Here is a 113,561-nt window from a genome sequence, read left to right as displayed (position 1 = left end):
TCTCGTCGGCCAGGCCGGCTATTTTCACGAAGGCCACCGCGCGGTGGACGACTGCCACGCGCTGCTGGAGATCCTCGATCGACAGCAAGTTGACGGTGGAAGCCCCTTCGCCGAGCTTTACCGCGCCAGCCAGCGCTGCCGCGTCCGCATCTTTGCCGAACATAGCCCATTCGAGATGAAGGATCATCTGAAGGCGAGGGGCTACCGCTGGTCGGACGGAAGTGATGGCCGTTTGAAATCCTGGTGGATCGAAGTCGGCGAAGACGATCTCGCGGACGAGCTTTTCTATCTGCGCTCGGAAATTTACCGGTGGCCCGAGGCGGATCCGCCGATCGTGCGGCTGACGGCCTTCGATCGCTTCAAATCCTGAAAAACCACACTCCTTATGGCGACCCATGCAAGAGCCGCATAGGTGCAGTGATGCATTGGCGCTGCAACAATCGAGGGTCTCATATTATATACAGCTCAACGAAGCGAACGAAGCGCCACGGACTGGCAGCTAGGCTTCGAAAGCCCACGGAAAGGGGATCATCATGAACGTAGCACGCTCTTTCAACAATTGGCGCAAGTACCGTCAGACGGTCGCTGAACTGGGCCGTATGTCCACGCGCGAACTGGACGACCTCGGCATCAGCCGCGGCGAAATCCGCAACGTCGCCCGCGCGGCCATCGCCCGCTAACGGCCTGATAAACTACCGCCTTCGACACTTGCCCAGCGCCTGCTTATACCGAGCGGGCGCTTTGCTTTTGTTGCCCCGCCAGTTATGAGCCCTTCGCATAACGCATAGCTGCCCTGCAAAGAAATGCCTATCATCTGAGCAGCAAATAAGTATGATTATATTCATCGAAGCGATGCACCTCCTCCCGCATCCCTTCGATATGCAGACGGCCCATCCTCCTCCCAGGGACGTCTGCGGGAACGACGGCACTCCTCCTCCCAGCTGTCGTTCGGTTTTTTTCGGAAAGCCTGCCGCACCTCCTCCCGCGGCAGGCTTTTTCGTTTTCGCGCATCGGAGCCGCACCCGCGGGACGGCCACCTGCGCCACGACCTCGTCACGATCCTGGACAATTTTCTCCCGCTTATTCTTCAAACTTGCTTTTATTCTCTTGCGGCCTCAGCTCCCTCATGCAGGCACGGACAAAGCGGTTGACACCGAACTTGTCGTACAACTATGTAACCAGACGGATACGACCGCAGCGGACGATGCCGGTCATGACCAGCTTTCCGCAAATAGCCATAACGCCTGACGACAATGAAGCTGAAGGAAAATTGACATGCAGATCGACGTGAGGCACGCCTCCCATCCCGAGGCCGTACGCGGATACGACACCGAAACGCTGCGGCGTCACTTTCTGGTGGAGACGGTTTTTGCAGGCGGTGAGATCAGGCTGACATATTCCCATTACGACCGGATGGTCATCGGCGGCGCCACGCCCCTTGCCGACGCGCTGACCCTGACGGCGCCGACGGCGATCGGCCAGGAAACCTTTCTCGCCGAGCGTGAACTCGGGGCCCTGAACATCGGCGGCGCCGGCCGCATCATCGTCGACGGCACGAGCTACGACCTTGCCAAGTATGATTGCCTCTACGCCGGCAAGGGCGTCAAGGATATCCGCTTCGAGAGCGCAGATGCTGCCAATCCGGCGAAGTTCTATCTGGTCTCGACGCCGGCGCACCAAGCGCAGCCGACCGTGCTGCTCACCCGCGAAAAGGCGCGTCACCTGACGCCGGGCGAAGCCGCCACGGCAAACAAGCGGTCGATCTACCAGTTCATTCACCCGGAGGTCTGCCAGTCCTGTCAGCTCACCCTGGGCTTCACCATGATCGAGCCGGGCAGCGTCTGGAACACAATGCCGGCCCATACGCATGACCGGCGCATGGAAGCCTATCTTTATTTCGATCTCGAAGCCGACCAGCGGGTCTTCCATTTCATGGGCGAGCCGCAACAGACCCGGCATATGCTCGTCGCCAATGAACAGGCGGTCATCTCGCCGCCCTGGTCGATCCATTCGGGCGCCGGCACCAAGAATTACAGTTTCATCTGGGCGATGGCCGGCGACAACAAGAGCTTCACCGATATGGATCATATCGCCATTGCGGATCTGAGGTGAGCATCGTGGCAAATCCCTTCGATCTCTCCGGCAGGACTGCCGTCATCACCGGTGCCAATACCGGGATCGGCCAGGCCATCGCGGCAGCCTTGGCCGAGGCCGGCGCCTCGATCGTCGCGGTCGGGCGCTCCACGATGGATGAAACCGAGGCGCTGGTGCAGCAGGCGGGAAGTCGCTTCCATGTCATCAAGGCCGATCTCGGCACCATCGAGCCGGTCAAGCGGATCGTCGCCGAGACCATCCAGACCTTCGGGGGCCTCGATATTCTCGTCAATAATGCCGGCATTATTCGCCGTGCCGATGCGCTCGACTTCACCGAGGAAGACTGGGACGCCGTTATCGACGTCAACCTCAAGACGGCCTTCTTCCTGTCGCAGGCGGCCGGCCGCCACATGGTCGAGCAGGGCAGGGGCAAGATCATCAACATTGCCTCGCTTCTCTCCTTCCAGGGCGGCATCCGCATTCCGTCCTATACCGCCTCGAAAAGCGGCCTTGCCGGACTGACAAAGCTGCTCGCCTGCGAATGGGCCGGCAAGGGTGTCAACGTCAACGCCATCGCGCCGGGCTATTTCGTTACCAACAACACGACGGCGCTGCGTGAGGATCCCGATCGCAATGCAGCCATCCTGGCCCGCATTCCGGCCGGGCGCTGGGGAACGCCGTCCGAACTTGGAGGTGCTGCGGTGTTCCTGGCATCGCCTGCATCCGATTATGTGCATGGAACGGTGCTGCCCGTCGACGGCGGCTGGCTGGCGCGGTGATCGCCTCGCCAGCGTTCGCCGCTGTCGTGACCGAGGTCATTTTGCCTTTCCAGCCGGCATGCGCTAGCAAAGGGTCGTGGCCGGCCCAGCCGCACCGACAGGCGGGATTTGACAAGGAATGACGGACAAGGACGACGCGCTCTTCACCACCGTTCGCCAGCCGGCGAACCTGCGCAGCGGCCTTGCCGATACGCTGATGGCGCAGATCGAGTCCGGTGACCTCAAGCCAGGCCAGCGCCTGCCAACCGAACAGGCGATCATGGCAGCGACAGGCGTCAGCCGCACGATCGTGCGCGAAGCGCTCGCCACGCTGCGCGCCAAAGGGCTGATCACCACGCACCAGGGTCTCGGGGCTTTCGTCACGGACGATCCGACACCGAGATCCTTCTCCATTATTCCGAATGACCTGAAGTCGATCGACGAGGTCCTTCGGGTGCTGGAACTGCGCATGGGGGTCGAATATGAGGCGGCCGGACTTGCCGCAATGCGGCGCACCCAGGAAGATATCGACCGCATGCAGGATCGGCTCGACGCTCTCGATAGGGCACTCGAAAAGGGCGGATACGGTGCACAGGAGGATTACGCCTTCCACCGGTCGATCCTGGTCGCGACGCAGAATTCTTACTACGGCCGCCTCTTCGATACGTTCGGCAACATCATGGTACCGCGGCAATGGGCGCGCCTGGACAAGATGACGGCTGCGGAGCGCAAGCGCCATGCCGCGCGTATGCGCAGGGAACACCACGCCATTTTCACAGCGATCCGCGACGGCAATGAACCCGCCGCGCGGCGCGCAATTCGAACTCACCTCTTAAAGAGCGCTGCACGCTTCGAAGAGCTGCGTGGCTCCAGCCTGTCCTGAATGTTCACATCTTCGGTTTCGGCTTCCTCAGCCGCCGCCAGGCGCTGTGATCCGTCTGCAGAGCGACGGCGGCGTGCGCCGCTGGCAGAAGCGGCTTGCGGCTGCGCCGGCCGAAGCGTCGTTTGAAGCCGAGGATATTTTCGACGAAACTCCTCGTGTAGAGGCCAGGTCCGCTCGAATAGATGCGCCATCCGCAGTCGACGGCGATCTTTCCGGTCTTGGCGCGCGCCCAATGCTCTGCCGCCTGATAACGGTCGTGAAAAGCCGCGTCGCTGCTGCTGAAATAGGTATTGCGCTGGCGCAGTGAAGCATGCGGCAAGGCCGTCGTGACGGCGATCGGATTCACGACGGCGATCGCCTTCCACAGCTCCTCCGCCGAAGCGTCGAGCGCGAGCGTCTCGCAATAGCGAAGATGCGCATGCACATACATCAACCCGATCTCGCGGCCGAAGAAGGACGAGGATTCGGCCCGGCGAAACAGCGTTTCTAGCCCGCCGGAGTAAGTCGCCGGCTTTTCCATCAGCCGCACGCCGTCGGGGAAGAGCAGATGCTCTTCGATCAGCCGCATATGATCCCGCCTCTGCGCCGGTGTGAACAGCTTGCCGAGCATGGCCTGCGTCATCGAGATCAGCGAGAAGGAAAGCCCGGTGCGTGTGTCGCTCGGATGCAGCAGCAATTCGACGCCGTCATGGGCGGGATCAAAGATGCCATAGCCGGCGACGACGCCGTCACGCATGAGATGACGGTTGAAATCCCGGCGCATCGCAGTTGCAATCTTCCTCAGCGCCTTAGCCCGGTCGTCGTGGCCAATGCGGCGCAGGATCGCGGAATAACGGACGATCTGCTCATAGAGCAGGGCAACGGTCCAGCTGCTGACCATCCAGTCGCGCAGATGCGGATCGGCCGGCTGCAGCGAATCGTTCCAGTCTCCCTCGCCATAGCGGATCAGATGCGTTCCCGGAATGAACTGTTCGCCGACGGTATCGAGCAATTTCTCGACATGGATCGCGATGCTGTCGCTATGGGGCGTCTTGTGCATGGTCTTTTCGTCGCGCCAGGAGACCTCCTCGTCGAGAATGGCGAGATCGCCAGTCGCTTCGATATAGTCGCAGAGCGCTTTCAACGGCCAGACGATGACGTCGCCGTGACTGTCGCCCGCCCGGATGTTGGCATAGGGCTCCAGCATGAACCATTGCGGCCAGTCGCCTCGTTCCAGATATTGTTCGCTGAAGACGGTCTTCACCACCTCCCTGGCTTCGCGGTCGTGCTCGTAGGCAAGCAGGAATTCAATCGGCCCCTGGCAGGCGTCGCGCGTACCCCAGGCCGCGCCGGTATATTGCTCCAGGCCGTGCGGCACGCTCAGATGCACGATGGCGTCATGTGCAAGCCAGGGCAGGAGGGTCGCCTGGGCAGCGAGATCGGCCGAAGGGCTGTCGATCCTCATGCCACGCACGGTGTTGCGCCAGAATGCCGATGCAGGGGCAAGCATGGCCTCATCGCTGACGCCGCCCTCGTAACGGCGCGCCAGCCGTTCGGCTTCTTCGGCATCCGTCATCGAACCGACGACGGCAAAGCGCAGGCCTTGCGTCGGTCGAGACCTCAGCGCGACGAAGGCGCCGTTGCGCGCAACGCCATCGGCATAAAGCAGCTCATCGCCGCCGATCTCCTCGATGGCGTCAGGCGTCGAACTCACCAGCCAGTAAACGGCACCGGGGTAACGCTCGCCCCAGAGCCAGGCCGGGTCCGGCCGGAAAGAGATGCGTTTGCGGCCGGGATCGAAATCGATCTGCCCGCCGGCGTCATATTCGCGCTCTCCGAGCACGACATGACCAAACACCAGGAAGCGGCACGGCTTGCCCTCTACGGACACACTCCATTGCATCGCCGCATCCTCGCCGGAAGCGACTGCCGTGACGATGATCCTGCGCTCCGGGCACTCATATATCCAGCGGCAGTCGCTCAGTCCCATCTCGAAAGCCGACGGCACCGCCAGAAGCTGCCAGCCCGCGCCCAGATCGGCCAGAATGCGCAGCCCGCTGGCACGCGTCAGATTGTAGGGATCGCGGGACACGGAAAAGAGCTTGTGGAAGGACGTATTGCCAATCGTCAGCTGCGCGGCGAAAATCCCTTGCATCCAGCAGGTGGCGGCAAGGGTGGTATCGTCGAGCAGCATGTTTTGACCGCTTCTGACGATAGCGCCATGACGCCGCGCGACGACGAGCTCCTTGTCGCGCAGGACGACGTGGCGGTTGAGAACGCCGTCCGGCACGAAAAACGAAAGAAGCTTTCGGTGCGCGCGCTCTTCCAGGCTCCGCTCCGGATAGAGCTGGCCGATCGCCTTCTTGTCCAGCGCCTGGGCCTCCAGCAGGGGGGCACCCTGGAGCAGGCTTCGAACTGGTGCCAGGGCCTCTGTATCGGCCGCCGTATTGCCGGACGGCTCAATGCCGTCGAGCCGCGAAAGGTCAGCATCGCCTGACGCCTCGGCATGGTCGGCTGCGAAAAGGGCAAAGAAACCCGCCGTCGCGCCACTTGCCGGCACGGAGAAGGTTTTCGACTGAATGGCGGGACAGGCCATCTCCTGCTGGCGCCGTTCGCTCGGCAGGCTAGTGCCGAAGGGGCCGACCAGAAGCTCGCCCTGGCGGTGCTTCGCCTGCACCAGCTGGATCGCATCCGTGGCATAGGCGACCGCGCCATTGAGGCAGCCCTGGACGAGCCAAGGATTGCGGGCGCCGGGCTGCTTGAGATTTTGCCGGTTCATCAGGACAGGACCGTATGCCTTATGGTCGGCGATGTGATGATCGATATATTGCGAAGCATAGGCTTCGCTGTTCATCAGGAACCCGCGATCGCCGAGACCGACGTCCTGGACGAGCACCAGATCCACCGGCAGCGTTCCCCGCTTCAGGTGCCGGAACGAGCCACGCCAGAACCATGCCGTTTCGGAGGGATGAAGCTCGAGACGAACGTCATAAGCGATATCGCCTGTCTTGCCGCTCCAGGAGAAGCTGGTCGCATTCCACCCGAAGCTGCCGTCGGCATGAGGTCCGACGATCTCGACGACACCGGGGTTTGAGCCTCCAATACGCAGATAAAGGCGGCCGATGCCGCCGATGAGCGGCGAACCCTGGGTCTGGTTGATCTGCACCGATCCCTTGTCGTCGACATATTCAATGGCAAACAGCGTACCGTTTGGCAGGGCCGATATGGACAGGCCGGAACCGTTGCTGATCGTGAAGAGGTCCAGCTCTTCGCGTCGGGGCACCTGCAAACTGCGCGTGAAGTCCGGGGACATCGGGATCTCATCGATTGGGAGCGAATCGGAGGATGACGCAAAAAGATTGAGAGAAATCTTACCGGCGATCGGAAGACAGACAACCCGCCACGAACGGCTAGGACGGCATTGTCGACACCGTTCTCAGTCGCTGCGACGACCTTGAGTTTGAATTCGTTGAGGACGTCGATTGCACTGTCCGCCGTGTAGGCAAGTATTGACGTCCGCGGGGGAGGCCAAGGGCGTCGGACTCGGCGGAATCCGCCTTGTGGCCTAACCTCAGCATGGTCGCGATCAACCACAGGCGGCATTTTCGAACGCCGCCGGCGCCAGTCAATCAGAAGGCGCTTGAGACTCTGGCAAAGCCGGAATCGGTGATTGACGACCCGGCGGGTAACTGGCTAACGATATTAAATCAATTTGATTGGGTCCTTCGACCCGAAGTTTTGCCGTTCCAGACCTGATCTGCAAAGGAAGCAGCGACCATGTCCACACCGCGATCGAAAGCCCTGCGTCTCGAGACGCTCTGGAACCCGCCTGCCGACGGCAAGGAGTTTTCCTATGTCCTGCGCCTCAAGAATCTCGGCGCAGAGCCGCTTTCGAATTTTTCTCTCTGCGTCAGCGGCCCCGGCCGCGTCGATCCCGCCGGGCGGGTCGAAGGCGCCACGGTTTCCCAACGACTTTCGAATTTCACGGAGTTCCAGCCGCCGGCCAATTTTGTGCTCGGCGCGGGCGAGACCTGGACCGTATCGGTCTATGCGCTGAGCTGGCCGTTCCGCCACTGGACGGACGGCGCAACGAGCGGTTATGTCGCGCTCGCCGATGGCAGCACGATCGTCCTCCCGATTGAGCCGACACGGTCCTCCGTCAGCAACGCGCCGCTGAAGCGCGGTGCCGAGATCTATCCCGTTCCCGCAAATGCGCCGGTTCAGGTGTCGATCATTCCCTGGCCGAACCGCGTCGCGGTCGCCTCGCGCCGTCCGCTGCCGGCGGGTTTTGCCCCGCAGGCGCAGAGCCCCGAAGGGGAGGCGGCTGCGAAAAGCTTCGCGGCGCTGGTGGACCATCTCTTCGCGGTCGAAGGCATCGTGCGAACCGAGGCCGAGGGCGCGGTTCGTGTGGGGCTGAAGGACGCCGCCGCCTTCGGGGCGGAGGCCTATCGGCTGAGCTTCGAGGACGAGGCGATCACGATCGAGGCAAGCAGCCGGACCGGCTTCCTCTACGGCCTTGTCACGCTCGGCCAGATCTGGCGCGGCGCCAGGCTGCATCCCGGTGTCTTCCAATTTCCCGCATCCGGCGAGATCGTCGACGAACCGTCGATGGGCTGGCGCGGCCTGCATCTCGATGTCGCACGCCAGTTCTACGGCGCCGCCGAAGTCAAGAAGCTGTTGGCGGTGCTTGCCTGGAACAAGCTCAACCGCTTCCACTGGCACCTTTCCGACGACGAGGCCTGGCGGGTGGAGATCGATGCCTACCCAGCCTTGACCGAGATCGGCGCCTGGCGGGGTCACGGTCTTGCCGTGCCGCCGCTTCTGGGCTCAAGCCCGGCTCGAACGGGCGGCTATTATACCAAATCCGTCATCCGCGAGATCGTCGCCCTCGCAAAGAGCTTCGGCATCGAGATCGTGCCGGAGATCGATATGCCCGGACATTGTTATGCCATGCAGCAGGCCATACCGGAGTTGCGCGATCCCGCTGAGAAAGGCAGCTATTACTCGGTTCAGGGTTTTCCCGACAACTGCATTAATCCGGCGCGCGAGCAGACCTATCACATCGTCGAGACCATTCTTTCCGAACTCATCGAACTCTTTCCGTTCAAGACGATCCACCTCGGCGCCGACGAAGTTCCCCTCGGTGCGTGGTCCGGCTCTCCGGAAGCGCTGGCGCGCCTGCGAGCCGTCGCCGGTGACGAGGTTGCCGATGCGCATGCCAAGCGGCTGAACGTCGTCACCAATACGCATGGCGCCGATGACATTCACGGCTCGGGCGCCGCTATCCTGCAGGCGGAATTCCTGGAGCGCGTCCAGCGCTTCCTGGCGAGCAAGGGCTGCGTCACTGGCGGCTGGGAGGAAGCGGCCCACGGCGACGTCATCGACAAGTCGAAAAGCTATCTCTGCAGCTGGCGCAATGTCGAAGTTTCGGCTGAGCTCGCCGGACGCGGCTACCAAATGGTCGTCTGCCCCGGCCAGGTCTACTATCTCGACATGGCGCTCCGGCCGGACTGGGATGAGCCCGGCGCCAGCTGGGCAGGAAACTCAACCGCGGAAAAGCTCTACAATTTCGATCCGGTCGGCGGCTGGACAGCGAGCCAGAAACAGCAGCTTCTCGGCATCCAGGCCTGCATCTGGTCCGAACCGATGACGGACCGCGCCGTCTTCGACCGTCTCGTCTTCCCACGCCTTTCCGCACTCGCCGAAACCGGCTGGACGAACCCCTCGTCCAAGTCCTGGGAACGTTTCAAGGCGCTCGCGGGGTTGATGCCGCTGCTCTACGGACTGCAGGAGTCGTAGCGCCCGGATTGGGCAACGCAGCGATCCAAAATAGGACGGGTTCCGACAGGAGGCCGCGCATCACTGTCGCTGCCGGTAGGCAGAGGGTGTGACGCCTGTGCCCGACTTGAAAGCCCGTGTCATGTGGCTCTGGCTGCTGAAGCCGCAGGCTGACGCGATCTGTGCGATTGGATCCCTGCCGCGCAACATCGATTTGGCGCGCTCGACACGCCGGTGCGCCACCCATCCATGCGGGGACACACCATAGCTTACCCGGAACATCCGCTGAAAATGAAAGGCGCTGAGCTGCCCGATTGCCGCCAGATCCTGCAAGCGGATCGTCTCATCGAGATGGGCCTCGATATATTCCAGGATCCGGCGCCGCACGTGAGGAGCAAGCCCGCCGCTGATCGCACAGGGGCGCATCCCTCCGTAACGTGAATCAACGAAGAAATTGTTGATCGTCTGCGTCATCGCTTCTTCAGCCAGCAGATGATCACCCGCCAACATCGCTTCGGTCAGCTGCCGAAGCGTATGCGCCAAAACGGGTGCATCGGCGAAGGTCGCTTCGGCAAGAGCCATAAGCCGGGCATCGCGGTCGAACGTCTCAGCAAACATCCGGCGCATCTGATCGTCGGAAATGTAGAGATGGACGAAGTCGAAGGGATCGGTGATTTCCCATTCGGACGAGTGCCCCTGTGGCATGACGCACAAGGCCCCAGGCCGGCCTCGCGCGGCGGGGCTGCCATCCAGACGGCGTGTTCCGGCGCCACCGTTGAGATAAAGGCTGAACGTATGTCCGTCCGGCCGCTCATAGCTCATCCTGTCGCTGCCATTGCTCCAGAGGGCCGCAGATCGCCCGAACCCCAAATCGATGGACTGCGACACGCGCGCAGAGGGAGATGCTGACAAAAACCCGAAAACCGAGAGACGGCTATCTTTCACCAATTCTTCTTCCCCACATGTGTGAAGCCTTGCGAACAATACCGGTGGACGACCCACGTGGCGAGTGGGAACTCCGGGCGGATCCATTTCATAGCAAGAATCTGCAAGAGACCGGCTTACCGTTGGCCTATCGCTCGAGAAAACGAGGATCACTCCATGGCCAATGCCGCTCTCTTCATCTCGACCGTGCTCATATGGGGCACGACCTGGATTGCCATCGCCATGCAGGTCGGTCCCGTGCCGGTGCTGGTCTCGGTCTTTTACAGATTTGCGGTCGCAGCAGTGATCCTCGTCGCCATCCTGGCTTTCATGCGGCGGCTCAATGTCCCTGCCTTGCGGGACCAGCCCTTTATCCTAGCGCAAGCGCTCTGCCTGTTCAGCCTCAATTTCATCTGTTTCTACAATGCAGCTGGCTTCATTCCCTCCGGGCTGATCTCCGTCATCTTTTCGCTGGCAACGATCTACAATGCCGTCAATGCGCGACTTTTCTTCGGCGACCGCATTACAGGCCGAACGCTCCTGGCTGCGACGCTCGGAGCAACAGGCCTCCTCCTACTTTTCGGAGAGGAGGTTGTCGTCGATTTCAATATGGGCACGTTGAAAGGGATAGGGCTCGCGGCGCTTGGCACGCTGTTCTTCTCGCTCGGCAACATGGCATCGCGTCGAAACAGCGCTGCCGGGATCTCACCGCTTACCGCCAATGGCTGGGGCATGACCTATGGCGCGATCGTCCTCCTCTTGCTGATCGCCGTGACCCAAACGCCGATCGTGGCCCCGCCTGACATCACCTATCTTGCCGCTCTCCTCTATCTCGCGGCCATCGGATCGGTGATCGGCTTCACCACCTACCTCATGCTGGTGTCGCGCATCGGCTCCTCACGCGCTGCCTATGCCACCGTCCTGTTCCCGATCGTCGCCCTGTCATTGTCGACAGTCTTCGAGGGCTACCACTGGAGTGGTCTCGGCCTGATCGGCCTGGCGCTGACGCTTCTCGGCAACGTGGTCATCTTTGCGCGACCTTTAGCCCGCCGCCCAATTCAATCGACTGCGCGGCTGCCGGCAAGCGGGTGACAGTGTCAGCCGACCGGCTTTTGCAGGACGTCGAAGCGCGGATTGGTTTCGGAAAAGATCGGCAGGGCGGCAGCGCCAAGGATCGCCGTATCCTTGCCGGTCATGCCGATCATAACGCGGGGTATCGTCCGCTTTCGGTCGGGATCGATCGGCACGTGCAGCGGCTCGAGCCGCTCGGCAAGGCGGCGCATCAGCGATGTCGATACGCTGCCGCCGAGTACGATGGTCTGCGGATCGAAGGCAAGCTCCAGAAAATCGAGGGTCTGCCGCAACGGCTCGACGGCCTGATCCAGCCAGGCATCGAGGCCTTCGCTGCCTTCGGCGATCAGCGGATCGAGATCGTCGGGCGAAAGCTCCCGCGCATTCGCAATGCCCATGCATTCGTAAGCTACGCTTGGCGAGAGATAACGATCCAGGCAGCCGCGCTTGCCGCAGCTGCAGAGCCTGCCATGCGGCTCGACGATTATATGCCCGATCTCGCCTGCATTGTTGCGGCTGCCCTTGTAGAGATGGCCGTCGAGAAACATTCCGGCGCCGATGCCGCCGGCGCCCGCCAGGAACAGATAGACGAAGCTGCCGAGGCCGCGGGCGACGCCGTGAAGACGCTCGCCGATCGCGGCCGCCGTCGCATCGTTCTCGACCAGGACCGGCACTCCAACCCGTTGTTCCAGTGCATGCGCGACCGGAAAATCCTGCCAACCCGGCAGGCTCTGCGGACTGAGGGACGTGGTGCCGCCATCGGCGTAGCGGCCGGGCAGGGCGATGCCGACACCGAGCAGCCTATCTCGGTCGAATGCGAAGGCCTGCTGAAGCTCCTCGACGATTGCCTGGAGAGCAGACATGGCCCTTTGCGGATCGGGGTGTTCGACCTGGTGCTCGATGCGCGCGCAGACGGCGCCCGAGAGATCCGTCAGCACGCCGCTTGCGCGGCGGCGGCCAAGTTCCAGGCCAATTGAATAGGCACCGTGCGGATTGATGCTGTAGGGAATGATCGGCTGGCCTCGCGCCAGCTTCTGCGCCTCGGCCGCAACGAGAAGATGCGATCGCTCCAGCTCCTCGACGATGTTCGAGACGGTCTGGGCCGTCAGCGCCGTCATCCGGGCGATCGCGGCCCGTGACAGCGGACCGTGGATGCGGACAGCCTCGATCACCACGCGCCGGTTGTGAGACTTGGCCTGCTCGAGATTCGTGCCGGAAATCGCCTTCATGTCACCTTCGAAGGAAATGAAGCATCACCCTTGTCACAAGACGGAGACTGATGAAAGACACATTCCTCGCTGCTCTTATTTGCCGATGGCGCCAGCTCGATGAACGCTGCGCCTCCGCAAGAAGCCAAGCATCGTTATCCCCGATAGGCCGGTGACGGCACTGAGGACGGCGGTGCCGGAATAGCTCGCCACCGCCGTGCCGGCAGCAAAGACCAATGCGCCGATCCCGGCACTGGCAAATATATTGACGGAGATCAGCGCGCTGCCGAGCCCCGGTCGATCCGCGATCAGATCCTGTAGATAGGTGATCGGAATGCTGATGATCGCCGCCGCGCCGATGCCGGCAAGCAAGGTGAGAGCGTAGAGGTGCCATGGTTCAGAGGCAAAGCCGAGAAGGCCGAGGAACACGGCATAGACGATGGTGCCGGCGGCAAGCGCCGCCATCTGCCCGGTCTTGCGGGCAATGCGCGACCAGACGATGATGAAGACGACCTCCAACAATGCGACGATGCCGACGAGAATGCCGACATCGCTGAGCGCGCCATGCGCCGCGCCGGTGGCGATCAGCGGCAGAAGGGCGTCGTTGAGATGCAGCGTGCTGGTGATGAGCGCCACCCCACAGACATGCGCGGAAATCCGCGGCGAAACCACCTGGCGAAGCGCGCCGAGATAGGTGAGATGGTGGGTTGCGGCCAACTCCGTTCCCGCCCGTTTCGGCAGGGCGAAGAGGATGATGCCCTGGCAGAACAGACATGAGATGGCGGCAAAGAGATAGGCCGGCAGCATGCTCGACGCACCCGAGAGAACAAGGCCGGTAACGCCTGGGATCAGCACCCAGGAAAGCGAGATCATCGCCCGCACGCCTGAATTGGCCGTCACCATCTCGCTCCGGGTCATGCCCTGCATCGCCGCACGCGCATTGGCGAACAGCAGCGAATTCAACGCGCCGTAAATCGGCAGCGGCAGCAACCCGCTGATGATGAAGATCGCCGCCGTGGGAAAGGCGTAGACCATGCCGTAACCGACGATGCCGAACACGCAGGCGCCGATCATCGCCGAACGATACTCGCCCAGCCGATCGGCGAGATTGCCGAGCAGGACGCTGACGACGACATTCACCGCCGCCGATGCAAAGGTGAGGGTGGAGTAGAGACCATCGCTCAGCCCCAGTTCGCGAATGCCGACGACCGAACGATAGGGCGCGGTCATTGCTCCCGCCATGCCGAAGGTGAAAATGGCGATCATGCTGGCGCGGATCGCCGGATTGCGGAAGACGTCGGGAAAAAGGCGGCTCATGCGGTCGATCAATCGTCAGGGAAATCGGCAGGCGCGGCCGCGTCGGGCAGTCCCGGAGGTCATCTCATGCTATCGTTTCGGCTCGGAACTCGGAGCCCTGAATGTCAATAATGCTCCGATTGCGAGAAGGTCCGGGCCAGTTCGGCTTGGCCGGCCGTCAGGCCACAATCGACGGGCAGGCAAACGCCTGAGATGGCTGCTGCCAGAGGGCCGGCAAGGAAGGCCACGGCATAGGCGACATCCAGGGGATCGACGACGCGCTGCAGCGGATACCAGCGGCGCGCTTCCTCGAACACATTGGGGTTGGCCGCGGCGCGCGCCTCCCAGGCCTGCGTCTTCACCGTGCCGGGCGCAACCGCATTGGAGCGGATGCCGAACTTGCCGTATTCCACGGCGACCAATCGGGTGAAATGCAAGAGACCGGCCTTGGCGGCGCTATAGGCGGGATGTCCAAAGACATTCATGCCGTTGACCGAGGCGATGTTGACGACGGAACCCTTGGACGTCTTCAGCATCGGTTCGAAGGCGCGAAAACATAAGAATGCCGCCTCGAGATTGAGCGCATTGTCGGCCCGCCAGATCTCGGGCGTCGTATCGTGCAGGCTGGTGGCGCGAGCGGCGCCGGCATTGTTGACGAGGGTTCGAACGAGGCCGCTGCCGGCAGCGCGTTCTGCCAGTTCGGCAATGCTCATCTCACTGGTCACGTCGCATCCGAAGGCCACGAAACGGTCCGCCGGGCCGAGCTTCGAAGCCACGGCGGCTGCGGCAGCCGCGTCGATGTCGGCAAGCAGAACGACATCATGATCATCGGCGAGCCGCGCGGCAATCGCCGCGCCGATGTCGCCTGCAGCGCCCGTCACGATGGCGATCGATTGGGTCATTTATTGTCGCTCCTGTTCATATGCTTCAGTCTCCAAGCAACTGCCGGTCATCGCCGTCGCGGTGAAGGACAAGCTGCTGCTTGATGCGCCGCAGCGTCACCGTCGCCTTCGGCTGAACGGCGTAGGCCACCAGGCTCGACAGGATGTCGACCATCGCGATGTAGGCGATGCGCGTCGAGGTCGGACGGTAGATATTGTTGCCTTCGGGAAGATCGATCGCCACGACGATCTCGGCTGCCTTGGCGACGGGGCTGTCCGTCTGCGTCAAAGCGATCGTCTTCACCCTGGTGTCGCGGGCAAGCTCGAAGGCCCGCACCAGCTCCATATTACGCCCGGAGAAGGACGAACCGATCAGCACGTCGCCCGGTTTGGCGGCGGCTGCCATCATCAGCTGCATGCTGTGGTCTGAACTCGCCGTGATACGAAGTCCGAGACGGAAGAGGCGATTCTGCAGCTCGTCGGCGATCATCGACGAATTGCCGCCCGAGCCGAAGGCGTAGATCATGTCGGCCTTGGCGATATGGGAAACGGCAGCTTCGATCGCGGCAAGATCGAGGGATCGATGCAGGAGGAAGAGCGCGTTCTGCGCCTTGGTGATGATATCCTGGGCGACATCGGCCGGATCGGTACTCTTCGATTCCGGCTTCAGATAGCGAACGCCGATATGGGCGGTGCGGGCGAGCTGGACCTTGAAGTCGGAAAAGCTTTCGCAACCCAGCCGGCGGCAAAAGCGAGTGACGGTCGGCGGCGAGACCTCGGCCCGTTCCGCGAGTTCGATGATCGAGGCGTTGACGGCGAATTCGAAGTCGTTGACGATGATCTCCGCGATGCGGCTTTCGGAGGGGGAGAGCCGGCCTTTGTCTTCCTGCAATGTCGAAAAAATATCCAAACCCGTCCCCCCGATGGCGCCATCAATCCTTCTTCTTATAGGCCACGCAGTCGATCTCAACCTTGCAATCGACCATCATCGACGATTGCACACAGGCGCGCGCCGGCGGATGCTCGCCGAAATACTCCTGATAGATCTTGTTGAAGGTCCAGAAGTCGCGCGGGTCGTCGAGCCAGACGCCGACGCGCACGACGTCCTCGACGCCGTATCCGGCCTCTTCGAGGATCGCCAGAACATTGGCGATCGTCTTGTGGGTCTGGGCGATGATGTTGCCGTCGATGATCTCGCCATCTTCCATCGCCACCTGCCCGGAAACATAGAGCCATCCGTCAGCTTCGACAGCGCGCGCGAAAGGCAGCGCCTTGCCGCCGGCGCCGGTTTGCACAGTGCCATAGCGCTTGATAGGCATTCCCAAATCCTTGCAAATTATTTTCTTGATAAGTTGACAAATGACCATAGAAAGCAGAATTTGACCAGTGAAAAACGCCGATTATGAAAAGAATTTCAATCCGGGGCTGATATGCGCGATCCTTTCGAGAGTCCTTTCCCTTCCGACAGCGCCCGGCACGCGATCTGGGAAATGCTCGTTCCGCGCGATATCGATGCCTTTCTGACCGCCGACTGGTCGATGGTGGAAAATGACTTCGTGGAAGAAGGCTTCATCGGTATCGACGGCCGCAAGGAGACCAACCCCGACAAATGGCGGCTCGCTTTCCCGACGCTCAAAGCCTACCGCGACGAGTGGCTGAGGCAGGCGCAGGATTTCGCCGGACAAAGTTTCGCCGAAGATCCGCGCACGGCGATCTTCACCACGACGACGCTCGAAGATATCGAGATCGAAGGCGACATGGCGCTGGTGCGCAAGAAATTCGACGGCGGCATCACCAAGTCCGACGGCACCCGCGACATCCTGCAATGGCAGACGCTTTATTATTGCCGGCTTCACGAAGGACGCTGGAAGATCTCAGGTTTCACCGGCTACCTGCCGAACCCGATGGGGTAAAGCGGGGCCGACAACACGAAGGCCACTTTCTTGCGCATATTCACGGCAGCACTGGCGACCGAGACCAACTCCTTCTCCCCGATCTGCGTGGATCGTCGCGCATTCGAAGCCTCGCTCTATGCCCCGCCCGGCCAGCATCCCGAAACGCCGACGCTCTGCACCGCGCCGATCACCGTCGGAAGGCGCGTCGCCAAGGAAAAGGGCTGGGAACTGATCGAGGGGACCGCCACCTGGGCCGACCCCGCCGGCCTCGTCAACCGGACGACCTACGAAGGACTGCGTGACGAAATCCTCGGCCAGCTCCACGCGGCATTGCCGGTCGATGCGGTCGTCATGGGCCTGCACGGCGCCATGGTGGCGGCCGGATATGAGGATACGGAAGGCGATCTTCTCCAGCGCATGCGCGAGATCGTCGGACCTGACGTGCTCATCTCAGCCGAACTCGATCCGCATAGCCATTTGACCGCGAAGCGCGTCGAAGCACTCGATTTCGCCATCTATTTCAAGGAGTTTCCGCACACCGACTTCGTCGATCGCGCGGAGGACCTCTGGAGCATCGCTGTAGAAACGCTGGAAGGCCGGGTCAAGCCAGTCATGTCGGTGTTCGACTGCCGCATGATCGATGTCTTCCCGACATCGCGCGAACCCATGCGCTCCTTCGTCGACAAGATCATGCAGATCGAGAAGGATGACCCAGAGATCCTGTCGATCTCAGTGATCCACGGTTTCATGGTCGGCGACGTTCCCGAAATGGGAACGAAGCTGCTTGTCGTCACCGACAACAGGCCGGAAAAAGGCGCGGCGCTGGCGCGGGAACTCGGCCTTGAACTGTTTTCCAAGCGCGGCACCTTCATGATCCCGCAGATCGACGAGAAGGAAGCCGTCGCCCGCGCAATGGCCGCGACCGCCTGGCCCGTCGTCATCGCCGACGTCTGGGACAATCCGGGTGGCGGCACGGCAGGAGATGCGACTGTTATTCTCGCAGAGCTCATGGCCCGCGGCGTCACCAGCGCCGCCATCGGCACCATCTGGGATCCGATGGCCGTGCAGATCTGTTTTGCGGCGGGCGAGGGCGCGGAGATTCCCCTGCGCTTCGGCGCCAAATCAGCCCCCGGCACCGGCAATCCCATCGACGGCACTGTCAAGGTCGTGAAGCTGGTTAGGAATGCCGAGATGCAGTTCGGCGAGAGCCTGGCGCCCTTCGGCGATGCCGCCCATATCGTGCTCGACGACCTCGACATCATCCTCAATTCCACGCGCGCCCAGAGCTTCGATCCCAGCCTGTTTTCGGTGATGGGCATCGATCCCACGAAGCAGAAGATCCTGGTGATCAAATCCACCAACCACTTCTTCGCGTCGTTCTCTCGGATTGCGGCGGAAATCCTTTACTGCTCCGCCGGAACGCCTTATCCCAATAATCCAGCGACGACGCCGTACCGGCGGGCGCCGAAAACCATCTGGCCGATCGTGGCCGATCCACATGGGACAGAACGCGGAGCCGCCTAAATGCATGATGCCAGCTTCGCCGTCGTCGCCAAGGCAGGCGACAGGATCACCGATCTCTCGACGCCGCGCCCTGTCATCGACGAGGACCGGCTGGCTGCGAACATCCACCGCGTTCAATCCTATATGGATCAGCACGGTTTGAACTTCCGACCGCATATCAAGACGCACAAGATTCCGGCACTCGCCGTCGCCCAGGTCGCGGCCGGCGCCAAGGGCATCAATTGCCAGAAGGTCACCGAAGCTGAGGTCTTTGCCGAAGCAGGTTTCGGCGACATCCTGATTACCTTCAATATCCTCGGACAGCAGAAGCTCGAGCGCCTGGCGAGATTGAACGAGAAAATACCGGCCCTCAAAGTCGTCGCCGATAGCGAAGTGACGGTCGACGGGCTCGCCGCACATTTTTCCGGCCATAAGCCGCTGACCGTGCTTGTGGAATGCGACACCGGCGCCGGCCGCTGCGGTGTGCAGACGCCGGAAGAGGCGGCCTCACTCGCCAAGCGCATCGCCGCAGCCGACGGCCTCACCTTCGGCGGCATCGTCAACTACCCGAAGCCGCAATCGGCCGCCGCCGTCGAAGCCTTCATCGCCGAGACGGTGAGCCGCCTGCAATCGGAAGGCATAAGCTGTCCGATCGTCAGCAATGGCGGAACGCCGAGCCTGTTCGAGGCGCATCTCGTCAGGTCAGCCACCGAACACCGTGCCGGCACCTACATCTACAACGACCGGCAGATGGTGCGCATGGGCCATTGCACCGAGGACGATTGCGCCATGCATGTGCTGGCGACCGTGGTGTCACGGCCAACCGCCGACCGCGCCGTCATCGATGCCGGCTCGAAGGCGCTGACCTCGGATCTCCAGGGCTTCAGCGACTACGGCCTGATCGTCGGTTATCCCCAGGCCTGCATCACCAGCCTGTCGGAAGAACACGGCGTGATCGATCTGTCGAACTGCACCGGCCCCCGGCCGCAGATCGGCGAAAAGCTCTTCATCATCCCGAACCACACCTGCGTGGTGTCCAACCTGTTCGATACGATGGTTTTCCATCGGGGTGGGATCGTGACGCGCGTTGAGAAGGTCGCGGCCCGCGGCCTCGTCTGGTAGGGGTTCCGGTTAAGGGTGAACAGCCTCGGTCACTGAAGGCCTCGGAGTCACCAGAGTTCAGTCGCTGGAATCGCAAGACCTGTGCGCGGTATGTCGCGCCAACGGGGACTTGGACTGTACAGGCGAGTGTCCGCTTTGGGCCGTTGGCGAGCGGACCGTTTTCGGGAAGCAGGCGCTGACAGCTTACATTCATTCATCAGCGGCTCGAAGGTCCGCTTTTTAAGTCGCAGCAGACAATTTTTGCTGCCGCCGCCGCGGTGCAATAAGCTCGAATGACCTGCCTGCAGCAGGGAAAGTTCGGGACGCTTGCGCTTCCTGCGCGAGCAGATTACACTGAACTACATGGTTCAGTATTCCAACCCTCCCCTCGATCTCTCGTTCGCGGCACTGTCCGATGCGACCCGCCGCGGGATCATTGATCAGCTCGGGCGAGGAGACGCGTCGATCACCAGTCTCGCCGATAAGTTCCAGATGACGCTGACCGGCATGAAGAAGCACGTCCAGGTTCTCGAGCGGGCGGGGCTCGTCGTTACGCAGAAGGTCGGACGCGTGAGAACGTGCAAGCTGGGAGAACGCGGGCTCAAGGCGGAGGCCGAGTGGATCGAGGCGCATCGCAAGCTCTTCGAGGTCCGCTTCGAAGCATTGGATGAGATCATCAGCGAAATGAAACAGGAGGGAAGAGATGAATCAGCAAGTTAACAGTGGAGGTGGGGCGCAGACCTCAACGTCAGTCGAGCGCAAAGGAGATCGCGAACTCATCGTGACGCGGACAGTCGATGCGCCGCCGAGCACGGTTTACAGGGCGTGGAGCCAGCCCGAGCTGTTCCGGCGCTGGTGGGTGCCAAAATCAGCACCCGGCATTTCGCTCGTATCGTGCGAAATGGACGTCCGTACCGGCGGCAAATATCGGCTTGAATTCGGCGCCGGCGGTTCAGACACGATGGCCTTTTACGGCAGGTATCTCGAGGTGGTGCCGAACGAGCGCATCGTCTGGACCAACGACGAGGGCGAAGAGGGAGCGATCACGACTGTGACCTTCGAAGATCAAGGCGGGAGGACACTTGTGGTTTTCCACGAAGTCTATCCGTCCAAGGAGGCGCTTGAGGAAGCATTGCAGGGCTCGGCGGCCGCATTGGCGGAGCAGCTGGAACAACTCGACGAATTGATTTCCAGCATGGGCGAGTAGCGTGGGTCGGGAAACTCGCCTCGGGCATGCGTCTGTTCTTCGGAAGTGGCCCGACCGGCCTTTCCGGCCGGCGCGGGGCGCACCCGGGCGATGTTAGTCGTGAGCGCCGGTCTTCCATAGATGCATTGAGGATTGTTGTCGTCGTGGTCATCGCCGATCGGACGGTGCTTCCTCGCCGGAATGAGAAAGCACCGTTGCGTCTCGGAATTAGCCTCACCCGGCACTCCGGGCACTTTGGACATCGCCTCTTCTGCTCATTGTGGCGGAGCTCGAAGAGTCAGTTGCGGGGCTGCAGCAATGCCAGAACGATGGTCGATAAAGCCAACACGGCCGTAAGTGTCAATGGCGCTGACGCACCGTAGTGATCGACCACGTAGCCGCCGAAAAGCGCGCCGATGCTGATGGCTACCTGGAAGGAAACGACCATCAGGCTGCCAGCAGCCTCCAAGGCATCCGCTGCGCCGCGAGACAAGTTGGTAGGCAGTACCACCGGAGCCATCCCAAAAGCGAAGCCCCAAACTGTAACCAGGGCAAACGCAATGCCGCTATATGCACCCCAGAGTACGAGAGCAAGCGCCGCAAACGCCATCAATGCGCCGGTTACAGCGAGTGCCGAGCGGATATTGGCGTCCGCCAGTCGGCCTCCGGCGACATTGCCAATCACAGCGGCGATGCCAAACCCGAGAAGCGCCAAGGCAATCGGCCCTGTGCCAAGGAGGGTTACTTGTTCGAGGAAGGGTCGCACGTAGACTGAGCCGGCAAAATGCCCCGTCATCAGCAAGAGGATGGCGAGCATTCCAAGTTGAACGGTGCGCCGTTTGGTCAGCCGGAAGACGTCAGAAAGACTGTTGCTTGCGTTTGCGGGTAGCGTCGGCAAGCTGAGAATCTGCAGCAGCATCGCAATCACTGCGAGACCTGCGGTCATGGCCGTGGCGGCACGCCAGCCAAGCCAATCGCTAATCAAAGCACCCATGGATGGTGCAGCTATTGTGGCAAGAGAGACGCCCAGAGTGACGATAGCCATGCCCCGGCCTGTCGCATTGGCGCCGACCAATCTCGCCACCACGGCAACTGAAAGTGCCCAGAAGCCACTTAGCGCGATGCCCAGTCCGGCTCGGCCCAATAACAATAGCCAAAAATCCGTCGCGAGGGCGGCCACGAGATTGGAGCCGATAGCCAAGGCACTTAGGCCAACAAGGACAGTCTTCCGGTTCAGTTTGCCGATGAGGACATTGCTCAATAAGGCCGTGACCGCGCCAACAGACGCGGTTGCAGTGACAACCTGACCAGCGGTTCCCTCGCTGATGCCAAGGTCACGCGCCATCGGCGTCAACAGGCCCGCCGGCAGGAATTCAGCTGACACAAGCGCAAAACTTGTAGCTGCCATTGAAATAACGGCAAACCAGGTGGTGGGGCTCCATGAACTCGGAACGGTAGACTCGAGGTCAATCGCGGTGCCGTCTAGCTGTGATGTTGTGTCCGTCATTGAAATACCTCCAAGGTTGGAAGTCTTCATAGCGGAGTCTTTCAGGATGATATGTACCCTACAGTCCGAATTCTATGTCCGTTCGTCCGGGAATGGTGCGGCGCACAACGCCAGGTGAAACGCTGGTGATGCGTTTAAAGGCGCGAGCGAACGAGGCTTCAGATTCATAGCCCAACTGAGAAGCGACCTTCGCAACGGACATGTTTTGACCGAGCAACTCTCGTGCAAGCTGCATACGCAGACGGGCTAGATACCGTGCCGCGCCTTCCCCTAGGATGGCACTGAAGCGTTCCGCGAAGATCGAGCGCGATTGACCTGCCACGCCGGCAAGGGTCTCCAGCGTCCAGTCGCGGCCGGGATCTCGGTGCATTGCTGCCAGCGCTCGACCGATATGGGGATCACGGATCGCAGCGAGCCAGCCGCTGGTCGAGGCTCCGCTGCAATTGACCCAGCAGCGAATAAGCCGCGCGACGAGTACGTCGGCCATGCGTGACAAAACCGTGGCGCTGCCGATCTGGGGCTGCGACGCCTCTGCCGTCATGGCGGCGAGGAGGGGGCCGACGACCGGATCATTGCCAGCAACATCACAACCCTTGATAATCGGTGGCATCAGAGCGATCAACGGGTTGAGGGCGTTCGCACCCAAAGCCATGGAACCGCAGAACAGGGTGCTCGTCGTTCCTGTTCCTTCTTGCACCACTTCGCAGACATTGCCTCCCAACTTGGTAACCTGGCAGCTCTTAAGCGAGTCCCCGATAACATCAGGCTTGCTGGCCAACCGGTGTTCGACACCCTGTGGCAACAACACCAGATCGCCGTCTTGCAACTCCTGCCATCCCTGGGCTTCAGTATGGATCCAGCATGGTCCTTCACTGACAAAATGAAAGCGAAGCAGTTGTTGCTGCGGAAAGGCGATGCTCCATGGATCGCGTAGCTCACAACGGCCGTAGTTGACACCGCTCAGGCGAAAGTCCTGTAGAACTTCGCTTAGTGCGTCCGTGGGAATTGGCGTCGAAGATTGGGATGAACGATCAACCATTGTGCGATTTTATATGCCAGGCGTCCGGCATGCAAGCATGGCATCTGTGTCGTGGCCGGCTCTGAAGTCATCCGGCGGATGCAGCTCTGCGGCGGCTGTCAATTCACTTCCGAACGGACTTATTGTAGGATGACCGCCCACACGGAGCCAGTCGATTCAAGCCGCCGTCGGGTTGATCACGTTCATATCGATTTCGGTCAGCTCCACCCGCCGCTCGAAGGCAATGCCCGCCTCATCGAAGAGATGGCAATCGGCGGCATTGATGCCAGTCGAAACAGGCGCATCCGCACGGATGCCGACGCTGCCGGGCAGCATGGCGCAGAAATTCTCGGCCTCCCCGTTGAGCGAGGCGTAAGCGACCGTATTGGCACCGAGGCGCTCGATGACCGTTGGCGTCACGCTAAAGACGATATCGCCGCCGTTCAGCTGAATATGCTCCGGCCGGATGCCGAGCGTCAGGGTCTTGCCGGCCATGCCCTCGCGCGGCCTCACCGGCAGAACGGCGGTCTGGCCTTGATACTCCACTTCGACGCCGTTGGCGCTGACGCCTTTGCAGGTTACCGGCAGGAAATTCATCTTCGGATTGCCGATGAAGCCGGCGACGAATTGGTTTGCCGGTTTGTGATAGAGCTCCAGCGGCGCGCCCGTCTGGGAGATGTTGCCGGCGTCGAGCACGACGATGCGGTCGGCCATCGTCATGGCTTCGACCTGGTCGTGCGTCACATAGATCATCGTCGCCTTCAAGGCCCTGTGCAGCTTGGCAAGTTCGATGCGCATGTCGGCACGCAGCGCCGCGTCGAGGTTAGAAAGCGGCTCGTCGAACAGGAATATCTTCGGTTCGCGCACGATGGCGCGGCCGATCGCAACGCGCTGGCGCTGGCCGCCCGAAAGCATGCCGGGTTTCTGCTGCAGCCGCTGGTCGAGATGCAGGATGCGGGCGGCGTTTTCGACCTTTGCCTTGAGCTTTGACTCTTCCATCTTCTCGACGCGAAGCGGGAAGGCGATGTTCTCGAAAACCGTCATATGCGGGTAGAGCGCGTAGGACTGGAACACCATGGCGATGCCGCGCTTGACCGGCGGCAGGTCGTTGACCCTGACGCCGTCGATGACGATATCGCCCGCGGTCGTCGCGTCGAGACCGGCGATCATGCGCAGGAGCGTGGACTTGCCGCAGCCCGACGGGCCGACGAAAACGACAAACTCGCCATTGCCTACCTCGAGCTGCACGCCCTTGAGAACTTCGTAGTCGCCATAGAACTTCTGGACTTTGTTGAGAAGAAGCTGTCCCAAAAATCTGTCTCCGCGGCGGCCTTCGTCGCACGTTTATCGTCAGGGGAGGGATCGCGGATTGTCGCTCCGCGATCCCACGGCGTTTGAGGCTAGCTTACTTGAAGGCCTCGATTTCGCCCGCAGCCTTCTTCAGCGCGGCTTCCGGTTCGGCCTTGCCGGTTACGACGGACTGGATCATCTCGATCATCGAGTTCTGGAAGCCCTTATAGTCGGTGAAGAGCGGTTCCGGGCCGCCGTAGCTGATGCCTTCGATCAAAGGCTTCCAGTGGGGATCCTTGGCGACGAATTCGTCGACCTTTGCAGAGGGACGCAGCGGCGTGAGGCCGGCGCCGCCCTGCAGTTCGTATTCCGACTGAACCTCCGGCGAGGTGATGAACTTGGCGAACTCAGTCGCCTTGTCCTCGACCCCCGACCCCTTGAAGATCGCGAGGCTGTCGGTGATCAGCAGCGTGCCGGGGCCCTTGGCGTCGGGACCGAGCGGCAGCGTCGTGATGCCCCAGCTGATCTTCGTAGCCTTCAGACGGTCGGCCGCACCCGAGCCGGCCTGAATCATCGCGACCTTGCCGTCGAGGAAGATGGCGCGGACTTCGTTCTGTTCATAGGCCGTCGGGCCTTCCTCGGAGTAAGGGACGATATCCTTGTAGGCCTTCAGCGCGGCGAGAATCTGCGGGCTGTCGAGCGTGACGTTGCCTTCGGCATCGATCACCTTGCCGTTGTTGGTGTAAACCCAATGCATGAACTGGTGCATCGTGTTGTCGAAGGTCTTGGCGACGAGACCGAAGCCGGGAATCCCGGTCTTTTCCTTGATCGTCTTCGCCATCTCGATCTCTTCGGCCCAGGTCTTCGGCGGCTTCTCGGGATCGAGGCCGGCCTGCTTGAAGAGGTCCTTGTTCCAGTAGAGCGCCTTGGTCGAGAAGGCGATCGGCACGCCCCACTGGTTACCTTCGAAGGTCACCGTGTCGACGATGTTCGGATAGTAGCTCTTCTTTTCATCCTCCGTCATCGGTACCGGAACGATGAGGTCGTTCTGCGCGAATTCTTTCAGCGTTCGCGAGCCGACATAGGCCATGGCAACAGGCGTGCCGGCGGCGGCGAGCGTCGTTGCCTTGTCCTGGCACTGCGCCCAGCCGACGACTTCGGGCGTGATCTTCCAGCCCGCGTTCTTTTCTTCCCACTGCTTGATGTATTTGGTGTGGATCGGGTCGATCGTGTCGCCGCAATAGATCCAGCTGATTTCCTTGTCGGCCGCATGGGCAGTGACCGCGGTCAGTGCCGTCGAACCGAGCAGGGCGAGCGCCATAAGGCCTGTCTTGATTGTTATGCTCACGTCGTGACTCCCATTGTGGTTGTTAGCTGTTCACTCGTTTTTGCTCTTATTGTTTCACCGCACCGGCGGTCAGACCGCCGACGAGATAACGCTGAAGGAAAAAGATGACGACCATGGCCGGAGCGATGCCGACGAAGGAGGCCGCCATCAGTTCGTTCCAGATGACCTCCTGCTTGCCGAAGTAAGCAAAGAGCCCCACCGGCAGGGGCATGTATTCGGTCTTCGAGTTGAAGGTCAGCGCGAAGATGAATTGCTGGGCGTAGGCGCCGATGAAGGTGGTGATGGCGACGACGATAATTCCCGGCATCGCGATGGGCAGGATGACGCGGCGAAGCGTGTAGAAATGGCTCGCGCCATCCATATAAGCTGCTTCGTTGAGCTCCTGGGGAATGCGGATCATATAGGTGCGCAGCAGCCAGATCGCCGACGGGATCAGGAAGGCGACGCCGGGCACGATCATGGCGAGATAGGTGTTGAGTACGCCCATGCTGCGCATCAAGCGGAAGAGCGGAATCAAGAGCACGGCGCCGGAAAACATGTTCACCGTCAGGAAGGCGCCGAGCAGAATGCCCATGCCCCTGAATTCGAACTTCGCGAAAGCATAGGCCGCGGGAATGACGAGGCAGAGCACGATCAGCGTGACGACGGTCGAGATGAAGAAGGAATTGAAGATATAGCGGGCAAAACCTGGCACGCTGATCCACATTGTCCGGTAGGCTTCGAACGAGCCGTTCTCCGGCCAGAAGCGGTAGGGCGAGGAGAAGAGCTGGCTGAGCGGCTTCAGCGATACCAGGAAACCTTCTAAGAAGGGCGCCAGCACGAAGAAGAGAAAAACGGCGATGCCGCAATAGATCAGGATGATTTCCCACCAGCGGTAACGGTCGATCATGGCGGGGCTGCTCATGCGCGCTTCTCCGGGTTGAGGCGGCGGGTGACGCGGAAATAGGCGAAGCAGAAGAGCGACAGGAAGATGCAGATCAGCACGGCGCGCGCAGCACCTTCCCCATATTTCTTCGAACCGATCGCCGTCTGATAGGTGTCGATGATCATCGTCGTCGTCTCGCCGCTCGGCCCGCCCTGCGTCAGTATCCAGATGATGTCGAAGGAATTGAAGGTGGCGATCAGCGATAGCATCGACATGGTGATGATGGCGGGCACCATCAGCGGCAGGGTTATGCGGCGGAAGCGGTACCAGCGGCCGGCGCCGTCGGTCCAGGCGGCTTCGTAGAGATCCTTCGGAATGGACTGGATCGCCGCCAGGAAATAGATCGTCACCAGCGGCACGCCGATCCACACGTCGGTGACGATCGTCGCCCAGAAGGCCGTACTTCCATAGGCGAGGAAGGCGACCGGGCCGTCGACGAGGCCGAAGCGCTGCAAAAGGCCCGATATCATCCCGAACTGGCCGTTATACATCCAGCCCCACATGAAGATGCCGATCGCCATCGGCACGATCCATGGCGGCATGGTCAACAGCCGGAACAGGGAGCGGCCAGGAACGGCGGCATTCAGCATGCATGCGCCGAACGTGCCGATCACCATTTTCAGGGCGACGGAGAAGAAGGTCCAGACGAAGGTCCGAATGATGACCTCGGCAAAGCGTTCATTGAAGATCTTGTCGTAATTGACCCAGCCGACCCAATTGGTGGTCTTCCTCAGCGACGCATCGGTGAAGGAGAGTATGAACGTATCGACCAGCGGATAGGCGACGATTGCGAGAACATAGAGAACGGCCGGAAGGAGAAGGATCCAGGCGAAGATGACCGTGCTTCTCTGAACACCCATCCTGCCGCCCTCCTCAAGCTGCCTTAGCGTGAAGGGCCTCGTCGAAGCGATCCCAGACGGGACGCAGGTCGACGACAGTCTTCTTCATCCTCGCTTCGTCCATCGCCAGCGCCAGAATGCCGGCTTCGAGCGCATTCAGGGTGGAAACGGGAAGCTCGAGCCCGGTGCGGACGCTTTCGAGCAGATCGCTCGCCATCTGTTCGTCGGCGCCGTAATGCTGGGAGAGTTCGGTGGCGGCATATGTGTTCTCGACCACTTTTTGGCCGGTCAGCTGTTCGTGGACGTTGAGATAGCCGCGAACGAAATCGCCTTCGGCCATGCCGCGTGAACCCATGATGGCGAAGCGGCGGAACTGGTCGGGCACGTTCAAATTGGTGTGGAAGTTCATGCCGACGCCATTGGCATATTCGACGATCGCCACCTGATAGTCGATAATGTCGGCATCGCTGTCGAAGACCTTGTCCGATCCCATCCAGCCGCTCGGCTTGCGATGGAACAGCTCGAGATCGTTGATGCCTTCACGCGCCGGGTCGTTGGCGGGAGTAAAGCTCTTGCGTCCGCCGAAACTGGCGACGCGCTCGGGCCGCGCTCCGACGACGCCATTATAAAGGTCGAGATCGTGGCAGCATTTCTCCAGCATGAAGCTGCCGGAATAGCGCTCGTAGCGGCGCCAGTCGCGCATGAAAAAGGCGCCGTGGTAGGGCTCGATATGTTCGGAAGCCTCGATCGACACGATCTGCCCGAGTTTGCCCTCGGCCTGGATGGCGCGCAAATCCTTGTAAAGAGGAGAATAACGCAGCACGAGACCGACCATCAGCCGCTGATGGCCGAATTTCGCCATCAGATGGGCAAGCTCGATACTTTCCGCGATTGTCGTGACGATCGGCTTTTCGCAGAAAACCTTGAGACCGGCTTGCAGCCCGAGCCGGATATGATCGAGATGCAGGTGATTGGGGGAGCCGATCATCAGCAGATCGAGCTTTTCCGAGGCGAGAAGCTCTTCCGGCGAAGCGTAGGCCTTGCCGACCGAAATTCCCTTTTCCGTCAATCCGGGGAGCCCGGCAGGTTCCGGATCCACATAGCCCACAATGTCAAAACTGCTGTCGATCGCCTTGAAGACATAGCCGAGATAACCCAGCCGGAATCCTAGCCCGATGATTCCTACTTTCATGCCGATCATGTTCCCAGTTAAGTAATTTATTTTCTTTAAGTTGGGACAAAAATCCGGAGGCGTCAATAGAAAACGGGCATCGAAGCACGCGCATGAAATTGATTTTCATATATCGGTAGGCGGCTGTCGATTTTGTGCAGAGAGAGGCCGAATGCTGCGGCAAATGGAACACGGCGCACCTTCAGGCAAAGGACGGCGGATGGACGCGCCCTGCGCCGCTGATCACGCAAGGGCTCGCGAAAGGTTGAAAGGACTCGCTATTCCTCGTGTGTAGGATGCCGTGAGAAGCCGAGGCAAGGAGGAGCAATTATGACCCGTATGACAGCCAAGGATTTCCCGCAGGAACTTCTCGAACTTTACGATTATTATGCGCATGGGAAAATCACCAAGCGCGAGTTTCTCGACCGCGCCGCCAAATTTGCGGTCGGTGGCATCACGGCAGCCGCCATTCTTGCGTCGCTCAGCCCCGATTATGCGCTGGCCACCCAGGTCGAGTCCACCGATCCCAATATATCAGCCGAATACATTACCTATCCCTCTCCCAACGGAAACGGAGATGTCCGCGGCTATCTCGTGCGCCCCGCAAAGGCCGCCGGCAAGGTCGCAGGCGTGGTCGTCGTTCACGAGAATAGAGGCCTCAATCCCTATATCGAGGATGTGGCGCGGCGTGTAGCGAAGGCGGGCTTCATCGCACTGGCGCCGGATGGCCTGACGTCGGTCGGCGGTTACCCCGGCAATGACGAAAAGGGGCGGGAGCTCCAGCAGAAGGTCGATCCGGAAAAGCTGATGAACGACTTCTTCGCGGCGGTCGAGTTCCTGATGAGGAGTGATCTCACCACCGGCAAGGTCGGCATCACAGGCTTCTGCTACGGCGGCGGCGTCGCCAACGCTGCGGCGGTCGCTTATCCCGAACTGGCCGCAGCGGTGCCCTTCTACGGCCGGCATCCGCGCGCCGAAGACGTGCCGAAGATCAAGGCGCCATTGCTTCTTCACTATGCCGGGCTGGACAAGGGCGTCAACGAAGGCTGGCCAGCCTATGAAGCCGCGCTGAAATCGGCAGGAAAAACCTACGAGGCCTATATCTACCCCGACGTTAATCACGGCTTTCACAATGACACCACGCCACGCTACGACGAGGCGGCAGCCAAGCTCGCCTGGCAGCGAACGGTCGACTGGTTCAGCAAATATCTCGCTTGAGAATACATCGGCTTGAAGCGGCGGGGGACATCACCGCCGACTGGCAAATGTCGCGCCCGGCTATTGCGAACGGTCGACCTTGCGCCGTCCTCGACTGACCATCATTCCGCCGACGATGAGAACAATTCCGCTGGCGTTCGCCCAGAACGACGCCGGAACGGCTCTGATGTAAGCAAACGCCACCCCCGTTACCATCTGCCCGCCGTTGATCAGTAGAGCCGAGTTGACCGCACCGATCCGCGCGATTGCCCAACTGCCGACGGCCACGAAGATCACGCCGATGGGACCGCCTAGATAGGCATACCAGGGCGCCTCGGCGGCGCGCTGGGGAAACAGGCCCCCGATGAAGAGGCCGAGGCAGGTGAGTACGGCGAACCCTACGGCGTGATTCCAGAAGGATGCGATCAGCGGCGTCGTGGAGATGCTCAGACGCCCATTGAGCTGGCGGCTGAGGCCGACAAGCACGCCGCCCAGGCTCGCGAGGAAAACGAAGACCGTCACGCCGCACCTCGCCCGAACAGGATAATCAGGGCCGCACCCGTCACGACCAAGCCGAGCGCCGCGACGTCCCGTGTATCGAGACGTCGCTTTGGCAGCCCGAACAGTCCCCAACTATCGGCGGCGGCGCTGAAGACAACCTGACCGGCCAGGCCCAGAGCCAGGGTGCCGGAGAGCCCGAGCGGTGAATTGACCGCAGTGGAGGTTAGAATGACCGTTGCCGCACCGGATATTCCGCCGAAATAGGCCCATAAGGGCGCCTTGGGGGTGTTGCCCCGCGTTGGCGTGTCTCGCCGGTGGATCAGCAGGAGAAGAATGACGGCGGCAATGATGCCGGTACCGTGAGCGGTCCAAGAGGAGAACAGCGGATTGCCATAACGTGCCAGCTCGCCATTCAGGTGCACCATGAACGTCAGGAGCCCACCCGTAGCAAAAGCGCCGGCAAAATAGATCGGATGCGGATTTCGTGCGGCGTCGATAGTCATTGGAGATCCCGTCAGCGAATCGATTGCGGCGGATGTTTTCAAATTGCCACTAAGGCCATTCATCGGCATCTTCAGGAAGACGTGGTGTCGTCATAGCCTGGCAGGCATGGAGGACGCGATGCTGCTCAAAGGCGAACGAACATTCGTGGTGCGGGATGCTGGAGGTTTCGTCGCGCACATCAATATGCCCGGGTGGCTGAAGCCCAGGCCGGTTGACCACGGCCATGGCCCTCTCGCAATGGTCGTCGAATCCATTCTCGATCCTGGCCGGCTGATCGCGATGCATGAGCACAGAAACGACGAGATCGTTTCCTGGGTGCCCGAAGGCGTGATGCGTCACGACGACAAGGCCACCGGCCGCCTGGTCATCGACCGCGACCATCTGATGGTGATGAATGCCGGAACAGGCTTCTGGCACTCCGAAGAAACGCTCGCCTCCGATCCGCCGCTGCGCATGCTGCAGATCCTTGTTCGCCCGCGCGCCATCGGTCTGGAGCCGAAAATCCAATACGGCTCAATCCCTGCGGCCACGGCGAATTTCTGGCGGCATCTGGTCGGCCCGGAAGGGGAGGGCGCGCCGTATTATATCCGCAACGCCGTCGACATATTCGACATTCGGCTGGAGGCGGGCGCACGGACAGAATTCCCGCGGAAACAGGGCAGAGATCTCTACTTTTATGTCTTCAGTGGCTCAATCGTCGTTGATGGGCAGAGCTTTACCGAAGGCGAGCAGGGACTGCATCTGTCGGATGACAGGCTCGGCCTTGAGGCCAAGGATCCAGCCACGTTGATCGCGTTTCTCCTCGATGCAAACGCACCGGTCGCCAAGCAGGGGACCGTCGGCGACCACAGGAAGATACCGCCGGTCATCGTCATACGTGCCTTTCTGAAATGGAGGAAATTTCGCTGGATGTGGAGGCGTTCTTCATAGCGGCGGCACTCAATGATTACCGCAAGTCGCTTCCGCTTTCGGCAATTGTGCGGTAGCCTGTCCGTTCGTTCACATCCAGCGAAGATCTTCGCTGCAAGCCCCATAGATGCCGAGGACAGGCGAAGTTGCGATCGTCCAGAGCCTCGGAACAGTTTCCGTCAGCCGTGATACGGCCAAAAAATGTGTTGTGAACGGAACAAGCATGCCGGCAATTGGGTTTCGAACCTTAGTGTTTAAAAGGAGGAGCATTATGCCTACGGTTGCTGCGACGCCCATCACTCCGCCCGATCAGCACGTTGTCACCGCGCGCGAGGCCATCGAGCCGCTTTATGAGAAGCTCGAACTTCAAACGGAATCGCTGGTTCTTTCTGCAGCGCTTGAAGCAGGATGGTCTCCGGACGAGGCAACGGAAGCGCTGGCGGCGCTCAGACTGCAGGACGCGCTGTCCATCCTCGACGAACGATCTGGCCAATAGTTCGAGAAGGTGATCACTACTGCCATGGCGGCAGATCTGCTTGTCTCTTTCCTCTGAGGTCTCACAATATCCGGCGGGATCGAAGAGTCTTTTGAGGCTCAGCGTGCCGCCGGATTTTGAGCGATCCTTCAGTAAATCAACATTATGGTACGCAAGTCTTATCGCGGCTCGTGTTCCTATCCCTCAAGAGCGACCATCCGTCCCTGTCGCATAGACGGATCCAGCTGATTATTGCATACTCAGCGCCGCAATTCGGGACGGGAAACCGCTTCTCACCTTGCCAGGAACGGCTCTAATGCGGCCGAAGTTCTTTGGTCGCGATCAGCATGACGAGATCTTCCGAGGCGTCTGCGAGTGTCAATGCCAATTCCGCGGCCGACCATCCACGTTTCTGCAAACTGACGAGCATTTCCACCATTGCGACTTCGACTTCTCGTCTGCAGCTCGAAATCGGCTTCAATTGGATAACGTTCTCATCACATACGGTAGTCATCTTAGCCTCCGTTCTGCCATTGAAAGGGCAGCGTAAAGAAATTCGACGATAAGTGGATATTGTAGGGTTGCGTACAGACCTCGAGCCATTACGCATAGACATGTATGGCCTCGGCTGCGCGCAACCCCTCGCGCGCCATTATTTGCCGATGTCGGCCTCAGGAGCGTCTCGCATCAGTCTGCACGACGGACCGTAGGATTTTACTGGCGCACCCTCGGAATGATTCCTGTTGCAATCCAACGCTTGCGCAAGGCGCGCACGATTTACTTCTCCGATAGTTCACGACCTATCCTCCCATGTTTGCATCTTTTGTTTTGAACAAGTGTCGTTTTGTGTTCTCGGCGCTTCGACACTACATTGCACCGGCAGTTAAGTATTTGGAACTCCCGAACTTTCTGTCGGAATGAACCATTGCTTATTTAGATATATGAACGGAACGCACTTGTCGTTATCGCAGCATCCAGAAAATTATCGGTCCGTCCATTTCTGCTCGCAGAGGAATATGATAAGTAGCTTATGCACGTAAAGCTTTAGCCAATTCCGCTGGCGGATGGCTGCGCGGTTCAGCCCGCGAAAACATTGTTTGCTTCAGTCTCAACAGCCCGGATGGCTTATGCGCTGGAGGAATTGGATGGTTACAGAATCTGGAGATGACCCCCCTGCGGGACAGGAATGGCCGGCCCACTTGGAGCGGCGGCGCTGGCCGCGCGAACCGCCCCCCCAGAAAGAACATCGGGTGGACATTCCACCGGCGCTGGTGCCCGTGCGATTTTCGACGCACGACCTGCCACCCAAAGAACAGTTCCAGGCTTGGCGATCACATGTGGCGCCGCTTGTGGATGTTCATCTGCCGGACGGCAAATCAGAGGGAGACGGTTTCCTTGCGGAACAGACCGGCTGGCATCTCGGCGATATCCTCATCGTTCAGCAGCGCGCGCAGGCGTGCAGCTATATTCGCGACCAGGCCATGCTGCGATCGAGTCCTATCGATCACTGGAACGTCGGCGTACTGCGCAGCGGCCGGGCCTGGACCGAGGCTAATCGGCATGTAACGGAGACCGGGCCGGGTGAAATATTTTTCAGGTCTCTAGGTTTTCCGTACCGCGGGCGGATGACCGATTCAGCCGCTGTGCTGGTCTTCCTGCCCTATGAACTGTTGACTCGTGATGCGAGTCTTCTGCAGAGCGCCAACAACATAGCCTTCTCCGGCAGCCTGGCTGAATTGCTCGTCAGCTATATCAACGGGCTGGAGGCGAACCTGAGCAATTTGACAGTGGAAGAGGTGCCGCGGATCATACGGACGATTGGCGATATGGTCGTTGCGTGCGCTGCATCATCCACCAGTTTGGATCGCGGTCAGGAACAGACCAATATGGGGCTGATGGAGCGGGCGCATCGCTATATTCACCTCAATCTACATTCGGATAGCTTAACGCCAGAGGTCATGTGCCGTGCGCTGGGCATCTCGCGGACGCGGCTCTACCAATTGTTCGAAACGAGCGGGGGCGTCTTCAACTACATTCGCAAGCGCCGATTGCTGCAGGCCTATGCGGATATTACTAACCCGACCGACAACAGGTCGATCTCAGAGATTGCCGAGGCCGCCGGCTTCGATGTTGCAGCCAATTTCACGCGTGCGTTCAGCCATGAATTCGGGCTCAGCCCGCGGGAGGTTCGAAAGACCATAGCAACCGAGCGCCCGGCCATCTCAGCAACACGTTCCATGCGACGTGTCGGGACAACGATCGGTGATTGGCTAACGCTCGCACGTTGATGTGGAAGGCACCCAAACGGTATATCTCAAGGAATTATCCAGCAGCTTTGCCTTGCGCCATCAAGTTCCATAAGACAGATTACGCCGCTTTTTACATGTAGCCGCAAAGTTAAAGTGTCCTGTTTCTGCAAAGTAAGAATGTCACTCTCCCCGGGTTTTGATGACCTGGGAGATTGCGGATGGGACTGATAGCGATGAGCGAGCGTGATGTGCAGCGGATCGAGATTTTGTCGAAGGTGATTGCCGGCCGCATGACGCTGGTGTCGGCGGCACATGTGCTTGATCTGAGCACACGTCAGGTGCGTCGTCTGCTGGAGCGGATCAAGACTGACGGCGCAGCGTCGATCCGGCACAAGGCGATCGGCCGGCCGTCGAACAACCGGATCAGTGATGGTGTGCGCGATTACGCGGTGACGCTGGTTCGCGAAGGCTATGCAGACTTCGGCCCGACGCTGGCGGCCGAGAAGCTTGCCGAGCGAGATGGATTGCGTGTGTCGCGCGAGACGTTGCGCAGCTGGATGGTTGATGCCGGGCTGTGGCTGTCGCGCAAGCAGCGCCGAACGTTTCATCAGCCGCGGTTGCGGCGCGAAGCCTGTGGCGAGCTGGTGCAGATCGACGGCTCCGAGCACCGCTGGTTTGAGGGCCGCGGTGATCCGTGTTCGCTGCTGGTGTTCGTCGACGATGCGACCGGCAGATTGATGCAGTTGCGCTTTGTCCGCTCGGAAAGCGCCTTCAGCTATTTCGAGGCATTGGCGCTCTATCTGAAGGCGCATGGTGCTCCGGTTGCCTTCTATTCCGACAAGCATTCGGTGTTCCGGGTGGCGAAGAAGGACGCCAGAGGCGGCCAGGGCATGACCCAGTTCGGGCGTGCACTCTCGGAACTAAATATCGAGATTCTTTGCGCAAATTCGAGTCAGGCCAAAGGCCGTGTCGAGCGGATGAACCGGACGCTGCAGGATCGGTTGGTCAAGGAACTGCGACTGGCCGGTATCGACACCATGGAGGCGGGCAACGCGTTTCTGCCTGGCTTCATGGCGGATTACAATGCGCGGTTTGCGATTGCCCCTGCCCGGTGCGATGACCTGCATCGGCCAATGAATCTGGCGCCGGATCGATTGCAAGAGATCCTGTGCAAGCGCGAGCAGCGCTATGTGGGATCGCAGCTGACGTTTTCGTTTGAACGCAAGCGGATCATGCTGGAGGAGACTGAGGTGACGCGCGGTCTGGCCGGTCGCTATGTTGAGACCTACGCCTATGCCGATGGCCGCCTGGATGTGCGCTGGAAGGGGCACTCCCTGCCCTACAAGACCTTCGACAAGGACCAGCGGGTGACGCATGCGGCGATTATCGAGAACAAGCGATTGGGGGATGTTCTGGCCTATATCAAGGAGCGCCAGGAGCAGCAGTCGAAGCCGGCTGTGAAGACCAACAGCGAGAAGAACGGCTATGTGCGACGTGCTCACGGACCGGGACGGCGGAAGGATTTCATGAACGATCCGGCGGTCCTTGCGCGGCGCCAGAAGGCACTGTCGCGGCTTGATGCTGCGGAGTGAATGGTCGATTGAAGAGACTCAAAGCTAAAGCCGAAGAGGTGTGCTTCACCCGCCCCCTCCTTCCCTTGCAACCCGGCCCAGCCGGTCCGGTCGGGGGCTTGCCTCAGTGCAAGTGGAGATGTCGAGTGTCGCATTTCTAAATGGCTGAAGACGCCCCAAAGTGACATTTCTACTTTGCGCAACAGCGGACATTTCAACCTAGCCGCCACATTTACATGTAAGCCGGGTGGGTTCAAGGATGAAGTTGAGTATCGCCAGATAATTTTGGACTTCGGTCACGCACTCTTGGACTGTGCACCCACAGTTTCGGATCTACGCACTCACCTGCCCGAATGCCTGACCTCTCCGCCTGTCAGCGATGCCGGAAACGAACCGGCAACGGATCGAACATCCGCTGCCGAAGATAATTCAACAAGTGGTCTGCTTATTTTGCCGGGGCTTTGTAGGCAGATGCGATTTTGCCCGCCTTTTCTTGGGCGGCCTTGAATTCGGCACCCGTGTACGCTCGCACGGTTTTGATATTCGATACTGCTCCCGATGCGCCGACGACAAGAAGCGCGGGGATCAGGTCAACACCGTCGGGGAATTCTGCGATTACCATCCAGTCGGTTTCGCCGGTCGTGACGTAGAAAGAATGCTGTTTCCCGCCTGCTGCTTCCATGATGGCACGGGCCGCCGCTTCCCGGTCCGATGGATCGGCGATCATTCCCTTCGCTGCCGCGGCTGAATAGCACCCTGTGATTATGAACAGTGGCATAGGACATCCTCCTCAACAATCGGGCAGATCGGCTGATCTGCCGCATATTCAGTATCTCACATCCAGGCGTTCACCGCGATTAGGTAAACCGGAGTAAACCCCGGCGTAGGGCGCCCTGTCGTGCAAGAAGCTCAATGCCGCCCTCTCCTCCGTCGCCGATGCCACTTCCCCGGCACCATTGACATCGTTCCTGGCCCGCTTTCTCATCGTGCTGAGCGCCGTGATGGCGACGATTCTACTCCTGAAGTTCAGTTGAATATTGTGGGTGAAGGCTGTCGCTCGATTCAGGATTATGCGTTTCAGCATCCAAAATCGGCCTTCGACGGTCTCTGATTTTCATAGGCAAAACAAGGTTATCTGGCGGAGCTCATTCAGCTGTGGCAACGCTCAAACCAGACGTGGTCATTCGAGGCAGGCAGTAGAGATTCTCGCGCCTAATGAGGGCTAAAGGTCGCAGAGCTACGTTCAACCAGCTTGCAAGAGACAACTCGACTGCCCGGATAAATCTTCTCGCCCGCTATCAAATCGTTCAGGCACTGCGCACCCTCTCGGCCGAGATCGTAGTATGGTAACGCCGCCGTGGTCAGCTCTGGCTTCAGCGCCATAGTGACTGTTCGAAAATCGTCAAAGCCGACGATGCTGACATCTTGTGGAATCCGCAATCCCAGTGCCATGGCAGCAATGTAGATCTGAATTGCCATTTCGTCGTTGCCGCTCATGATCGCAGTCGGACGGTCGTCTTGTTTGAGCATTTCGGTCGCTGCAGCAAAGACGTAGTTGTTTTCTGCCCCAACAGGCCCATCCATGCCCAGGCTGATAGAGAGGTCGTTCTCTGTGAGACCGAATTCGCTTGTCGTTCGGCGAAATGCATCCAAGCGCAGTTCGGCTCCCAATAGGATCGGATTGAGCCGGATGTAACCGATTCTGCGATGACGCCGTTCAAGGAGATACCGGGTAAGATCTCGCGCCCCCTGATAATCATCGGGCTCGATAGACGGCAGGAGCTCCCTTGTTTGCGGCCGACAATTTATCATCACGGTTGGAATGCTGACATCGCCGGTCTCCGGATCCACAATGCGGCGGTACATGGTTACATACAGGACTCCATCAATGCGATGGGACTGGAACATTTTCCAGATTTCCACCTCTCGCTCGGACGAACCACCGGTGTTGGCTATCAGGATGGTTTTCCCATTCGCATTGGCCCAATCCTGAATTCCGCGGACAATATCAACCGAATAAGGCGTCGTGGAAACATAATCGGTGATAATCCCAAAGGTGTTGGAGCGGCTGGATCGTATGAGGCGCGCCGCCATATTCGGGATATAGCCGAGGTCCCGAATAGCCTTTTCCACCCTCTCCCGGGTTTCCTCAGTCACGTAGGGCTCGCCATTGATGACGCGAGAGACTGTTTTATTCGAAACCCCTGCCGCTTTCGCGACGCTCACGATGCTTACCATTTCCGCCAATTCTCCTGATGCGGGTCTGTTGTAATCCACACAAATGACAACGTCGACATATTTTTCTGACAACGTCGACAATTGGAATTGACAACGTCGTCATAGCACGCCTATGGTCCTGACAATGGAGCAGCCTGAGGCAAGTGCTTCCGGCGGAACAAGGGAGGAACTCATGAAGAAACTGCTTGGCGCCAGCGCGCTCGCGCTCGTTTGCATTACGGCCTCCGCCAAGGCCGAGACCATCAATATCCTTGTGGAAGGCGGCGGCGAAATGCTGCAGAAGGCAGCCGCAGAGAAGTTCTCGGCCGAGACCGGTATCAAGGTGGACTTCACCGTCGTTCCCTATCAAGGCGTCTTCGACAAGTTTTCGGCCGAAATCGCCTCAGGTTCGTCGGCGTTCGATGTGGTAACGATCGACGTCGTGTGGAACGCGAAATTCGCAAGCCATGTCGAAGACCTTGCGCCGCTTTTCACCGATGCAGTTCGCAAGGACCTGCCGCCTGCCTTGCTTGCCGACGCGAAGATCGGTGACAAACTGATCGGCATGCCTGCTTGGGCCAATGCCGAAGTTGTTTTTTATCGCAAGGACCTCTTCGACAAGCCTGAGGAACAGAAAGCGTTCCAGGCAAAATATGGTTATCCCCTCGCGCCGCCGAAGACTTGGCAGCAATGGCGCGACATCGCAACATTCTTCACCCGAGACACAGATGGTGACGGCAAGACCGACTTTTGGGGCACCGACACGATCGGCAGCTTCTCCGAAGAATGGATGGCGCATGTGCTTCAGGCGGGCTCGCCAGGTGTAATCCTCGACAAGGATGGGAAGGTGATCATCGACAACGAAGCGCATAGGAAGGCGCTCGAATTCTACATCGCGCCGCACTGCATCGATCATTCCGTGCCCGAAAACGTGAACGAGATCGGCTGGGGCGAGGCTCAGAACCTGTTCTATCAAGGCAAGACAGCGATGATGAAATTCTGGGCGCACGCCTACAAGATGACGCCCACCGATTCCAAGGTCAGCGGAAAGGTCGGCGTCGCCCCAATGCTGGCCGGCGATGCAGGAGTCGGGGCAATTCCGGGTCCTTGGTACAATGTCGTTCCGTCGACGTCCCAGCACAAGGAAGCGGCCAAGAAGTTCATAGCTTTCGCGATCGCCAACAATGCCCTGGGTATCGAAGCGCCGCTTGGGTTGGCTGCGACGAACTCGGCCTATAACGGCTATGCCAGCAAGCCCGGTTATGAGCATTTCACGCCGCTGCTTGAGACGTTGAGTGCTCCTGCGACGCAAGGCCGTCCGCTTAACGAAAAATATCAGGAAATTGTCGACGAAGCGGTTCTTCCAGCTGTGCAACAGGCCCTGACGTGCAAAGCGGATGTCGGCAAGGTCCTGGCGGACGCCAAGGAAACGATCGAAGACATCCTCGAGTAATCCCTCGGCGGCGAGGAGGCCGGGGTGGTCCTCCTCGCATCATCAGCTTTCGGAGAGCGCCATGTCGGGTGAAGACCGATTCGTGCTGTGCATGCTTGCGCCGGCCCTCGCCATCCTTGGCTTGCTGGTCGCATACCCGGTAGGGCTTTTAGTGTTCGATTCCTTTTTTAAGGTCGATACCATTACTCCCCACATACGAGAGTGGATCGGGCTCAAGAACTATATCGATGCGCTCACCTCGAAACGCGTCGCGGAAAGCGCATTCAGAACAATTCAGTACTCGATCTTTGCGCTGTTCTTCGAATTTACCTTCGGTTTCTGCGCCGCTCTGCTGTTCACGGCGCTCCCAGGCCAGTCGCGCTGGCACCGCACGATCTTCACGCTGCCATTAATGGTGCCGCCCATTGTCGCCGGCCTATTGTGGCGCTTTCTCCTGGTCGGGAACATCGGCATCTTGAATTACGGGCTCGTCCATCTGGGCGTCATCAGCGACCCCGATGCGATTGCCTGGTTGTCCGATGAAGATATCGTCATCTATTCCGTTTCTTTCGCCGATATCTGGCTAACGACATCCTTTGTCGCCCTCGTCTCCTACGCCGGATTAACCAACATTCCCAAAGACCTGCTCGAGGCCGCGCGGATCGACGGCGCGAACGCGTTCAAACGCTTCTGGCATGTCACGCTGCCGCTGATGCGCCCGGTGATCGCCGTTGTCGTCATCGTGCGTGGGGTGGATGCGGCCAAGACTTTCGACCTCATCTGGATTCAGACGCAAGGTGGTCCCAACCACGCTTCTGAAGTGTTTTCGATGAACATCTATCAGCGCATGGTGCGCTTCGGCGATCTCGGCGAGGCGTCGGCCTCCGGCACGCTGTTTCTGATCGTCATGATGCTTCTGGCTGCCGCTGCCTATTGGAAGATATGGAGGCCGGTCCATGCTTAGTGCGCGCCGCCTGAATCTCAACGGCATCGTGATCAATTCCGCCGCGCTCGTCCTCGTCCTGTCCTATGCGCTGCCCTACGTTTATCTGCTCATGACGTCGATCAAGCCGGCAGCGGATGTCCAGCAGATCCCGCCGAGCTTCTTTCCCGTCGTGACCTCTTTCCAGAATTTTCGCGAAGTCCTGCAATCATCGACCCTGCCGCGGGCCTTCGCAAGCTCGCTGACGGTGGCGGTACTGACAACCATCCTTTCCCTCGCTGTGGCGGTTCCGGCCGCTTATGTCGCGACCCACTACCGGCGCCGGATCACCACCCTGTTCCTGCTTTTCGCGCTGGTCACGCGCATGGTGCCCTCGGTGTCGCTCGGCGTGCCGTTGTTCCAGCTTCTGAAGTCGCTCGGTCTGCTGGATACCGTTCCCGGTCTGGTGCTCGCCCACACATCAGCCGCGGTACCTCTTGCGCTTCTTCTCATGGCAGCCTTCTTTGAAGGCGTTCCGAAGGATCTGGAAGAGGCGGCGCGCATGGACGGCTGCACCCGTTTCCAGGCTTTTCTGAAGGTCATTCTTCCGATCATGACGGGCGGAATCGCCGTCACCGCGCTCTTTACCTTCATCACGAGTTGGAACGAGTTCCTCTACGCTCTGCTGCTGACGTCAGAGGCGACCAAAACGGCACCGATCGTCATTGCTGAATACAACTCAGTCTATGGCCTTGCCTGGGGAGCGATGACGGCGGCGGCCGTGCTCTATTCGCTGCCCGTCATCATCGTAACACTCGCACTTCAAAAGCAGATCGTCGGCGGCCTGACTTTCGGCGCTGTAAAAGGATGAGGGAGGCGGAGACATGGCCGGTATAGAACTACGCAACGTCAACAAGATCTACGGCAACAGCTTTCATGCGCTACACGACCTGAATTTCAACATCAGGGATGGTGAGTTCATGGTGTTTGTCGGTCCCTCGGGATGTGGGAAATCGACGGCGCTTCGGATGATCGCCGGCCTTGAGAGCGTTTCGAGCGGCGAACTCAGGATCGGGGACAGGGTCGTCAACGATGTCGATCCCAAGGATCGCGACATCGCCATGGTCTTTCAATCTTACGCGCTGTACCCGCACAAGACCGTGCGCGAAAACATCGCCTTTCCACTGCTAATGGCGGGGTTGCCAAAATCCGTCATCGCCAGGCGCGTGGATGAGGCCGCGCGCATCCTCGAACTGACGGCTCTGCTCGACCGCAAACCGGCGCTGCTCTCCGGCGGCCAGCGGCAGCGCGTCGCCATGGGTCGGGCGATCGTCCGCCAGCCGTCCGCCTTCCTGATGGATGAACCGCTGTCCAATCTCGATGCAAAACTGCGTGTGCAGATGCGCGCCGAGATTGCCAGCCTCCAGAGAAAACTAAACGTCACCACCATCTACGTCACTCACGATCAGGTCGAGGCAATGACGATGGGTGACCGTGTCGCTGTCATGAAGGGCGGTGTGCTGCAGCAAGTCGACACACCGCAAAACCTGTACAGCCGCCCTGACAACGTCTTTGTTGCGGCTTTTATCGGATCGCCCTCGATGAACTTGTACGAGGCCGTTCTGAATGGAAGGACGGTGACCCTGGGCAGCAACAGTTTCGAAATTCCTGACCGGGTTTTCGAATGCCGTCCCTCGCTGAACGGTGCGTCTAACCGTCAAATTCTCCTCGGTATCCGGCCCGAGCACATGAACGACGCTGCAATCCGGCCTTCTCCCGCCGAGATCTCGGCCCCGGTCACTCTTGTTGAGGCGCTAGGTTCTGAATCCATGGTGCATCTGAATATCGATGCACCTTGGGTCGATGCTGGCGACCCGGACGCCATCGCCGACATCGGCGACGAAAAAGCTGCTGTAGCCCGTTTTTCCCCAAAGAGCACGGTGCGAGCAGGTGACATCGCGCGCATAGCTGTCGATGCCGAAGAACTTCACTTCTTTGACCCGGACACCCGCACCAGCATCTGGTGATGGCATAGCCAAAACAAAACAAGATTACTCTCGCCGTCCGAGGAGGCATTACAATGCTTAGCGAAAATTGTTACGACGTCACGAAGTATCCAGCAGGCAATCCTCGTGAGGATATTGGCGCCGTCATCAATAACATCATTGCGGATATTAAAAACAGGCAAGCGGTTGTCGATGCAAATGACGGCGGAAAACCTGGATCAGTTATCTATATACCGCCAGGCGATTATCGTCTTGTCACTCAAGTCGTGATAGACGTGAGCTATCTGAAAATCGTTGGCTCTGGGCATGGTTTTACGTCGTCGAGCATCCGTTTCAACACACCCGCAAGCGAGCTAGCCCACTGGCACGAGGTGTGGCCGGGCGGAAGTCGTATACTTGTGGACATTTCTCCAGAGGCGGCAGACGGTGAGGCTGCTGGTGCCGCGTTTTATGTCAAGCGCGGCGGAAATCCTCGTATAAGCTCTGTGGAGTTTGCTGACTTTTGCATCGATGGCTTGCACTTCATCGATGATGGTTCGGGGCAAAACGACGCAGAAAACACATACAGGAATGGCAAAACGGGAATTTACGTCGGCAGCGCCAATGACTCATTCCGAATAACCGGGATGGGCCTTATCTACCTGGAGCATGGAGTTACTGTTCATGATGCGGATGCGCTCGCAATAGACAACAATTTCATCGCAGAGTGCGGCAACTGTATCGAACTGAAAGGCATGGGGCAGGCCTCAAGAATAGCAAATAATTTCGTCGGCGCCGGATATAGGGGACACTCAATTTACGCCGAGAATTACGCGGGCATTCTGGTATCCTCAAATAACGTATTTCCTCGAGGAGCGAGCAGTGTCCATTTCTCCGGCGTGGTGCGCTCCTCGGTCACAGGAAATAGGTTCCATTCCTTTTATCCAGGAATGTTGGTTTTTGCTGCTAACTGCTGCGAGAATTTGGTCTCCTCAAATCACTTTCTGCGAGATCGCGAGCCATGGGCGCCGATGCAGAAGTACGACAACGGCTTGGATGATCTATTTGGGCTTTTGCAGATTGACGGCAGCAACAATTCGCTGATCGCGAACCATATTTCGGAAACCATAGACGCTCAATATATCAGGCCTCCCGCAGCAAAACCCGTAATAATTAATGTAGTTTCCGGCAGTGGAAACTACATAGCCAACAATCACATTGTGGCCACCACCGAGATACCTCAAAATGACAGGACCGATGCGCCAAACAGCGCCTGTTTTTCAACACAAGTAACCGCATTGCTTTCAGTCGGGAATTCGACAGCGCTCGACGTAACGACAGTGCTGGTGCACAAGGACTCCGTACGGAATACAGTCCTAGACTCCGGAAATGTCGAACAAGTGGTGATGGACAGAACGGTAAATGCATTCAGGGGCAATCCGGTTCCTGGGCAATAGAACCCGCAGCCGCAAGGCCTCTTCCGCCGTCATGGGACCGAAAGTCCTCCCCTGCATAATTTGAGCCAGTCTTCGGACCGGCCGTACTTCACTTAGATTGCGTCTCCAAATGGCTAAAGCGATTGTCTCATTTGCTTCGGGCGAGCGTTTGGAATTCTGGGCAACCGGCCCTGGGGCCGTCACCATTTCACAATATGGTGAGACCCTCTGGCATGTGCCCGCTTTCGAAGCTCATCCATCATACTATTCCTATCACCACCGCGAGGCCGGCAGCGTTCTCGTTGAATGGGACCGGCCGGAAGCATTCCTTTGGGCCTACTCCTACGATCCGGCAACCGTTGCGGAGGCCGGCATAAAGCTATGGGAATTCAACACGGATGAAATTCTAATTCGCGCAAGAAGCGAAATTGGCACATGGCTGCGAAGCGATCCTCAGCGGCCTCGAATTCATTTTTCTCCTTGTCGCAACTGGATGAACGATCCCGTGGGTCTCTGCAGGATCGGCGACTGCTGGCACCTGTTTTATCAATTCCATCCATGCGGCGGCGACTGGGGGCCAATGCACTGGGGACATGCTACCAGCCCTGACCTGTTCACTTGGACACACATGCCGGTTTTCCTCCATCCGGAGCAGAACCTCTGGCGTCTCGGTGCAACCGGAGGCGCATTCTCCGGCAATGCATTTCAGGACAGGGATGGCAGCCTGATGTTCTTCTATACGGAACGCCTGCCCGCCTATGACCTTTTCAAAGGCTATCGAGAAATACAGAAGATCGCCCGGCCGGACCGGCGGATGATCAAGGCGGAAAGCATCTCGACCGTGCTCGAGCAACGACCCGAAGGAATTGAGCACGATTTCCGCGATCCAAAGGTGTGGTGGGATGAAGCCTCCGGCGCTTATCGCATGGTGCTCGGAGCTTCTATTCATGGCGACCCGGCAGTCTTGCTTTATGGTTCGGAGGATCTGCTTGAGTGGAAATACCTGGGACCGCTGTACCGTGCGCCGCCCTATTTCCGCGAGCAGGGCGCCAGGGCAGTTGAATGCCCTGACTTTTTTTCCATCGACGGCAAATGGGTGCTGATCATGGGACTTGTCGGACACTGTGATCCTGACAGCGGGCGACACAACCTGCTCTATGGGCTCGTCGGGAGTTTCGCCGATGACCGCTTCATTCCGGACTCCGATGCGCTGCAACTCCTCGATTTCGGCAGCGACTTTTATGCGATGCAGAGCTTCGCGGCGGGTGGCAGGCAGATCGCGTTTGCGTGGCTCTTCAATTGGGAGTTCCGCAAGCCTGCCGGATCGCCGTATTCCGGCGAGTTGTCGTTACCCCGCGAGCTATCGCTGGATGCGCGCAACAGGATATGTATGAGACCCGCCGACGAAGTGGAGGAGGCTCTCCCTCATGCGCCTCTGTCTTCCGCAGAGCCCGGCAGATATGTTCTGGAAGAAGCGTCCATCGACATCCGACTGAACGGGATGCTAGACGGTACAAGGATCACCGCGACCGAAGCCGGACGATTGTCATTTTCCATCCTGGTGGAAGATCAAAGTATCTCCGTGCATCTGCCACAAGACGACGGATCGATCCGTTATGCCGCGGCCATTGCCGATGCAACGGATTTGAGAGTCATCCACGACAAGGGCATCTTAGAGATTTTTGCTGACGGAGGAGCCGTCTGCGGCACGCGGCGCAACTATCTCAACGTCAGACCGGACAATCTTGTAATTCTATCGAAGGCACATGTGAGCGTTTTGAGAGAGTAATCGCATCGTGCTGAAGTCGCTCTAAGGGATAGTCGCAAAGCTAAGCTAAGTTGGAATGTGACACTCCCCGCATCTGATGATGCGGGAGATTGCGGACGGGACTGGTTGCATGTGCTTGATCCGAGACGTCGTTACCTATCGCACCTCGAATTCCGGATCTGTGGGAACCTGCATAGCGAGAGCGAGATAATTTGTCTGCGCGGCAAGCCCGATGATCGTTAGCAGTTCGCCATGCTGGGCATCGGTCATGCCGCGCGTGCGGGCGGCTGCGGTGTGGGATTGAATGCAGTACTGGCAGGCATTGGCCGTCGACACGGCGATGTAGATCATCTCCCGCGTCAACGGATCAATCGCGCCTTCGACCGTCATGACCGATTTGAGCGTCTCCCATACCCGCTTGAGATTTGCCGGATCGTTTGCAAGAGCACGCCAGAAATTGTTGATGAAATCGGTCTTGCGTGTCGCTCTGATGTCATCGAACACGGCTTGCACGGCTGGAATGGCTGCCGCCTCTTGGTCCGACAGAAGCTTGACTGTTGCCATCGAAAGTTCCTTTCCGAGCGCCGATCTACGGCCTCAAAGCATATTTTTCTCGGCGATCCCACTCTGCCGGGCGGTACATACGAAGAAATGACAATGGCCGCCAGCCTCCCTCCCGGCGAGGAAATCGAAGACAGCTGTTTCAGGAAAACAGGCAAAATTAGAAATTATTGTCTACAGATTTTATAGATTATACGGTTCCATAGCCCCGTCGACTTTCAGCGATGAGATTTCGAACGTCCGATGAACCTTTCTTCGGGCGCTGGCGACCTGCCGACTTCTTCCAATATCAACAGGAGATTTCCATGAGCAATCCGGTTCTCGTCAATCAGATCATTCCCGAATCCGATGTCGTTCCGCTGACCGGCCGTGTCGGAGCCGAAATCAGAGGTATCCGCCTTGGCGGAGATCTTTCGGATGCAACGGTGGCAGCCATCAACCAGCTTCTCCTGAAACACAAGGTCATCTTCTTCCGCGATCAGGGACATCTGGACGATTCCGAACAGGAAGCCTTCACGCGCCGGCTCGGCGATCTCGTGCCTCATCCGACCCAGGGACCGGTCGCCGGCACGGCTTCCATCCTCAACCTCGATTCCAGCCGCGGCGGCGGCCGGGCGGACCAGTGGCACACAGACGTCACATTCGTTGATGCCTATCCCAAATTCTCCGTCCTTCGCGGCGTCGTCATTCCGGCGGCCGGTGGTGACACGATCTGGTCCAATACCCATGCCGCATATGAAAGCCTGCCGGCGCCGCTCAAACTGCTGGCCGACAATTTGTGGGCCATTCATAGCAACGCCTATGACTATGCCGCCGTGCGCCCTCGCGCCACCGCCGAAGAGAAGAAGTTTTTCGAAGAGGTTTTCACCTCCACGATCTACGAGACCGAGCACCCGGTCGTGCGTGTTCATCCGGAGACCGGCGAAAGATCGCTGCTGCTCGGCAACTTCGTTCAGCGCCTTGTCGGACTGTCGAAGAGCGACTCCGCGAAACTGTACGAGGTGTTCCAGTCCTACGTCACCGCCCCGGAAAATACCGTGCGCTGGCGCTGGAGAGCCGGAGATGTCGCGATCTGGGACAACCGCGCAACCCAGCACTATGCCGTCAACGACTATGGCGACCAGCACCGCGTCGTGCGCCGTGCCACGGTTGACGGCGATGTTCCCTTCAGCATCGACGGTCGCCGCAGCATAACCCATGTCAAGGCCGCCAAGCCGCAAGCAAAGGCGGCGTGATCCCACATACATGAGTGTTGGCCGGCACATGAAGCGACCAGAGCTTCATCTGCCGGTCGACACCTTCCAGGACAGACGGCGGACGGCCGGAGACCCCTCGCAAAGAAGCCCCCGGACAAAATGAGCCGCATGCCTTACGAGAAAGAAAGCTTCTCGCTTGGCCGGGTCAGCGTTTCCGGGCGCAGCACCGCATCCAGATGCTCCTTCTGCATAAGGCCGCGTTCGAGAAGGATTTCATAGACCCCCCGTCCCGAATGATGCGCTTCCAGCGCAACCTCCGTAGCATTGCGATAACCGATATAGGGGTTCAGCGCCGTCACGATGCCGATCGACTGCTCGACCGTCTGTCGCAGCCGGTCACGGTTGGCGGTAATACCTTGAATGCAATTCGCCTCGAGCGTCAGGCAGGCATTGGTCAGGTGGCTGAGACTGCGGTAGAGGCTGTAGAAGATCACCGGCTCGAAGGCGTTCAGTTGAAGCTGGCCGGCTTCCGCGGCCATGGTGATCGTCACGTCGTTGCCGATCACTTCGAAAGCGACCTGGTTGACGACCTCAGGGATGACCGGGTTGACCTTGCCCGGCATGATCGAGGAGCCGGCCTGCCGCGCCGGCAAGTTGATCTCGTTCAGCCCGGCGCGCGGTCCCGAAGACAAAAGCCGCAGGTCGTTGCAGGTTTTGGACAGCTTGACCGCCACGCGTTTGAGGACGCCCGAAAGCTGCACGAAGGATCCGCAGTCCTGTGTCGCCTCCACCAGATCCGGTGAGGTCACCAGATCGACGCCGACGATAGCAGATAAGCGCTCGCGCACCAGCGCGGCATAGTGAGGATGGGCGGTGATGCCGGTGCCGATGGCCGTTGCCCCAAGATTGATCTCGCGGATCAGCGAGACGGCTTCGGCAAGGCGCGCCTCGTCCTCCGCGAGCATCAGCGCATAGGTTCCGAATTCCTGCCCCAGCGTCATCGGCACGGCGTCCTGCAGTTGGGTGCGGCCCATCTTGAGGACGTCGGCAAACTCGATCGCCTTGGCCTCGAACGACCGGCGCAAGACGGCCATGGCGTCGACGAGACGGTGAACGCCGATCCATGCGGCGAGCTTCAGCGCCGTCGGATAGACGTCGTTGGTGGATTGCGAGAGATTGACATGCTCGTTCGGATGCAGGTGCTGGTAATCGCCCCGCCCATATCCCATGATTTCGAGCGCCCGGTTCGCAATCACCTCGTTGGCGTTCATGTTGGTCGAGGTGCCGGCGCCGCCCTGAATGAGATCGACGACGAACTGGTCGTGCAGCGCACCGTCGCGGATCTCGATACAGGCCGCGATGATGGCGTCGGCGCGCGCCCGATCTAGAAGACCAAGGCTTGCATTGGCCTGAGCCGCCGCCTGCTTGATTGCGGCGAGCGACGCAATCAGATCCGCCGATTCACGCAGGGTCTGGCCGGTAATGGGAAAATTCTCGACCGCGCGTAACGTATGCACGCCGTAATAGGCCGAAGCCGGCACGTCGCGATCGCCGATCAGGTCATGTTCCACGCGGATTTTTGCAATATCGGAGATAGTCATGGCTGGACTTTCGAGAGAGGGCGCTGCGGAGCTGAAAGACGGCGGCAGGCCAAAGAGATGATGGGTTGAGACGCAGCAGAAATTGCCGCGTCCTGATTGTGTCATCGGGTTAAAGCCGCAGGACTGGAATTCTCTCCGTCCGGCGTGTATCCGCGTAGCTTGAAAGGAAAGGACACGCCGCCGGTCGTGACACCCATGGTGTTCACGCGCTTGGGATGATGAAACTCCGCAAGCTGCTTGCGGCGTTCCGGCGAGCCGATGCCAAGCTGTTCGAGGATTTCCGTGACGACGGCGTAGAGGATTTCGACGTTGCCATCCTCGATCTTGACCGAGATGCCGAGCGCCCCATCCGCTCCCAATCGCCTGGTATCATCCGAGGCGCGCACACCGATTGCATAGCTGGCATCGGCGCCGAGCTTGCCGATTATCGCACCGCCGAATGCGCCCATCAAAACCGTGCAGTAGCGCCCCTCGCCCGCGACCATGTCGGGGTGGCGCGTCATCGCCTGGAAAATGCGAGCCAGTGCCGGGCCTCGCCTCGACGACCCCTGGCGCCACTCGCCTCCATCTGCTGCCGAAGCAAGCTTGGCATAGAGGCGCGCCAGGCGATCCAACGGAAAGGCGGGGGTCGGCAAATTGCATCCGTCGATCCCCCATTCGACGTCCTGCGGGTCCAGATCGCACAGCTCGGCAACCGTTCGCTTCACGATCACCTGCATCGGATGATCCGGCAGGTGATAGTCCTCCGCCCCCGCTCCGATGGCGCGGGCGCCGGCAATCATTCCGACGTGCTTTCCCGAGCAGTTGTTGCAGACCGCCGTCGGCGTATAGTCCTGCTTGATCCAGGCGCGGTTCACCGTTTCGGACAGGGAAGAATGGCCGCCGCAGCGAAGATCGGCCTCCTCGGCCTTGATCTTCGACAGCATGGCTCGCGTCCGTGCGATATGCCGCTCTTCGCTGCTGTGGGAAGCGCACATTAGCGCGAGATCCGCATCATCGAAGCCGTATCGCTCGAACCCATTCGTCTCCAGGATGGCGAGCGCCTGGGCCGGCTTGGCGGCGGAGCGGGCAAGCGTCATGCGTGTCGGGTCCCCCAGCGTGTAAAGCAGCCTGCCCTTAGCATCGACGACAGCAACGTGGACGCGATGACGGTTCTCGACGATCCCGCCACGATCGGTGACGACGCAATCCTCACTCGGGGTCATTTTTCTCTCCATTGATGCGGTGCCCCGGCGGCGGCATGATGCGCCACCGGGACAGGTTCGATTATCCCTCAGGCCAGATCGAAGCCGCCGCGATCCTCGCCCTGTTCGGCGGCGAGCATGTGGATGCGCTCGCGCATCACGAGCCAGCCGACCACCAGCGCCGGAATGATCAGCAGCAGAGAAGCGACCGTGTAGGTTCCGACGGGATAATCGAGCGCCATCAGGCTCACGACGACCGCCAGGAAGCCCAGCGTCAGCAGGCCGGTATAGGGCGCGCCGAACATCCGGAATTCAGGCCGGGCAAGCTTGCCCTGACGCGACAGGTGCCACAGCTTGAGCTGGCACAGGACGATGACGCCCCATGCAGCGATGATGCCGAGTGCGGCGACGTTCAAGCCGATCTCGAAAGCTTCTGCCGGAACGACGGCGTTCAGCACGACGCCGAAGGCGGTCACGACAGCCGTCACCGCGATGCCGCCATAGGGCACGCCGGATCTGTTCATCTTCGCCAGCGCGGCCGGCGCCGAGCCCGAAATCGCCATGGAATGCAGGATGCGGCCGGTCGAATATAGGCCCGCATTGAGCGACGACAGGACCGCAGTCAGCACGACGAGGTTCATGACGACGTCGGCGCCCTGGACGCCGATCTTGCCGAAGAAGGTGACGAACGGGCTCTCGCCGCCCTTATAGGCGGTATAGGGCAGCAGCAGCGACAGCAGCAGAACCGAGCCGACATAAAAGACCACCAACCGCAGCACAACCGTTCGGATCGCGCGGGGCATGACCTTGCGCGCATTTTCGGTTTCGCCTGCGGCAGTGCCGATCAACTCGATCGAGGCATAGGCGAAGACGACGCCTTGTATCACGACCAGCGCCGGCAAGATCCCGCTCGGAAACATGCCGCCGAAGTCGGTGATTGTATTCAGCCCCGGAACATGGCCGTCGATCGGCGTGCCGGTGACGACGAAGTAGACCCCGACGATCAGGAAGACGACCAGAGCGAGAACCTTGACGAGGCTGAACCAGAATTCCAGTTCGCCGAAGACCTTTACCGACACAAGGTTCATGGCGAGAACGAGGACCAGCGCCGTCAGCGCAAATACCCACTGATCGATCATGGCGATCCATGGGACATATGCCTTGAAGAAATTCATGTAGAGAGCCACTGCGGTGACATCGGCGACGGCTGTCATCGCCCAGGTCAGCCAGTACAGCCAGCCGACCGCGAAGGCGAGCTTTTCGCCGTAGAATTCACGGGCATAGGAGACGAACGAACCCGAGGTCGGGCGATGCACGATCAGTTCGCCGAGCGCTCTCAGAACGAGGAATGCAAAAAAGCCGCATAGGGCATAGACGAGCACGAGCGCCGGACCGGCAGCGGCAAGCCGCCCGCCCGCACCCAGAAACAGGCCGGTGCCGATGGCGCCGCCGATGGCGATCATCTGGATCTGCCGCGGCTTCAGCGCCTTTTTGTAACCGAGGTCCTCCTCGGCGAAAACCTGGCCGTCGGCCTTCGTTCTGGTGGATTCCATGACTGTCATTTCTCCTCCCTATCTTGGGTTCGGCAGCCTCCCCGGCCGCCACACAAGGTGTCAATCTGCAATGCGGTCTGACAGGTTCGGGAATAACGGAGAAGCCGCGCCACGGTCAAGGGCCTTTCGTTCGATGGTGTGCATATATGGAAGCCGGTTCGGCCATCAGCAGCTGCCTATGCCCGCACGCAACGGTGTTGCGGGAATCGTTCGCAATTGCTTAACGCGGTGCGGCGCCGATGATGCGATTGACCGCCGCCTCGACCTTTTGGAGATGGACTTCCATCGCAGCCCGGGCCTCGATATCCGAGCCGGCGCGGATGGCTTCGACAATGGCGCGATGCTCTTCATTCGACTCCTGACGCCGCGGTCCCAACACCGTCAGCAGCCCGGATTGCTGCGCCATCGCCTCCCGAACCTCGTCGACGATATCGCGGAAGACGGCGTTCTTCGATACCGTTGCGATAAGCCCATGAAAATCCGAATCCAGCCGCACCCAGGCCTCGGTATTTTCCTCCTGCTCCATCTCGTCGCAAAGTCCGAACAACCGGGACAGCTCGTCATCGCTCCGACGCAGCGCCGCCCAGCCGGCGGCCGATACTTCGACGTGAGGCCGCGCCTCCATCAGATCACGCGCCGAATAATCGCCGTAACTGATATCTCCGTCGCCGGCAGCCGCAAGCACATATGTACCGCTGCCCGTTCTCGTCTCGGTCAGCCCCAAAATCTGCAGCGAACGCAGCGCTTCCCGCACGATTGGTCGGCTGACGCCGTATTTTGCCGCCAGCTTAGCTTCCGACGGCAGCTTCGAACCGGCAGCAAATCGGCCGGAAAGGATGAGGCTACGCAACTCCTCGAACACAAGTTCCGAGGCGCTTTTGCGACTGATGGTCGCGGGATTGGACAGCCAGTTTTCTAGATCGTTCATCGCTTGCATTCGATCGGCCGCGCGGGATATCCGGGCGCAAATTTGAAATCATGCCTTCTCGGCAGCTCGACTGTCATCGGCAATCCCGATAATGGACCGCTTGACCTCCAGTAGGTGCTCCGCCATGGCTGCGCGCGCATCCTGCTCGCTGCCCGCGGCAATTGCCTCCAGGATTCGACGATGCTCGGCGTTCGACGCTTTGCGCCGGCCGCGAACATGCTCGACCAGTTCCGATTGCGTCGAAAGCGCGCCGCGAACATCGGCGACGACTTTGCGGAAGATCGCATTGCCGGAAGCCTCCGCGATTTGTCCGTGAAAGGCGGCATCCATCCGCACCCATTCCCGGACACCCTCTTCCTCATCCATCCGCTCGCACAAGGATGTCAGGCGGCTCAGCTGCTCGTCCGAGCGCCGCAACGCCGCCCAACCGGCAGCCGGAATCTCGACGCAGGGTCGCGCCTCCATCAGATCGCGGGCGGAATAGGCGCCGCCGCCGAGTTGTCGCGCGGGGCTCTCCGAAACGACGAAGGTGCCCCGGCCAGTCAGGGTCTGGGTAAACCCCAGTGTCTGCAGCGAGCGGAGCGCTTCACGGATAATAGCCCGGCTGATGCCGTAACGTTCGGCGAGCTGCACCTCCGAGGGAAGACGGATCCCGAGCGCCAGTTTCCGATCGACAATGGCCGTGCGGATATCCTCGAAGACCGCTTCGGCAGCGTTTCTTCGGCCTATTTCTTTCTTCTCCGACAGCCATGAATCCATATCCCGCATCGAAGGACGATGCGGGCAATCCAGAGAGCTGTCAAGCAACCGAACAGGGGATCCGAAGCGTGCCGCGCGCGTGCCACGCGCGTCGCGAAAAGCGACTACCAGAGCTTCATGTGGCGGTTGACGTCCTTGTAGAGCAGGTACCGGAAGCGCCCGGGGCCGCCGGCGTAGCAGGCCTGCGGGCAGAAGGCGCGCAGCCACATGAAGTCGCCGGCCTCGACCTCGACCCAATCCTGGTTCAGGCGATAGACCGCCTTGCCCTCCAGCACATAGAGGCCGTGCTCCATGACATGCGTTTCCATGAAGGGGATCACCGCGCCCGGCTCCAGCGTCACGATATTGACATGCATGTCATAACGCACATCGGCCGGATCGATGAAGCGGGTGGTGCCCCAGCGGCCGTCGGTGTCTGGCATGGCGCGGATCGGATGGTTGTCCTCATGTGTGACGATCGCCGGCGGCAGCTCCAGTCCCTCGACTTCCTGGAATGCCTTCCGGACCCAATGGAAGATCGCTGCGGTCGAACCGTCGTTCTTCAGGCGCCAAGCCGAGCCGGCCGGAAGGTAGGCGAAGGAGCCGGCGCGCAGCCCGTGGCTGACGCCTTCGAGCTCGATCGTCATGCCGCCTTCGACGACGAACAGCACCGCTTCGGCCCGCTTGTCGGGCTCCGGCCGGTCGCTACCGCCGCCCGGCTGAACCTCCATCACATATTGTGAGAAGGTCTCGGAGAAGCCGGAAAGCGGGCGGGAGAGAACCCACGCGCGCGTGCCCGTCCAATGCGGAAGGAGGCTCGTGACAATATCGCTCATGACGCCGCGGGGGATGACCGCGTAAGCCGTGGTAAAAACGGCCCGGCCCGAAAGCAGCTGGCTCTGCGGCGGCAATCCGCCGAGCGTCGAAAAATAATCTGTCTTGTTCATAAGCGCGGCTTTCGAAGCATTTGTCTCTGCACCTGCTTTATGCGCCGCCGATCCGTTAGGCAACTCCCAAGCCGGACGAGCGATCGGCCATGACAAGATGGCCCGGCCCGACCTCGCGATAGGCGGCTATCGGAGGGGCATAGTCGATCGGGCGCATCGGGCTCTTGATCTCGTCGTTCGCCACCATGCGCTTTTCGTGGCGGCGGTCGGGATCGGGCACCGGCACGGCGGCGATGAGTTTCTTCGTATAGGGGTGCTGTGGATTTTCGAAGATGGCGGCCCGCGGGCCGATCTCGACGATCTCGCCGAGATACATCACCGCCACGCGGTGGCTGACGCGCTCGACCACCGCCATATCATGCGAGATGAACAGGAAGGCGAGGTCGAGGCTCTGCTGCAAGTCGAGCATCAGGTTGATGACCTGCGCCTTGATTGACACGTCGAGCGCCGAAACGCTTTCGTCGGCAACGATGACCTTCGGCTGCAGGGCGAGCGCCCGGGCGATGCAGATGCGCTGGCGCTGGCCGCCGGAAAATTCATGCGGATAACGCACGGCCATGTCAGCGGAAAGGCCGACCTTGATCAGCAGATCGGCGACGACGTCCCTGGCCTGTTTTGAACTGCCCATCCTGTGCTCGAGATAGGGCTCGGCGATCGCAGCACCCACCGTCATGCGCGGGTTGAGGCTGGCGAAGGGATCCTGGAAGATCATCTGCACGGATTTGCGCATCTCGCGCAGCTCCTTCCTGTCGAGGCCCAGCACCTCCCTGCCTTCGACGAGCACCGAACCGGCCTGCGGCTCGATCAGGCGCATGATCGCCCGCCCTGTCGTCGATTTGCCGCAGCCGGATTCGCCGACGAGCGACAGCGTCTCGCCGGCATTGAGATCGAAAGAGACGTTTTCGACCGCGTGCACGCGGCTCGTCAGCCGCCCGAAGAGGCCGGAATGGATGTCGAAGCGCTTGGTGAGGTTTTTCACCTGCAGGACTGGCGTTGCCGCCACCGTATCGGCAGCCTCGGCGGGGACGTCCGATTCACCCGTCGCGGTGTTGACCACGGGAAAACGCAGCGGCCTCTGCCGGCCCTGCATCGAGCCGAGCACCGGCACGGCTGACAACAGCGCCCTTGTGTAGGGATGTCTGCCGCGGTGAAAGATATCGGAAGTGGCGCCGCTTTCCACCTGCTCGCCGCGATACATCACCACGGTCCTGTCGGCAATCTCGGCGACGACGCCCATATCGTGGGTGATGAAGAGAACGGAGGTTCCCTCCTCCTCCTGCAGCATCTTGATGAGATCGAGGATCTGGCCCTGGATCGTCACGTCGAGTGCGGTCGTCGGCTCGTCGGCGATCAGCAGTTTCGGCCGGCTGGCAAGCGCCATGGCGATCATCACCCGCTGGCGCATGCCGCCGGAAAAACGATGCGGATATTCGTCGAAGCGGGAGGCGGCCGAGGGGATGCGGACCTTCTCCAGCACCCTGATCGTTTCAGCCCTGGCGTCGGCCCGGCTCATATCGGAGTGGCAGAGCAGCGCTTCGGAGATCTGATCGCCGATGGTGAAGAGCGGATTGAGCGAGGTCATCGGCTCCTGGAAGATCATTGCCACCTCATTGCCGCGCACCTGCCGCATGGCATGTTCCGGCAGGGCCAGCAGATCGCGTCCGCCGAGCATGACGCGGCCTTCGATGCGGCTCGTCTCCGGCTGCAACAGCCGCATGATCGACAGCGACGTCACGCTCTTGCCCGAGCCGGATTCGCCGACGATCGCCACGGTCTCACCGGGCGCGACGGTGAAGGAAACGTCGAGCACGACCGGCTTCCAGGCGCCGTCGACCACGAAGGACGTGGTCAGCCGGTCGACGGAAAGAACGGGGCTCAATGTGTCGATCGGCTGGGCTTGGGCGTTGGCCATGTCGGCTCCTCTTGCGGCGGATGAGAACGGCGGATCAATCCGGCCAGCGCAGCAATCCGTCGAAGCGGTGCCTGCTGCGGTTTTCGATCGGAGTTGCAATGATCTCGTTGGAAGCGCGCGCCTTGTCGAGCTCCTCAGCAAGACGGTTTGCGACGATCACCTCCTGGCCCGGATGCAGGTTGCACGGGTCGAGATAGAAATAGCGATGCTCCACTTCGTGGTCGCGCACGATAATCGGCGGACTGCCCCTCGCCAGCGCATCGGCCAGATCCCAGGCGGTGATATGCGCCTCTTCCGGATCGACGATCAGGCGAAGACGGTCGAGGGGGTTGTTGGTCGGGTCGGGCTCGATCAGCGCGGTGACGCCGGGACGGCCGTCGAGCGTCTTCTTCCAGAGATTGAGATAGCTGGTCTCACGTTCGCGGATCCCGGCATGGTCGCGGCTTTCCCAGGCTTCCAGCGCCGCCATGACCCCGAAAATGCTCTCCTTGCCGACCTTCATGCCGCGGCCGATGCCCATATTCTGTAGGAAGGCATGGCGCACCAGCTCCTTGCTGCCGGCAACGATGCCCGAGGTCGGACCGCCGAGGAATTTGTGGCCGGAATAAAGGGCGATATCGGCCCCCTGCTCCAGGAAAATCCTGAGGTCGTATTCCGAGGCCGCATCGACGATGACGGGCACGCCCCTGGCATGGGCGATCTCGACAAATTCCTTGAGGTTCAGAAGACCATAATCGACGACATGATGGGAGATGACATAGACGGCAGCGGCGGTCTTGTCGGTGATCGCTCTTTCCATGTGGAAACGGTGTGTCGAGGTCGCCTGTCCCACAAGCACCACCTTCCCGCCGGCAAGCCGGATCGCCTGGTCGACCGGCGCACCGTAGCTCACCACATGGCCCATCTGCACCAGCACCTCGTTCTTCTCGGGCACGGCATCCGGCAGCCTCTCGATCGCCAGCAGATTGTCGCCGGTGATCGCGCCGGCGACGGCAAGCGAAATGCCGGCCGAGCAGGAGGCGGTGACGAAGCCGGCATCGCCGCCGGTCACCCGGGCGATGACGCTGCTTGCCTTGCGCTGCAGGTCGTTGATCTCGACGAAGTGCGGCAGGATCGCCGTCATCGCGGCGATCGCCTCCGGAACGACGATCGAGGCGCCGAGGCTGGTCATCGTGCCGGAGACATTGATGACGGGGCGAAGGCCGAGCGAAGGTCTGATATCATCGGGCATGAAGTTCTCCGGAAGTCTGGGGCGAAGGGCAGAACATGGCGCGGTCATCCGGTAGTGTCGAGACGCCGGGCGAAAGATGCGGATTGAAATAGAAAAAGCTCATCCGAAGACCACTCTAAACATGAAAACACCTCGTCAGCCATGCAAGGCGACGATGGCCTCGATCTCGACGGTGATGTTGCCGGGCAGCGAGCCGAAGCCGACCGCCGAGCGGGCATGTTCGCCGGCCGCTCCGAAGACGGCGATCAACAGATCCGAGCAGCCGTTGATGACGCTCGGATGGTCCTCGAACTCAGGCACGGCATTGACCATGCCGAGCAGCTTGACCACTCGTTTGACGCGGGAGAGATCGCCAAGCGCCTCATGCATGACGGCAAGCAGGTTGATGCCGGTCAGCCGCGCATGCCGGTAGGCCTCCTCGACACCGACTCCGCCGCCGACCTTGCCGGCATGCAGAAAGCCATCGGCCTCGCGCGGTCCCTGGCCTGAGAGATAGAGCATGTTGCCTTCCACCACATGCGTCACGAAATTGGCGATCGGCGGCGGCGGTGGCGGCAGCGCAATGCCGAGGGCGGCTAACCGATGATAAGGCGAGTTCTCGACCTTGCCGGCGGCAGTGGGAAACTGATTCACGCAAACTCCTGTCATGCGAATTTTCGATTTGGCGAATTCCGGATTAAGCCGACTGAGAGGTCGGCGGATTAAAGGTCCTTGCGAAGCCTTGGGTCGAGCATGTCCCTCAGGCCGTCGCCGACCATCTGCAGCGACAGCACCGAGAGGACTATGGCGACGCCGGGAAAAAGCGTCATCCAGTCGGCCTGGCCGATATATTGGCGACCGGCGGCGATCATCGTTCCCCAGGTCGGGATTTCTGGGCTGACTCCGAGGCCGAGGAAAGAGAGACCGGCTTCGGCCAGCATCGCGCTGGCAAAGAGGAAAGTAGCCTGCACCAGGATCGGCGACAGCAGATTGCGCAAGACGTGCCGCGTCATGATGTGGAAGGTTGAAATGCCGAGCGCCCTCGCCGCCTCGACATAGGGCAGCTCGCGAATAACAAGCGTCGATGCACGGACGACACGGGCAAGGCGCGGTGCATAGACGATCGACAGCGCGATGATGACGGTCGTCAAGGACGGGCCGAGGGCGGCGACGAGGGCAATCGCCAGCAGGATATCCGGAAACGCCATCATCGCGTCGATCAGCCGGGCGATCGGCGTATCGAGCTTCTGGAAAAATCCGGCGAGCAGGCCGAGGGTGACGCCGATGGCGGCCGACAAGGTCACGACGGCGGCCCCGACGAGCAGCGACAGCCGGCCGGCGAAAATCGTCCGCGAGAAGACGTCGCGGCCGAACTCGTCGGTGCCGAAGAAGAAGGTGCCGCTCGGCGGCTTCAGCCGGTTGACGATGGAAAGCTTGGAGGGCGAATAGGGCGCGACCACAGGCGCGAAGACCGCCAGTAGCACGAAGATCGCCAGGATCAGCAGGCCGAAGGCCACCGTCCTGCGCTTCATCAGGCGGCGGACGAACTTGCTGCCTTCGCTTTCGACGGGTTTGATTGCGATATCGGCCATCAGTAGCGCACCCTCGGATCGACCAGCAGGTAGAGCATGTCGATCGCAAAATTGATCAGCACATAGAGCGCGGCGATGACCAGCAGCGCGCCCTGGATGACGGGATAGTCGCGGCGCAAAACCGCCGAAACGACGAGATTGCCGACACCCGGCAGACCGAAGACAGTCTCGGTGACGACGGCGCCCGAGATCAGCACCGCTGCCGTCAGGCCGAGCACCGTCAGGATCGGGATCAGCGCGTTCTTCAGCGCGTGCTTGAGGATGACCTTGCGCTCGATCAGCCCCTTGGCGCGGGCCGTGCGGATATAATCGTCGCCGAGCACATCGAGCATAGAGGCGCGGGTGAAGCGCAGGATGAGCGCAGAAGAGACGATGCCAAGCGCAAAGGCCGGCAGCGTCAGGTGATACATCCGGTCGATGAAGGTCGAGCCCGGGCCGCCATAGCCGGAGACCGGGAAGAGATTGAGCCTGACGGCGAAGAACTGCATCAGGATGAGGCCGAGCCAGAAGCTCGGAATGCTGGCGGCGAACATGGCGAGCGTCGTTGCCGCCTGATCAATGAAGGAACCGCGCCGATAGGCGGCATAGATGCCGATCGGCAGGGCGATGATGCTGGCGATCGCAAGCGAAAACAGCGTCAGGAAGAAGGTCGGCTCGGCCCGGTCGATGAGCGCCGATGTGACCGGCATATTGAGGAAGATCGACTGGCCGAGATCGCCCCTCAGCAGCTGGCCGATATAATAGACATATTGCAGCCCGAGCGATTGATCGAGGCCGAGCCGGCTTCTCAGATCGGCAATATCCTGCGGCGTCGCATCCGGCCCGAGCATTACGGCGGCCGGATCTCCCGGCGTCACGCGCACGATGACGAAGACGATCGTGACGACCAGAAACATCACGACGACCATGCCGAACAGGCGCTGGAGGATGTAGCGTATCATGAATGCCGGCCTTCAAGCCCTTACAGATGCGGCAGAAAAGATGACCGGTACCGGTCGCGAAGGACCGGCACCGGCGGTGATGCTTACTTCTTGATCGAAGCGTTCCAGAAATACGGCCACGGAGCTGGATCGACCCCTTCGAGCTTAACCGACTTCGCCGAGACGGCGTTGAAATCGCCGATCTTCATGAAGGGCGCGTCTGTATAAACCGCGTTCTGGACATCGGCCCAGAGCGCCACGCGTTTCTTCGGATCGACCTCGGAGGTAAAGGCATCGACGGCCGCTTTGCGGGCCGGCGTATCCCACCAGCCGGGCGAGCTGGTCGAGAGCGAGCCGATGAGCGCCGGCTCCGGCAGGAAGGGGCTGTGGGTGATATAGATATCCCAGAGCTTCGGGTCGGTGCGGCGCTGCGTCAGCGTCGCCCAGTCCACCACCTGCATATCGACGGTGAAGCCGGCAAGCTTCAGATATTCGGCGGCGACCTGCGCCATCTTGTAGTGGAACTCGTATTGGCGGCTGGTCAGAATGCGGATCGGCTCGCCATTGTAGCCGGCCTTCTTGGCGGCCGCAGCCGCCCCTTCCGGATCAGAGACATTATAGGCGCCCTCGACGCCGGTATCCGTCGACCAGGCAAAGGTCTTGGGGTAGATGGCGCCGTCGAGCGCATAAAAATCCTTGCTGCCGAAAGCCGCCGCCAGCATGTCTTCCATGCTGAGCGCCTGGCGGATCGCCTTGCGGACCTCGACATTCCCGGCAACACCCTCCTTCGTGTTGAAGACGAAGACTGGATAACCGAAGGGCTTCAGCATGACCGGCTGCGAGGCGGTCGATGCCTTCAGCTTGTCGTAGGATTCGACCGGGATCGAGTCGACATAATCATACTGGCCGGAGATAGCGGCCTCGACGCGGGTGTTCGGGTCCGGCACCGGTACGAAGCGGATTTCATCGAGATATTGATGACGGGCGCCACCATAACCATCGCTCTCGCCGCTGCGCGGGACATACCCGTCGAAGCGGACGAGCTGAATATACTGATCTGCCTTGCGCTCTTTCAGCATATAGGGGCCAGTGCCGATGAATTCCTTCATCGGTTCGTCCTGCTTTTCCGACGGGATGATGATTGCCGCCGAATTGTTGAAGGCCAGCAGCGAGGTCAGCGGCGCATAGGGCTGCTTCAGCGTGATCGTCACGGTCGCCGGATCGGCGGCGGTGACCTTGTCGATGAAGCCGGCCACCTGCTTGCCGCGCGAGGCGATCTTCATCCAGCGGTTAAGGGAGGCGACGACATCCTCCGACGTCATGTCTGTATTGTCGTGGAACTTGATGCCGGTTCTGAGTTTGATCGTATAGGTTTTGCCGTCGGCGCTGATCTCAGGCAGGCTCTCGGCCAGCAGCGGCGTGACGTTCCAGCTCTTGTCGAAGGTATAGAGCGTTTCGAAAATATGCTGCGTGACGATGCCGACGAGATCGGCCGTCGACGACATCGGATCAAGCGTCGGCGGCTCGCCGATCGTCGCGACATTGATGACGCCGCCCTTTTCCTGGGCAGAGAGGGTCGAAGGCAGGGCGACGAGCGCGGTGCCGAGAAGGAATGCGACAAGCGTTTTCATGTAAGAGCTCCCGATTTAGTTCCACAATTATGTAATTCATCTTTTTGTAACAGAATAGAAGCTGGAACTATCGTGTCAAGCCGAAGCCGCGGATTATGTCTGCGGCGGAGGCTGAAATGCCTGAGAGAGCACAACATCGCCGGCCGAGACTGGCTGCCTGCGCGAAGGTCGCGCATGATACGAACATGGAGAATCGGCAGCGTCAGGACTTCAACAAAGGGAGGATCGAATGAGCATCGACTTCAACCAGGGACAATGGCTGAACGAACCGGCCAGCTGGCACGCCGACGAAACCGGCCTGACGATCACAACGGACGAAAAGACCGATTTCTGGCGCGAGACCTATTACGGCTTCACCCGCGACACCGGCCACTTCCTCGCCTTTCCCACCGGCGACAGCTTCACCGCACAGATCCGCGTCCAGGGCGAGTTCCGCACCCTCTACGACCAGGCCGGCCTGATGGTGCGCCTCGACGAGAGCCGCTGGTTGAAGACAGGCGTCGAATTCACCGACGGCGAAGCCTTCCTCAGCACCGTCGTTACCGACGGCAGATCCGACTGGTCGGTATCGCAGCCCTTCAAGGAACTGGAGGATTTCCACATCCGCGTCACCGTCGCAAACGGAGCGATGCGAATCCAGGCTTCACGCAATGGGCGCTTCTGGGCGTTGCTGCGGTTAGCGCCCTTCCCGGCTGCAGACCGTTACGAGGTGGGGCCGACAGCCTGCACGCCGGAGCGCAGGGGGCTGACGGTGCGGTTTTCGGAGTTTTCGATCGCGGCCGCGATCACGACGGGTCTTCATGATTTGAGTTAGGGGGATTTCGTCAGGATTGCGCTCCGAAGCACCGCAGTAACATCCACGCCCAAGGGTAGCCACTATACCCGAATTGTCATTTTCGGAGTGACAGCCGCGCCCTTCTCTGCGAAAAGAGCACGATTGAGAGACAGGGGCGTTCGTCGACAGACGGGCTGAGAAGAACCCTTCGAACCTGAACCGGATAATGCCGGCGGAGGGAGTCGCTCGGGAACCCGCCGTGAGAGGCGCGCCCCGCGCCCGCCCCCGCCTGAAAGGGGCGCCATGCAAAGAAAGTTCACGTCGGGAACCATGCTGAAGGCGATGCGCGAAAAGCCGCCGCTCGTCCAGTGCATCACCAATTATGTCGCCATGAACATCGCGGCCAATGTTCTGCTTGCGTCGGGTGCTTCGCCCGCCATGGTGCATGCCGCTGAAGAAGCCGGTGAATTCGCCGGTATCGCGAATGCATTGACCATCAACATCGGCACGCTGTCGACGCAATGGATCGACGGCATGCAGACGGCGGCGAAGGCCGCCAACGCAGCCGGCAAACCATGGGTGCTCGATCCAGTCGCGCATTACGCGACGGCCTTCCGCCGCGCAGCGGTCGCCGATCTCCTGGCGCTCAAGCCGACGATCATCCGCGGCAACGCGTCCGAGATCATCGCGCTTGCTGGCGGAGAGAGCCGCGGCCAGGGCGTCGACAGCCGCGACCCGGTCGAACAGGCGGAGGATTCGGCACGGCGGCTGGCGGAGCGGCAGCAAGCCGTCGTTGCCGTCACCGGTGCGGTCGATTTCGTCACCGATGGTGAAAGGGCCGTGCGCATTCAGGGTGGGTCGGCCCTGATGCCGCAGGTCACCGCGCTCGGTTGCTCGCTTACCTGCCTCGTCGGCGCCTTCGCCGCGACCGCGCCCGAGGATATCTTCGGCGCGACTGTCGCCGCGCTTGCGACCTTCGCCGTTGCCGGCGAAGATGCGGCGCTGGGTGCCGCCGGCCCGGGCTCCTTCTCCTGGCGCTTCCTCGATGCGCTGGCTGCGATCGACGCCGAAACGCTCGATGCCAGGGCAAGGGTATCGGTTGCATGAAGCGCTTCGACCTTTCGCTCTATCTCGTTCTCGATTCCGATCTCTGCGCCGCGATCGGCATGATCGAGACCGCGCGCCTTGCCGTTGCCGGCGGCGCGACGATGGTGCAGCTGCGCGACAAACATGCGGGCACGCCCAGAATGATCGAGACCGGCCGAGCCTTGAAACAAGCGCTTGCGGGAACCGGCGCGCTGCTTATCGTCAATGACGATGTCGAGGCAGCGGTCGCCATAGGTGCCGACGGCCTGCATATCGGCCAGGAGGACATGGATGCGCGCACGGCACGGACTATGATCGGTCCCGACATGATCCTCGGCCTCTCGGTCGAGACAGCGCCGCTTGCTAGCGCCGTCGATCCCGGTCTCGTTGATTATACCGGCGTCGGACCGGTCTTTGCGACCCCGACCAAGGCCGACCACAAACAGCCAATCGGCTTTGACGGTCTTGCAAGGCTGGTGAAGGCCTCGCCGGTGCCGTCGGTCGCCATCGGCGGCCTCAAGGCGAGCCACGTGGCCGAGGTATTTGCCGCCGGCGCCAGAGGACTTGCCGTCGTCTCCGCCATCGCGGGCACGCCAGACCCCGAGGCGGCCACGCGCCGCATCGCCGCAGAAATCCGAAAGGTCCGCCCATGATCCGCAACGTTCTCTCCATCGCCGGCTCCGATCCATCCGGCGGCGCCGGCATCCAGGCCGACCTCAAGGCCTTTTCCGCCCGCGGCGTCTACGGCATGGCTGTGCTGACCGCGCTGACGGCGCAGAACACGCAGGGTGTGACCGGCGTGCATCTGGTGCCGCCGCAATTCGTCGCCGACCAGATCGATGCCGTCTTTGCCGATGTGCGCGTCGACGCCGTCAAGATCGGCATGATCGCCAATGCCGCCATCGCCGAGGCCGTCGCCGCAGCCCTTGCTGACCGGCGCGGCATTCCCATCGTCCTCGACCCGGTGATGATCGCCAAGGGCGGTGCCACCCTGCTTGAGCCTGACGCGGTCGACGTGCTGACCCGGCGGCTGCTGCCGTTGGCCACGCTTCTCACCCCGAACCTACCTGAAGCCGCCGCCCTGCTGCACCAGCCGGTTGCGACCAATCGCGAGGAGATGGCCGCCCAGGCAGAGCGATTGCGCGCCCTCGGTCCGGCCGCCGTGCTGGTCAAGGGCGGACACCTCGACGGTGAGGAAAGCCCCGACGTGCTTTCAATTGCCGACGGCCTGCACTGGTTCGAGGCCCGACGTGTACCGACCAAGAATACCCACGGCACCGGCTGCACGCTCTCCAGCGCACTGGCCGCCGAACTCGCCAAAGGCGCCTCGGCGCCAGAGGCCGTTGCCATCGCGAAGGATTATCTCGCCGGCGCGGTCGCAGCCGCCGGAAAGCTCAGCGTGGGCTCCGGGCACGGTCCGGTCCAGCATTTCCACGCGCTTTGGAAAGAGGGCGAATAGGCGCTGGCGTCGGCGAACAGATCCAAATGCAAAACGGCCCGGCTCTCCCGGGCCGTTTTGCATTGGACCCATACCTCACGTCGAAGCCGCAACGAGAATCGCAGGCGCCGCCGCGCCGCATCCGAAAATCCCTGTTGACAAGCCCTCCGAGATGGCGAAGTCTATGACATTAAAAGGGGATATATTCCGCAATAACGGAACTCGGGAGGATAGACAGGTGCCAGACCTGCTTGTGAGCTTATATTCAAACAGGCTCGCGGAACTGAAAAAGCGGGCTGACGTCGTCGGCGCTTCCATCCGTCCGGCTCTTCCTCCGGAACTGCACCTCGTCGTCAACTGGGTTCGCGAACAATTCAGCGAGAATTGGGCGAGCGAGGTTTCCGTCGCTTTTTCCCGCCAGCCCGTCGCCTGTCTGATATCAGTCGAAGGTGGCAAGCTGCTCGGCTTTGCCTGCTATGACACGACGGCCCGCGGCTTCTTCGGCCCGACCGGCGTCGATCCGGAAGCACGCGGCAAAGGGATCGGCCTCGCGCTGTTTTCCGCGTGCCTCCAGACCATGAAGGCGCTCGGCCATGCCTATGCCTTCATCGGCGATGCCGGCCCCATCGATTTCTACGCGAGCACCGCAGGCGCGATCGCCATCCCTGCCCCCGATACGGGCATTTACGAAGGCATGCTGCGAAGCGCGCCGAAATGACCAGCTGATATTGGAGCACCAGAATTGTCCTCAACCCCGCTCGCCCTATTCGTCGGCCTCCCGAACCCTGCCATTTCGGATGACGAATTCGCGCTGTTTCGCGACACCAACCCGCTCGGCCTCTTCGTCGGGCGGCGCAATCAGCGCGAGCCGGAGCAGACGAAGCGGCTGGTCGACCGCTTCCGCGAAGCCGTCGGCCGCGACGATGCGCCCGTTTTCACCGACCAGGAAGGCGGCCGCGTCCAGCATCTCGATGCCGGTCCCTGGCCGCTCTTCCGCAGCTTCGGCCAATTCGCCGAGCTTGCCCGCCGCGATTTCGATCTCGGCAAAAAAGCACTGCGCCTTTCCTCCCAGGGCATGGGCGCGATGATGACGGAACTTGGCCTTTCCAGCGGTTGCTCGCCCGTTCTCGATCTCGTCTTCGAGACGACGAGCGCGGTCATCGGCGCCCGCTCCTTCGGCCCCGATCCGGACTTTATCGCCGCGCTCGGCCGGGAGGTGGTCGACGGCCTGCTCGAGACCGGCAACATGCCGGTCATGAAGCACATTCCCGGCCACGGCCGCGCGACGCTCGATTCCCACAAGGAGCGCCCGGTCGTCGATGCCAGCCGTGAGACCCTCATCGCCACCGATTTCAAACCATTCGTCGCGCTGAAGGATACGCCCTGGGCGATGGTCGCTCATGTCGTCTATTCGGCTTATGACGCGGAGCTGCCGGCGTCGATCTCGCCTGTTATGCACGACGTCATCCGCAAGGACATGGGTTACGAGGGCGTGCTGATCTCCGACTGCATCTTCATGGAGTCGCTTGCCGGCACGCTGCCGGAGCGGGTCGCCCAAGTGCTCGATGCCGGCTTCGACATCGCCCTCCACAGCCATGGTGACGTCAGGGAAAGCGAAGCCGCCGCCAAGGCGGCCCGCCCGCTGACGGATGCCGCCCTCAAGCGCATCGCCGCCGGCAAGGCCCGCCTCGGCGATCTCAAGATCGATTATCGCGCCGCCCACGCCGAAGTCGAAGACATGTTTGCAAGCGCGCTTATCTCCTGACCGGCGCGCCATCTCTCACTGTATAAAAGGGGAATAGAACATGAAAAAATATCTACTTGCAGCCGCAGCACTGACGCTGCTTCCGGGATCCGCCATGGCGCAGACGATCCTGACGGCGAATATCGAACCGGCGACGACCTGGGTTCGCAATTTCAACCCGTTCAACCAGACATCGTCGCGCCAGTCGACGCTCGACTTCATCTACGAGCCGCTTGTTATTTTCAACCGTTTCGACAGCAACAAGCCGGTCTATCGCCTGGCCGAAAGCTTCAAGCTCTCCGACGATCTGAAGAGCATCGAATTCAAGCTGCGCCCGAACCTGAAATGGTCGGATGGCAAGCCGTTGACCGCAGCCGACGTCAAGTTCACCTATGACTACCTGAAGAAATTCCCGGCGCTCGACTTCGTCAGCATCTGGACCTTCGTGACCGATGTGCAGGCGGTCGACGGCCAGACGGTTCGCTTCACGCTCGCCAATCCGAGCTCGCTTGCCGCCGAGCAGATCTCGCAGCTGCCGATCGTCCCCGAACATATCTGGAAGGATGTCGCCGATCCCGTCACTTTCGCCAACGAGACCCCGGTCGGCAGCGGCCCGCTGACGGAAGTGCCGCGTTTCACCGGCCAGACCTACGACCAGTGCCGCAACCCGAACTACTGGGACAACGCGCATCTGAAGGTCGACTGCATTCGTTTCCCGCAGCTTGCCGACAACAACCAGATCCTGACGGCAACGGCCGACGGTACGCTCGACTGGGGCGTCTCCTTCATTCCCGATATCGACAACGTCTATGTCTCGAAGGACCCGCAGCACTTCCACTACTGGTATTCGCCGAGCAGCATGGTCGCCTTCCTGTTCAACCTGGAAACAGCGAATGAGAACAACAAGAAGGCCTTCACCGACGTGAAGTTCCGCCGCGCAGTCGGCATGGCGCTCGACCGCAAGACGATGATCGACGTCGCCGGCTATGGCTACCCGACGCTGAATGAAGACCCCGGCCTTATGGGCGAGCTCTACAAGAGCTGGGCGGATCCGTCCGTCAAGGCCGACTTCGGCAAGTTCGCCACTTATGACGCCGACGCCGCCAAAGCCTTGCTCGACGAGGCTGGTTATAATGACAAGGACGGCGACGGCTTCCGCGACAATCCCGACGGCAGCAAGATCTCCTTCTCGATCATCGTCCCGAACTCCTGGACGGACTGGGTCGACACCGTAAACATTGCCGTCGAAGGTATGCAGGCGGTCGGCATCGACGCCAAGATCGAAACGCCTGAGGAAGCCGTCTGGACCGGCAACCTCATCAACGGAACCTTCGATGCGGCGATCAACAGCCTGCCCGCTTCGGCCTCGCCGTATTACCCCTACAAGCGCGCCTTCAGCGCCTCGGACAAGGGCAAGACCCGCTTCACAGCGCAGCGCTGGTTCAATCCCGATGTCGAGAAGCTCGTCACCGAGTTCACCCATACCGCCGACCTTGCCAAGCAGAAGGAAGCGATCAACAAGGCGCAGCGCATCGTCGCCGAAAACATGCCGATGATTCCGGTCTTCAACAATCCGAATTGGTATCAATACAACACCAGACGCTTCACCGGCTGGTCGACCAAGGAGAACCCCTTCGTCAACCCGTCGATCTCGCGCACCAATCCGGCGCGCCTCTTGAACCTGCTCGCTCTCGAGCCCGTCAAGTAAGCATCATGATCTCGGGAGTGGCGTCGAAGCATGATGCCGAAAAGTGTTAGCGGTTTTCGGAAGACATCATGCTCCTCCAGAAACGCCACTCCCGCCACGACGGAGTTCCCATGGCTTTTCTGCTTCGCCGCCTCGTCTTCTATATGGCAGCCTTCATCGCGGCAGCGACGATCAATTTCTTCCTGCCGCGGCTGATGCCGGGCGATCCGGTGCAGATCATGTTTTCGAGCGCCGGCGCCGAATTGCCGCCGGAAAGCCTGCAGGCGCTGAAGCTCACCTTCGGTTTCGTCGACGGCCCGCTCTGGCAGCAATATCTCACCTATCTCGGCAGTATCTTCACCGGCGATCTTGGCCGCTCGATCAAATATTTCCCGCTGCCGGTCACTTCGGTGCTCGGCCATGCTCTCGTCTGGACCGTCGGCCTGATGGGAACGGCAACGATCGTCAGCTTCGCGCTCGGCACCTTCCTCGGCATCGTCGCCGCCTGGCGGCGCGGCAGCAGGTTCGATGTCGTCGTCTCCGTCGGCGCGATCTTCGCGACCTCGGTACCAGCAGTGGTCACCTCGCTGATCGTGCTCTTCATCTTCGGCTTCACGCTTGGCTGGTTCCCGAATGGTTATGCCGCCGATCCATCGCTCGATCCGGCTCTCAGCCTGCAATATATCGGCAGCGTCGCCTATCACGGCATCCTGCCGATGGTGACGCTCTGCACCGTGCTGATCGGCGGCTTCACCGTCACCATGCGCAACAACATGATCAATCTGCTCGGCGAGGACTATATCGTGATGGCCCGCGCCAAGGGTCTGTCCGACCGGCATGTGATGCTCTGGTATGCGGCGCGCAATGCCCTGCTGCCGACCGTCTCCAGCCTTGCCATCGCCATCGGCACCATCCTCGGCGGCTCGCTGGTGACGGAGGTCGTCTACAACTATCCCGGCCTCGGCAACATTCTTTACCAGGCGATCCTCGCCCGCGATTACCCCGTCATCCAGGGCCAGCTCCTGATCATGACCGCGACCATGCTCATCGCCAATTTCATCGTCGACGTCAGTTATATCTTGCTCGACCCGCGGCTGAAGGGAGCATGATATGAAGGTCCTGTTTCGAAACCGCAAAGCGCTCACCGGCCTCGTCATCATCGCCGTCATCGTCGTCGTTGCGATCGCAGCGCCGCTGCTGACGCAATATGATCCCGCTGCCCGCACCGGCAGGCCGCATCAGCCGCCGTCGCTCGATCATCTGCTCGGCACGACCCGCATCGGCCAGGATGTCTTCGCCCGTCTGCTCTACGGCGCACGCACATCACTTGCCGTCGGCTTCGGCGCCGGCCTGCTGATCACCTTCGTCGGCACAGCGCTCGGCATCATCTCCGGTTATCGCGGCGGCAAGACGGATGAGATCATCAGCTTCTTCACCAACATGGTGCTCGTCGTTCCCAATCTGCCGCTGCTCTTGGTGCTCGCCGCCTTCATCGGCCAGGCAAGTCCGCTGGTCATCGCCCTCATCCTCGGCGCCACTTCCTGGGCCTGGGGCGCGCGCGTCACCCGCGCCGAGACGCTCTCCGTCAAGCAGAAGGATTTCGTCAAATCCGCCGAGATGATGGGCGAGCCGCAATGGCGCATCATGACATTCGAGATCTTCCCCAACGTGATCTCGATCGTCGGCATCAATTTCATCGGCAGCGTCATCTTCGCGATTATAACCGAGGCGACGCTGGAGTTTCTCGGCCTCGGCGATCCCAAAGCAATCTCCTGGGGCGCCATGCTCTACAATGCACAGAAGGCTTCGGCGCTTTCAGTCGGCGCCTGGTGGGATATTCTCACGCCCTGCTTCGCACTTGCCTTCCTCGGCATCGGCATGTCGCTGCTCAACTTCGCCGTCGACGAGATCGCGAATCCGAGGCTTCGCACCGGCAATCACCTGAAGCGCTGGTCCCTGCTCGTGCGTGCCGGGGAGGGTCGCCTGTGACGCAGCCGCTGCTCTCCGTGAGGAACCTTTCCATCGACTATATCGGCGAGGAGAAGGATTTTCGCGCCGTCGACGATGTCAGCTTCGATGTCGCCCCCGGCGAGGTCTTCGGTCTTGCCGGCGAATCCGGCTGCGGCAAGAGCACCATCGCATTCGCCATCAGCCGCCTGCACAGGCCGCCGGCACTGATCCGCAAGGAGAGCCGTATCCTGCTCGACGGCCGCGACGTGCTCGGCCTCGACCGGCAGGCGCTCGCCGCCTTCCGCTGGCGCGAGGTGGCGATGGTTTTCCAGAGCGCCATGAATTCGCTGAATCCGGTGCTGCGCATCGAGGCTCAGTTTTACGATGTGCTGCGTACCCATAAGAACATGAGCCGCGCGCAAGCCCGCGAGCGCACCGCCGAGATGCTGAAACTGGTCGACATCGCGCCGGACCGCATGCGCGACTATCCGCACCAGTTTTCCGGCGGGATGCGCCAGCGCATCGTCATCGCCATCTGCATGGCGCTCGATCCGAAACTCGTCGTCATGGACGAGCCGACGACAGCGCTCGACGTTGTTGTCCAGCGCGAGATCCTCCAGCGCATCAACGAACTTCGTCGCAGATTCGGCTTCTCCGTGCTGTTTATCACCCATGATCTCGGGCTCATGGTGCAGTTCTGCGACCGCATCGGCATCATGCTTGCCGGCAAGCTCGTTGAGCAGAACGGCGCCGAGGCGATCTACAAGACGCCGAAGCACGCCTATACGAAGAAGCTCTGGGCCTCCTTCCCCTCGCTTCATGGAGGCGTGCTGCTGTGAGCAATGCCATCCTCGCTCTAGACCAGGTAACGAAGACCTTCGGCCACGGCGCATCCGCCGTTCATGCTGCCCGCTCGATCTCATTTTCGCTGCATGCCGGCCGGGCATTGGCGCTCGTCGGCGAATCCGGCAGCGGCAAGACCACCTGCGCCCGGATGGCGATGCGCGAGTATCAGCCGACATCGGGGCAGATCCTCTATAAGGGCCGCCCGGTCGAAGGGGCCAAGGCGGACGAAATCGCCCGTTATCGCCGTTCCGTGCAGATGATCTTCCAGGACCCGTTCGCTTCACTCAACCCGGCCCATACGATCGCCTACCATCTGCGGCGACCACTGAAGCTGCATAGGCCGGATATCGGCGGCAGCAAGATCGACGCAACGATCCGAGAACTGCTGCAGCGCGTTAGGCTCGATCCCGATCTCGTTGCGCCGAAATATCCTCATGAGCTCTCCGGCGGCCAGCGCCAGCGCGTCAACATCGCACGCGCCCTTGCCGTCAAGCCTGAAGTCATCGTAGCCGATGAGCCGACCTCGATGCTCGACGTTTCGGTGCGCCTCGGCGTGCTCAACCTGCTGAACGAGATGAAGCAGGAGATGAATCTCGGCCTGCTCTACATCACCCATGACATCGCGACCGCCCGCTATGTCGCCGAGGACATCGCGGTGATGTATGCCGGCCAGATCGTCGAATGGGGCAGCACCGCCCGGGTGATCGACAATCCGTTGCATCCGTATACAAGACTGCTGCTCTCAGCCGTGCCCGATCCCGACGTCCGCTTCGGCGATCCGAAGGCGCGCCTGAGGCCCGGCGAGGTCGACGATGTCCGCCGCCGTTCCGCCGCATCGCAGGACGAGATCGTCGAAGTGGAAGCCGATCATTTCATTCGGATGCTCTGAGGCCCGCTTGCTGGCCTCGCTCTTCGCCCTGTGCTAGGGGACGGTCCCTTTCATGTGAGGCGAAAACGTCATGCTGCCCTGGATCCAGCTCGATTCCGCGACCATTCCCGGCGAAGAAGGCGAACTCAGGCTGAAGCGGCGCGGCAGCGAATTCTCGATCATGCTCGGGGCCAACGAGCTGATGAACAGCCGCCTCAGCGGCTCGGAGGAGGCGCTGGCGACCCTTGCCTGGGAGCGGATCAAGGCGCATCCAACGCCGAGAATCCTGATCGGCGGGCTCGGCATGGGCTTCACCCTGCGTGCCGCCCTTGCCGTTCTTCCCGAGGATGCCGCCGTCACCGTCGCCGAACTGGTGCCCGCCGTCATTGCCTGGGCGCGCGGGCCGATGGCCGAGGTCTTCAAAGGCTGCCTCTACGACCCGCGCGTCGTCATCCACCAGGGCGATGTCGGCGAGGCGATCCGTGCCGGCAAGGCTGCCTATGATGCGATCCTGCTCGATGTCGACAATGGCCCGGATGGGCTGACCCGCAAATCCAACGACCGGCTCTATGATTTCGCCGGCCTGCGCGCCGCCCGCGACGCGCTTCGTCCCGGCGGCGTGCTCGCCGTCTGGTCGTCCGGCCCCGATCCGGATTTCACCCGGCGCCTGAAGGACAGCGGCTTCCCCGTCGACGTCGTCAATACCCGGGCCAACCGCAAGCGCGGCGCCCGGCATGTGATCTGGCTGGCGGTTAAACTGGCCCGCTGAGACGAGCTCAGCCGCCGGAAGCGATCCTGCGCGCAGCATTGATCGCCCGGCGGGCGCCGGCGCGCAGTTGCACCGTCTCCGCACCGGCGATGACCAGATCGAAGCCGAATTTCAGCAGTTCGCCGGCCCGCTCACCGTCGCCGGCATAGGCACAGGCGAATTTGCCGTGGGCGCGGCAGCGCGAAACGGCGTGCTGCATGGCGCTGTCGATCTCGGCGGCGTTCGGCGCCACCTGGTCACCGTTGGACAGCGCAATCGAGAGATCGGCGGGGCCGACGAAAATGCCGTCAATGCCGGTCACCCCGAGAATGCCGTCGATCGCATCGAGGGCGGCGCGGGTCTCGACCATGGCGATGGCGACGGTGAGCTCGTTGGCGTTCTTGAGATAGGCATCGGCCGACAGGCCGGAATGGTTCAGCGCAAGAGATGGCCCCCAGCTGCGCTCGCCGAGGGGCGGATATTTCGTGGTCCTGACGAGCGCTCGCGCATCCTCGGCCGAATTGATCATCGGCGCGATGACACCGGAGGCACCGGCATCGAGCAGCCGCGAGGCCGAGGCGAAATCGCCGACGGGAATGCGCGCGATGGCCGGCTTGCCGGCAAGACGCGTCTGAGCGACGGCGTTTGCCGCCGACTGCATGTCCCACATCCCATGCTGCATATCCAGCACGACTGCATCGAAAGCTTCCTGCGCCAGATGGTTGACGAGCATGGCGTCGGGGATGCCGACCCAGCCGGAGATCATGCCGCCTCGATGCTTCCTGATCCGGTCCGCAAAGCCATCGATTTCAGCTGCGCTCATGCCATTCTCCTCATTTCGACAGGCCGTCAACGGCCGGATTGCCGCCAAACGGCAGCAGCAATTCATCCTCTGCGGTGCAGCCGCGAGCTGATGACCATCACGACGATGCCCGCAACCGCCAGAACGGCGCCCCAGAGCATCCAGATCTTTTGGGCAATCATGAAACTGGACGCCGGATAGGGAAAATAGCCGCTTCCCTGCCCGATCCAGATCAGGCCGAGCAGGACCATAAGCAGTCCGATGACATATCCGATCGCTCGCATGCGTCAGCCACCTTCTCCTTAGATGCGATCCCACAATGTCGGTCGCCATTGCCAATGACAAGGCTTCTCCCGACGAGAAATGCAACCGTTACCCACCATTTCTCTTCACCTCATCCGACAGCCAGGCGCTCAGCCTCTCGCTGTGGATGTTCCGAGATCGCGGCGGCACCAGCCAGTAACCGTGGTCGGGCGCCTCCAGCGGCGGGCCGGCTTCCAGCAGCATGCGTGCCGAAAGAAGCGTATCAACCAGGCCCATCCAGCCGATCGCCACCCCTTGCTCGCTCAGAGCGGCTTGAACGACCAATGAATAGGTATTGAAACTGATATCGCCGCGACCGGCATTGATGTCGCGCAGGACCGAGAATTCGGCAAAATAGCTGCGCCAGTCGAACCAGGGTGATGGCAGCGGCGCATCGAGATGAATGAGCCGCGCCTTGGCAAGCTGTCCTGGATCGTCGAAAGGGCCGTTGCGATCGAGAAATCCCTGCGTGCAGACGGGCACGATCCTCTCCGGCAACAGCAGCGTACCGACAGAGCCGAATTCCGCCCGCGTACCGAAAACCACCGCGACATCTGCCTCGTCGCGAAATCCGGCGGCAAGCCGCTGCGTCGCGACGATCTGCATATCCGTTTCCGGATGCAGATGGCGAAAGCCATCCATACGTGGGATCAGCCAGAGCGCCGAGAAAGCGTAATCGGTCCTGAGTCTGACGACCGGTCTTTGAGCTTCGACCCTGAAACTGCGGGCGAGGGCATCGATGTCGCCGATCGCTTTTGCGGTGACCTCAAGAAGCCGCTCGCCCTCGGCAGTGAGTTCGGCCCCGCGATGCCGCCGGCGCAGCAGGGTGACGCCGAACTGCTCCTCCAGCCGGCGGATCTGGTAGCTCACGGCTGGCTGGGTCAGCCCGAGAAGAGTTGCAGCCGCTGAAAAGCTCCCGAGCCTGGCGATCTCGACGAACAGGCGCATCCATCCGAGCTCAGGCGGTCGTTCTGACATAAAAATCCCTTTGAGAAGCCATCGAAAAAAGCAGCCTTTACAGGTGAGATGATAGGCGTTTCAATAAAATCTTCCAATAGCAAAAGGCAATTCCAAATGGCGCGCCCTAACTTCCTTATCCTGATGGTAGATCAGTTGAACGGGACATTGTTTCCCGATGGCCCCGCCGATTTTCTTCACGCGCCGCATCTGAAATCGCTGGCTGAGCGCTCGGTGCGTTTCGCCAATACCTATACGGCAAGTCCGCTCTGCGCGCCGGCGCGAGCCTCCTTCATGTCCGGACAATTGCCGAGCCGGACGCGGGTCTATGACAACGCGGCCGAATTTGCGTCCGATATCCCGACCTATGCCCATCATCTGCGCGCGGCCGGATACCAGACGGCGCTTTCGGGAAAGATGCACTTCGTCGGCCCCGACCAGCTGCACGGCTTCGAAGAGCGCCTGACGACGGATATCTATCCTGCCGATTTCGGCTGGACACCTGACTACACCAAGCCTGGCGAGCGCATCGACTGGTGGTACCATAATCTCGGCTCGGTCACCGGCGCCGGCGTGGCCGAAATCACCAACCAGATGGAATATGACGACGAGGTCGCCTATCACGCCACGCGGAAACTCTACGACCTCTCGCGTGGCCATGACGAGCGCCCCTGGTGCCTGACCGTCAGCTTCACGCATCCACACGACCCCTACGTCGCACGGCGCAAATACTGGGATCTCTATGAGGACTGCCCGGCCCTCGACCCGGCGGTTGCGCCGATCGCGTATGTTCAGCAGGACCTGCATTCGCAGCGTCTGATGAGGGCCTGCGACCACGATGCATTCGATATCAGCCGCGAACAGATCAGGCGGGCAAGACGCGGCTATTTCGCCAATATCTCCTATGTCGATGAAAAGATCGGCGAGGTTCTCGACGTCCTGCAACGCAGCCGCATGGGCGGCAACACCATCATCCTCTTCGTGTCCGACCATGGCGACATGCTCGGCGATCGCGGCCTCTGGTTCAAAATGAACTTCTTCGAAGGTTCTGCCCGCGTTCCGCTGATGATTGCGGCACCAGGCTGGAAGCCTAAGCGCATCGACCAACCCGTCTCCACCCTCGATGTGACGCCGACGCTCGCCGGCCTCGTCGGGATCGACATCGCTTCGCTGAGACCGTGGACCGAGGGCTGGGATCTTGCACCGCTTGCCCAAGGCACCGGCAGCCGCGGCCCCGTGCCGATGGAATATGCCGCGGAAGGCTCCGAAGCGCCGCTCGTCTGCCTGAGGGATGGGCGATATAAGCTATCGCTCTGCGAGAAGGATCCGCCTATGCTGTTCGATCTCGAGGCCGATCCGCAAGAACTCAAGAATCTGGCGGCCGACCCGGCGCATGCCGACACCTTGGCTCGGCTTGTCGAACAGGCCGGGCGACGTTGGAACCTGTCAGATTTCGATGCGGCCGTACGCGAGAGCCAGGCACGCCGCTGGGTGGTTTACGCAGCACTTCGCAACGGCGCCTATTATCCGTGGGATTATCAGCCGCTGCAGAAAGCCTCGGAGCGTTATATGCGCAACCACATGGATCTGAACGTGCTGGAGGAAAGCCAGAGGTTCCCGCGCCAGGAATAAGCGCGAAGTCCTTGGTATTTAAGCAATGCTGCGCGCCGGCGCCTCGCGCAGGAAACCCTCGATGAACTGCTTTTGCAGCAGAATGCCGTCCCATTCGTCGGCGAAGAACGGCGAGTCGTAGATCAGCGTGAAAGGACCGGCGTAACCGGCCTTTTCGCACATCTCCAGGCACTTGCGATAATCGTCCGCATCGAGGCCGGTGGCGGCGTAATCGGCCTTGGCGTGGCAGATTTCCGCCCAACCCATGATATCGGCCAGGCCTTTGTATTTGGCCGGTGCCGCCCAGTTGCCAAGGTCGCCGTTGAGCCCGACCCTGCCGTCCAGCCGGTCCAGCAGCCAGTTCACTTCGACGGGGGACGGCAGCAGATCGAACCAGTTTTCGACGACGACACGCACATTGCTGCCCTCCGCCTCTTCGGCCAGCCAGCCAAGGTTGCGGGCGGCGCGGGCAAGGTTTTCCTGCACCGGCTTCTGCTTGCCGGCGATGACGCGCATCCTTTGCGCCCCGAGCGCAGCCGCGATATCGATCCATTCTGCCATCCATCTGACGTCGCGTTCGGCCGTTGCGGGGTCGCTTGGATCGCCGTCCTCGACGAGCAGGGTCTGGAACAGCACGTTCGACGACGCCATCGCGTCGCTGAGTTCACTCAAATAAGCGGCATCAAGGCTCGGCAGATGGAAGGAGCAGACTTCCAGCCGGTGTATACCGCGCGCGGCGAGCGCTGCCGGCATGTCGATCAGCGCCGCACCGCCGGGACCATATGGCTGTTTTGGCGCCGCGCTCTTGCCGGGATCGGGGCTATAGGCATAAACGGTGCCGAGCAGCCGATGCAGCGACCAGGTCGAAACCGCGAAGCGTCCGTTCTGCAAAACCTGCACGTGCTTTCCTCCAGGCTCTCCTCATCCATCAATGGCAATAAAAGCCCGGTGGTTCAATTGCCAATTTCAGACGAAATCGCCGCGGACCACCGCCTCGGCAGCAAGTGCCGCCCCCAGCAGCGCCTCGTCACGACTGGCGGTCGCCGAAAGCAGCAGACCGACCGGCATGCCTGCTACGCCCGTGCCGCAGGGGATGGAAACGCCGCACCAGTCTAGGAAATTGCCGAGCGCGGTGTTGCGCAGCGTCTTGTTATTCGCAGCGAAGAAGAGTTGATCATCATCCTCCAGCGGCGCGATCGGCGGAGCGACATGAGCGACCGTGGGAAAGGCGATCAGACGGTTACCGATAAGACGCTCCGCATCGGCGATCAGGCGGCTGCGTGCCTGCAGGATCGCGATGTAATCGGGCGTCGTGGTCCTGCTTCCCAAGCGGGTGCGCATGACGACGCGATGGTCCATCCGGTCTGCGTCCGGTCCCGCCAAACGTTCGCGGTGAAGGGCGAAAGCCTCCGCCGTCACCAGCGGACCATATCTCGTCATCAGGTCGAAGATTTCGTTGAAAGCGGGAATGGCGGTGCGGGAAACGGAGGCGCCCGCATTTTGAAGGCGCTCCAAAGCCGCCTCGAACGCGGCAATGACACCCGGTTCCGCCGCATCGAAAACGACATTTTCGGGCACGAGCAATTCCAGCCCCCGCAGCGGTCGCTGGACGACATCAGGCGCGGTCAAGCCGCGCATCGCCGCATCGATCCAGACGGCGTCCCTGACGCTGCGGCAGAGCGGCCCCAGGGAATCGAGGCTCTTGGCCAGCGGAAAGACGCCATCCATCGCATGACGGCCGCGTGTCGCCTTGTAGCCGACGATGCCGTTGAAGGCCGCAGGAATTCGCACTGATCCGCCGGTATCCGTGCCCATCGCGACCGGGACAAGCCCGGCTGCGACGGCGACACCGGCGCCGGAGGACGAGCCGCCGGGAACGCGCGGGAGATCGGCGCCGCGTGGATTGACCGGCGTGCCGTAATGCGGATTGATGCCCAGGCCGGAAAAGGCGAATTCGCTCATATTGGTGCGGCCTATGGCGACCATGCCCGCCTGCCTGAGGAGACCGACGATCGCCGCATCGCAGCTGGCGGGCGCGTCGGCGGTCAGGACGACGGACCCCGCCGTCGTCGGCAACCCCTCGATGTCGAAAAGATCCTTCCACGCAATCGGAACGCCGTCCAGCAGACCCAGCGAGCGCCCTTCCCGCAGACGTTTGGAAGATGCGAGCGCCTCCTCCATAGCCCGGTCTTTGAGCAGCGTGGTGAAGACCGCCTTATCGGCATAATTTTCGATGGATTCGAACACCGTCTCGGCCACATCGACCGGATCGGCGGCACCGCCTTGGATGAGGACGGAAAGCTGGGCGACGGACATCGCACCGAAGGATTTGCTCATGGGACGGTCCTGATGAGAGATGCTGTCAAAGGACTAACCCGGAACGTTCGAGCGAGCCAGAGCCTCACGTTCTTTTGCATCTATTGGTACGAATTTTTGAACACTGAGTTTGGATAGCGCCCCTTCATTTGCCACGATTGAAGACACACATGCATGCACGCATGCCGAGCCGGTTCGGCGTGAGGGTGAGAGTGTCCTCTTCGACCGCCCCGCATGTGTTGCAGGAGTAATTAAAATGATAGATTGTGAAACATTAAGCCGTCGCCAGGACATGGTGACCCTCCATGTGAAAGAGGACGAAACGGCCGGCCCAGGCGAGCGCGACTATGTGGAACATGTCAGCGCCCAGAAGCTTTCCGGTTTCGAGCGCATTATCGTGGTTGCGGCCTTGGTCGTCCTGAGCTTTGCAGGTTTTGCCGCATATTCTTCTGGTGATACCGATCCTATGACGACCTCGGCCATTGCCGCCACATCAGGCGACAGCGCGCCGCATCATCAGCCTTACGGCCACTGCCGCGACAGCAGCCCTTATGCTGAAAGGGTTTGCTGAAGGCGACCGTGGCTCGCCTCTGCCAGCCTGGCGCCAGCTACAAGAACCGGTTCGCCGGGCAAGGAGATCTTGGGCCAGGCTGCTTGACAGCAAAGAGGAGAGACCATGGCCGGCAACATCGACTACAATCTTGGTCGTTTCATTGAGGCGCAAAAGGGCGTCTATGAACAGGCGCTTTCCGAGCTGAAGGCCGGACGCAAGACGTCTCATTGGATGTGGTTCATCTTCCCGCAGATTGCGGGCCTCGGCACCTCTGCGATGGCCGAAAAATATGCCATACGCTCGGCCGGGGAAGCGGCCGCCTATCTCGCCGATCCCACTCTCTCGAGCCGGCTGTTGCGCTGCGTCGAGGCGATTTTGTCGATCGACGGCCGATCGGCACACGACATCTTCGGTTCGCCTGATGATCTCAAGCTGCGCTCATCAATGACCTTGTTTGCCGCGATCAGCGATCACGGCTCGCCCTTCCACCGGGCAATCGAACGCTTTTATCAAGGAAAATTCGACGAGCGGACGATCGAAATCCTCAGCGCCAGAGACTAAAGCGTGAAGCGGCAGTTGGTGAAGACACGCGCCGCCAGGTTCTATGGCGCTGATTTTATCCGCTTGATGACCGTTAAATGGCAGCAAATGCAAGCCAAACAGACGGATACAAAAAGGACGACCCCAAGCGGCGAGTAGGATAGCGGCAGGAACGACCAGTCGCTTCGCTGAAGCTGAGGCATCGCAAAGCCGGAAAGGCCGGCTTGCGCGACTGCTGCCCGTCCCATAGTCAGACCGGTTGCGATTAGCGCGATATGGGCATGGATGAAGCCCGACCGGTAGTGTCTTTGCGGCTGCAGGGCCACTCGAATCCCAAAAACCGATGCAAGCATCAACAGGACCGCGGCGCTCCAAATTCCAACGCCGGGTACCGCTAAAAGCAGATAAATGGGTTCGCGCATGACCGGAAGTATCGTCATGTGCAGCCACCAGACGGACTCACTTGAAGGGTGGCTGTCCAACAGCGGTATGCTGAGAAGGAATATCGATGCTATCGCGTAGGCCAGCGATGGCCCAAGTCGCAGCAGCATGAAAATAGCCATCCGCATAAGGCGCTCCATCCTTTGACCTGCTGAGCAGGTTAGGCGACGTTGATTAATTTTCTACTCTGAGAATCACCGGACACATGATACCAACCTGGAATGGTTGCCACCTACCACGCTGGCGTCTTTCAGCGTAGACCGCATCTGTCGCTTTTTTGCGACTATTCGCTCAAATTTTTGAGTTGTTAGCTTTTTTTTACGATGATTTCCGGTGAACGCATCCGGATCTTAGGTAAAAATGTCTGATGGGGGATCGAGTTGCAATGTTGCAGATCAGAGCTGGAACTAAATGCATTGCGTTTTTGATAGCGGCCGGAGCGATTTTAGCTGGCTGCCAATCATCCAGCGTTGATGGTCTGGCTGCCTATGGCGATAGTGCCAAGACCCTTGAGGATGATGCAGCCGTCGCCTTCTATAAGAACGACGAGTTGATCACCACCGGTAAACTGCAGTTTCAGGAAAAGAACTACGGAAAATCCTACGCCATTTACAAGCGGGCGGTTGATGTTTTTCCGCAGGATCCGGCCGCTTGGCTAGGCTTGGCAGCCTCCGCCGACATGGTTGCCCGCTTCGACACCTCCGACCGCGCCTATCAGCAACTCTCGCGCATGATCGGCAATACTCCGGTCTACTACAACAATATCGGATATTCTCACCTTTTACGCGGTGATTTGCGCAATGCCCGACGGTATTTCCTGAAAGCCTATGAGCTTGACCCCGGAAACGAGGTCACTGCCCGCAATCTCGAATTGATGAAGAACAGTGTCAACCACCCTCAGCGGGGATAGGCCCCTTCAGCGACCGACAATCCGCGTCGAGATAGAGCTGCTCTTGCCGAACTGCGAGCATCGGCGGGGCGTCCGCCGATTGCTTTGAAGGTTTCGGTGAGATCGGTGTTTACCGTGCCTTCCGAAGGATGAGCTGGCCTTCCGGCGAGAGTGTGCGTTCGTAACGCGGGAGGTTATCGACGGCAATGCCCCCGGCTTCGATCGACGCAAGAGTGCTATCCGGAGTTTCGGTTTCCGCTGGCACGGCACGGGGTGCGAAAAATTGTGCCGGCTCCTTGCCGGGCGCGCTGAGGACCAAAGCTGAACCCATGCGGGTACCGCTTATGTCGGTGCGCATCCGTTCGTTCATCGACAAGATAGCCTTCTGCAGGCTTTCCATCTCCTGGCGGACAAGTGCGAGTTCGTCGGCCTTGGCATTGTCCGCAATGTGGTGCGACTGCTTGTCCAATTGTCCTTTGAGGCCGTCGATGGACCTTTTGAGCGCGGCGATGGTCTCGCGGCTCTCGCGAACATCCGCTGAGTTCTTGGCGGTATAGATGAGAACGCCAGCATTCACTGGCAAGAGCATGAGGATCAAACCGACGAGCAGCGGGTTTCTTGAGCCTCTCGGCTCCGGTGCTCGCAGATGGCTTGGTTTTGCGCCGTCGACTTCGACGTCGATATTCGGGATGCCGGTCATGCGTTTACTCCCCGTAAGTCATCACATCCGCTTGGACACATCGTCCAGGAAAAGGCCGCGATCAGCGCCAAGTCCGCACTCATTCCGACGTAAATACACCTTCCCACGCCCGTTCGAGCATATCGAGCGACGCGATTCTCGCCAAGCCGTTGAACTCGCAGTAAGAACCGACAAAATCGAGAAGATATTTGGGATGATAGCACGATGCTAGCACATCGCCGTTGTACTTGCGATCGTAGAACAGGCTCAGGTCTGAATCAGAGACAGCCAATCCGGTGCCGCTGGCATAGGATTTAAAAATTCTGATATATTCGTCGCGCGACGGCGTGTTGACAAAGATCTTGTATTTTAGGCGCCGCAAGCCCGCCTCGTCCGAGAGGTCCTTCGGTGCGATATTGGTCGAAAATACCACCAGTTCGTCAAAAGGAACCTTGAACTTCTTGCCGGTGTGCAGCGTCAGGAAGTCATATCCGCGCTCGAGAGGCACAATCCACCGATTGATGAGCGCCTGCGGCGCCACCTGCTGGCGCCCGAAATCGTCGATGATGAAAACGCCGCCTGATGCCTTCAAGTGTATCGGCGCTTCATAGACATTCGGTCCCGCGTTGAAGGTGAGATCGAGCTGATCGAGGGTCAATTCCCCGCCAGTCTTGATCACCGGACGGCGGCATTCGACCCATCGTTGATCCGCTTTCGGATAGGATTCTGTGTCAGCCTCCGATACTGGGAGATGCACTGCTTCGTCATAGAAACTGATGACATGGCCGCCAACTTCGATGGCATAGGGCACCCAGATCGTTTGGCGAAACAGTTGCGACGTCCGCTCGGCGATGCTCGTCTTTCCGTTGCCGGGTGGTCCGTAAAGAAGGATAGAGCGACCGGAGTTGATGGCCGGGCCGAGCTTTTCGACCAGGGCGTCCGAAAGCACCAGTCCTCGAAGGCTATCGGTCAACCGCTCCGGGGTCACGCGCTCGTAATGGATGGACTGCAAACCCAGCTGCCGGCAGAACGCGTCGAGCGACACCGGCGCCGGCCCGACATATTGGGATTGACGCGACGCCGCATGGGCATATTCGACCCCTTTCATCGAAAGCGCGTATCGAACATCGGATCGCACATCCTCGCCGGCCAAGCCGCGAGCCTCGAGATAGGCGAGTTTCACGAGCTCCTTGATCAGGATATTGACGATCACCTTCGGCAATTTCATGCGGTCAGCGAGATGAGATGCCGTGGTCGTATCCTGCTCGGCCGCACATTTGGACGCCAGCCGAAGCAGGAACGACGGGTCCAATCCCGCTTGCTCCATGCTTGCCGGTGCCACGGGCATACGCGGATCGAGGGAAATGATGGCCTCTTTACGATTCTCTTCGAGCGAATACTGCATACGACCTCACTTGGCTTAACCGCCGGGTTTCATGCCTACGAGAAGCATGACGACACGGATAACAACGGGTACGAGAACGATGACGAGGCTTACCGGAAAAAGGAACGCGCCGAGTGGCAGCAGCATCTTGACCGGCAGGGCGTTCGCCTTTTCCTCCGCGCGAACAATCCGCAGATCGCGCATTTCCTTGCTGTAGACCCGCAGCGTCTGCGTTACGCTGGTCCCGAGCTCCTCCGATTGACGGAATAGAACCGAAAGGGCCCTGGCCTCGTCAATCCTCAGGCGGGTGGCGAGGTTGGCGAGCGCCTCGCGCAATCGCCGGCCGCCGCGCACTTCCAGCATCATGATCGAGAGATGCAGGCCGAAATCCTGCTGCTTGTCGACGAATTCACGGGCCACGCGGTCGGCCGCCGCCTCGATGCTCATGCCTGCATCGAGGCAGACGATCAGCATGTCCATGAAATCGGGAAAGAGGCGGCGATATTCCCGCTCCTTGGCGGCGCCACGCCGGTCGATATAGATGTTGACGAGAATGAAGGTCGCACCCGCAGCAAACATGGCAACGAACAGGGTCGCCATCTGCGACATGGCTGGCGCGACCCGGTTCAGGGCCCAGACCGTCGCGACGAGCATGCTGATACAGACGACCGCGCGAACCACCTGGAAGGTGGTCACGGCGCCGGCAGCGAAATACCCTGCCCTGATCAGCCGGTTCTGTGTGGAGTTCACATTGGTGTCACGTCGGGTAATCTCGAAATAGCGACGGATCAGGCGGTTTTCCGCCTCGCCGAGATCGGCAATCGTCGTATCGCCCAGGTGGAACTCCTCGCCTGTTGCCGCCGAACTCTTCGACACGCGAACCGAAACCTCGCGCTGTCGAAAAAACAACTCCGATGCTGCCGCAGAAAATATCAGCACTGCAAAGAAGACGATGAGGTAGATTCCATACTCACTCGACATGACCGCCTCAGTACTCGAAGTTGACCATCTTGTAGAGAATGACATTCCCGATCGCCATGACGACCAGCAAAACGCTCACCACCACGGTTCCGTAGCCGCTCTCCCAGACGGGATCGAAGTAGGTCGGCGACAACGCCTTGATCATCGCATAGAGCAGAAACGGATAGATCGACATGAAGATCGCCGTGATGCGTCCTTCCGAGGAAATCGCCCTGACCTTTGCCCTCAGCATCGTCCGGTCTCGCAGCGTCTTCGAAAGGTTCTGCAAGATCTCCACGAGATTTCCGCCGGTTCCCGCCTGTACGCTCAGCGATATTGCCAGCAGGTTCAGATCCTCGGCGCCGACCCGGTCCGCCAAGTTGAGAAGGGCATCGTCCAGGCTCACGCCGTAGGTGAGTTCATCCGAGAGGAGGCCGAACTCGGTGCCGATCGGATCAGGCATCTCGCGTGCCACCAAAGAAATCGCCGCCGGCAGAGGGTGGCCGGCGGCCAAGCTGCGATTGGCGACATCGAGCGCTTCAGGAAGCTTCAGTTCGAATTTCTTCAGGCGGCGCGCCCGGGCGCGCCAGATGACGAGTGCGGGGACGAGGAGGCAGATCAGGAGAAAGACGGGTATTCTGAACAGAGCGCTCGGCACCAGGAACTGGACGACCAGCCACGTCAGAAGTGCACCAGCGATCGCGAAGAGAGCAAACCTCTTGGCATCGAACTTGATGCCCGACTGGGCGTAGAACCGCAGCAGCCGCTGCATCACGGGGATTTGCCGCCAACCTTCGCCGGCACCGCGCTCCTTGAGCATATCGCTATAGGTCTTGCGATGATCATCGCTGACCTCGAGCAATCTCAGCCGATGGTTCACTGCGCGGTGGCGTTCGGATGTCTTGAAGTAGCCGCGCATGGTCGCTTCGACAGCAACAAGGGCCGCGGTGAAAACGGCCGCGTATAGCAGGGTCAGCATCATTGAACAGGTCCCGTTTGGAGCGGTTTACCGGGCTCAAAAATCGACACAGGGATCTCGATCCCGAGTTCGGCAAACTCCTCGACGAACCGCGGCCGGATGCCGGTGGCGCGGAATTCTCCATGGATCCGCCCGCCTTCATCGGTGCCGGTTTTCTTGAATTTCATAATCTCCTGCATCTGCACGACTTCGCCCTCCATGCCGGTGATCTCGGAAATCGAGACAACTTTGCGGCTGCCGTCGCTCAGGCGCTGGACCTGCACGATGATGGTGATGGCGGACGATATCTGCGAGCGAATGCTCAACTGCGACATCGGCATCCCGGCCATGCCGACCATCTGCTCGAGCCGGCCGACGGCGTCGCGGGGCGTGTTGGCGTGGATGGTCGTCATCGACCCCTCATGACCGGTATTCATCGCCTGCAGCATGTCGAACGCCTCGTCGCCGCGTACTTCGCCGACGATGATGCGATCGGGACGCATGCGGAGAGCGTTCTTCAAAAGTTCGCGCTGGCGGATCTCGTTGCGTCCGTCGAGCGTCGGCGGTCGGGTTTCCAAACGCCCGACATGTGGCTGCTGCAGTTGAAGCTCGGCCGCATCCTCGATGGTGATCAGGCGCTCCTTTGGAGAAATCTGGGACGAGAGAGCATTGAGCAAGGTGGTCTTGCCGGAACCGGTGCCGCCTGAAATCACCATGGACACCTTGCCCTTGACCGCAGCGCTGAGAAGGATGCGCATCGCATCGGCCATCGCGCCATATTGCACCAGGCGCTCCATTGTCAGCGGCTTGCGGGTGAATTTCCGAATGGAAACGAGCGGTCCATCGACCGAGATCGGCCTGATGGCGACGTTGACACGCGAACCATCCTTGAGGCGGGCGTCAACCATCGGCGTTGACTCGTCGACACGGCGGCCAACCGCCGAGACGATCTTGTTGATTACCCGAAGGAGATGATCCTCGTCTTTGAACCGCACGGCGGTGCTCTCGAGCTTGCCGCTCCGCTCGACATAGACGCTGTTGTAGCCGTTGATGAGAATATCTGCGATCGTGTCGTCGGCGAGCAGCGGCTCGATCGGTCCAAGCCCGAGCATCTCGTCGGTGATATCGCGGATCAGATCGCTGATTTCCTTGGCATTGAGCGGGAAGTTGTTACTCCGGATATAATCCTTGACCAACGGCCGGATTTCGGTGGCGATCTCCTCATTATCGAGCGTGTCAAGGATCCCGAGGTTGATGCGATCGAGCAGGTAGCGGTGCAGATTGACCCGTTCGGAAACCATGTCCGGCCCGAGCGAGGCTTCTTCGCCTCTCGCCGTAGCGCTGTCAGAGACCGGTTGAGCAGGCATGTCCTGAACAGCGACTGGAGACGGTTCGGCCGCCTCCGGATGTTCCCGGCTTTCAGGCTCCTGCTGATGCTTGTAGAAACGCCCAATGATTCCGGTCGCCATGCTTCCCACCCCTGAACTATTTTACAATGACCGTGGAACCGATTTTCACCCTCTCATAGAGATCGATGACGTCGGCATTGCTCATGCGAAAACAGCCCGATGACGCGAAACCGCCGACCGTCGACTGCTCGTTCGTTCCATGAATGCGGTAGAGCGTGTCGGTGCTGTCCTTGTAGAGATAGATCCCGCGAGCGCCCAACGGATTGAGCGGACCGGCAGGCACCAGGTCCGGAAGTCCGGCTGAGCGCGCCTTCATCTCGGCAGGCGGGCGCCAGTCGGGCCACTCAGCCTTGCGTCCAACCTTAACGGTACCACTCCAGCGAAATCCGTCTCGTCCGACGCCGATTTTGTAGCGGATCGCGCGTCCATCGGAGATGACGAGATCCAGCGTACGGTTCGCGGTGACGATGACGATTGTCCCAGCCGCGTAGCTTTTTTCGATCGCCACCACGGCGCTTGTCGTCGGCCCGAGGCTTCGTGGTACAAGCCCGGCTGCCCCGGCATCCCCGGCAGCGGCCAGAATTGCCAAAACCACCAAGCCGGCATCGATGGCGCGGGACCTTATGCGCCCACTGTCGATCGCCTTCATCGCACCAGTGCCCCAAGTTTACCGACCGCGCCGCAGAAGCGCGCCCTGGAATTCACCTGAAATGGCAGCACGCCGCGATTGACCGCCTCGCTCAAAGTATCCCAGTCATCTCCGATGACATGCGTCGGGATCTCCTTGAATATCTTCTGCGTTTGTTGCCGGCGCAGGCCGAGGCCGAAAAGCTTGCTTCGGTATTTGTTGATGACGATGAAAATCTGATCCGAATTACCTCGCAGCCGTACCAGATTGGCAAACAAATCCTTCGCTTGAGAAAGCGCAGGCACAGTCATTTCGGTGACGATGCAGATGCTGTTGACCGAAGCGAGCACCTCGTATTTCCACGGCGTGTCGTAATAGGGAATGTCGATGATCGTGTGGTCGCTCTCGAAGGCGGCCACGTCGAGCATGCGCAGCACGAGTTCACGGCCCTTCGGCGCCAGAAGGACGGATGGCTGCTTGAAGGACAGCAGTGAAAAGCCCCCCGAATGACGCTTTCTGACCAGATCGATGAATTCCAGATCGACCCGGGAAGGGTTGGCGATAACCGGTTTCAAGTCGTAGTCGTTGACAAGGTTGAGATAATAGCCAAGCGCACCCGAGCAAAAATCCGTGTCGAACAAGTCGATCCGCGGCGTGGAATTCTTGGTCGGCTGGGCCAGCACATGCGCGAGCGACGAAGCGATCATGCTGGCGCCGGCGCCACCGACGGCTGAGACCACGGCATGCACGCGGCTGTCGCTCGCCCCTGTGCCTGGCGCATGGGTTGAAATCATGTCGATCAGTGCGCGGCGCTCGAGCGGTTTCCTCAGCCAGTCATTGCCGTTCAGGCGGAAGAGCAGCCGCAGCATGTCGTCGGGCAGCTCTTCGGAAACGACGACGAGCGGGATGTCCCGATGGCTGGCGCGAAAGGTGAAGAGCTCCGGCTGCTGCAGCAATTTCCCGTTGTCGACGTCGAGAACGATCAGGTCGAACTGCGTCGGGTCGAGCCTGCCCTTTTCTCCGAGTGCCTTCAGCGAGAGATGGCGGACATCGTAACGCGACAGCGACCCGAACGTATCGAGCATGAAACTTGCTGCCGCCGCGTCGTCGGAGAGAACCAGGATCTTGGTGGATGCGGCAATGTTCATGTGAGCTGTCATTTTCGCTTTCCTACGCGTAACAAGGGGTCAGCAGGTTGAACAGGTCTTCAGATCTTCCGTCGTGATCGTCACCGGATGGGCCGGGACGGTAATGTCGTTAAGTCCCAACAGCCCGCCGAGGATCGGCAGATCGAAGGTGACGTCACGCACCTCCAGCCGCATCGTCAGCACGGGCCCGTCCGGCCGGCCCCAATAACCGAGCCCCGATCGCTGGTAAGTGACCATCAGATTCTCCCGCTTGATGCGCCAATTGAGGTCGCAAATGCCGGGGTGGGGATCAGTTCCAGCTTGGCAAACGCCGTCGCTTCCGAGGACAATCCGGTTCAATGCCGCCGTGCAGTTGGCAAGAGCCGGTCCGCAGGTCGAGGATATTGTTGCATCGTTCGGCGCCGCTTTGCCGTTGTTGAGTGGATCGGCAGCTTCGATCGGGAAAACGGCATCGAAATTCGTCGTCACCGGATCGGATACCGCCGCCAAACGGGCACCATATTGCAATGCCTTGACTGTCTGATTCCACTGCGACATGGCATAGCCGAACTCGATGAAGGCGGCGAATACCAGCATGACGATCGGAAAGGTCAGCAATGCTTCGACGAGGCTGGCACCACTGCTATCGCCCCAGAATGCCTTGATTGCCCGTAAGCTCACCATCCGATGTATCTCTCTTCGTGAAAGGAACTGATGGTGATGGCGTCGATTCCGAGGAAGCTGAAGACCGGCGAGCTCTTGTAGAGATGCGCAGTCGAAAGGGTGATGTTGCCGTCTGCATCCGGAGCAGTGATGGTGATGTCGGCAGCGTCCTTCCAGTCAGGTACGCGGGGTTCGGCGTCTGCCGCAGGTGTTTGCGTTCCATAAAAGGCGATCGTCTTCGCAGTCGCCTCGTTACATGTCGGCACATAGGTTCCCGACAACGGTCGGCAGCGCGAAAGGTAACGCCCTGCATCGCGCAAGCCGGCGTCGATCTGCATGCGCTGCCAGAAGATGCTGCCAAACTCCAATATGGCAGCCGCAAAGAGCGTCACAAAGGGGATCGCGAGCAGCGCTTCGGCAAGCACTGCGCCTTCCTCCCGCCGCCAGAAGCCGAGACAAAGCCGATGCCGGATGAAATCGCGGAGCGCCATCATCTGACCAGCTCCGCTTCTTCCCGCAGGAATTCGTCCAGCGTACCGCGACCACCCTTGCCGGTGATGTCGATCATCTCCAGAGAAAGGTATCGTTCGCCGCCAACCTTGATCGCCGGCTTGGTCAGGAACATGCGGGCGAAGGCCACGGCGCGCGTAGCCTTGTGACCGTTCAGATGGCCGACCGAGGCTTCATAACCACAATTGACAATGGCCGAGAAGATCTCGCGGCGATCGCCATATTCGTCCGCCGTATAGTTCGAAAGGTCCGGTCCGCTATAGCACTGGCCGCCCGTTGCCGGCGTTCCGGTCTCACCATTCGCCGAGGCATGGTTGATGAGAGAGGGAGTTGCAAGCTCGTAACGATAAACATCGTATGCGGAGGGTTGGCTTGGTGTTCCCGTCGCCTGCGGGGGATAACTGGAGTAGTTGCTGAGGACCGTGCTCGTCGAGGGCGCAGCGGTTCCTTGCGCGACATTCCAATAGGTCGCGTACTGCCAATTGTTGCCGCTGCTGATCTTGCCACCGGCAAGCGAAGTCATGCCCGCTCCATAGCCGAGCGGCAAAGCCTTGGTCGCATCGCCGACAACATCTCCGACCATGACCGGGTTGTAAGTATCGCAGCCCTTCTTTCCGCCGCCGCCGATTGTCTGAGCGGAGCGTACATTTTGGGCAGGTCGGTAACGGTAATTCCCGTTCACCTTGTTGAACGATGAGGAATAAAAGCCGAAGCGCGTATTGACGCCATCCTCGACGGGCCCCGCCTTTGCACCGGTTTCCGTGTCGAGGCTGTCCTGTGTATAGCAGGTACCGGGATTGCCGGTGGCAAGAGCCTCCGCCAGCACGGACGCACCATTGCCCAAGGGGGTCCGCAGGAAGCCGAAATTGCCGGGGCCGGGATTGGACGCAGCGGTGCTGTGAAGCTCGATCTGTCGGCCATAGAGGTTGCCGGCCGCAAAGTTGGTGTGCAAGGCCGTAGCTGCATCTTCGCTGGCGCTTTCACTCGTGTTTCCAGCCGGCTCGAACGGATTGCAGATAAAGATCGGCGTCACGTCGCAGGCGCTGGCATGGTATACCGCCACGGCGTCGGCAGCGATGTTGATCGTATTGCGGGTGAAGCCGACCGGGATCGGAAAGATCGTCTGCATCGCCTGCGGCTTGGCGATGACCCATGCGTAGGACGCTTCGCTGGCCACCGTCGTTTCCATCGAAGACGGGATGGGCGTATCGTCGTTGGCCGGGATGTCCTTCAGGAAAAGCACGGTAACAGTGCTCCCCGCATCGTTTCCGGCGTCATAGGTCACGACTATATTCGAGCCGAGGGACATGCCGGTCCCACCCCCGGAGAAAGCCGCGCTGTTGGCGATTTTCTCGATCGCCGTCTGCGCTCTCGAAATCGCATCATCGCGGCCATCGAGTTCACGGGCCCCGGCCAGCGCCATCGCATCGACCGCGTTCTGAAGATCAGTATGCAGGTTGCTGCTGCGGCCGACATCGATGATGAGCAGCGAAAAGCCGAGAAGCATTGGCATGGCGATGAGCGTCAAGGCGATGACATAGCCGCGATGATCGTTCCAGAACCGTCTGACAATCCTGCTCAGCATTGGCATACCCCCATCACCGCGCTATCGCCGTGACGACCCCGTGCATTTTCCTTCCGACGCGCTGCCGTCGTTCATCCCTATCGCCAGCTACTGGCTGGCAGTCGCCCCGTTGGAGGCCCCATTTGCCCCCATGGCCGGCGACGGCTGAACAACGCCCAGCCCGCCGTTCTGATATTGAGTGACCACCCTGCGAATCACCTTGCCGTCGCTTGCGATTCGAGTTCGCTGGGCTTCCGGCGGGAACGGGTCCTCGATATGGATGGCCTTGTTTGCTTCCACGGCATTGCCAGCCCCGAAGGTGATCGTGTCGCGATGATTCATGTAGTCGGCACAGCCGGAGGCGAGGCCGGCGGCTGCAAGGACGAGAAGGAGGCGCTTAGCGTTTTGTAGCAACGGCTTGGACTCCCTGGTTCAGGTCTAGACGATGGCCGTAGGGCCCAGTCACGCCTACGCCGTTGCGAAATCGTCGGAGCATGTCCTTGTCGACTTCCATGACACCGAGCGCGAAAAGCTCGACGTCGTTGGAAGAACGTGTCTGATCGAGCGGACTGTAGAGATCCTCGCCCGGCCGCGCCGGTCGCACTATGTGCGGGGTGACGACGATAACGAGATCGGATTCCCTCTTCTGGAAACTCGTCGAACGGAACAGTGCGCCGAGAACCGGTATCTTCCCGAGGCCCGGCAATTGCTGAATGTCTTTGGCATTGATCGACTGCAGCAGGCCCGCCATCGCAAAGCTCTGGCCGTCGCGAAGCGCTACCGTGGTGCTGGCAGCGCGGGAGATGAACCCGGGATTGCCGTTGACGTTGATCGATGGATCCAGCTCGGAAACCTCAGGCTCGATCTCCAGATTGATGACGCCGTCGTCAAGGACCACCGGCTTGAAGGTCAGCCGCACACCGAAAGGACGATAGTCCGTCTCGGTGGCTACCGTCGAACCGTTGTTCGTCGTCTTTAGGATCGGCACTTCACCGCCGGCATGGAAGCTGGCGGTCGAGCCGCTCATGGCGATGAGGTTCGGCTGAGCCAGGCGGCGCACCAACCCCTTCTGCTCGAGCGCGTTGATGACCACGTCGATGTGGCCGCCCGAGATTTCCAGCACCTTGGCGATCAACTGGCCAAAGGGCAGCGCACCCGTTGCCGCACCCTTGGGATCGAGGAGGGTACGGGCTAGGTTGCCGTTATCGTTCACCGCGATTCCCTGGCTGGTCGTTGCCTTGCCGATGCGGTTGTTGTTGCCGTACCCGGACCAACCGATCCCGAGGTCACGACCCGTCTGGCGCGAGGCTTCGATGACACGGACCTCCAGCATCACCTGCTGGCTGTCACTGACACGCAACTGGTTCAGCACCGGTTGGTCGGAATAAGACTGGGCGATTTCCATCACCCGCTGCAGTTCGATGCCGTCACGGACGATGCCCGTCAGGCGAATGCGATCGTTGGAGTTGATTACCCTGACCCGGGCCGAGGGCGCGGCAGAGCGAATCGCGGAGGCGACTTCGCTGAAGTCGCTGGCAACGCGGATGTCGATGACGCCGAGAAGCGACTTATCATCGCCATAGACCGAGATATTGGTGGCCCCGGTCTTCTTGCCGCGGATGAACAGCGACCGGTCGGAAAGCGGCACCACGTCGATCATATCGGCGCTGCCGATGACGAGATCGCCGAAGGCCTGGCCGGTATTCAGCGTCAGCGTTTCATTCGGAGGCAAGGTCACATGCTGGACCGATTTGCCGAGCGTGACGAACTTTTCCTGTGCGTTGGCGCAGCCGGCAAATCCGGGCCCTAAACACACACAGGCCGAAAACACTGCCGCTAGCGCCGCAAGGCTTTTCATCCTTGCGCTTCTTCCCTTGCCGTTCGCCATGCCTGCTTTTGCCCCCTCATTCGGCCGGCCGCACCTGCGGCATGCCGCATAAATATCACTGGCCGACTCGGTGCTCCTCGCGCTTCGTCGTGTTCCAGACTCCCACTGTCACCCATTTTGGCTCAACCGGCAACACTGGCTCGACCTTCTGCTCCGCAATCTGCACTTGTTTTTCAGGTTCTGGCAACTTAATATTTTCCAGATCCTTGCTAAGTTCCGTCGCCATCGCCCCGCCACCGAGGTCGGCAATGGTGATCGGCCGGGTCTGCTCGATAGAGGAAGAGGCAACATTGCGAAGCGCCAGCGAGAGCGTGCCGATGCTGGAACCGAGGGTAAGGCGCTGGGCCTCATCGGTCGTGACCTCGAAAGTCACGGTTTTGACGACGGATGGTTCGTCCTTGCGTTCGTCCGCCGTCTGGTCCACCGCCAGCACCTTGACGCCTTGCAGCAGCACGTCGACGAAGGTCTGGTCGTTGCCTGCCGGCCCGCGTACGACCCGCGTCAGAAGTACGTCCACGCGATCGGAGGGCCTGACGAAGCCGGCAACGCCAAGCACGTCGTTGACGCGGATGGAGATCGCCTTCATGCCCTGGTCGAGCGCCGCCGACAGCGTCGCGCGTTCGCCGGTACCGGTGATTTTCGAGGATAGCACCGGTTCGCCAGGGTCGATCGCCGCCATGGCATAACGCGGTTGGGCATCGTTGCCAACGACCGCCTCGATGCTGACGAATGAGCCTGCGGGTGTTTCATTGGAAGGCCAGGGAATGGCCCTGAGATTTTCGGAACGAACTCGATCACCGAAGCGCATCGGCGTGGCGGCGACGACAAGTGTTCTCTCCTCAGCCTTCATGCCGTTCATGGCCAGCAATCGGGCTTTCTGATCGGAGAGGTACGCGCGCATGCCGAAAACTGCTGCTGCTGCAAGTACAAACGCAATAACCAGACTTAAAATCGTTGACGAACGCATCGCGGTTACTCGCTACACTGGACGGAGTGCATCCATTCATTTTTGCTAATTTAGAAGGGAGGGGTTAACAAAACCCCTCTCTTCTTCGAACGCCAATATCAGGCTGGGACAGCCAACTCGGTCGTGAACCACCCTGCCCATGCCGTCCAAACGGCAGCCAGATTGGTGCCGGCCAATGTTACCGCCGTGATCACGCCGCCAACCAGCAAGGCAAGCAGAATGAGGTATTCAGTAAGTGCGACGCCGTCTTCTTCCCGCGCGAAAGCGCGTACGCTGTTTACAAATGCTTTCATCGAGAATTTACCTCCCAGGTAAGTAGTGCGCCGTAATTTCCCCCGGCACCTTGTCGTCGAGACCGCCCCTTCGACTGGGAATATTAATAATCTGTTAAGTCTAATTTAGTCAAATCTTTTATAGGCGAACTGGCGATATCTATACTTTATGGTTAAAACGGAAATGGAAGAATCGACCGTAAACACCGACTTGTTCGCCGGAATCGAGTGCCCATAACTTACATAGCAAGACTAAAATAGCCCAAGAGGTTGTAGCCTATGCTGCTAATGGTCGATATTATTAGTTCGCTTGCAGTATTTCTTTTTCTCTACGCCGCCTGGAGCGATTTCCGTACATGGAAGATCCCCAACGCCGTCGTGCTCGCGCTCGTAACACTTTATGCCCTGCGGGCGGCGGCCTTGATACTTGGCTCCAAGGATGTCGGCGCGGCGCTGTTTGCTTCGAGCGGAATCGGTGGCCACATAGGGGCCGGTCTGCTGATGTTCATGCTTGGGGTAGCGCTCTGGGCGTTCCGGCTGTTTGGCGCAGGAGACGCCAAGCTTTTCCTGCCGATCGGCCTATTTATAGGATGGCATGGAATGCTGCCGTTTGCGGTGTCGCTCCTTGTCCTCGGCATCGCGACGCTGCTGGCCCTGCGGCTGCCGGTTCCGCTGCCCGTTGCACATCTCGCCTTCTTCATGCGCATTGCGGAAATTCGGACGAGCCGGAAGATACCCTATGGCGTCATCATGGTTTTCGCCACGCTCCTGACCATGGCCTTGCCCATGATCCGACAGCAGCTGCAGTGAGCTGAATCGCACAGGCGCACCCACAGAAGCCAATCTAACCCGGAAAGGCTCTCGCCGTCCTGTTCTCCAGCGCGGCGATTTCCTCGGAGACCTCGCTCAATCGCTGACGCAGGTCGCTGTCGGTACCGTCATCGACCTCTTCCTCGCCAAAACAATAGCGTGCCTCGTGCAGCTCTAGCTTGGCTTCGAGCTCGGCGCGTCTGGCGTATAGGCGTTTGAGATAGCCGTAGTTCATCTCCCGGTCTCCGCATCGTCCGGTGATGGAAAAACGGTGTGGATGCAGTAAGGTTCCGGCTTATCAGGAGAAAGAAGCGATCGCTGCTCTGCAGGCCTTGGCGAAATGGCCGCAACAGCCGGCGGCGCCCATAGCCTGGCGACTGACGCGCGCGCCTTCGAGCAGCAGCGTCAGCGTATCGGCAAGAAGTTGAGGTTCGCGCGCACCGGCCGCCGAACAGAGTGCGGCGAGGTGATCGCGCTGCGCGGCCTTGTGCCGCTCGATCATTTCGTGGGCGGGATGGCCCTCCCCCTTGAGCTCGATGGCGGCGTTGGCGAGATCGCAGCCGGCCGGCTCGCCGTTCAGACACTGCGCCCGCATCTCCACCCAGGCGTCCAGCTGGGCGCGGGGATCGCCGGGATAAGCGGCCTCCAGATCGCGCCAGATGGCATCGGCCTTTTCGGAGGCACGCCGCAGCGTCTCGCAGACGAGTTCGTCCTTCGAGCCGAAATGGCGGTAGAGCGTCATCTTGTTGGTCAGGGCGGCGTCGGCGATGGCATCGACGCCGATGCCGCGAATGCCGCGCTCACGGAAAAGCTCCAGGGCCGTCGAGACGATGCGCTCCCGCGGCGGGATGCGATCTTCTGAAACGGCTGTGGAGATTTCATTCGAAGTTTCTGATTTTTTTGCGGACGAAGTCCTTGACATCAATGTGACCGATCGGTAACAACAGCATTGTTACTTACCGGTAACACCACGGGTCGCGAAAGTCAATGCCGAGGGCTGGCAGCGAAACGTGGAACACGGGCGACCGCCCACGAAAGGAGGACAAGCCATGAGAAAGACCAGAGACGACCTGACGATATCCGAAGCCCTTCGCGACCCCCTGATCGCCATGGTGTTGCGCGCCGACGGCGTGAAGCTTGAGGACTTCAAGCAACTCCTGGAGACGGCCGCCGGTAAACGCGAACCGCGCCCGACGCCGGTGGGCAAGATGATCGGAGCGCTTGCGAGCCGCGCCAATCTGCCGGCGATGCCCTGCTTCGGCTGAAAAGCCGCCTGAACACCGGGGGATCTCTCCCTGCCCCCGACAAGGGCTGTCGTCACAGAGAGGCGGCGGCCCTTGCTGCTTGATCGTAGTGTCCGGACAGCGTCCTGAGCGTGGCCGCGACCGCCGATGTCGCCCTGGCATCGAGCCCGATGCCCCTCATGGACTCCACCAGCAACGCCTCCCGCACCGCCCGGTATTTCAGACAGGTTTCAAAGCCCTTGTCTGTGGCGCTGATCAACTTCTCCTTGCCCGCCCGCGCGCTTTTCACGAGACCACGTTTTTCCAGCTTCTTCAGCGCATAAATCACCAGATGCGTATCGTCGACGCCGAGCACGCTGCAGAGATCGGCGAGCCGCTTCGGCCGCTGCCGGTGAGCCACCGAATGCAACACGAGCACGTCGATGGCGGCGCAGCCGGGCTCGCCCGCCGCCGTCATGCAGCGCACCATCCAGCGGTCGAAGGCGTTGCCGGCGAGGATCAGGCCGAACTCCAGCTCCGAAAGGGCGGGAAGCGCGCCGTCGGCCAGATGTGCGGAGGAGACGATCGGCCCGATTGCCGGCTGTATACGCTCACCTGCCATTCCCTTTCCTCCATGAACAAGAAGCCAACGTTGACATTTTACCGATAAATCGTCAATAAATTTCCAGGAACCAGGAGGTTGGAAGATGAGCAGACAGTGGGATTTCTGGATCGATCGCGGCGGTACTTTCACCGATATCGTCGCCCGTCGTCCCGACGGTTCGCTTGTCGCCCACAAGCTGCTTTCGGAAAATCCGGAAGCCTATCGCGACCCGGCGGTGCACGGCATCCGCGAATTGCTCGGCCTTAAGCCCGGTCAGCAGATCCCCTCCGATCTTGTCGGCGCCGTGAAGATGGGAACGACGGTCGCCACCAACGCCCTGCTGGAACGCAAGGGCGACCCCACCCTGCTGGTGACCACGAAAGGTTTCCGCGATGCCCTGGAGATCGGCTACCAGGCCCGCACGGATATTTTCGCCAAGAAAATTATTAAACCCGAACTGCTCTATGCCGATGTCATCGAGGCCGACGAGCGCGTTCTGGCGGATGGCACGATAGAACGCCCCCTCTCGGAGGACGATCTGCGACGCGAACTGGAAGCAGCCTATGAGCAGGGGCTGCGCGCCGTCGCCATCGTTTTCATGCACGCCTACCGCTATCCCCGGCACGAGCAGCAGGCAGCCGCCATTGCGCGCGAGATCGGTTTCACGCAGGTCTCGCCCTCGCACGTCGTCTCGCCGCTGATCAAGCTGGTTGGCCGCGGCGACACCGCCGTCGTCGATGCCTATCTGTCCCCGGTTCTCCGGCGCTATGTCGATCAGGTCGCCGCAGAACTCGGCGCCGTCGAAGGAAAAGGTCCGAAGCTGATGTTCATGCAGTCTTCGGGCGGGCTGACCGATGCGCATCTTTTCCAGGGGAAGGATGCAATCCTTTCAGGCCCCGCGGGCGGAGTGGTCGGCGCGGTCGAGGTCTCGCGCATCGCCGGTTTCGAAAGGATGATCGGCTTCGACATGGGCGGCACCTCGACGGACGTTTCGCATTATGACGGAGAGCTGGAACGCGCTTTCGAGACCGAAGTCGCCGGCGTGCGCATGCGTGCGCCGATGATGAAGATCCACACCGTAGCAGCCGGCGGCGGCTCGATCCTGAGCTATGATGGGTCACGCTTCCGCGTCGGCCCGGAATCGGCCGGCGCCTCGCCCGGCCCGAAATCCTATCGCCGCGGCGGACCGCTGGCCGTCACCGACGCCAACATCATGACCGGCAAGCTGTTGCCGGAATTCTTCCCCGAGATCTTCGGGCCGGAGCAGGACGAGCCGCTCGATGCCGAAGCGGTGCGTTCCGCCTTTGCCGAGATGGCGCAGCATATCGGCGGCGGACGGACGGCTGAAGAGGTCGCCGACGGCTTCCTCGCCATCGCCGTCGAGAACATGGCCAATGCCATCAAGAAGATCTCCGTCCAGCGCGGCTATGACGTCTCGGACTATGCGCTCACCTGCTTCGGCGGCGCCGGCGGCCAGCACGCCTGCCTCGTCGCCGACAGCCTCGGCATGAAGACGGTGCTGATCCATCCCTTCTCCGGCATCCTCTCGGCCTACGGCATGGGGCTCGCCGATATCCGCGCCACACGCCAGCGCGCGGTGTTGACGGAACTCTCCACGGCCTTGACGGCGATCGGCGGCATCAGGACCGAGTTGGAGGAAGAGGTGCGCGGAGAGTTGATGCTGCAGGGCGTCGAAGCTGGCGACATGGAAGTCGTCACCCGCCTGCACCTGCAATATAAAGGCACCGACACGGCCCTGCCCGTCGCCTTTGGGCCGCAGGAGGAGATGACGCAAGCCTTTGCCGTCGCCCATAAGAAGCAGTTCGGCTTCACCTTCGACGACCGGCCTGTCGTTGTCGATTCCATCGAAGTCGAAGGCATCGGCGGCGGCGCCGATATCGAGGAGGCAGACTCACAGGCGGCGATCTTCGCGCCGGAAGCGCTTCGCACGACCCGCTTCTATTCCGGCGGAACCTGGCACGAGGCCGGCATTTTTACGCGTGATGCGCTGAAGCCGGGCGCCGTCGTCAAGGGGCCTGCCCTCATCATCGAAGCGCATCAGACCATCGTCGTCGAGGCCGGCTGGCACGCACGCCTTACCGGCCACGACCATATCGTTCTCACCCGTGAGACCGCACTTTCCCGAAATGCCGCGATCGGGACCAGCGCCGACCCCGTCATGCTCGAAGTCTTCAACAACCTGTTCATGGCGATCGCCGAGCAGATGGGCGTGACGCTGCAGAACACCGCCCATTCGGTCAATATCAAGGAGCGGCTCGACTTCTCCTGCGCGGTTTTCGACCGCACCGGCGCACTAGTCGCCAATGCGCCGCATATGCCGGTGCATCTCGGCTCCATGGACCGCTCGGTCGAAACGATCATCCGCCTCAATGAAGGCCGCATTCGTCCGGGCGACGTTTTCGCGCTCAACGCGCCCTATAATGGCGGTACGCATCTGCCCGACATCACCGTCGTCACGCCAGTATTCGACGATGCGGGAGAGACCATCCTCTTTTACGTCGCCTCGCGCGGCCATCATGCCGATATCGGCGGCAAGGCGCCGGGTTCGATGACGCCGCGGGCGACTGTCGTCGACGAGGAGGGCGTGCTGATCGATAATTTCCTGCTGGTCGACAAGGGGCGTTTCCGCGAAGCCGAATTCGCGGCGATGCTCAGAGACCATCCCTATCCCGCCCGCAATCCCGCCCAGAACCTCGCCGACGTGAAGGCGCAGATCGCCGCCAACGAAAAGGGCGTTCAGGAACTGCGCAAGATGGTCGCCCATTTCGGGCTCGACGTCGTCGAAGCCTATATGGGCCATGTCCAGGACAATGCCGAGGAAAGCGTTCGCCGGGTGATCGCCCGCTTGAGCGACAGCGAATTCACCTATCGCACCGACCAGGGTGCCGTCATCAAGGTGAAGATCACCGTCGACAGGACGGCGCGCGAGGCGACGGTCGATTTCACCGGCACGAGCGCTCAGCAACCGACCAATTTCAATGCACCGGAACCGGTGACGCGCGCCGCCGTGCTCTACGTCTTCCGCGTCATGGTCGAGCAGCCGATTCCAATGAATGCCGGCTGCCTGCGGCCGATCCGGATCATCGTGCCGGACGGTTCGATGCTGCGCCCGGCCTATCCGGCCGCCGTCGTCGCCGGCAATGTCGAGACGAGCCAGCATGTGACGAATGCGCTGTTCGGGGCGCTCGGGACGCTCGCGGCGGCCCAGGGCTCGATGAACAACCTGACCTTCGGCAACACTGTTTATCAATATTACGAAACGATCTGCTCCGGCGGCCCCGCCGGCCTGCTCAACGACGGCACCGGCTTCAGCGGCGTCGACGGCGTGCATACCCACATGACCAATTCGCGGCTGACCGATCCCGAGGTGCTGGAATTCCGCTTTCCCGTCGTGCTGGAAGACTTCCACATCCGCCGGGGCTCCGGCGGCAGAGGACGATACAGCTCCGGCGGCGGGACCGAGCGAACCATCCGCTTCCTGGAAATGATGGATTGCAGCATTCTCTCCTCGCACCGAACGATCCGGCCTTTCGGCCTCTTCGGCGGGGAAGACGGGCAATTGGGGAAAACCGAGATCCGCCGCGCAGACGGCAAGCTCGAAAGGCTGGAAGGCTGCGATCAGGCAATGCTCGCCGCCGGCGACGCCGTGATCATCACGACGCCGACCGGCGGTGGCTACGGCAAGCCTCACTGAAGCGCCCATCCTACCAGAACGTGATTACGCGCTTCAGCTCCTTGTTTTGATGCATGCCTTTGTCCCGGAACCGCCAATTCCGGGCGACATGCACTAAAGGATCGGCTTGCCGCCTGTGACCGCGATTGTCGTGCCGGAGACATAGCTCGACAAGGGATCGGCCAGCATGACATAGGCGGTGGCCAGCTCAGCCGGCTGGCCTGGCCGTTTCATCGGCACCTGCTTGCCGAAATTGCTGACGCTGTCTTCGGGAAGCGTCGAGGGGATGAGCGGCGTCCAGATGGGGCCTGGGGCCACGGCATTGGCGCGAATGCCCTTTTCGGCCAGAAGCTGGGCCAGACCGGCGGTGAAATTCTGAATCGCGCCCTTCGTCGTTGCATAGGCAAGCAGCGTCGGGTTCGGATTGTCCGAATTGATCGAGGCCGTATTGATGATGGCGCTGCCGGGCTTCATATGGGCTACGGCAGCCTTGGTGAGATAGAACATGGCGTGGATATTGACCTTGAAGGTCAGTTCCCATTCCTCGTCGCTGATCTCATCGATGCTCTTGAAGCTTGCCTGATGCGCGGCGTTGTTGACGAGAATGTCGATGCCACCGAGCTCCTTGACCGCCGTCTCGACGATCTGCCGGCAATGGGCGGGATCCTGAATATCGCCGCTGACGAGCACGGCCTTGCGGCCGGCCTGTTCGACGAGCCGCTTCGTCTCGTCGGCATCCTCATCCTCGTCGAGATAGGAGATCAACAGATCGGCGCCTTCCCGGGCATAGGCGATCGCCACAGCCCGGCCGATGCCGCTATCGCCGCCGGTAATGATCGCCCGCTTGCCCTTGAGCCGCTCGGATCCGCGGTAGCTTTTCTCGCCGTGATCGGGAACCGGATCCATTTGCGCCGTGAAGCCAGGCATCGGCTGTTTCTGGGATGGGAAAGGGGGTGTTGGATAATTCGTCATCGTAGCCTCCTGAGTTGAGGGACAAACTCAGGCTGCGGCTCGTTGTTCCAGCCAGATTCCATGCGGCCACCTACAAAATGTTGGGATTTGCCACAGCGCCCGCTGTCCCATAATAATGTAATATGGTCGCAGTGTTCATGAGGTGCATGGAATTGGACGGAAAGACATCGCCCGCAGTTTACTCCGAAGATGACAGCCTTGCCGGCGAGGTCGGCGGCAAGGGCGCGCGCCGCGCGCGCGTCAGCGGCATCGACCGCGCCCTTCAGGTGATCGATCATCTCTACGAGACGGGATCGCCCGCCGGCGTCTATGCCATCGCCAAGGCGGTGAAGGCGCCGCTTTCGACCGTCTACGTCATCGTCGACGACCTCGTCGAAAAGAATATGCTGACACGCCAGGCGGACGGCTCGATCTGGCTTGGCGCCCGGCTCTACCATTACGGCCTTGCCTATGCCCGGTCGCTGGATTTCATGAGCATCGCCACCCACGAAATGCATGACCTCTGTCGGCAGGCAGGCGAAACCGTGCAGGTTTGCGGCCGCGACGGCGATTACATGCTGGTGCTTGCGATGGCCGATGGCCCGAGCCACTTCCAGGTGGCGTCTCGCGTCGGCACCCGGGTGCCGCTCAACTGGACGGCGTCGGGCCGCCTGCTCGTCGGCCACCTGCCCGAGGAAGAGCGCATCGAGCTTTTCAAGCGCTGTGCCCGCTCGTCGCCGACCGGCCGCGCCGAGATCGATCCGCGCACCCTCTCGGAAGCAGCCGGCAAGGCCTTCGAGTCGCGCCTGTCGATCCAGGCAGGCGAATCCGACTATGCGGTCGCGTGCATCGCCTCGCCGATCTGCGATCGCGACGGGCAGTGCGTCGCCACGATTTCGATCGTGCTGCCGGAGCAGAAGGCGTTTTCCGACGAAAACCACTATACGGCGCATGTGCGCAGTTCGGCGGAGCGGATCGAAAAACTGATGGGCTGGCGCAACCGCTGACGGCTGCCGTTAGCCGAATCTATCTGTAGGAATAGCCGTGGCTGTGACGCACGAGCTTGCGCGCCCGCGGCACATAACGGCTGGCGGCGAAGGCCTCGGCACCCATTACGGCATAGCGCGGCTCGAACAGCTTTTTGAGGACGGAGAGGTCGCCATTGGAATCCGTCGCTTCGAGCTCGGAGTCGACGAGGTCGAAAACGGTAAACTCGGCTTGAGCGCCGACCGAAAGCCGGCCCTCCATGGGCAGCTTGATGACGGAGGCCGGCGCGTGGGTAACGGCTTCCACGACCTTGTCGAAGGGCATGCCGACGCTCAGCAGCTTCGACATCGTCGTCGCCAGATCCCAGACCGGAAAGTTCATCGAATGTCCGTGCAGGTCCGTCGAGATCGAGAACGGCAGAAGCCCGCGCGCGATCGCCGCTTCGGCGACCTTGAAGGAGAAGGAAGCGCCGCCATGGCCGATGTCGAGGCGGATGCCTTCCGAGGCGCAGCGCTCGGCGAGATTGAAGAGATCCTCGTCCTCCATGATGCTCGAGCCGGCCTTGCCGTTGAAGCAGTGGGTGACGACGTCGCCGGGGCCGAGAATTTCGAGCACTTCGTCATAAAGCGCCGGCGGTTCGCCGACATGCACCATCATCGGCACCTTCAGGATCTTGGCGATCTTCTTGCCGAGTTTGACAGGAGTGACGCCCCAGGAGCCGGTGATGACGTGGCTGGCGCGTACCTTGATGCCGACGATGTGCTCGCTGTTTTCGGCATAGACCTCAAGGATTCTGTCGAGATCGATATCCCTTATATCCCTGAGTTCGGCGACCCGGTTGCAGGCGACGAGACCGATCGAGCCGAGGTTCAGGAAGGCCTTGATACGCTCGCGCGAGGGCTCGATGATATATTCGCGGAAGCCGTGGAAATTCGCCTCGCCGGCCGAACCGGCATCGACCAGAGTGGTGACGCCGCGCTCGAGACCGCATTCGGAGGGGCGGATGGAGATATCGGTGCCGCCATGCCAGATATGCACATGCAGGTCGATCCAGCCCGGCGAGACGAAAGCACCCTTGCCGTCGATGCGTGTTGCCTCCTCGGAGACCACAATTGACGGACCGATCTCGGCGATCCTGCCATCGGGATCGACGAGAATGTCGATCGGCCCCTCGCCTGAACCGACGCCGAAAGCGATCGGCCTGACGTTGGTGAGGAGAAGCGGCTTCTTCGCCTGTTCGCCGGACATGTGATGCTATCCTTTCGAAGACGCGGGAACCTGTCTGCAGGTTATCATGGAAGGTGATAGGGAGGCCGTGGATGGAGCCTCACCCTACAATTGGTCAATTCCACAACTGTGATAGATAAAGCTTTATAATAGAATAAAGGCAGCAGCATCGCTGTCAAGGAGTATGACACCGGCTTGCCGATCAGCAGCCGGCAACCGGCGCTCGCTTCGCAATAGCTTAGTTTCGAAGATCGGCGCCCACTCAGTCGTCAAGGACCGAAAATTCGATCTGTTCCAGGTGATCCGGATCGGCGACGGCGTCGATTGCGGCAATCCGGCCCTCTTCGATCGTCAGCGACACCGCCACGCGAACTTGGCCTCCGACGAGCACGACAAAGCCGAGCTCACCCTCGACGATGGCCATTTGAGCCGCCTGCGCCCGGCCCTTGAAGGCTTCGGCCACGGCGGTCGCGCCGCGCATTGCGCCGATGCCGTATCGGGCAGCCGTCGCATCCGGCCGGAAGACGACGTCTGGGGCGAGCACCGCAACCAGCGCCCCCAGATCGCCGTTGCGCGACGCCGTCAGAAAGGCCTCCGCGATCGTCCGCTTGCGGCCGAGGTCTACCTCCGGCGCTTCGCCCGTGCCCTGCACGCGGCGGCGGGCGCGGCTTGCGAGCTGCCGGGTGGCGGCGGACGAACGGCCGATGATCGGAGCGATCTCGTCGAAGGGCAGATCGAACATGTCGTGCAGCACGAAGGCGACGCGCTCGGCAGGCGCCAGAGTTTGTAGCACAACGAGCAGCGCTAGACCGACCGAATCGGCAAAGGCGGCTTCCCGCTCCGGGTCCTTGGCGGGATCGACAATCGCCGCGTGCACAGGCATTTCCAGCGGCTCCTCGCGCCGGCTCTTGCGGGCGCGCAGCATGTCGAGGCAGATGCGCGCCACCACGGTCGTGAGCCAGCCTCCGAGATTGTCGACCCCTGTCGTGTCGGTGCGGTTGAGGCGCAGCCATGCCTCCTGAACGGCATCCTCCGCCTCGCTGCGCGAACCGAGCATACGGTAGGCCGCCGCCCTCAAATGCGACCGGTTCGCCTCGAATTCGTCCGCCAGCCATCTTTTCTCGTCCACTTGTCACATTCCTCCGCTGGGTTGCGTCAAGGCCATGACGAATGAAATCCGGCCGGTGTGACAGGGCCGGCGGATCGTCGAACACGAAACGCATCAAGGAGACATATCATGCAGGAGAGAATGGGAAATCCCGCCCTTGTCCTTCCCGCGGCCATGCAGGCGCTCAATGCACTCGGCAAGGTACCGGCCGAAGCAGGCCTTTCGCCAAAGCTGCTCGAGCTCGTCAATCTGCGCGCCAGCCAGATCAACGGCTGCAGCGTCTGCATCGATGGCCATTGGCGCATTGCCCGCAAACACGGCGAGAGCGATGAGCGTCTCTTTGCCATCGCTGGCTGGCGCGATGCCCCCTACTATAGCGATGCCGAGCGGGCAGCCCTCGCCTTGACCGAGGCGGTGACTCGCGCCAGCGACCGCGCCGACCCCGTGCCTGACGAAATTTGGGACGAGGCGACCCGGCATTATGACGGCCGGAGCCTTGCAGCTCTCGTCATCGCCATCGCGAATATCAATGTGTGGAACCGGCTGAACATCGCCACCCGCCAGATTGCCGGCGCCTGGAAACCGTAGAGTTCGGTAGCCGGCAGCGCTTTAGCCAGCGCTGCCGTCAGCAATGCTTTCACCCGGGCGGGCAGCTCAGATGATGCCGCCGCCACCGGCAACCGACGCCGGACGCTCGTCCGACACCTTCTTGCGGTAGCCGCTGGCGCGATAGGCGGCGATTGGGTCGATTGCGCCGCCGGCCCGGCGGCGCGCTTCGGCAAGGATTGGCTCCACATCGGCGCGATAGGCGCGCTTCAGCGTTTCCGACGCCATCAGCGCGTCATTGTCGTGCTGGTAACCCTCGAGCGCCTTACGGTCGACGAGGAGCGCCTGGGCATAGGCGCGGCGGATTTCGTTGGCGCTATTGATCAGGCTCTCGATCGGATCTGTGACATTGTGCGACTGGTCGATCATGTGAGCTGGGTTGAAGTCGTTGACGCCGCGCTGCTCGGCATCGACAAGCTCGTTGAAAACCAGGAAAAGCCGGTAGGGATCGATCACGCCGGCATCGAGATCGTCATCGCCATATTTCGAATCGTTGAAATGGAAGCCGCCGAGCTTGCCGAACTGGATCAGGCGGGCAACGATCATCTCAATATTGGTATTCGGCGCATGGTGGCCGAGATCGACGAGGCAATATGCCTTCGGGCCAAGCGTCTGGGCGATCAGGTAATTGGTGCCCCAATCCTGAACGATCGTCGAATAGAAGGCCGGCTCATACATCTTGTGCTCGGAGAAGAGCTTCCAATCGTCGGGCAAGGCTTTGTAAATGTCAGCCATCGAGGCGAGGTAACGCTCGAACGCCTTGGTGAAATTGCTCTGGCCGGGGAAGTTCGAACCGTCGCCGATCCAGACCGTCAGCGCCTTGGAGCCGATCGTCTTGCCGATCTCGATGCATTCGAGATTGTGCTCGACCGCCTGTGCCCTGGTTGCCGCATCGGTGTGACTGAGCGAGCCGTATTTGTAGGAATGGGCCTTGCCCGGCGCGTCGGAAAAGGTGTTCGAATTCATTGCGTCGAAGCCGAGGCCGAGCGCATCGCCCTTGGCCTTCAACTCTCGTGCATCCGCCTTGTCCCAGGGAATATGCAGAGAGACATTCGGCGTTGCCTGGGTCAACTGATTGATGACGGCGCAATCGTCGAGCTTGTCGAAGATGCCGCGCGGTTCTCCGGTGCCGGGAAAGCGGGCAAAGCGCGTGCCTCCAGTCCCCACGCCCCAGGAAGGAACCGCGACGAAGAACTCAGCCACCTTGCCGGTGACAGTTTCGATATCGACGCCGCGGCGCGCAAGCGTCGCACCCAGTGCTTCGTAATCGGCTTTCAGCGCCGCTGTCCGTTTTTCATTTTCCGTCGCCACCAGATCCGGCGCAATCCTGAATTCAGCCATTGTTTCCTCCCACGTCGCGAACCACAGAACGGTGGTTTGCGTTCTAACTCTTACATGTCTTCAAAACTCAGGAGCTACGATGGACGTCGTCCGCATTCTTCTTGCGATCATCCTGCCGCCCCTTGGCGTATTTCTGCAGGTCGGGATCGGCCTGCATTTCTGGCTCAACATATTGCTGACGCTTTGCGGCTATGTGCCTGGGATCATCCACGCAATATGGGTGATCCTGAGGAAGTAGCTGCCCGTTTGCTTTGACGCAAAACCGCTGCACTATTGCTGAACTGCTCTAGCGCGTGAAGCTCTGGACATTGCCGGCATCGACATTGATGATATTGCCGGTCGATTTGGCCGAAAGATCAGACGCCAGGAAATATACCGCCTCGGCAATATCTTCCGGGAACACGTTGAGCTTCAGCATCGACCGCTTGCGGTAATGTTCCTCCAGCTCGTCGACCTCGATCTTCGAGGAGGCCGCACGCTGTTCGCGCCACTCGCCGCTCCATATCTTGGAACCGCGCAGAACGGCATCCGGGTTGACCGTGTTGACACGGATGCCGACATCGGCTCCTTCCAGCGCCAGGCAACGGGCGAGATGGATTTCTGCGGCCTTCGCCGTGCAATAGGCGGAAGCGTTCGGTGACGCGGCGAGACCGTTCTTCGATGCGATGAAGACGACGTTGCCGCCGAGCGCCTGACGACGGAACAGGCGGAAAGCTTCACGCGAGACTAGGAAATAACCGGTCGCCAGAATGTCGATGTTGCGGTTCCACGTCGACAGCTCGGTCGTTTCGATCGGCGCCGAGGAGGCAATACCTGCATTCGAGACGAGGATATCGACGCCGCCGAATTCGACGCAGGATTCGGCGAAGGAGGCGATAACGGCGTCTTCCTTGGTGACGTCGAGCTTCGCCGTGCGCACGGCGTCCGCGCCGTACTTCTTCACGAATTCGGATTCGGTCGATTCAAGCGCTGCCTGATCGATATCGGCAAGCACCACGCAAGCGCCTTCCCCGACCAGGCGCGCGGCCGTCGCCCGGCCGATGCCGCCGGCGCCACCGGTGACAAAGGCGACCTTGCCGGCAAGGCTCTTCGGCTTCGGCATGCGCTGCAGCTTGGCCTCTTCGAGCAGCCAATATTCGATATCGAAGGCTTCCTGCTCCGGCAGGCCCTGATATTCCGAGACCGTCGAGGCGCCGCGCATGACGTTGATGGCATTGACGTAGAATTCGCTGGCGATACGGGCAGTCGCCTTGTCGCGAGCAAAGGACAGCATGCCGACGCCGGGAACAAGGAAGATGACGGGATTGGCGTCGCGCATGGCGGGCGAATTGTCATGCTTGCAGTCGTTATAATAGCGGGCGTAGTCGGCGCGGTAATCTTCCAGCGCCTTGTCGAGACCGGCAACGATCGCATCGACATCCGGCTTGGCGGGATCGAATTCGACGATCAGCGGACGGATCTTGGTGCGCAGGAAGTGGTCCGGGCAGCTGGTGCCGAGCGCGCCGAGCGGGCGCAGGTTGTTGGAATTGACGAATTCCAGAACCGCATCCTGATCGTCGAAATGGCCGAGTTTGCGCTCCTGCTTGCCGATACGGCCGCGAATCTCGGGCATCAGCCGGGCGGCGATGGCGCGGCGTTCGGCAACCGGCAGGTTCTGAACGGCCGCGCCGCCGAAAATCGTCTTGCCCTCGGTCTGGCCAGCGAACCATTCGATCGCCTTATTGATGATATCGAGCGTCAGCTCGTAGCAAGCCTTGGCGTCGTTTGCCCAGGTGAAGAGGCCGTGACTTTCGAGCACGACGCCCTTGGCGTTGGGGTTGGCCTTGACGAAGGCTTCGAGATCGAGGCCGAGCTGGAAGCCCGGACGGCGCCATGGCAGCCAGCCGATCTCGTCGCCGAATATCCGTTTCGTCAGTTCCCGGGAATTCTTCGACGCGGCGATCGCGATGATCGCATCGGGATGCATGTGGTCGACATGGGTGAAAGGCACGAAACCGTGCAGCGGCGTGTCGATCGAGGCGGCGCGAGCGTTCAGGTTGAAGGTGCAGTGCGGCAGGAAACCGACCATGCGGTCCTCGTCCGCGACACCCTTGTAGATGCCCTTCAGCGCTTCCAGCTTGTCCTGGTAGAGCGTCGCGAAACCGTCGAGCTTGATGGTGCCGACATCGCCGCCCGAGCCCTTGACCCAGAGAACCTTGACTTTCTCGCCCGTCAGCGGATCGGTTTCCATCACCTTGGCCGAAGTGTTGCCGCCGCCGTAATTGGTAATGCGCTTGTCGGCGCCGAGCAGATTGGAGCGATAGAGCAGCTTGCCCGGTTCGTCGAGACCTGCCGCGTAACCATCATCCCACCGGTTTTCCAGAAGCCGGACGTTCGCCGCCATATCATCCTCCCATGAAATCGTCATCGGGTCGCGAGGGTTCGCGCCCTTTTCGTCGACCGGTATCGCTCATCAAAACGGAGTTTGTCAATCGAAAACGATCAAATTCGATTATTGTGCAGCGCAGTATGAAAATTTATGATCGTTTGTGATTGACAGCTTTTAATGGATAAGAAATAAATATGACAAGAGGAGGGGCCCAATGCACGAACGCGAACGTCATCGCATCATCTTAAGCGCCGTTCAGGAAAAGTCCGTTGTCACGATCCAGGATATTTCCGAGCTGACGGAAGCTTCCGAGGCGACAATCCGGCGTGATATTGCGGCTCTTCACGTGCAGGGCAAGATCCGCCGCGTCCGCGGCGGCGCCGAAGCGGTGCATCCGCCGCAGCTCGGCAACCTGGCTGGCCGACCCTTCCGGGTTTCAGAATCGGTCAATATCGATAAAAAGCGTGCAATTGCGCGCGCCGCGGTCGATCTCTGCGAGGCCGGCGACGCCATCATCATCAATGGCGGCACGACGACCTTCCAGATGGTGCATTATATGGCCGGCCATCGCATGCAGGTCATGACCAATTCTTTCGCCATCGCCGAACATCTGGTGAAGCATTCGAAGAATACGGTGACGGTGCCCGGCGGCGCGATCTATCGCGAGCAGAGTCTCATCCTGTCGCCTTTCGACAATGATGCGATCCGCAACTTTTATGCGCGACGCATGTTCATCGGTGCGCAGGGCGTCGGCCCGCTCGGCATCATGGAGGCGGATGCCCTCATAATCCAGAGCGAGCAGAAGCTGATGCACCAGGCCGACGAACTGGTGGTCATGGTCGATTCAAGCAAATTCAATCGCCGGTCGAGCCTCATTCTCTGCGCGCTCGACCGCGTTTCTGTGGTCATCACCGATGACGGCATCTCGGAAGAGGCGGCTCGCATGGTCGAGAATGCCGGCGTCCGGCTCATCGTCGCCAGCCCGGTGGCCCAGCTTGTGAAGGAGGATTCCTCGTCGGTCGCCTGAGGCGCCGCCGAGGTGTGGAAGTCTAATCTTAACGGGAGGAAAGTGACATGAAACTCGCAAAGACACTTGCGCTCGGCGTAGCGCTCGCGGTCGCCATGATGGCCGGCACCGCAAGCGCCAAGGACATCAAGATCGGCCTCGTCGTCAAGTCGCTCGGCAACGGCTTCTTCGACGCCGCCAACAAGGGCGCACAGGAAGCCGCCAAGGAACTCGGCGGCGTGGAGGTGATCTATACCGGTCCGACGTCTACGACGGCCGAAGGCCAGATCGAAGTCATCAACTCGCTAATTGCCCAGGGCGTTGATGCCATCGCCGTTTCGGCCAACGATCCCGACGCGCTCGTTCCGGCCCTGAAGAAGGCCACCCAGCGCGGCATCAAGGTGATCTCCTGGGACTCCGGCGTGGCACCCGAAGGCCGCATCCTGCAGCTCAACCCGTCCTCCAACGAGCTGATCGGCAAGATGTGCCTGACGCTCGCCAAGAATCACCTCGAAGGCGGCAAGGGCGACTTCGCCATCCTTTCGGCGACTACAACCTCGACCAACCAGAACATCTGGATCGACCAGATGAAGAAGCAGCTCAAAGACTTTCCGGGCCTCAACCTCGTCACCACGGTCTACGGCGACGACCTCTCCGATAAGTCCTATCGCGAAGCCGAAGGCTTGCTGAAGTCGAACCCGAACGTCAAGGTCATCGTCGCTCCGACGACCGTCGGCGTTCTGGCCGCCTCCAAGGTCGTCGAGGACAAGGGCCTTGTCGGCAAGGTCTACGTCACCGGTCTCGGCCTGCCGTCGGAAATGGCCGGCGCGATCAAGTCGGGCGCCACGAAGGAATTCGCCATCTGGAACCCGATCGACCTCGGTTACTCCGCAACCCAGATCGCCTATCGCCTCGTCAAGGGCGAAACCGATGGCAAGCCGGGCAGCGAAATCGAAGCCGGCCGCATGGGTAAGATCAAGGTCGGCGAAAACGGCGAAGCCGCCATGGCCGATCCCTTCGTCTATAATGCCTCGAACATCGACCAGTTCTCCAAGGTCTTTTGATCTGGAGCACAAAAAGAGCCCGGCGGCTGCGCGGCCGCCGGGATTCCCATTCGACACTGGTAGAAATCTGATGAACGCCGCCTTTCAACAACCCATCACGGACAGCAATACCGGCGATGCGCCCGCCATTCTGGAAATGCGCGGCATCTCGCAGATCTTTCCCGGGGTGAAGGCGCTCGACAATGTCAGCATCGCGCTTCACCCGGGCACGGTGACGGCGCTGATCGGCGAAAACGGCGCCGGCAAATCCACCCTGGTCAAGATCCTGACCGGTATCTACAGACCGAACGAAGGCGAGATCCTCGTCGATGGTCAGCCGACGAGCTTTGCCAGCGCCCAGGCTGCCATCGATGCCGGAGTTACCGCCATCCACCAGGAAACCGTACTTTTCGACGAACTGACGGTCGCCGAGAACATCTTCCTCGGCCACGCCCCGCGCACCCGCTTGCGCACCATCGACTGGCAGACGATGAACAGCCGCTCGAAGGCGCTGTTGACCGCGCTCGAAAGCAATATCGATCCCACCATCCGGCTGAAGGACCTGTCGATCGCGCAACGCCATCTGGTGGCGATTGCGCGCGCTTTGTCGATCGAGGCCCGCATCGTCATCATGGACGAGCCAACGGCCGCCCTTTCCCGCAAGGAGATCGACGATCTCTTCCGCATCGTCCGGGGCCTGAAGGAACAGGGAAAGGCGATCCTCTTCATCAGCCACAAGTTCGATGAGCTTTACGAAATCGCCGACGATTTCGTCGTCTTCCGTGACGGCCGCGCCGTCGGTCGGGGCAAGCTCAAGGAAACGCCGCAGGACGAGATCGTCCGCATGATGGTCGGCCGCGACGTCGAGAACGTCTTTCCGAAGATCGAGGTCGCCATCGGCGGCCCGGTGCTTGAAGTCGGAAAATACAGCCACCGCACCGAATTCCGCGATATCTCTTTGACGCTGCGCAAGGGCGAGATTCTCGGCATTTACGGCCTGATCGGCGCCGGACGTTCGGAGCTCGCGCAATCGCTGTTCGGCATTACCAAGCCGCTCTCCGGCAGGCTGACGCTTGAGGGCCGGGAAATTTCGATCCATTCGCCGCATGATGCCATCAAGGCCGGCATCGTCTACGTGCCGGAAGAACGCGGCCGCCACGGCCTGGCGCTGCCGATGCCGATCTATCAGAACATGACGTTGCCGTCGCTGGCGCGCACCTCGCGCAAGGGCTTTCTGCAGGCAGCGGAAGAATTCGCGCTCGCCCGCAAATATGCCGAGCGGCTGGATCTGCGCGCCGCCGCGCTCTCCGTGCCGGTCGGCACGCTATCGGGCGGCAACCAGCAGAAGGTGGTCATCGGCAAGTGGCTCGCCACCATGCCCAAGGTCATTATCCTCGATGAGCCGACCAAGGGCATCGACATCGGCTCGAAGGCCGCCGTGCATGGCTTCATCAGCGAGCTTGCCGCAGAGGGCCTTTCTATCATCATGATCTCTTCCGAACTGCCTGAGATCATCGGCATGTCGGACCGTGTGCTGGTCATGAAGGAAGGCCTGTCGGCCGGGCTGTTCGAGCGCGATCAGCTTTCGCCGGAAGCGCTGGTGCGCGCGGCGACCGGAAATGCATGAGGTGATGGGCATGGCCAGACTGATTAGAAAGCGTGAAACCCTGCTCTTTGCCATCATCGTCGTGATGATTGCCGTCTTCTCGACGCGGGCCGCCGATTTCGCCACGCCGGACAATCTCGCCGGCATCTTCAACGACACGGCGATCCTCATCATTCTGGCGCTTGCCCAGATGACGGTCATTCTGACGAAATCGATCGATCTTTCGGTGGCCGCCAACCTTGCCTTTACCGGCATGGCGATTGCGATGATGAATGCCGCATTTCCGGGCCTGCCATTGATCGTGCTAATCCTTGCCGCGGTCCTGATCGGCGCGGCTCTCGGCAGCATCAACGGTTTCCTCGTCTGGCGCCTTGAAATCCCGCCGATCGTCGTCACCCTCGGCACACTCACCATCTATCGCGGCATGGCTTTCGTGCTGTCGGGCGGCGCCTGGGTGAACGCCCACCAGATGACGCCGACCTTCCTCTCCGTCCCCCGCACGCCTATCCTCGGCCTTCCGGTGCTGAGCTGGGTTGCGATTATCATCGTCGCGCTGATGTACATGCTGCTGCGCTACAGCCAGTTCGGCCGCTCGGCCTATGCGACCGGCGGCAATCCGACGGCTGCCGT

General features: G+C 60.6%; 110 protein-coding genes and 1 riboswitch (2 of these 111 cut by a window edge). Of the genes, 50 read left to right on the top strand and 60 right to left on the bottom strand.

The window, feature by feature from the left end; genetic code table 11:
* From J2J98_RS25755 to J2J98_RS25735, 5 genes are all read left to right on the top strand, one after another.
* Positions 1 to 370, top strand: the final stretch of a protein-coding gene (locus J2J98_RS25755) for a 3'-5' exonuclease (protein ID WP_207603616.1). Its footprint begins 611 nt before the window's first position; 370 of the gene's 981 nt are visible here — the last part of the coding sequence; its start codon lies off the left edge, out of view; it ends in the stop codon at positions 368 to 370.
* Positions 371 to 533: 163 nt separating this feature from the next.
* The gene (locus J2J98_RS25750) at positions 534 to 680 is read left to right on the top strand and encodes a DUF1127 domain-containing protein (RefSeq protein WP_064707432.1); all 147 of its coding nucleotides are present in this window, start codon (positions 534 to 536) and stop codon (positions 678 to 680) included.
* A 595-nt stretch (positions 681 to 1,275) separates the two neighbouring features.
* Complete coding sequence (gene kduI / locus J2J98_RS25745) at positions 1,276 to 2,112, top strand: 5-dehydro-4-deoxy-D-glucuronate isomerase (RefSeq protein ID WP_064707434.1); 837 nt, start codon at positions 1,276 to 1,278, stop codon at positions 2,110 to 2,112.
* Positions 2,109 to 2,873: a 2-dehydro-3-deoxy-D-gluconate 5-dehydrogenase KduD gene (gene kduD, locus J2J98_RS25740; RefSeq protein ID WP_281403622.1), complete on the top strand. Its 765-nt coding sequence runs from the start codon at positions 2,109 to 2,111 to the stop codon at positions 2,871 to 2,873. Before kduI ends, kduD begins: the two co-directional genes overlap by 4 nt.
* 118 nt (positions 2,874 to 2,991) lie before the next feature.
* Positions 2,992 to 3,735, top strand: a complete 744-nt coding sequence (locus J2J98_RS25735) for a FadR/GntR family transcriptional regulator (RefSeq protein WP_207603615.1) — start codon at positions 2,992 to 2,994, stop codon at positions 3,733 to 3,735.
* A gap of 4 nt (positions 3,736 to 3,739) precedes the next feature.
* On the opposite strand, the gene J2J98_RS25730 is transcribed toward J2J98_RS25735, so the two are convergent.
* Positions 3,740 to 7,027: a GH36-type glycosyl hydrolase domain-containing protein gene (locus J2J98_RS25730; RefSeq protein ID WP_207603614.1), complete on the bottom strand. Its 3,288-nt coding sequence runs from the start codon at positions 7,025 to 7,027 to the stop codon at positions 3,740 to 3,742.
* A 464-nt stretch (positions 7,028 to 7,491) separates the two neighbouring features.
* Between J2J98_RS25730 and J2J98_RS25725 the strand changes: the two genes are divergently transcribed.
* Entirely contained in the window at positions 7,492 to 9,513 is a 2,022-nt protein-coding gene (locus tag J2J98_RS25725) for a beta-N-acetylhexosaminidase (protein WP_207603613.1), read from the top strand.
* Positions 9,514 to 9,573: 60 nt separating this feature from the next.
* Here J2J98_RS25725 and J2J98_RS25720 read toward each other — a convergent pair whose 3' ends face one another.
* On the bottom strand, positions 9,574 to 10,437 hold the full coding sequence (locus J2J98_RS25720; protein ID WP_484573317.1) for a helix-turn-helix domain-containing protein: 864 nt from the start codon (positions 10,435 to 10,437) through the stop codon (positions 9,574 to 9,576).
* 156 nt (positions 10,438 to 10,593) lie between these two features.
* On the opposite strand from J2J98_RS25720, the gene J2J98_RS25715 reads away from it, so the two are divergent.
* On the top strand, positions 10,594 to 11,508 hold the full coding sequence (locus J2J98_RS25715; protein ID WP_138395593.1) for a DMT family transporter: 915 nt from the start codon (positions 10,594 to 10,596) through the stop codon (positions 11,506 to 11,508).
* A gap of 5 nt (positions 11,509 to 11,513) precedes the next feature.
* Here J2J98_RS25715 and J2J98_RS25710 read toward each other — a convergent pair whose 3' ends face one another.
* The 5 genes from J2J98_RS25710 to J2J98_RS25690 form a co-directional block, all read right to left on the bottom strand.
* Positions 11,514 to 12,716 (bottom strand): ROK family transcriptional regulator, encoded by a 1,203-nt coding sequence (locus J2J98_RS25710; RefSeq protein WP_138395594.1) that lies wholly within the window; start codon positions 12,714 to 12,716, stop codon positions 11,514 to 11,516.
* Between the two features lie 75 nt (positions 12,717 to 12,791).
* Positions 12,792 to 14,012 carry an MFS transporter gene (locus J2J98_RS25705; RefSeq protein ID WP_207603611.1) on the bottom strand — a complete coding sequence of 407 codons (1,221 nt, stop codon included), beginning with the start codon at positions 14,010 to 14,012 and terminating at the stop codon, positions 12,792 to 12,794.
* Between the two features lie 104 nt (positions 14,013 to 14,116).
* Complete coding sequence (locus J2J98_RS25700; protein ID WP_138395596.1) at positions 14,117 to 14,893, bottom strand: SDR family oxidoreductase; 777 nt, start codon at positions 14,891 to 14,893, stop codon at positions 14,117 to 14,119.
* Between the two features lie 25 nt (positions 14,894 to 14,918).
* A complete protein-coding gene (locus tag J2J98_RS25695; protein WP_207603610.1) occupies positions 14,919 to 15,782 on the bottom strand; it encodes a MurR/RpiR family transcriptional regulator in 864 nt (287 codons plus the stop codon).
* Between the two features lie 22 nt (positions 15,783 to 15,804).
* Positions 15,805 to 16,191: a RidA family protein gene (locus J2J98_RS25690; protein ID WP_064695691.1), complete on the bottom strand. Its 387-nt coding sequence runs from the start codon at positions 16,189 to 16,191 to the stop codon at positions 15,805 to 15,807.
* A gap of 111 nt (positions 16,192 to 16,302) precedes the next feature.
* Here J2J98_RS25690 and J2J98_RS25685 point away from each other — a divergent pair, with 111 nt between their 5' ends.
* The 5 genes from J2J98_RS25685 to J2J98_RS25665 all read left to right on the top strand — a co-directional run bounded on the left by J2J98_RS25685 (position 16,303) and on the right by J2J98_RS25665 (position 20,578).
* Positions 16,303 to 16,785 (top strand): hypothetical protein, encoded by a 483-nt coding sequence (locus tag J2J98_RS25685; RefSeq protein WP_064707444.1) that lies wholly within the window; start codon positions 16,303 to 16,305, stop codon positions 16,783 to 16,785.
* A 30-nt stretch (positions 16,786 to 16,815) separates the two neighbouring features.
* Positions 16,816 to 18,291 carry a M81 family metallopeptidase gene (locus J2J98_RS25680; protein ID WP_207603609.1) on the top strand — a complete coding sequence of 492 codons (1,476 nt, stop codon included), beginning with the start codon at positions 16,816 to 16,818 and terminating at the stop codon, positions 18,289 to 18,291.
* Positions 18,292 to 19,392, top strand: a complete 1,101-nt coding sequence (locus tag J2J98_RS25675; RefSeq protein ID WP_207603608.1) for a D-TA family PLP-dependent enzyme — start codon at positions 18,292 to 18,294, stop codon at positions 19,390 to 19,392.
* Between the two features lie 342 nt (positions 19,393 to 19,734).
* Entirely contained in the window at positions 19,735 to 20,091 is a 357-nt protein-coding gene (locus tag J2J98_RS25670) for an ArsR/SmtB family transcription factor (RefSeq protein ID WP_207603779.1), read from the top strand.
* Positions 20,075 to 20,578, top strand: coding sequence for an SRPBCC family protein (locus J2J98_RS25665; RefSeq protein WP_207603607.1), 504 nt, complete (start codon positions 20,075 to 20,077; stop codon positions 20,576 to 20,578). Before J2J98_RS25670 ends, J2J98_RS25665 begins: the two co-directional genes overlap by 17 nt.
* Positions 20,579 to 20,855: 277 nt before the next feature.
* Here J2J98_RS25665 and J2J98_RS25660 read toward each other — a convergent pair whose 3' ends face one another.
* The 7 genes from J2J98_RS25660 to J2J98_RS25630 all read right to left on the bottom strand — a co-directional run bounded on the left by J2J98_RS25660 (position 20,856) and on the right by J2J98_RS25630 (position 28,676).
* Positions 20,856 to 22,064, bottom strand: coding sequence for an MFS transporter (locus J2J98_RS25660; protein WP_207603606.1), 1,209 nt, complete (start codon positions 22,062 to 22,064; stop codon positions 20,856 to 20,858).
* 58 nt (positions 22,065 to 22,122) lie between these two features.
* The gene (locus tag J2J98_RS25655; protein ID WP_138395602.1) at positions 22,123 to 23,103 is read right to left on the bottom strand and encodes an AraC family transcriptional regulator; all 981 of its coding nucleotides are present in this window, start codon (positions 23,101 to 23,103) and stop codon (positions 22,123 to 22,125) included.
* 156 nt (positions 23,104 to 23,259) lie between these two features.
* Positions 23,260 to 24,393, bottom strand: coding sequence for an ABC transporter ATP-binding protein (locus tag J2J98_RS25650; protein WP_064707450.1), 1,134 nt, complete (start codon positions 24,391 to 24,393; stop codon positions 23,260 to 23,262).
* Between the two features lie 94 nt (positions 24,394 to 24,487).
* Positions 24,488 to 25,693, bottom strand: a complete 1,206-nt coding sequence (locus J2J98_RS25645) for an ABC transporter substrate-binding protein (RefSeq protein ID WP_064713331.1) — start codon at positions 25,691 to 25,693, stop codon at positions 24,488 to 24,490.
* Positions 25,694 to 25,766: 73 nt separating this feature from the next.
* Positions 25,767 to 26,624 (bottom strand): carbohydrate ABC transporter permease, encoded by an 858-nt coding sequence (locus tag J2J98_RS25640; RefSeq protein WP_064707452.1) that lies wholly within the window; start codon positions 26,622 to 26,624, stop codon positions 25,767 to 25,769.
* The gene (locus tag J2J98_RS25635; protein WP_064707453.1) at positions 26,621 to 27,505 is read right to left on the bottom strand and encodes a carbohydrate ABC transporter permease; all 885 of its coding nucleotides are present in this window, start codon (positions 27,503 to 27,505) and stop codon (positions 26,621 to 26,623) included. The genes J2J98_RS25640 and J2J98_RS25635 overlap by 4 nt, the downstream gene beginning before the upstream one ends.
* 13 nt (positions 27,506 to 27,518) lie before the next feature.
* Entirely contained in the window at positions 27,519 to 28,676 is a 1,158-nt protein-coding gene (locus tag J2J98_RS25630) for a Gfo/Idh/MocA family protein (protein ID WP_138395604.1), read from the bottom strand.
* A 309-nt stretch (positions 28,677 to 28,985) separates the two neighbouring features.
* Here J2J98_RS25630 and yghX point away from each other — a divergent pair, with 309 nt between their 5' ends.
* The gene (yghX, locus tag J2J98_RS25625; RefSeq protein WP_207603605.1) at positions 28,986 to 29,873 is read left to right on the top strand and encodes a YghX family hydrolase; all 888 of its coding nucleotides are present in this window, start codon (positions 28,986 to 28,988) and stop codon (positions 29,871 to 29,873) included.
* 60 nt (positions 29,874 to 29,933) lie between these two features.
* Here the strand turns inward: yghX and J2J98_RS25620 are convergent, their stop codons facing one another.
* Complete coding sequence (locus J2J98_RS25620) at positions 29,934 to 30,374, bottom strand: DMT family transporter (protein WP_207603604.1); 441 nt, start codon at positions 30,372 to 30,374, stop codon at positions 29,934 to 29,936.
* The gene (locus J2J98_RS25615) at positions 30,371 to 30,856 is read right to left on the bottom strand and encodes a DMT family transporter (RefSeq protein WP_207603603.1); all 486 of its coding nucleotides are present in this window, start codon (positions 30,854 to 30,856) and stop codon (positions 30,371 to 30,373) included. Before J2J98_RS25615 ends, J2J98_RS25620 begins: the two co-directional genes overlap by 4 nt.
* A gap of 118 nt (positions 30,857 to 30,974) precedes the next feature.
* Here J2J98_RS25615 and J2J98_RS25610 point away from each other — a divergent pair, with 118 nt between their 5' ends.
* Positions 30,975 to 31,787: a pirin family protein gene (locus J2J98_RS25610; RefSeq protein ID WP_207603602.1), complete on the top strand. Its 813-nt coding sequence runs from the start codon at positions 30,975 to 30,977 to the stop codon at positions 31,785 to 31,787.
* A 250-nt stretch (positions 31,788 to 32,037) separates the two neighbouring features.
* The gene (locus J2J98_RS25605; protein ID WP_064695708.1) at positions 32,038 to 32,262 is read left to right on the top strand and encodes a hypothetical protein; all 225 of its coding nucleotides are present in this window, start codon (positions 32,038 to 32,040) and stop codon (positions 32,260 to 32,262) included.
* A gap of 292 nt (positions 32,263 to 32,554) precedes the next feature.
* Here the strand turns inward: J2J98_RS25605 and J2J98_RS25600 are convergent, their stop codons facing one another.
* Positions 32,555 to 32,755, bottom strand: coding sequence for a hypothetical protein (locus J2J98_RS25600; protein ID WP_064710731.1), 201 nt, complete (start codon positions 32,753 to 32,755; stop codon positions 32,555 to 32,557).
* A 631-nt stretch (positions 32,756 to 33,386) separates the two neighbouring features.
* On the opposite strand from J2J98_RS25600, the gene J2J98_RS25595 reads away from it, so the two are divergent.
* Both J2J98_RS25595 and J2J98_RS25590 read left to right on the top strand, forming a co-directional pair.
* The gene (locus J2J98_RS25595) at positions 33,387 to 34,529 is read left to right on the top strand and encodes a helix-turn-helix domain-containing protein (protein ID WP_207603601.1); all 1,143 of its coding nucleotides are present in this window, start codon (positions 33,387 to 33,389) and stop codon (positions 34,527 to 34,529) included.
* 179 nt (positions 34,530 to 34,708) lie between these two features.
* A complete protein-coding gene (locus J2J98_RS25590) occupies positions 34,709 to 36,082 on the top strand; it encodes an ISNCY family transposase (RefSeq protein ID WP_207601025.1) in 1,374 nt (457 codons plus the stop codon).
* 424 nt (positions 36,083 to 36,506) lie between these two features.
* On the opposite strand, the gene J2J98_RS25585 is transcribed toward J2J98_RS25590, so the two are convergent.
* Both J2J98_RS25585 and J2J98_RS25580 read right to left on the bottom strand, forming a co-directional pair.
* A complete protein-coding gene (locus J2J98_RS25585; protein WP_064695711.1) occupies positions 36,507 to 36,839 on the bottom strand; it encodes a GYD domain-containing protein in 333 nt (110 codons plus the stop codon).
* 434 nt (positions 36,840 to 37,273) lie between these two features.
* Positions 37,274 to 38,299, bottom strand: a complete 1,026-nt coding sequence (locus tag J2J98_RS25580) for a LacI family DNA-binding transcriptional regulator (protein WP_064707088.1) — start codon at positions 38,297 to 38,299, stop codon at positions 37,274 to 37,276.
* A 172-nt stretch (positions 38,300 to 38,471) separates the two neighbouring features.
* Here J2J98_RS25580 and J2J98_RS25575 point away from each other — a divergent pair, with 172 nt between their 5' ends.
* From J2J98_RS25575 to J2J98_RS25550, 6 genes are all read left to right on the top strand, one after another.
* Positions 38,472 to 39,731 carry an ABC transporter substrate-binding protein gene (locus tag J2J98_RS25575; protein ID WP_207603600.1) on the top strand — a complete coding sequence of 420 codons (1,260 nt, stop codon included), beginning with the start codon at positions 38,472 to 38,474 and terminating at the stop codon, positions 39,729 to 39,731.
* A gap of 61 nt (positions 39,732 to 39,792) precedes the next feature.
* Positions 39,793 to 40,674, top strand: coding sequence for a carbohydrate ABC transporter permease (locus J2J98_RS25570; protein WP_064707090.1), 882 nt, complete (start codon positions 39,793 to 39,795; stop codon positions 40,672 to 40,674).
* The gene (locus J2J98_RS25565; protein ID WP_064707091.1) at positions 40,667 to 41,503 is read left to right on the top strand and encodes a carbohydrate ABC transporter permease; all 837 of its coding nucleotides are present in this window, start codon (positions 40,667 to 40,669) and stop codon (positions 41,501 to 41,503) included. Before J2J98_RS25570 ends, J2J98_RS25565 begins: the two co-directional genes overlap by 8 nt.
* Positions 41,504 to 41,516: 13 nt before the next feature.
* Complete coding sequence (locus J2J98_RS25560; RefSeq protein WP_138395612.1) at positions 41,517 to 42,659, top strand: ABC transporter ATP-binding protein; 1,143 nt, start codon at positions 41,517 to 41,519, stop codon at positions 42,657 to 42,659.
* Positions 42,660 to 42,712: 53 nt separating this feature from the next.
* Positions 42,713 to 44,074, top strand: coding sequence for a NosD domain-containing protein (locus tag J2J98_RS25555; RefSeq protein WP_207603599.1), 1,362 nt, complete (start codon positions 42,713 to 42,715; stop codon positions 44,072 to 44,074).
* 109 nt (positions 44,075 to 44,183) lie between these two features.
* Complete coding sequence (locus J2J98_RS25550; protein WP_207603598.1) at positions 44,184 to 45,842, top strand: glycoside hydrolase family protein; 1,659 nt, start codon at positions 44,184 to 44,186, stop codon at positions 45,840 to 45,842.
* A 135-nt stretch (positions 45,843 to 45,977) separates the two neighbouring features.
* Here the strand turns inward: J2J98_RS25550 and J2J98_RS25545 are convergent, their stop codons facing one another.
* A complete protein-coding gene (locus J2J98_RS25545; RefSeq protein WP_064713440.1) occupies positions 45,978 to 46,385 on the bottom strand; it encodes a carboxymuconolactone decarboxylase family protein in 408 nt (135 codons plus the stop codon).
* Positions 46,386 to 46,687: 302 nt separating this feature from the next.
* On the opposite strand from J2J98_RS25545, the gene J2J98_RS25540 reads away from it, so the two are divergent.
* Positions 46,688 to 47,617, top strand: a complete 930-nt coding sequence (locus tag J2J98_RS25540; RefSeq protein WP_064713439.1) for a TauD/TfdA dioxygenase family protein — start codon at positions 46,688 to 46,690, stop codon at positions 47,615 to 47,617.
* 134 nt (positions 47,618 to 47,751) lie between these two features.
* On the opposite strand, the gene aspA is transcribed toward J2J98_RS25540, so the two are convergent.
* The 12 genes from aspA to J2J98_RS25480 all read right to left on the bottom strand — a co-directional run bounded on the left by aspA (position 47,752) and on the right by J2J98_RS25480 (position 61,794).
* The gene (gene aspA / locus J2J98_RS25535) at positions 47,752 to 49,179 is read right to left on the bottom strand and encodes an aspartate ammonia-lyase (protein ID WP_138395616.1); all 1,428 of its coding nucleotides are present in this window, start codon (positions 49,177 to 49,179) and stop codon (positions 47,752 to 47,754) included.
* 101 nt (positions 49,180 to 49,280) lie between these two features.
* Entirely contained in the window at positions 49,281 to 50,384 is a 1,104-nt protein-coding gene (locus tag J2J98_RS25530; RefSeq protein WP_207603597.1) for an asparaginase, read from the bottom strand.
* A gap of 68 nt (positions 50,385 to 50,452) precedes the next feature.
* Positions 50,453 to 51,925, bottom strand: coding sequence for an amino acid permease (locus J2J98_RS25525; protein ID WP_207603596.1), 1,473 nt, complete (start codon positions 51,923 to 51,925; stop codon positions 50,453 to 50,455).
* Positions 51,926 to 52,136: 211 nt separating this feature from the next.
* Positions 52,137 to 52,844, bottom strand: coding sequence for a FadR/GntR family transcriptional regulator (locus tag J2J98_RS25520; protein WP_064707459.1), 708 nt, complete (start codon positions 52,842 to 52,844; stop codon positions 52,137 to 52,139).
* A 48-nt stretch (positions 52,845 to 52,892) separates the two neighbouring features.
* A complete protein-coding gene (locus J2J98_RS25515) occupies positions 52,893 to 53,612 on the bottom strand; it encodes a FadR/GntR family transcriptional regulator (protein ID WP_207603595.1) in 720 nt (239 codons plus the stop codon).
* Between the two features lie 95 nt (positions 53,613 to 53,707).
* Positions 53,708 to 54,529, bottom strand: a complete 822-nt coding sequence (locus J2J98_RS25510) for a bifunctional allantoicase/(S)-ureidoglycine aminohydrolase (RefSeq protein WP_207603594.1) — start codon at positions 54,527 to 54,529, stop codon at positions 53,708 to 53,710.
* Between the two features lie 55 nt (positions 54,530 to 54,584).
* Positions 54,585 to 56,441, bottom strand: coding sequence for an ABC transporter ATP-binding protein (locus J2J98_RS25505; RefSeq protein ID WP_207603593.1), 1,857 nt, complete (start codon positions 56,439 to 56,441; stop codon positions 54,585 to 54,587).
* 34 nt (positions 56,442 to 56,475) lie between these two features.
* On the bottom strand, positions 56,476 to 57,672 hold the full coding sequence (locus J2J98_RS25500; RefSeq protein ID WP_207603592.1) for an aminotransferase class V-fold PLP-dependent enzyme: 1,197 nt from the start codon (positions 57,670 to 57,672) through the stop codon (positions 56,476 to 56,478).
* A 135-nt stretch (positions 57,673 to 57,807) separates the two neighbouring features.
* Positions 57,808 to 58,320, bottom strand: a complete 513-nt coding sequence (locus J2J98_RS25495; RefSeq protein ID WP_207603591.1) for a RidA family protein — start codon at positions 58,318 to 58,320, stop codon at positions 57,808 to 57,810.
* Positions 58,321 to 58,373: 53 nt separating this feature from the next.
* Positions 58,374 to 59,243, bottom strand: a complete 870-nt coding sequence (locus J2J98_RS25490; protein ID WP_064713431.1) for an ABC transporter permease — start codon at positions 59,241 to 59,243, stop codon at positions 58,374 to 58,376.
* Positions 59,243 to 60,184 carry an ABC transporter permease gene (locus tag J2J98_RS25485; protein ID WP_064707105.1) on the bottom strand — a complete coding sequence of 314 codons (942 nt, stop codon included), beginning with the start codon at positions 60,182 to 60,184 and terminating at the stop codon, positions 59,243 to 59,245. Before J2J98_RS25485 ends, J2J98_RS25490 begins: the two co-directional genes overlap by 1 nt.
* A gap of 83 nt (positions 60,185 to 60,267) precedes the next feature.
* Positions 60,268 to 61,794: an ABC transporter substrate-binding protein gene (locus J2J98_RS25480; RefSeq protein WP_207603590.1), complete on the bottom strand. Its 1,527-nt coding sequence runs from the start codon at positions 61,792 to 61,794 to the stop codon at positions 60,268 to 60,270.
* A gap of 229 nt (positions 61,795 to 62,023) precedes the next feature.
* Here J2J98_RS25480 and J2J98_RS25475 point away from each other — a divergent pair, with 229 nt between their 5' ends.
* The 12 genes from J2J98_RS25475 (at position 62,024) to J2J98_RS25420 (ending at position 72,957) form a co-directional block, all read left to right on the top strand.
* Complete coding sequence (locus tag J2J98_RS25475; RefSeq protein WP_207603589.1) at positions 62,024 to 62,608, top strand: DUF1349 domain-containing protein; 585 nt, start codon at positions 62,024 to 62,026, stop codon at positions 62,606 to 62,608.
* A 122-nt stretch (positions 62,609 to 62,730) separates the two neighbouring features.
* A riboswitch (TPP riboswitch) is annotated at positions 62,731 to 62,827 on the top strand.
* Between the two features lie 45 nt (positions 62,828 to 62,872).
* Entirely contained in the window at positions 62,873 to 63,676 is an 804-nt protein-coding gene (gene thiM, locus J2J98_RS25470) for a hydroxyethylthiazole kinase (RefSeq protein WP_207603588.1), read from the top strand.
* Positions 63,673 to 64,308, top strand: coding sequence for a thiamine phosphate synthase (thiE, locus tag J2J98_RS25465; RefSeq protein WP_207603587.1), 636 nt, complete (start codon positions 63,673 to 63,675; stop codon positions 64,306 to 64,308). The genes thiM and thiE overlap by 4 nt, the downstream gene beginning before the upstream one ends.
* Positions 64,305 to 65,114, top strand: coding sequence for a bifunctional hydroxymethylpyrimidine kinase/phosphomethylpyrimidine kinase (gene thiD, locus J2J98_RS25460; protein WP_207603586.1), 810 nt, complete (start codon positions 64,305 to 64,307; stop codon positions 65,112 to 65,114). The genes thiE and thiD overlap by 4 nt, the downstream gene beginning before the upstream one ends.
* Before the next feature lie 217 nt (positions 65,115 to 65,331).
* A complete protein-coding gene (locus J2J98_RS25455; protein ID WP_207603585.1) occupies positions 65,332 to 65,811 on the top strand; it encodes a GNAT family N-acetyltransferase in 480 nt (159 codons plus the stop codon).
* A gap of 24 nt (positions 65,812 to 65,835) precedes the next feature.
* A complete protein-coding gene (locus J2J98_RS25450; protein WP_207603584.1) occupies positions 65,836 to 66,858 on the top strand; it encodes a glycoside hydrolase family 3 N-terminal domain-containing protein in 1,023 nt (340 codons plus the stop codon).
* Between the two features lie 40 nt (positions 66,859 to 66,898).
* A complete protein-coding gene (locus J2J98_RS25445; protein ID WP_207603583.1) occupies positions 66,899 to 68,545 on the top strand; it encodes an ABC transporter substrate-binding protein in 1,647 nt (548 codons plus the stop codon).
* Between the two features lie 110 nt (positions 68,546 to 68,655).
* Entirely contained in the window at positions 68,656 to 69,633 is a 978-nt protein-coding gene (locus J2J98_RS25440; RefSeq protein ID WP_207603582.1) for an ABC transporter permease, read from the top strand.
* A 1-nt stretch (position 69,634) separates the two neighbouring features.
* On the top strand, positions 69,635 to 70,513 hold the full coding sequence (locus J2J98_RS25435; protein WP_207603581.1) for an ABC transporter permease: 879 nt from the start codon (positions 69,635 to 69,637) through the stop codon (positions 70,511 to 70,513).
* Entirely contained in the window at positions 70,510 to 71,313 is an 804-nt protein-coding gene (locus J2J98_RS25430; protein WP_207603580.1) for an ABC transporter ATP-binding protein, read from the top strand. The genes J2J98_RS25435 and J2J98_RS25430 overlap by 4 nt, the downstream gene beginning before the upstream one ends.
* Positions 71,310 to 72,209: an ABC transporter ATP-binding protein gene (locus J2J98_RS25425; RefSeq protein WP_207603579.1), complete on the top strand. Its 900-nt coding sequence runs from the start codon at positions 71,310 to 71,312 to the stop codon at positions 72,207 to 72,209. The genes J2J98_RS25430 and J2J98_RS25425 overlap by 4 nt, the downstream gene beginning before the upstream one ends.
* 70 nt (positions 72,210 to 72,279) lie before the next feature.
* Positions 72,280 to 72,957, top strand: a complete 678-nt coding sequence (locus J2J98_RS25420) for a spermidine synthase (protein WP_207603578.1) — start codon at positions 72,280 to 72,282, stop codon at positions 72,955 to 72,957.
* Between the two features lie 7 nt (positions 72,958 to 72,964).
* Here J2J98_RS25420 and J2J98_RS25415 read toward each other — a convergent pair whose 3' ends face one another.
* The 3 genes from J2J98_RS25415 to J2J98_RS25405 form a co-directional block, all read right to left on the bottom strand.
* Positions 72,965 to 73,759, bottom strand: coding sequence for an HpcH/HpaI aldolase family protein (locus tag J2J98_RS25415; protein WP_207603577.1), 795 nt, complete (start codon positions 73,757 to 73,759; stop codon positions 72,965 to 72,967).
* A gap of 62 nt (positions 73,760 to 73,821) precedes the next feature.
* Entirely contained in the window at positions 73,822 to 74,022 is a 201-nt protein-coding gene (locus J2J98_RS25410; RefSeq protein ID WP_064707120.1) for a hypothetical protein, read from the bottom strand.
* Between the two features lie 88 nt (positions 74,023 to 74,110).
* On the bottom strand, positions 74,111 to 75,019 hold the full coding sequence (locus J2J98_RS25405; RefSeq protein ID WP_207603576.1) for a choline sulfate utilization transcriptional regulator: 909 nt from the start codon (positions 75,017 to 75,019) through the stop codon (positions 74,111 to 74,113).
* Between the two features lie 96 nt (positions 75,020 to 75,115).
* Between J2J98_RS25405 and betC the strand changes: the two genes are divergently transcribed.
* Entirely contained in the window at positions 75,116 to 76,630 is a 1,515-nt protein-coding gene (betC, locus tag J2J98_RS25400) for a choline-sulfatase (RefSeq protein WP_207603575.1), read from the top strand.
* 18 nt (positions 76,631 to 76,648) lie between these two features.
* On the opposite strand, the gene J2J98_RS25395 is transcribed toward betC, so the two are convergent.
* Positions 76,649 to 77,509 (bottom strand): sugar phosphate isomerase/epimerase family protein, encoded by an 861-nt coding sequence (locus J2J98_RS25395; RefSeq protein WP_207603574.1) that lies wholly within the window; start codon positions 77,507 to 77,509, stop codon positions 76,649 to 76,651.
* A gap of 66 nt (positions 77,510 to 77,575) precedes the next feature.
* Complete coding sequence (locus tag J2J98_RS25390; protein WP_207603573.1) at positions 77,576 to 78,946, bottom strand: amidase; 1,371 nt, start codon at positions 78,944 to 78,946, stop codon at positions 77,576 to 77,578.
* 271 nt (positions 78,947 to 79,217) lie between these two features.
* Between J2J98_RS25390 and J2J98_RS25385 the strand changes: the two genes are divergently transcribed.
* Both J2J98_RS25385 and J2J98_RS25380 read left to right on the top strand, forming a co-directional pair.
* On the top strand, positions 79,218 to 79,496 hold the full coding sequence (locus tag J2J98_RS25385; RefSeq protein ID WP_082930544.1) for a hypothetical protein: 279 nt from the start codon (positions 79,218 to 79,220) through the stop codon (positions 79,494 to 79,496).
* Positions 79,497 to 79,601: 105 nt separating this feature from the next.
* On the top strand, positions 79,602 to 80,039 hold the full coding sequence (locus J2J98_RS25380; RefSeq protein WP_064707126.1) for a DUF1810 domain-containing protein: 438 nt from the start codon (positions 79,602 to 79,604) through the stop codon (positions 80,037 to 80,039).
* Between the two features lie 41 nt (positions 80,040 to 80,080).
* Here J2J98_RS25380 and J2J98_RS25375 read toward each other — a convergent pair whose 3' ends face one another.
* Positions 80,081 to 80,587 (bottom strand): hypothetical protein, encoded by a 507-nt coding sequence (locus J2J98_RS25375; protein WP_207603572.1) that lies wholly within the window; start codon positions 80,585 to 80,587, stop codon positions 80,081 to 80,083.
* 257 nt (positions 80,588 to 80,844) lie between these two features.
* Between J2J98_RS25375 and J2J98_RS25370 the strand changes: the two genes are divergently transcribed.
* A complete protein-coding gene (locus J2J98_RS25370) occupies positions 80,845 to 81,369 on the top strand; it encodes a tetratricopeptide repeat protein (protein WP_064692361.1) in 525 nt (174 codons plus the stop codon).
* Between the two features lie 109 nt (positions 81,370 to 81,478).
* Here the strand turns inward: J2J98_RS25370 and J2J98_RS25365 are convergent, their stop codons facing one another.
* The 14 genes from J2J98_RS25365 to J2J98_RS25300 all read right to left on the bottom strand — a co-directional run bounded on the left by J2J98_RS25365 (position 81,479) and on the right by J2J98_RS25300 (position 94,378).
* On the bottom strand, positions 81,479 to 82,048 hold the full coding sequence (locus J2J98_RS25365; RefSeq protein ID WP_207603571.1) for a hypothetical protein: 570 nt from the start codon (positions 82,046 to 82,048) through the stop codon (positions 81,479 to 81,481).
* Positions 82,049 to 82,127: 79 nt separating this feature from the next.
* On the bottom strand, positions 82,128 to 83,432 hold the full coding sequence (locus J2J98_RS25360) for an ATP-binding protein (protein ID WP_207603570.1): 1,305 nt from the start codon (positions 83,430 to 83,432) through the stop codon (positions 82,128 to 82,130).
* Positions 83,433 to 83,447: 15 nt separating this feature from the next.
* Positions 83,448 to 84,392 (bottom strand): type II secretion system F family protein, encoded by a 945-nt coding sequence (locus J2J98_RS25355; RefSeq protein ID WP_207603569.1) that lies wholly within the window; start codon positions 84,390 to 84,392, stop codon positions 83,448 to 83,450.
* Positions 84,393 to 84,399: 7 nt separating this feature from the next.
* Positions 84,400 to 85,353: a type II secretion system F family protein gene (locus tag J2J98_RS25350; protein WP_207603568.1), complete on the bottom strand. Its 954-nt coding sequence runs from the start codon at positions 85,351 to 85,353 to the stop codon at positions 84,400 to 84,402.
* Positions 85,350 to 86,798: a TadA family conjugal transfer-associated ATPase gene (locus J2J98_RS25345; protein ID WP_064692356.1), complete on the bottom strand. Its 1,449-nt coding sequence runs from the start codon at positions 86,796 to 86,798 to the stop codon at positions 85,350 to 85,352. The genes J2J98_RS25350 and J2J98_RS25345 overlap by 4 nt, the downstream gene beginning before the upstream one ends.
* A gap of 16 nt (positions 86,799 to 86,814) precedes the next feature.
* Positions 86,815 to 87,387: a L,D-transpeptidase gene (locus tag J2J98_RS25340; protein WP_207603567.1), complete on the bottom strand. Its 573-nt coding sequence runs from the start codon at positions 87,385 to 87,387 to the stop codon at positions 86,815 to 86,817.
* The gene (locus J2J98_RS25335) at positions 87,384 to 88,526 is read right to left on the bottom strand and encodes a pilus assembly protein (RefSeq protein WP_207603566.1); all 1,143 of its coding nucleotides are present in this window, start codon (positions 88,524 to 88,526) and stop codon (positions 87,384 to 87,386) included. The genes J2J98_RS25340 and J2J98_RS25335 overlap by 4 nt, the downstream gene beginning before the upstream one ends.
* Positions 88,527 to 88,553: 27 nt before the next feature.
* Positions 88,554 to 89,177, bottom strand: coding sequence for a TadE/TadG family type IV pilus assembly protein (locus J2J98_RS25330; protein WP_064692353.1), 624 nt, complete (start codon positions 89,175 to 89,177; stop codon positions 88,554 to 88,556).
* Positions 89,171 to 89,650 carry a TadE/TadG family type IV pilus assembly protein gene (locus J2J98_RS25325; RefSeq protein WP_207603565.1) on the bottom strand — a complete coding sequence of 160 codons (480 nt, stop codon included), beginning with the start codon at positions 89,648 to 89,650 and terminating at the stop codon, positions 89,171 to 89,173. Before J2J98_RS25325 ends, J2J98_RS25330 begins: the two co-directional genes overlap by 7 nt.
* Complete coding sequence (locus J2J98_RS25320; RefSeq protein WP_207603564.1) at positions 89,647 to 91,251, bottom strand: TadE/TadG family type IV pilus assembly protein; 1,605 nt, start codon at positions 91,249 to 91,251, stop codon at positions 89,647 to 89,649. Before J2J98_RS25320 ends, J2J98_RS25325 begins: the two co-directional genes overlap by 4 nt.
* A gap of 87 nt (positions 91,252 to 91,338) precedes the next feature.
* A complete protein-coding gene (locus tag J2J98_RS25315; RefSeq protein WP_064692350.1) occupies positions 91,339 to 91,644 on the bottom strand; it encodes a hypothetical protein in 306 nt (101 codons plus the stop codon).
* Positions 91,628 to 93,118 carry a type II and III secretion system protein family protein gene (locus tag J2J98_RS25310; RefSeq protein ID WP_207603563.1) on the bottom strand — a complete coding sequence of 497 codons (1,491 nt, stop codon included), beginning with the start codon at positions 93,116 to 93,118 and terminating at the stop codon, positions 91,628 to 91,630. Before J2J98_RS25310 ends, J2J98_RS25315 begins: the two co-directional genes overlap by 17 nt.
* Before the next feature lie 55 nt (positions 93,119 to 93,173).
* Positions 93,174 to 94,085, bottom strand: coding sequence for a Flp pilus assembly protein CpaB (gene cpaB, locus J2J98_RS25305; protein ID WP_207603562.1), 912 nt, complete (start codon positions 94,083 to 94,085; stop codon positions 93,174 to 93,176).
* A 98-nt stretch (positions 94,086 to 94,183) separates the two neighbouring features.
* Positions 94,184 to 94,378, bottom strand: a complete 195-nt coding sequence (locus J2J98_RS25300; protein WP_040112809.1) for a Flp family type IVb pilin — start codon at positions 94,376 to 94,378, stop codon at positions 94,184 to 94,186.
* 258 nt (positions 94,379 to 94,636) lie between these two features.
* Between J2J98_RS25300 and J2J98_RS25295 the strand changes: the two genes are divergently transcribed.
* The gene (locus J2J98_RS25295) at positions 94,637 to 95,167 is read left to right on the top strand and encodes a prepilin peptidase (protein ID WP_207603561.1); all 531 of its coding nucleotides are present in this window, start codon (positions 94,637 to 94,639) and stop codon (positions 95,165 to 95,167) included.
* A gap of 34 nt (positions 95,168 to 95,201) precedes the next feature.
* Here J2J98_RS25295 and J2J98_RS25290 read toward each other — a convergent pair whose 3' ends face one another.
* Together J2J98_RS25290 and J2J98_RS25285 are read right to left on the bottom strand one after the other, a co-directional pair.
* The gene (locus J2J98_RS25290; protein ID WP_207603560.1) at positions 95,202 to 95,402 is read right to left on the bottom strand and encodes a hypothetical protein; all 201 of its coding nucleotides are present in this window, start codon (positions 95,400 to 95,402) and stop codon (positions 95,202 to 95,204) included.
* A gap of 63 nt (positions 95,403 to 95,465) precedes the next feature.
* Complete coding sequence (locus J2J98_RS25285; RefSeq protein WP_138395657.1) at positions 95,466 to 96,089, bottom strand: TetR/AcrR family transcriptional regulator; 624 nt, start codon at positions 96,087 to 96,089, stop codon at positions 95,466 to 95,468.
* Between the two features lie 127 nt (positions 96,090 to 96,216).
* Between J2J98_RS25285 and J2J98_RS25280 the strand changes: the two genes are divergently transcribed.
* Positions 96,217 to 96,432 (top strand): hypothetical protein, encoded by a 216-nt coding sequence (locus J2J98_RS25280; RefSeq protein WP_009994565.1) that lies wholly within the window; start codon positions 96,217 to 96,219, stop codon positions 96,430 to 96,432.
* 52 nt (positions 96,433 to 96,484) lie between these two features.
* Here J2J98_RS25280 and J2J98_RS25275 read toward each other — a convergent pair whose 3' ends face one another.
* A complete protein-coding gene (locus J2J98_RS25275; RefSeq protein ID WP_138395658.1) occupies positions 96,485 to 97,012 on the bottom strand; it encodes a winged helix DNA-binding protein in 528 nt (175 codons plus the stop codon).
* An 85-nt stretch (positions 97,013 to 97,097) separates the two neighbouring features.
* Here J2J98_RS25275 and J2J98_RS25270 point away from each other — a divergent pair, with 85 nt between their 5' ends.
* Positions 97,098 to 100,709 (top strand): hydantoinase B/oxoprolinase family protein, encoded by a 3,612-nt coding sequence (locus J2J98_RS25270; RefSeq protein WP_207603559.1) that lies wholly within the window; start codon positions 97,098 to 97,100, stop codon positions 100,707 to 100,709.
* Positions 100,710 to 100,802: 93 nt separating this feature from the next.
* On the opposite strand, the gene J2J98_RS25265 is transcribed toward J2J98_RS25270, so the two are convergent.
* Positions 100,803 to 101,660, bottom strand: a complete 858-nt coding sequence (locus J2J98_RS25265; RefSeq protein WP_064707146.1) for an SDR family oxidoreductase — start codon at positions 101,658 to 101,660, stop codon at positions 100,803 to 100,805.
* A gap of 146 nt (positions 101,661 to 101,806) precedes the next feature.
* On the opposite strand from J2J98_RS25265, the gene J2J98_RS25260 reads away from it, so the two are divergent.
* On the top strand, positions 101,807 to 102,646 hold the full coding sequence (locus tag J2J98_RS25260; RefSeq protein WP_138395660.1) for an IclR family transcriptional regulator: 840 nt from the start codon (positions 101,807 to 101,809) through the stop codon (positions 102,644 to 102,646).
* Positions 102,647 to 102,665: 19 nt separating this feature from the next.
* Here the strand turns inward: J2J98_RS25260 and J2J98_RS25255 are convergent, their stop codons facing one another.
* Both J2J98_RS25255 and J2J98_RS25250 read right to left on the bottom strand, forming a co-directional pair.
* The gene (locus tag J2J98_RS25255; RefSeq protein WP_207603558.1) at positions 102,666 to 103,874 is read right to left on the bottom strand and encodes an amidohydrolase/deacetylase family metallohydrolase; all 1,209 of its coding nucleotides are present in this window, start codon (positions 103,872 to 103,874) and stop codon (positions 102,666 to 102,668) included.
* Between the two features lie 241 nt (positions 103,875 to 104,115).
* The gene (locus tag J2J98_RS25250; protein ID WP_207603557.1) at positions 104,116 to 104,982 is read right to left on the bottom strand and encodes a sigma-70 family RNA polymerase sigma factor; all 867 of its coding nucleotides are present in this window, start codon (positions 104,980 to 104,982) and stop codon (positions 104,116 to 104,118) included.
* A gap of 108 nt (positions 104,983 to 105,090) precedes the next feature.
* Here J2J98_RS25250 and J2J98_RS25245 point away from each other — a divergent pair, with 108 nt between their 5' ends.
* Positions 105,091 to 105,549, top strand: coding sequence for a carboxymuconolactone decarboxylase family protein (locus tag J2J98_RS25245; RefSeq protein ID WP_138395663.1), 459 nt, complete (start codon positions 105,091 to 105,093; stop codon positions 105,547 to 105,549).
* A gap of 66 nt (positions 105,550 to 105,615) precedes the next feature.
* Here J2J98_RS25245 and rhaI read toward each other — a convergent pair whose 3' ends face one another.
* On the bottom strand, positions 105,616 to 106,908 hold the full coding sequence (gene rhaI / locus J2J98_RS25240; protein WP_207603556.1) for an L-rhamnose catabolism isomerase: 1,293 nt from the start codon (positions 106,906 to 106,908) through the stop codon (positions 105,616 to 105,618).
* A gap of 79 nt (positions 106,909 to 106,987) precedes the next feature.
* On the opposite strand from rhaI, the gene J2J98_RS25235 reads away from it, so the two are divergent.
* Positions 106,988 to 107,146 (top strand): YqaE/Pmp3 family membrane protein, encoded by a 159-nt coding sequence (locus tag J2J98_RS25235; protein WP_003547831.1) that lies wholly within the window; start codon positions 106,988 to 106,990, stop codon positions 107,144 to 107,146.
* A gap of 48 nt (positions 107,147 to 107,194) precedes the next feature.
* On the opposite strand, the gene J2J98_RS25230 is transcribed toward J2J98_RS25235, so the two are convergent.
* A complete protein-coding gene (locus tag J2J98_RS25230) occupies positions 107,195 to 109,291 on the bottom strand; it encodes a bifunctional rhamnulose-1-phosphate aldolase/short-chain dehydrogenase (RefSeq protein WP_207603555.1) in 2,097 nt (698 codons plus the stop codon).
* Between the two features lie 199 nt (positions 109,292 to 109,490).
* Between J2J98_RS25230 and J2J98_RS25225 the strand changes: the two genes are divergently transcribed.
* The 4 genes from J2J98_RS25225 to J2J98_RS25210 form a co-directional block, all read left to right on the top strand.
* Entirely contained in the window at positions 109,491 to 110,303 is an 813-nt protein-coding gene (locus J2J98_RS25225; RefSeq protein ID WP_097588436.1) for a DeoR/GlpR family DNA-binding transcription regulator, read from the top strand.
* Positions 110,304 to 110,350: 47 nt separating this feature from the next.
* Positions 110,351 to 111,346: a rhamnose ABC transporter substrate-binding protein gene (rhaS, locus tag J2J98_RS25220; RefSeq protein ID WP_064707154.1), complete on the top strand. Its 996-nt coding sequence runs from the start codon at positions 110,351 to 110,353 to the stop codon at positions 111,344 to 111,346.
* Between the two features lie 70 nt (positions 111,347 to 111,416).
* Positions 111,417 to 112,952, top strand: a complete 1,536-nt coding sequence (locus tag J2J98_RS25215) for a sugar ABC transporter ATP-binding protein (protein WP_207603554.1) — start codon at positions 111,417 to 111,419, stop codon at positions 112,950 to 112,952.
* 10 nt (positions 112,953 to 112,962) lie between these two features.
* Positions 112,963 to 113,561 carry the 5' portion of an ABC transporter permease gene (locus tag J2J98_RS25210; RefSeq protein WP_064707462.1) on the top strand. 403 nt of this gene lie beyond the right edge of the window, so 599 of the gene's 1,002 nt are visible here — the first part of the coding sequence; the start codon lies at positions 112,963 to 112,965; its stop codon lies beyond the right edge, outside the window.

The organism is Rhizobium bangladeshense, from assembly GCF_017357245.1.
Lineage (GTDB): Bacteria > Pseudomonadota > Alphaproteobacteria > Rhizobiales > Rhizobiaceae > Rhizobium > Rhizobium bangladeshense.
The sequence above is the reverse complement of the archived record's forward strand: the minus strand, read 5'-3'. Positions and strand labels throughout refer to the sequence as shown.

Coding starts and splice junctions, on each gene's coding strand:
- J2J98_RS25750 (WP_064707432.1), top strand. CDS start 534: ATGAACGTAGCACGCTCTTTCAACAATTGGCGCAAGTACCGTCAGACG.
- kduI (WP_064707434.1), top strand. CDS start 1,276: ATGCAGATCGACGTGAGGCACGCCTCCCATCCCGAGGCCGTACGCGGA.
- J2J98_RS25735 (WP_207603615.1), top strand. CDS start 2,992: ATGACGGACAAGGACGACGCGCTCTTCACCACCGTTCGCCAGCCGGCG.
- J2J98_RS25730 (WP_207603614.1), bottom strand. CDS start 7,027: ATGTCCCCGGACTTCACGCGCAGTTTGCAGGTGCCCCGACGCGAAGAG.
- J2J98_RS25725 (WP_207603613.1), top strand. CDS start 7,492: ATGTCCACACCGCGATCGAAAGCCCTGCGTCTCGAGACGCTCTGGAAC.
- J2J98_RS25715 (WP_138395593.1), top strand. CDS start 10,594: ATGGCCAATGCCGCTCTCTTCATCTCGACCGTGCTCATATGGGGCACG.
- J2J98_RS25710 (WP_138395594.1), bottom strand. CDS start 12,716: ATGAAGGCGATTTCCGGCACGAATCTCGAGCAGGCCAAGTCTCACAAC.
- J2J98_RS25705 (WP_207603611.1), bottom strand. CDS start 14,012: ATGAGCCGCCTTTTTCCCGACGTCTTCCGCAATCCGGCGATCCGCGCC.
- J2J98_RS25700 (WP_138395596.1), bottom strand. CDS start 14,893: ATGACCCAATCGATCGCCATCGTGACGGGCGCTGCAGGCGACATCGGC.
- J2J98_RS25690 (WP_064695691.1), bottom strand. CDS start 16,191: ATGCCTATCAAGCGCTATGGCACTGTGCAAACCGGCGCCGGCGGCAAG.
- J2J98_RS25685 (WP_064707444.1), top strand. CDS start 16,303: ATGCGCGATCCTTTCGAGAGTCCTTTCCCTTCCGACAGCGCCCGGCAC.
- J2J98_RS25675 (WP_207603608.1), top strand. CDS start 18,292: ATGCATGATGCCAGCTTCGCCGTCGTCGCCAAGGCAGGCGACAGGATC.
- J2J98_RS25670 (WP_207603779.1), top strand. CDS start 19,735: ATGGTTCAGTATTCCAACCCTCCCCTCGATCTCTCGTTCGCGGCACTG.
- J2J98_RS25665 (WP_207603607.1), top strand. CDS start 20,075: ATGAATCAGCAAGTTAACAGTGGAGGTGGGGCGCAGACCTCAACGTCA.
- J2J98_RS25660 (WP_207603606.1), bottom strand. CDS start 22,064: ATGACGGACACAACATCACAGCTAGACGGCACCGCGATTGACCTCGAG.
- J2J98_RS25655 (WP_138395602.1), bottom strand. CDS start 23,103: ATGGTTGATCGTTCATCCCAATCTTCGACGCCAATTCCCACGGACGCA.
- J2J98_RS25645 (WP_064713331.1), bottom strand. CDS start 25,693: ATGGCGCTCGCCCTGCTCGGTTCGACGGCACTGACCGCGGTCACTGCC.
- J2J98_RS25640 (WP_064707452.1), bottom strand. CDS start 26,624: ATGAGCAGCCCCGCCATGATCGACCGTTACCGCTGGTGGGAAATCATC.
- J2J98_RS25635 (WP_064707453.1), bottom strand. CDS start 27,505: ATGGGTGTTCAGAGAAGCACGGTCATCTTCGCCTGGATCCTTCTCCTT.
- J2J98_RS25630 (WP_138395604.1), bottom strand. CDS start 28,676: ATGAAAGTAGGAATCATCGGGCTAGGATTCCGGCTGGGTTATCTCGGC.
- yghX (WP_207603605.1), top strand. CDS start 28,986: ATGACCCGTATGACAGCCAAGGATTTCCCGCAGGAACTTCTCGAACTT.
- J2J98_RS25615 (WP_207603603.1), bottom strand. CDS start 30,856: ATGACTATCGACGCCGCACGAAATCCGCATCCGATCTATTTTGCCGGC.
- J2J98_RS25610 (WP_207603602.1), top strand. CDS start 30,975: ATGCTGCTCAAAGGCGAACGAACATTCGTGGTGCGGGATGCTGGAGGT.
- J2J98_RS25605 (WP_064695708.1), top strand. CDS start 32,038: ATGCCTACGGTTGCTGCGACGCCCATCACTCCGCCCGATCAGCACGTT.
- J2J98_RS25600 (WP_064710731.1), bottom strand. CDS start 32,755: ATGACTACCGTATGTGATGAGAACGTTATCCAATTGAAGCCGATTTCG.
- J2J98_RS25595 (WP_207603601.1), top strand. CDS start 33,387: ATGGTTACAGAATCTGGAGATGACCCCCCTGCGGGACAGGAATGGCCG.
- J2J98_RS25590 (WP_207601025.1), top strand. CDS start 34,709: ATGGGACTGATAGCGATGAGCGAGCGTGATGTGCAGCGGATCGAGATT.
- J2J98_RS25585 (WP_064695711.1), bottom strand. CDS start 36,839: ATGCCACTGTTCATAATCACAGGGTGCTATTCAGCCGCGGCAGCGAAG.
- J2J98_RS25580 (WP_064707088.1), bottom strand. CDS start 38,299: ATGGTAAGCATCGTGAGCGTCGCGAAAGCGGCAGGGGTTTCGAATAAA.
- J2J98_RS25575 (WP_207603600.1), top strand. CDS start 38,472: ATGAAGAAACTGCTTGGCGCCAGCGCGCTCGCGCTCGTTTGCATTACG.
- J2J98_RS25570 (WP_064707090.1), top strand. CDS start 39,793: ATGTCGGGTGAAGACCGATTCGTGCTGTGCATGCTTGCGCCGGCCCTC.
- J2J98_RS25565 (WP_064707091.1), top strand. CDS start 40,667: ATGCTTAGTGCGCGCCGCCTGAATCTCAACGGCATCGTGATCAATTCC.
- J2J98_RS25560 (WP_138395612.1), top strand. CDS start 41,517: ATGGCCGGTATAGAACTACGCAACGTCAACAAGATCTACGGCAACAGC.
- J2J98_RS25555 (WP_207603599.1), top strand. CDS start 42,713: ATGCTTAGCGAAAATTGTTACGACGTCACGAAGTATCCAGCAGGCAAT.
- J2J98_RS25550 (WP_207603598.1), top strand. CDS start 44,184: ATGGCTAAAGCGATTGTCTCATTTGCTTCGGGCGAGCGTTTGGAATTC.
- J2J98_RS25545 (WP_064713440.1), bottom strand. CDS start 46,385: ATGGCAACAGTCAAGCTTCTGTCGGACCAAGAGGCGGCAGCCATTCCA.
- J2J98_RS25540 (WP_064713439.1), top strand. CDS start 46,688: ATGAGCAATCCGGTTCTCGTCAATCAGATCATTCCCGAATCCGATGTC.
- aspA (WP_138395616.1), bottom strand. CDS start 49,179: ATGACTATCTCCGATATTGCAAAAATCCGCGTGGAACATGACCTGATC.
- J2J98_RS25530 (WP_207603597.1), bottom strand. CDS start 50,384: ATGACCCCGAGTGAGGATTGCGTCGTCACCGATCGTGGCGGGATCGTC.
- J2J98_RS25525 (WP_207603596.1), bottom strand. CDS start 51,925: ATGACAGTCATGGAATCCACCAGAACGAAGGCCGACGGCCAGGTTTTC.
- J2J98_RS25520 (WP_064707459.1), bottom strand. CDS start 52,844: ATGAACGATCTAGAAAACTGGCTGTCCAATCCCGCGACCATCAGTCGC.
- J2J98_RS25515 (WP_207603595.1), bottom strand. CDS start 53,612: ATGCGGGATATGGATTCATGGCTGTCGGAGAAGAAAGAAATAGGCCGA.
- J2J98_RS25510 (WP_207603594.1), bottom strand. CDS start 54,529: ATGAACAAGACAGATTATTTTTCGACGCTCGGCGGATTGCCGCCGCAG.
- J2J98_RS25505 (WP_207603593.1), bottom strand. CDS start 56,441: ATGGCCAACGCCCAAGCCCAGCCGATCGACACATTGAGCCCCGTTCTT.
- J2J98_RS25500 (WP_207603592.1), bottom strand. CDS start 57,672: ATGCCCGATGATATCAGACCTTCGCTCGGCCTTCGCCCCGTCATCAAT.
- J2J98_RS25495 (WP_207603591.1), bottom strand. CDS start 58,320: ATGACAGGAGTTTGCGTGAATCAGTTTCCCACTGCCGCCGGCAAGGTC.
- J2J98_RS25490 (WP_064713431.1), bottom strand. CDS start 59,243: ATGGCCGATATCGCAATCAAACCCGTCGAAAGCGAAGGCAGCAAGTTC.
- J2J98_RS25485 (WP_064707105.1), bottom strand. CDS start 60,184: ATGATACGCTACATCCTCCAGCGCCTGTTCGGCATGGTCGTCGTGATG.
- J2J98_RS25480 (WP_207603590.1), bottom strand. CDS start 61,794: ATGAAAACGCTTGTCGCATTCCTTCTCGGCACCGCGCTCGTCGCCCTG.
- J2J98_RS25475 (WP_207603589.1), top strand. CDS start 62,024: ATGAGCATCGACTTCAACCAGGGACAATGGCTGAACGAACCGGCCAGC.
- thiM (WP_207603588.1), top strand. CDS start 62,873: ATGCAAAGAAAGTTCACGTCGGGAACCATGCTGAAGGCGATGCGCGAA.
- thiE (WP_207603587.1), top strand. CDS start 63,673: ATGAAGCGCTTCGACCTTTCGCTCTATCTCGTTCTCGATTCCGATCTC.
- thiD (WP_207603586.1), top strand. CDS start 64,305: ATGATCCGCAACGTTCTCTCCATCGCCGGCTCCGATCCATCCGGCGGC.
- J2J98_RS25445 (WP_207603583.1), top strand. CDS start 66,899: ATGAAAAAATATCTACTTGCAGCCGCAGCACTGACGCTGCTTCCGGGA.
- J2J98_RS25440 (WP_207603582.1), top strand. CDS start 68,656: ATGGCTTTTCTGCTTCGCCGCCTCGTCTTCTATATGGCAGCCTTCATC.
- J2J98_RS25435 (WP_207603581.1), top strand. CDS start 69,635: ATGAAGGTCCTGTTTCGAAACCGCAAAGCGCTCACCGGCCTCGTCATC.
- J2J98_RS25420 (WP_207603578.1), top strand. CDS start 72,280: ATGCTGCCCTGGATCCAGCTCGATTCCGCGACCATTCCCGGCGAAGAA.
- J2J98_RS25415 (WP_207603577.1), bottom strand. CDS start 73,759: ATGAGCGCAGCTGAAATCGATGGCTTTGCGGACCGGATCAGGAAGCAT.
- J2J98_RS25410 (WP_064707120.1), bottom strand. CDS start 74,022: ATGCGAGCGATCGGATATGTCATCGGACTGCTTATGGTCCTGCTCGGC.
- J2J98_RS25405 (WP_207603576.1), bottom strand. CDS start 75,019: ATGTCAGAACGACCGCCTGAGCTCGGATGGATGCGCCTGTTCGTCGAG.
- betC (WP_207603575.1), top strand. CDS start 75,116: ATGGCGCGCCCTAACTTCCTTATCCTGATGGTAGATCAGTTGAACGGG.
- J2J98_RS25390 (WP_207603573.1), bottom strand. CDS start 78,946: ATGAGCAAATCCTTCGGTGCGATGTCCGTCGCCCAGCTTTCCGTCCTC.
- J2J98_RS25385 (WP_082930544.1), top strand. CDS start 79,218: ATGGTGACCCTCCATGTGAAAGAGGACGAAACGGCCGGCCCAGGCGAG.
- J2J98_RS25380 (WP_064707126.1), top strand. CDS start 79,602: ATGGCCGGCAACATCGACTACAATCTTGGTCGTTTCATTGAGGCGCAA.
- J2J98_RS25375 (WP_207603572.1), bottom strand. CDS start 80,587: ATGCGGATGGCTATTTTCATGCTGCTGCGACTTGGGCCATCGCTGGCC.
- J2J98_RS25370 (WP_064692361.1), top strand. CDS start 80,845: ATGTTGCAGATCAGAGCTGGAACTAAATGCATTGCGTTTTTGATAGCG.
- J2J98_RS25365 (WP_207603571.1), bottom strand. CDS start 82,048: ATGACCGGCATCCCGAATATCGACGTCGAAGTCGACGGCGCAAAACCA.
- J2J98_RS25360 (WP_207603570.1), bottom strand. CDS start 83,432: ATGCAGTATTCGCTCGAAGAGAATCGTAAAGAGGCCATCATTTCCCTC.
- J2J98_RS25355 (WP_207603569.1), bottom strand. CDS start 84,392: ATGTCGAGTGAGTATGGAATCTACCTCATCGTCTTCTTTGCAGTGCTG.
- J2J98_RS25350 (WP_207603568.1), bottom strand. CDS start 85,353: ATGATGCTGACCCTGCTATACGCGGCCGTTTTCACCGCGGCCCTTGTT.
- J2J98_RS25345 (WP_064692356.1), bottom strand. CDS start 86,798: ATGGCGACCGGAATCATTGGGCGTTTCTACAAGCATCAGCAGGAGCCT.
- J2J98_RS25340 (WP_207603567.1), bottom strand. CDS start 87,387: ATGAAGGCGATCGACAGTGGGCGCATAAGGTCCCGCGCCATCGATGCC.
- J2J98_RS25335 (WP_207603566.1), bottom strand. CDS start 88,526: ATGACAGCTCACATGAACATTGCCGCATCCACCAAGATCCTGGTTCTC.
- J2J98_RS25330 (WP_064692353.1), bottom strand. CDS start 89,177: ATGGTGAGCTTACGGGCAATCAAGGCATTCTGGGGCGATAGCAGTGGT.
- J2J98_RS25325 (WP_207603565.1), bottom strand. CDS start 89,650: ATGATGGCGCTCCGCGATTTCATCCGGCATCGGCTTTGTCTCGGCTTC.
- J2J98_RS25320 (WP_207603564.1), bottom strand. CDS start 91,251: ATGCTGAGCAGGATTGTCAGACGGTTCTGGAACGATCATCGCGGCTAT.
- J2J98_RS25310 (WP_207603563.1), bottom strand. CDS start 93,118: ATGGCGAACGGCAAGGGAAGAAGCGCAAGGATGAAAAGCCTTGCGGCG.
- cpaB (WP_207603562.1), bottom strand. CDS start 94,085: ATGCGTTCGTCAACGATTTTAAGTCTGGTTATTGCGTTTGTACTTGCA.
- J2J98_RS25300 (WP_040112809.1), bottom strand. CDS start 94,378: ATGAAAGCATTTGTAAACAGCGTACGCGCTTTCGCGCGGGAAGAAGAC.
- J2J98_RS25295 (WP_207603561.1), top strand. CDS start 94,637: ATGCTGCTAATGGTCGATATTATTAGTTCGCTTGCAGTATTTCTTTTT.
- J2J98_RS25290 (WP_207603560.1), bottom strand. CDS start 95,402: ATGAACTACGGCTATCTCAAACGCCTATACGCCAGACGCGCCGAGCTC.
- J2J98_RS25285 (WP_138395657.1), bottom strand. CDS start 96,089: ATGTCAAGGACTTCGTCCGCAAAAAAATCAGAAACTTCGAATGAAATC.
- J2J98_RS25280 (WP_009994565.1), top strand. CDS start 96,217: ATGAGAAAGACCAGAGACGACCTGACGATATCCGAAGCCCTTCGCGAC.
- J2J98_RS25275 (WP_138395658.1), bottom strand. CDS start 97,012: ATGGCAGGTGAGCGTATACAGCCGGCAATCGGGCCGATCGTCTCCTCC.
- J2J98_RS25270 (WP_207603559.1), top strand. CDS start 97,098: ATGAGCAGACAGTGGGATTTCTGGATCGATCGCGGCGGTACTTTCACC.
- J2J98_RS25265 (WP_064707146.1), bottom strand. CDS start 101,660: ATGACGAATTATCCAACACCCCCTTTCCCATCCCAGAAACAGCCGATG.
- J2J98_RS25260 (WP_138395660.1), top strand. CDS start 101,807: ATGGAATTGGACGGAAAGACATCGCCCGCAGTTTACTCCGAAGATGAC.
- J2J98_RS25255 (WP_207603558.1), bottom strand. CDS start 103,874: ATGTCCGGCGAACAGGCGAAGAAGCCGCTTCTCCTCACCAACGTCAGG.
- J2J98_RS25245 (WP_138395663.1), top strand. CDS start 105,091: ATGCAGGAGAGAATGGGAAATCCCGCCCTTGTCCTTCCCGCGGCCATG.
- rhaI (WP_207603556.1), bottom strand. CDS start 106,908: ATGGCTGAATTCAGGATTGCGCCGGATCTGGTGGCGACGGAAAATGAA.
- J2J98_RS25235 (WP_003547831.1), top strand. CDS start 106,988: ATGGACGTCGTCCGCATTCTTCTTGCGATCATCCTGCCGCCCCTTGGC.
- J2J98_RS25230 (WP_207603555.1), bottom strand. CDS start 109,291: ATGGCGGCGAACGTCCGGCTTCTGGAAAACCGGTGGGATGATGGTTAC.
- J2J98_RS25225 (WP_097588436.1), top strand. CDS start 109,491: ATGCACGAACGCGAACGTCATCGCATCATCTTAAGCGCCGTTCAGGAA.
- rhaS (WP_064707154.1), top strand. CDS start 110,351: ATGAAACTCGCAAAGACACTTGCGCTCGGCGTAGCGCTCGCGGTCGCC.
- J2J98_RS25215 (WP_207603554.1), top strand. CDS start 111,417: ATGAACGCCGCCTTTCAACAACCCATCACGGACAGCAATACCGGCGAT.